Below are 115343 nucleotides of genomic sequence, written 5' to 3' on the forward strand. Positions count from 1 at the left end.
GCCAGCAGCTGGCCCATCTCGATGACCCTCAGGTCGGACAGTGGTGCCTGCCCTGCTTCGGAGGATTCTGTTGAGTCGGCCATGTGAACCACCTCTCGGCCCGGTATCGGTGCGTTCCCGCGTGCTGTTCCGCTCAGTGGAACGCTGTTACCATTCACCGTACCCGTTGGGCCGCCGGGCTGGAAAGCCGTGGTAGCACAGGGGAGCCGAGCGAGGAGGACATGTTGGGCGCCGATTCCGAAGCCGATTCGAACAGGGTCACCATCGTCGAGGTCTCGCCCCGCGACGGCCTGCAGTCCGACCCCACACTGCTCCCCACCGCGGCAAAGGTCGAACTGATCGAGCGTGCGCTGCGCGCCGGCATCCGCAGGATCGAGGCGGTCAGCTTCGTGAATCCCAAGCGTGTACCCCAGATGGCCGACGCCGACGATGTGATGGCGGCGGTTCCGCGCGACTTGGATGCCAGCTACATCGGCCTGGTCCTCAACCGCCGTGGGTTCGACCGTGCGGTCGAGACGAAGGTGGACGAGATCAACGTGGTGGTGGTGGCCACCGACACGTTCGCGAACAAGAACCAGGGCACCGACACGGCCGGTCTGGTGGATGTGTGGGCGGACATCGCGCAGTCCGCGCACGAGGCCGGGCTGCGAACCTCGGTGACGGTCGCTGCGAGCTTCGGCTGCCCCTATGAGGGCGAGGTGCCCGTCGCCCGCCTTGCCGAGGTCGTCTCCTCGATCGCCGAACACCGCCCCGACGAGATCGCGCTGGCGGACTCGATAGGCGTCGCCGTGCCGACCGACGTGAGCGAGCGCATCGAGGCCGTGACTCCGCTGCTCGGCGACGCCACACTGCGCTGTCACTTCCACAACACCCGAAACACCGGACTCGCCAACGCCGCGGCCGCGGTCGAGTCCGGCGTGAGGGTGCTCGACTCGTCGATGGCCGGTATCGGTGGTTGCCCCTTCGCACCCAACGCCACTGGCAACATCCCCACCGAGGATCTCGTCTACCTGCTGGAGCGGATGGGCTACGACACCCGCGTGGACCTCGATGCCCTGATCGCGTCCGTGCCGTGGATGGAGGAGTCACTCGAGCACGGCACCCCGGGTCTGCTGGCAAAGGCGGGCAACTTCCCGACGTCGGCCGGCCAGTCGTGAGCACTCAGCGGCGCACCGTTCGCGTGGCCGCCGCGCAGTGCGAGATCGGCCCGGACGTCGGGGCCAACATCGAAACGCTCGTGCGGATGGTCGGCGCCGCAGCCGAGCGCGAGGCAGACCTGGTCGTGCTGCCCGAGTTCGGCAACCACCTCTCTGTCTACGAGTCGGCCGACCACGCATGGCAGGTCGCGATCGACGTTGCTGATCCCGACGATGCGTTCGTGACCGCCCTGGCCGCCGCGGCGGCCGCCGGCGACATGTGGGTGGTGGCCAACGCAACGGTGCGCAGGTCGCCTGCCGAGGGCGGCACACCGCCACGGATGACCATCACCCAGATGCTTTTCTCGCCGACCGACGGGCTTGTGGCCCAGGCCGACAAGCACGTGCTCATGGGCGCCGAGCGCACCTACCTCTCCGGTGGCGACTCGGTGTCGCCGGTGATCGACACGCCGCTCGGCCGAATCGGCATGTACTGCTGCATGGACGGAGTGGTCAACGAGACCGCCCGCGCCCTCGCAGTGGACGGTGCGGAGATCCTCTGCAACAGCCTCAACTCGTTCGCCCTCGACGAAGCATCGCTGCACGTGCCGGTTCGTGCCGCCGAGAACGGCGTGTGGATCGTCGCGTGCTGCAAGGTCGGCCCGTTGCTTCCCGAGCACCGCCTCGCCGAGTTCTCCGGTGCGCTCGACGTGCCACCCGAGACATTCACGGGCGCGGGAGAGAGCCAGGTCGTTGCTCCCGACGGAACGGTGCTGGTGATGGCGCCCGCCGATGGTGAGGCGATCATCACCGCCGACATCGAGGTGGCCTCGGCCGGTGAACGCAGGCGCCCCGACGGAACCAACCTGCTCGGTCTTCGTCGCCCGGACCTGTACGGGCCCGTCGCACAGCCGGTGGAGCCGCTTCCTGCGACCGGTGCCGACACGGTGGAGGTGGCCGCGCTGCAGGACCACTGCGGCGACATCGAAGCCCTCGCCGATGCAGTGAAGCGGCTCGCGTCAGATGGGGCCGAATTGATCGTGCTGCCCGAACTGGCCTCCGAGGCCGCGGGCATCGTCGGTGACCCGGCCGCAGCCGCACTGGCCGGCCGCGCATTGGTGGAGTCGATCACCGCCGCACTGAGTGGCACCGGATCGCACGTGGTGACCTCGGTCGTGGAAGGTGACCACCGTGACGGAGCTGCCGGCCCCGGTACCGGTGAGCCTGCGTACGCCCATGTCGGATTGGTGCTGAGCGCGGACGGTGTGGAGGTCCACCAGCCGGCCCTTCATGTGCCGGAGCGACACCGCTCCTGGCAGGAGGTGCTCGGTGGCCGGGTCAAGGTCCTGGCCGCTGCGTTCGGCCGCCTGTCGGTGCTGGTCGGCGACGATGCCCTCGTGCCCGAAGCCGGGCGACTCGCCGTGCTGGGCGGTTCAGAGCTGCTGGCGGTGCCGTTCAGCGCCGCCGAGGCAACTGACCTGAAGCTGGTGCTACCCGAGCGATCCGCCGAGAACAGGGTGTGCCTCGTGGCTGCCAGCAGGCATGGCGCTCATGGAGGAGCCGGTGCGTTCGACCCGCCGGAGAACGCGGTGTGGTCGCGTCCGGACCGTCCGGCACCGTTTGACCGCACGATCAACGAGCCGGTGCGACACCTGGCAGGTGCGCAAGACACCGATCTCCGAGCCACCCTTCACCCCGCCCGGGCTGCCGAGAAACTGATCACGACCGATACAGATCTCGTGTTCGGGCGGCGCCCGGAGTTGCGCGGTCCTCTGGTCAAGGACGCGCGCTGATCAGGTCAGTTCGTGCAGCCGGTCGATGCCGCGCACGATCCCGTCGGCCAGCACGTCGAGCTTCGGGGTGGAGTCGTAGTCGCCGGTGAGTCCGAAGCAGACACGCCCGTTGTAGGAGAGGATCGCCGTGCCCACCCTCGCGCCGTGCATGATCGGCACGAACGGCATGTATTCGAGCATCTCGCGGCCGAGGCAGTAGAGCGGAAACTGCGGTCCGGGCACATTGGTGGTCACGGTGGTCACCGAGCGCTGCGTGAGCCGGTGCTGGCTCAGCGTGCCCAGTCGGGTGAGCGAGGCGATCACCGCCGGCGGGGCGAGGTCGCCGGCTTCCTGGAACGCGGCGCCGAACTCGGCCATGTGGGAGCCCTTGAGGTCACCCATCCGGCGCCGCACCTCGGCGAACAGCTCGAGTGGCTCGTCGTCGTCGACAGGCAGTTCGAGCAGCAACGCCGACACGCGGTTGTCGAGTACGCCCTCGCCTGCCTCGTCACGCACCGACACCGGCACCAGTGACCGCACGACCACATCGCGGGGATCGTCGCCATGCGCGACGAGCAGGTCACGGTAGCCGAGAGTGATCGCGGTGAGGACCACGTCGTTGACGGTGCCGCCGAGGGTGTGGCCGACGTCCTTGATCCTCTCCAGCGGTACCGTGCTGTGGGTCCACCGGCGGTGGGGTCCGATCGGTCCTTCCAGGGATGACTCCGGGGTGCTGCTGAGGTGCTCGCCCATGTGCAGCAGCCCCGCTCCCAGCTCTCCGACGCGCCGCAGTCCGGCGAACGGGTCGCGGGCCGCTCCGACGATGGACTCGATCCAGCCGACAGCCGTCTGTGCCGCGCCTGCCCAGGCATCGAGCACCAATGCCGGAGCCGCAGGCTCTGGTTGGGGAGTCCATGGTTCCGGTTCGCCGGGCCTGGCGTCGGCCTCGAGGTCCAGCAGCGCCTCGAGGAGTGCAACGCCGGCGACGCCATCGACCATGCAGTGGTGGAGCTTGAATATCAGTGCCCAGCGGTCATCTGACAGGCCTTCGACCAGCCATGCCTCCCACAGCGGGCGGCTCCTGTCGAGCGGTTGGGACATGAGTCGACCCATGAGCCGGTTGAGCTGCTCCTCGTCCCCGGGCGGAGGCAGGGCGGTGTGGCGAAGGTGGTACCGCAGGCTGAAGTGTGGGTCGTCAACCCAGACGGGGCGCCCGAGCTCGAAGGGCACGTTGCGCACACGCTGGCGGTAGCGGGGGATCTCGTGGAGCTTCGAGGCAACCATCGCCTCGAGTTCGTCGTACGCCGGCGGCGGGTCCGAGAAGGTGCAGATCCCGGCGATGTGCATATGCGACACGGAGTCCTCCAGGTGGAGGAACTCGGCGTCCATGGTGCTCATGCGATCCACTTGGCCTCCGGGCGGGGGTGTGGGGGTGTGGATTGTACCGGGGATCAAAGAGCTGATGCGACGGATCCGCCTGCCGAGGGCAGCGGGAACGCGATCAGGAAGCCGTCGGTGCCACCGGCCGGCGGGTCCTCGCCCATCTGGCCACTGGTCGTGCCCGACAGCACCACGAGGCCGTCCTCGGTGACCGCGAGCCCGGTGACCCGGTCGTCCTCGGGACTGCCGAACTGCGTGATCCAGCGCAGCCGGCCGGTGTCGCGGTCGACCGCCGCCAGGAATCCGTCGATTCCCCCGGCGGCCGGGGTGCCGTTGGTCGCCAGGCTCGCAGAGGTGGTGCCGCCCACCAGGACCGTCGAGCCGTCCAGCGATACCGCCGTTGCGGTGTCGTCGGTCGCGGTGCCCAGCTGCGTGGTCCACACGGGGTCGCCCGTGGCGTCGAATGCCGCCACGAGCGCATCGTCGCCGCCGGCGTTGGAGGGGGCGGGTTCGCCGCCATCGGCGCGGGGCGCGTCGAGCTGGTCGGTCAGCTCGCCGCCGAGGGCGGGGGCCACCTTGCCTGTGGTGCTGCCCACGACCACGAAGGTCTCGGTCCCGCGTGCCGGCTCACCGCCGACGGCCACGTCAGCAGCGGTGTCGTCGCCGGCCGAGCCGAACTGCCTGGACCAGCGGGGGAGGCCGTCGGGGTCATAGCGCGAGACGAACCCGTCGACCCCGCCGGCGGAGGGACCGTCGAGGTCGCCGAGCGTGGAGCCGGTCACGATTCCGTCACCGTCGGGCGTGGCGGCCACGCCCGTGGCCTCGTCGGCCGCGGCGGTTCCGAACTGGCGGATCCAGACGGGGATTCCGCTCGCGTCGACCTTCCAGATGAGGGCGTCGCCGGCGCCGAGGAACCCCGAGGAGCTGTCGGAGGCCCCGGGGAAGAGCCCGGCAGTGGCGCCGGCCGCATAGCCGTCGTCGCCCTCGGGTGTCATGGCTGCTGCGTGCAGAACGTCGGCTTCGGTGCCGCCCTGCTGGTGGACCGGTCCGAGGGCACCGTCGCCGAGCACGGGTGCACACCACGCGTCGGTCGGTCCGGTCGGCGGACCGGACAGCGATCCCGAGGTGGAGCCGCAACTGATCGTGCCGGATGCGCCGGAGCCAACCGCGGCAGCGCGGTCGTCGCCGCTGCTGCCCAGCAGGCTGGAGGACCTCACCTCTGCATCGGTGCCGACCGTCACCGCCAGGGCGTCCGTTCCTCCCGAGGGGGTGCCGCCCAGGTCGCCTTCTGACCAGCCGACCGCAACCAGCTCGTCGTCGCGCGCTGCCACCGACTCGAGCCCGTCGTTGTCTGCGCTGCCGACCTGCACCACCCATTCGACCTCGGGAGGTTCCTCGGGGCCTGCCTCACCCGGGGCCAGCGTTTCGGGCGGCGCGCTGGCCGCGGGTGGCCGGGTGCTCGGCGCGGTGGTCGTCTCGTCATCTGTGCCGTCCGCTGCATCGTCGCCCGGCGTGCATGCGGATGCCAGCAGGCCAAGCGCAGCGATTGCTGCGGCTAGTAGCGCGGCCGGTTTGTGGGTCACGCAGTCGAGGATAGGGACTGGTTGACCGGGCGCAGGTCGGGCCTGCGAGGCTGCTCAGCCGACGTAGTTGAGCTGGCGTGCTGCGTACCAGGCGTTGAACCCGATGCCGTCGGCAATCGACAGGTAGCAGTCGCCCTTGCCGCACACTTCGTGTATCTCGATCTCGATAGTGGCGTTGCCGCTGGCGTCGGTGGTCGCGACGGCGGGGATGTAGCTCGGCAGGTGGTCCTCATCGGGCACGCCGCTCGGGGGCCACACACCCACGAAGCCGCTACCGAGTGACACGTTGGGTGCAAAGCCGCTGACGGTGGCGGTGACCATGTCGCCTGCCTTCACGTCATAGGTGTCGAGCGTGAACATCTGGGGGCCGGGTGTACCGTCGGGCGGTGACCAGCTCAGCGACTCGGGCTCCGCCGCCGGCGCCGCGGTGGTGGGCGCGGCGGTGGTGGGTGCGGCGGTGGTGGGTGCGGCGGTGGTGGGCGCGGCGGTGGTGGGTGCCGCGGTGGAGCTGGTGGTCTCCTCGGGGGCGGCCTCGCGTTCCGCGGACTTGGCTGTGACCTCCGTGGCGCTGGCGCAGCCGGAGAGCATTGCCGCTGCGGCCAAGCCGGCTGCGAGCATCGTGCGTGCGTTGATCATGGCTGGTCCCCTTGTCGCCGATTCCATCTTCCCATGCTCGCATGAGCATAGGGCTTCGGACCAACCATGGAAACGGTGTTCCGCTGAGAGACCTACCAACTACGGCGTTCGGCGTCCTCTTGCCAGCACGCGCCGCGCGGAGCGCACGACGGCTTCGTCGACCATGCGTCCCTCGTCATCCACGCAGGCGCCGTCGCCGCGTGCGACCGATTCCTCGAACAACTCCACGAGCCGCGAGGCCCGCTGCACTTCTGCGTCGCTCGGCGTGAAGACCTCGTTGATCACCTCCAGCTGCGCGGGGTGGATGGCCGAGCGGGCGACGAAGCCGGCGCGTCGCAGGGCCTCGGTGTCCTCGCGCAGGTCGTCGAGGTCGCGGAAGTCGGTGCTGACCGGCCCGGTGGGCGGGTCGATTCCGGCGGCTGCGGACGCCACCACGAGCTGGGAGCGAAGCGGCCACATCTCTCGGCGGTCATCCGATGGCTCGATGCCGAGCTCGGCAGTCAGGTCGGCCTCGCCGATCGCGAGGTTGCGCACCCCGGACGTTGCGGCGAGGGCGGCTGCATCGAGCAGGCCGCGGGCGGACTCGATGAGCGCGACCACCTGGGTGTCCGACGGGCCCAGCTCGGCGAGGAGTCGCCCCAATGAGGCGCTGTCTGCCTTGGGCAGGTAGACGGTGCCCACGCCCGCTCCGATCACGGCCGCCAGGTCCTCACCCAGCTGGTCATCGTTGTTGATGCGCACCAGCACCTCGGGCCCATCCGCGCGGTCGGAGCGGAGTACCTCAGCGATAGCGCTGCGGGCCTCGGCCTTCCCTGCGGGTGCCACTGCGTCCTCGAGATCGGCGATCACGGCGTCGGCGGCGCTGGCGAGAGCCTTTTCGAGGCGGTCCGGTCGGTCGCCCGGGACGTAGAGGTAGCTGCGGTGCAATGTCGTCGCGGCCATGTCCGGTGATCCCATCTGGGTGATCTCTCCTGTAGTGGTATAACGTATAGCAACCGGTTGACGGCCCCGGGTACCTCGGGGGTATTGTACGGAAACATCGTTCCGACAAGCGGAACGGTGGCTCGCCAGCACGCTGCGGAGGCGCACATGGGGGACACGCTCAACACCGTCGTCAACATCCTCGACGAGTCGGGTGAGGTAGACAACCAGGCCACGTTCGACGCGCTGTGGTCGATCATGTCGGCCCAGGCAGACAGGATCCGCGACCACTTCGAGCTCGAAGTGGATCCCGGCTACGCGGACCTGGAGACCTACGGCCCCGATGACGGCTGGCGCGGCGTCCTCAACGCCTACTCCGGGCCGAAGATGGACTGGATGATCCACTCATGGATGGGCGATCCCGGCACCGGGTTCACCAACATGCACCTCACTTGCTGGCTCGGCCCCGACATCGACGTGCCCCACCTCGGCTTCGCCTGGGGCACGCTACCGACGCTGTGGTTCTACCAGGACTACATGCCGCGGGTGGACATGGGCGTCGACTACGACTACCTGCAGAAGTACTACGAACCCACCAACGAACGGTTCCTCGACCTGAAGGCCGACGAGGGGCTGTCGTACTTCACCAGCCGCACGCTCGTCGTGCGCCAGCAGGTCTCAGAGACCGGCTACTGCTTCGTCTGCACCGATGCCGATGAGGGCGAGCAGCGTGCCGTGCGCATCGACCAGATCGCCCGCCTTGCCGAGCAGCGGGTCACCGACTGGCTCGCCATGGTCGACGCGGCTGACGCCGTCCCGGCAGACAAGCGCGAAGCCCTTGCCGAGCGCGACCTGCACGTGCGGCGCCTGATCGCCGAGACCGACCCCGCCAACGTCGTCGGTGAGCGGTACTACGGAGAGGAACTGACAGCGAGGCTGGTCGGCGCCCTGTGGGGTGCCGAGCGCCAGCTCGATCGACCCGGGAGCTGAGCATGTTCAAGAACTTCTGGTACGCAATCCAGCACGGATCGAAGGTCGGCGACCAGCCGGTCAAGGTCCGGATCATGGAGGAGAACCTCGTCGTCTGGCGCGACGACCGCGGCAAGCCGGTGGTGCAGTCGGACCTGTGCGTTCACCGCGGCGGCTCGCTCGCCGGCGGATGGGTGCAAAAGGGCGTCAACGGCCACAACTGCGTTGTCTGCCCATATCACGGGTGGCAGTTCGACGACGCCGGCGCCTGTGTGCGCATCCCGGCCGCCAGCTCCGATGTGGCCATCCCCAGGAAGGCCCGCACCGACACCTACCCGTCGGTCGAGCGCTACGGCTTCATCTGGGCATTCCTCGGCGACCTGTCCGAGGACGAGCGGCCCCCGATGCCCGAGCTGCCCGGTCTCGAGGAGACCCCTGACGCAACCGCCGACGGCTACCGCATGGTCGAGGGCGAGTTCGTGTGGAACGCCAACATCGAGCGGGTCATCGAGAACGGCGCCGACATTGCCCACGCGCCCTTCGTGCACGCCGGCAGTTTCGGCAACCCCGACAGTCCCGAGGTGCCCGAGCACGAGATCGTGGAGACCTGGAGCGACGACGGCGAGTACCTGCGAATGATCGAGGCCACCGTCGACCTCGTCGCGCCACCGTCAAAGGGACTCTGGAGCTTGATCAACCGGGGCAAGGACAAGCCGCCGGTCAACTCGTCGGTGCGCATCATGTTCCCCAACGTCTCGATGCTCGAGGTCAAGCTGCCGCTCGGGAGCATGAAGATCTGGACCGCGCACGTGCCCATCGACGAGAACACCACTGCGTCACGCTGGATCACCGGCCGCAACTTCTTCACCAAGCCCTGGCAGATCAGCCTGCTGCGCGCCGACGCCGACACCTACCGCCGCACGATGAAGATCTTCTATGAGGACCAGGCGACCGTGGAGGCGCAGACCCCCGAGCTGGTTCCCTTCGACATCGCCAGTGAGCTCAACGTGAAGTCCGACCAGGTGTCGCTGGCCTTTCGCCGGTGGCGGGCCAACGCGTATGACCGCGGTTGGGGCATCCAGCCCCACCAGATCGTCACCACGGACGACAAGCGCAAGTACACCGTCATCCCGTCACCTGCACGCAAGGAACACCCGGACCTCGAGAATGCATGGGTGCTCAAGGAGGTCGAGTCACACGCGGCCATCCGGGCCCGCCAGCTCGCCGCCGGCAAGCACAAGCCGGGCGCCGACGATTCGGAGACACCGCCCGACGAGATAGACGAAGGTGCGGCGGACCGGCCCGATTCGAGTACCGAGGAGCCCGCCAATGGCTGACCGCCCGTCGCACGCACTGTGTGACCACAACATGAACACCATCGCCGCCCAGCTCGACCTCACCGAGGTGCGCGCCGACGACGGTGGGCCGGCCATGACGCTCACCAGTGAGATGTCGCCGGATCCGGTCGGCGAACTGCGCCGCTGGGAGCGCGACGGCGTGGCCACGATGGTCTACGTGGGCATCGTGGTGCCGATGATCGGCCTCGACTCGCACATGATCTACGCGTTCACCCCGGCCGAGAGCCCGGTGCCGCACTTCACGCTCGACTCCGTGCAGACCAAGCTCCCGCCCGAGGCGGGCGGTGGCGACGTGCTCGCATTCCACCTCGACCTCAACCCGCGGCTCGACCCCGGGGTCAACCCGCGCTACCTCGAGCACGTCTACGTGCCGCTGAGCGACGCCCGCGCCCGCGGTCTGGCGATCGATGGCGTGACACCGGCCGACCTGCAGCCGCTCCAGTGGCAGGTCATGTCGAGCTGGATGATGGCCAACCGCGCAACGCCCGAGGCGTTCGAGGAAGTGGGCGACATCGTCGCCGAGTACCGCAACCACTGGTTCGGCCTCGTCGAGGCCGGCGTGCCCGACAGCGTCACGAACGACTGGGACGGCGCACGGATCGCGCAGCGCGACGCCGAGAGCCGCGACACGATCTTCAGCACCGAGGTCGACCCGGTGTGGGACATCATTGCCCGGCTCCTCGGCCAGGACCAGGCAACAACACTTCGCGAATCGGTTCGCGACGCCGGAAGGGAAAACGGATGAGCGAAGAGACGAGCGACACCTCCTCTGACTGGCAGGAGCGCATCGAGGGCGAGTGGTACGGCAACCCCTCGGTGTGGGACTCCGAGGGCAACCACACCGGCTACATCAAGGTCAACCGGTCGTCCGTCTTCGAGGACGGCGACACGACCTACTTCATGAACACCCTCTTCGACGGCATCGGCCCGCTGCGGCCACGCCTCGAGGTCGTGGAGTTCGCGTTCGGCGTGAAGGACTCCGACGAGGACCGCATCTACATGGGTCCCGATTTCTACGGTGCGGGCCAGCCCTACGGCGCCCTGGTCGATGCCCACTACTACTCACCGGCGTGGCAGGCCGATCTGCGCACGATGGTGCACATCCTCGACGACGGCGAGACCCAGGTGTACTCGTCGCTGCTCTACGAGGGCCCGAAGATCATGTGCGTGTTCAACGGCATCTACAAGGTGGCCTTCGACTACGAGACCAACGCGGAGACCAAGGAGCGCATCGACGCCTGGTGCGCCTCCGAGCGGGTCAACGGCAAGACGCCCCATACGCTCCCGGCCAAGACCAAGGGAGCCTGGATGGGCCGCATGCACGCCTATGACGGCGACCAGAAGCCCGCAGGCGAGGTCGATGTGCGCATCGAGCACGAACCCACGACGCTGCTGCGAGCCCGCCAGAACGTGCAGATAAGCGGCCTGCTGGAGCACGAGTGGAGCTTCGACCGCTACCGCAACGGCAACCTGCACACCTACGACGGGCCCGATGTGTGGGGCAACGCAACTGCCTATGGGCGGGCGCTCTACACCTCCCAGCACGTGCACGGCACGGCGCTGAAGGTCGCAGGCCGCGAGTTCATCATCGACGACAACCACACGATGTCTGCCGTGTGGCGTGTGCTGGACGGTGACCAGACCTCGTACTTCCTGTTCGGCGAGCTCACCTTCGAGCCCTCCTGACCCGAACGCACCCGTGAGCGGCACACTCGACGTCTCGGCGGCCGGCCTGGTCGTCGGCGCAACCGATCCCGATGCCGTGATCGCCTTCCTTGGCGCGTTCGGGCTGGCGGAGGTGGCCCGCCACGCCGTCGACGCCGACACCGCGTCGGGTCTGTATGGGCTGGATCGTGCCACCACCGAGGTCGAACTCGGCACCGACGGCACCGACCATTCACGCGTGTGGGTGGTCGACTGCGACGAACCGGGCAACGCTCCGGCTGACTTCGAGCGGCGCCCGCGTGCGTTCGACATCTACACCTCCTCGATGGACGACGCGCTCGAACACCTGCGGTTCACCGGCCTGGCGCATGGCCCGGTCGGCACTCTTGCTGTGGGCCCCGTCACGATGCGCCAGTGCCTGGTCACCGGGCCCGACGGCCTGGCGGTCGTGCTGGTGGAGTCCACCCACCGTCGGGGGTCGCTGCTCGACGCCGATGACGGCCGGCTGTTCTCCGAAGGCCATTCGGTGGTGTGGTCGGTCGACTCGATGGACGATGAGGCAGCGCTGCTGTCGGGCGTCGGCCTCACCAAGGGCATGGACCTGGCGTTCACCGAGCCCGAGGTGTCGACATACCTGGACCTGCCCCGGTCACCGGTACCCATCCGCATGACGATGCTCTCCGGCGAAGCGGTGGACCCGCTGCGACTGGAGTTGCTCGAGTTCAGCGAGGACCCCGGTGAATCCGTGGCTTCCGACCACCTCGCGGGTGGCCTGTGGGCACTGCGGTACCGGGTGGCCGACCCGTCGGCCGTGGCGGAGTCGCTCGCGCATGCCGGCTGCTCCGTCGAGGCCGCCGGCGCTGCAATGGCGGCGACCACGCCGGGCGGCATCCGCATCCAGCTCTCCGCCTGAGCCAACCTGTGGCGATGCAAGGGCTGGCGTTTGGGCGTGAACGGCGCGGTCCCTACCCTCGGCCCATGCGCAGGTGCCTCACCGCCTCAGCCACCGTGCTGTTCGTCGCGCTGGTCGCGGGCTCCTGCAGCTGGTTCGGCACGGATGTGGGCGTCGACGGTGTGGACGTGGGCATCGTCGAGATCGATGGCCAGCACGGACGCGACGCCGTCGTCGTGGCCCCCAAGGGGCACCGTGACGATCCCGTCGAGAAGCTGCCGCTGGTGGTTGTGCTGCACGGCCTCGGAGGCAACGGCCTGTCCTTTGCCCAGGAGACCGAGTGGCCGCGAGCCGCGCGCGACCGGGGATTCGTGGCCGCGTTTCCCCAGGGGTTCGATGAATCATGGAACGCCGGACGTTGCTGCGGGGCTGCCGTCGGCGACAACGTCAACGACGTGGCGTTCATCGACGCGCTGATCAACCAGATGGTCGCCGAGGAGAACGTGGATCCCGAGCGCATCTACATGGCCGGCTTCTCCAACGGCGGGATGTTCACGTTCCTGTATGCCTGCCTCGCCCCCGGCCTGCTCGCAGGGGCGGCGTCGGTTGCCGGCACCAACTTCTCGGATTGCGAGCCAGACGGCTCGGTCGACTTCCTGCAGGTGTCCGGTCGAGACGACCCGGTGGTACCGGTGCTCGGTGGTGAGTCGAGCCTCACCAACGTGCCCGAGGTGCCGTCGGTGGAGCAGTCGCTTCTCGACATGGCCGCAGCGGCGGGGTGCGACGACCCCAAGGGCTTCGAGGTCAACGGCGTGATGTCGTTCCAGGACGGTGGCTGCGAGGGTGGCACGAGCGTGCGGTTCGACGTGCTGGAGGGTTTCGGGCACCAGTGGCCCGGTGAAGAGAACTCGCCCAATTACGTGGCTGTCGACAAGATCACCGAGTTCTGGGGGCTGTAGCCGCAGCGCGCGGGAGCGCTCAGGCCCGCAACCGTCACGGGATCCCTTGTGAGCGCAGCCCCTTGGCGATCACGGTGCGAAGGATGTCGTTGGTACCCTCGCCGATCGCCATGAGTGGCGCATCCCTGTACAGCCGCTCCACCTCGAACTCGGTGGAGTAGCCGTATCCGCCGTGGACCCGCATGCTCTCGAGGCTTGCTTCCAGCGCCACTTCCGAGGCGAAGAGCTTGGCCATTGCAGACTCGGTGGCGGCGTCGTGACCGCTGTCGAGCCTGCGGGCCGCCCACCAGGTGAGCGAACGCGCGGCCTGCACCTTGGTGGCCATGTCGGCGAGCTTGAGCTGCACGGCCTGGAATTCTCCGATCGGGCGACCGAAGGCCTCCCGATCACCGGAGTAGGACAGGGCTTCCTCCAGCGCCCGGTGCGCAACGCCGACCGCCCGGGCCGCGATGTTGACCCGGCCGGTCTGCAGTCCGGATATGGCCTGGGACATCCCTGTCCCCTCGACGCCCCCCAGCAGGTCACCGACCGGCACCCGGGCCTCGTCGAACACGACCTCGCAGGTCTCCGGGCCCTTGTAGCCGAGCTTGCCGAGATCCCTTGTGATCGTCATCCCGGAAGTGTCGGCGGACACGAGCAGGATCGACATGCCCCGGTGCGACGGTGATGCGTCCGGATCGGTCTTCACCAGCAGCGGCAGCGGGTCGGCGTGGCGTGCGTTGGTGATCCAGGTCTTCGTGCCACTCACCACGTACTCATCGCCGTCGCGCACCGCTCGGGTCTTGATGCCCTGCAGGTCCGAGCCGGCGTCGGGCTCTGTCAGCGCCAGGCCGGATCGCCTCTCGCCGGATGCCAGTGATCGCAGGTGGCGCGCCTTCTGTTCCTCGGTGCCGTGGACCGCGATGAGCTTGCACGCCATGCCGTGGCTGCCGATCATGCCGGCGATCCCCATCCAGCCTCTCGACAGCTCCTCGAACACCAGGGCGAGGGTGACGGTGTCGACGCCGAGGCCTCCCCACTCGGTGGGCACCGTGAGGCCGAACAGGCCCATGGCGGCCATCTTCTCGACTATCTCGGTCGGGTAGGTGCCCGACTGTTCCATCTCTCGGGCAACCGGGCGAACCTCGCGGTCCGTGAAGTCCCTGATCAGCTGCCGGAACTCGCGCTGTTGGGCGTCGAGCTGGTCCTCCATCGGCCGGAGGTTACAGGCGGGCCGCTGCTGTGGCAGGCTCAAGGCATGACAGATCTGCCAGCACTCGACCAGCCTCAGGCCTACGTGGTGGTCGGCCCAGATGACCAGCGCGGTCCCTACACGCTCGAACTCCTGATCAGCGAGGTGGTCGCAGGGCGTCTCAACGACAACACGCCGGTGTGGTGGCCGGGCATGGCCGACTGGACCACCATGTCCGGCCACGCCGGCATCGCCGCCGAAATCGAGCGGCGACGCAACCCGGCTCCGGCTCCGGAACCCGAACCGACGGCATTCGCGCCCCCGGTCGAGGCGCCGGCCCCGGCGGAGCCCGCGCCCGCTGCGCCGCCGGCCGGGCAGTACGAGAGCTACGAGTACGGCTATGGCCAGTCGGGAGGCGGATACCCTGCTGCGGCTTCGCCTGGCCAGGACTACTCCACAGGCGCGTACCAGGCCGAGGAGACCGTCAGTGCGCAGCCCGACATCTCACCGGATCCCTCGCCCGCAGCTTTCGGGGCCGTCACCTCAGAGGATGCTCCGTCGAGCTTCGCCCCCAACCCCGCCGAGGGTCAGGACGCGGTGCAGCTCGCAGGTGAGACGGTTGCCGCCGATGTTGCCGGCGAGGACGCCGGCGTGTTCGGAGTGGGCGCCACCACCACCGAGCCGTTCGGCACCGAAGGCGCGATCGAGGTGCCGGCGGTCGAGGTGACTCCTGCCGACTTCGTCGCGGTCGACACCGGTCCCCAGGTGGGCTACCGGGCCTCCGGCGCCGCCGAAGGCCTGGACCCGGTGCACGGCACGGCCTTCGCCGAGCTGATCCGCCGCAGCCGTGCCCGCGCCGACGCGGCCGCCATCGTCGACTCGGTGGACCAGGCCATCACCGGTGCAGTTGCGGCGGCTGCTGCCGCCCAGGGCTTCGAAGCCGTCAACCGCGACGACACTGGCGACCGCCACGACATGTCGTTCCGCGCGGCTGACAACACCACCGTCGAGGTCTCGGTCGGTCGGGTCACCGGGGCGGACATGGCAGTGCGCGACGGTCATGTCGACCTCGATGTGTCATGCACGTCAACCACCTACGCGGGCTCCATGGACGCGGGTACCGGAGAACATGGCGAGATCACCGTGCGCGCTGCAGAGTACGGCGGGGCTTCGATCGCCAGCGTCTCGCTCATGCTGCCGCTGGCGGACTACGTCAGCGCCGACATGGTCACCGATGAAGGCGCCCTGCGCCGCGACCTCGAGGCGACCGTTGCATCGGTGAGGGCTCGCCTGGCGTGACGCCACTGCGCCGACTCTGGATCTCACTCCTGCTTGTTGCAGGAGTGCTCGTGCTGGGCCTGGTCGGCTACCTGCTGCTCGGTTTCGGGCTGGTCAACTCGGTCTACCAGACCGTGATCACCATCTCGACGGTCGGTTTCACCGAGGTCGAGCAGTTCGGCAGCGCAGAGAAGTGGTTCACGATCGTGATCATCTTCCTCGGGTTCGCCGCGATGGTGTTCTCGGTCGGTCAGGTGGTCGAGTTCATCGTCGAGGGACACCTGCAAAAGACATTCGGGAGGCGTCGAATGGACAAGTCAATCGCCCAGATGTCGGGCCACATCGTGCTGTGCGGATGGGGGAGGGTCGGTCAGTCCTTCGCGGATCACCTCAGTGCAACCGCCGACCTGGTCGTCATCGACAGCGACGCGGCCAAGCTGGCCACATGTCCGTACCCCCACGTCCTGGGCAATGCCACTGACGACGCAGCGCTGACCACTGCGGGCTTGCAGCGCTGCGGCACGCTGATCGCGGCTCTGGCCACCGACGCCGACAACCTGTTCGTCGTGCTCTCGGCCCGCGCGGCCAACCCGGACACGTTCATCCTGGCCCGCGCCCGCGCGGAGTCGACAGCCGAGAAGATGCTGCGCGCCGGCGCCGACCGCGTGGTCAACCCTCACGAGTTGGGCGGGTCACGCATGGCAGCCCTGGTCGCCCAGCCGCACGTGTCGGAGTTCGTGGACGTGGTGATGCACGAGGGCGGCATCGAGTTCCAGTTGGCCGAGGTGGAACTGCCGGAGGGGTCACCGCTCGTCGGGCACACACTCGGCGGCGCCCACCTGCGCGCCAGCACGGGAGCGCTCGTACTGGCCATGCGGAACCGGGACGGCTCGTTCACCACCAACCCGGCCAGCGATACGCCGCTCGAGGGTGGTCAGATACTGATCGCCATCGGCACCGAATCGCAGCTCGAGCAGCTCCGTGCCGCCACGTCGCGAGGCCGGGGGATCACACCTGGCGTCGACCCCGCTCGGTAACGGCCTTGCGTGCCGCGTCGAGGTCACCACCTCCGCGCGAGGTGAGCCACTCGCCGCTGCGCCGCGCCTCCATCTGGAACGCCTCCGCCCTCGTGCAGTCCGCCGCCGCGTCGTATGTCGCCAGCACGTGCTGGACTGCGGCCGGCTCGGCCTCGGCCACATCCCTGGCCAGCCGCGTTGCGGCCGCCATCAGCTCCTCGTGGGGCACGACGTGGTTGACCAGACCCCACTCGCACGCCGTCGTGGCGTCGAGGAAGTTTCCGGTGGCGGACAGCTCCTTGGCCCGCCGCACACCCACGGCCTCGGCGAGGTTCACGGTGAGTCCCCAACCCGGCATGATGCCAACCCTCGCGTGGGTGTCGGCGAAGCGGGCGTGTTCGGAAGCGACCAGGAAGTCACACGCGAGCGCCAGTTCGAATCCGCCGGTGATGGCGACGCCATTGATTGCGCCGATCACCGGGGTCTGCATCGTGGGGATCGGCCTGCGGAGCTCGAAGCCCTGGTCGCGGCCGCCTGACAACGCCGATGGGTCACCGGCGAGTTCCTTCAGGTCGAGCCCGGCGCAGAACGCAGGGTCAGACCCGGTGAGCACGACTGCTGCGACGGTGGGGTCGGCCTCCAGGTCTGCCATCGCGGTGTGCAGCTCGGCGCGCAGGGCTGCGTCAAGGGCATTGCGGGCACCGGGTCGGTTGAGCGTGACGGTCGCGACTCCGTCACGCGAATCGGACAGCAGGATCTCGGACATGTCAGTCGTTCACCTCGGTCGGTGGAAGGAACTCCAGGGGCAGGTCCCCGAGCTTCACGAGTGTGGACGAGATCCATCCCCCGATGGCGCTGAAGTGGTCATCGAGGATCGACCCGTCGGCGAGGGCGGCCTCGGCCAGCTCGTAGCTGCCCTCGTAGGAGACCTCGAATGCATGCTCGCTCTCGGTGAGCCCGGTGTTGTGCACGGTCTCCACGGTCGGCCCGGAGCGGTGGAGCCGCTCACCGGAGATGTCGGGGCTTTCGACGGGAATCGCCTCCAGCACGTCCTTTGGTTCGGGTGACTTCACGAGCCGCTGGATGCGCAGCACCACTTCGATGTCGATGCGGGGCAGCTCCGTGAGTTCCTCGTCGATGTACCAAGACCGGTAGGCGGCTTGTGACCAGGTGGGCCAGTCGAGCGTGAGGTCCGCTCGCACCCGTGGAGGCGTGCCCTCGCCCGGCAGGCCGTAGCTGGTCTCCCATGTGAGGTCACCGAGCAGCACGTCGGCCTGCAGCCGCTCCTCGAAGGCCTGGCGTTCCAACAGTGCGCGCTCGAGCGCATCGCGCAGTGCGCCTATGGCGTCGGTGAAGACGTGGTCGAGCACGCCCGCAACCTACATGCTGCGCCGGGTTGGTCAGACCGAGGGGAGGGCTTCGACGTCGATGTCGAAGAGGATCTGGTGGCCGGCTGTGACAGCTGCGGCCAGCGAATGCACCTTGGGGAGCAGCTGCTCACAGAAGAACCGTGCCGTGGTGACCTTGGCCTGCAGGTAGGCGGTGTCGGCACCTTCCTCGTCGAGTTGGTCGACGGCCGCCACCGCCTGGCGGGCCATGGTCCAGCCGCCGGCTGTGAGGCCGAACATCTCCAGGTACGGCGTGGCGCCGGCAAGGGCGTCACGCGGGTCGGCCAGGCCGTTCTCCATGATCCAGTCGGTCGTGTCCTGGAGTCGATCGAGCGCGGCTTCGAGCTCCCGCTCGGTGTCCGACAGCTCCTCGACCTTGCCGAGCTCTACCAGGACCCCGCGCATCTCGGCCATGAGGTCGGCGAAGGCGCCGCCCATCCGGAGCCCGATCTTGCGGCCCACGAGGTCCATCGCCTGAATGCCGTTGGTGCCTTCGTAGATCGCGGTGATGCGCTGGTCGCGGAAGTGCTGGGACACACCGGACTCCTCTATGTATCCCATGCCGCCGTATACCTGGACGGCCAGCGAGTTGACCCGCAACCCGGTGTCGCTGCACCACGACTTGGCTACAGGGGTCAGCAGCTCCACGGACTCGCGATGCCGGTCTGACTCTTCGCCCTCGCTCACCTTCGACAGGTCCAGGCACGAGGCCGTGTGCACCGAGAGGTTGCGCATCGCCTCGATGGACGACTTCATCTCGAGCAGCATGCGCCGCACGTCAGGGTGCACCACGATCGGCACCGGGCCGGGGGTGTCGCCACCGATCTCGCTGCCCTGGGTGCGCTCGGATGCATAGTCGACGGCCTTCTGGTATCCGGCATCTGCGATGCCGGTGGCCTGTACCGCGACCGCGAGGCGCGCTGCGTTCATCATGGTGAACATCGCGCGCATGCCCTGGTTCTCCTCGCCGATGAGCCAACCGATGGCGCCGTCATCGTCGCCGAAGCTCATCACGCACGTGGGGGAGGAGTGGATGCCCATCTTCTCCTCGATGGACACGCAACTGACGTCGTTGGGCTCCGCGGGGTTGCCGTCGGCGTCGGGGAGGAACTTGGGTACCAGGAACAGCGAGATGCCCTTGGTTCCCGGGGGAGCGTCGGGCGTGCGGGCAAGGACGAGGTGCACGATGTTCTTCACGAGGTCGTTGTCACCGAAGGAGATGAAGATCTTCGTGCCCGTGATGCGGAAGCTGCCATCGCCGACCGGGACGGCCTTGGTGCTCGAAAGGCCCACGTCGGACCCGGCGTGCGGTTCGGTCAGGTTCATCGTGCCCGACCACTGGCCGCGGACCATCTTCGTCAGGTAGACCTCCTTCTGTTCCTCGGTTCCCCATGCCTCGAGCAGTTCGCATGCACCGGTCGTGAGGCCGGGGAGCATCGCGAACGCGGCATTGGAGCCGGAGGACACCTCGGAGCCGACGCTGAACACCGAGGCCGGGAACCCCATGCCGCCGTACTCCGGTTCGAGGTTGAAGCCCTGCCAACCACCCTCCACGAACTTGTCCCACGCAGGCTTGAACGACTCGGGCGTGGTCACGCCTTCGGGGGTCCACGTGAGCCCTTCGGTGTCGCCGTCGCGGTCGGTGGGCGCCCAGACCTCGGCCATGAAGCGGCTGTGCTCGTCGATGACGGCTTCGAGCGTCTCGGGGTCTACGTGCCCGTAGCGCTCGTGCGCAGTCAGCTCTTCGAGGCGGCCGAAGTGCTCCAGCGCGTATTTCAGGTCCTTCACGGGCGGTCGGTAGTCGCTCATGACCCGTATGTTACCGGCGGGTAACCGGCCAAAAGCAACCCCCTCGGGCAGATCTTCCCAACGTCAGGGCCGCGGTTCACCGCCGGTGGGGTGGGGGCTCATGACTGCCAGAGGCGCTGATACGCCGGTTTGCCTGCCGCGGATCCCGGCGATCCGGCGGCCCGGCTGGACTGCGTCCCTGGGTGTGCTGCACAGCTCACCCATGGTCTCGGCTGTGGCATCGAGGTCCTCGCTCACCAGTGCCAGGCCGAAGAACCGGGCCGGCCCCTGTGTGGTTGGCTCGCCCTCGTCTGGGCCCACGAGTTCCAGGATCACGTCGCCGAGCCAGAAGAACACCTGCCGCATCGGCGAGCCATAGCTGTCGGTGGACCGGCCACCGCGTCGCTCGAGTCCCAAGGCCTCGAGCACGCCCACGGTGTGCTCCACGTCACCGGTGCTGATCACGATGTGGTCGATCGATCCGATGCCGTTGGCATGCGGTGTCGGATCGGGGTCGGACGACTGTGGCGGGCCGAGCAGTGCCAGGCCGTCCACATCAGCCTCGTCGGCCAGTCCCTCGATGCTCCAGCCCTCGAAGCCCGCGCCGCTGCCTGTCAGCTCCACGAGCGTGTTGGCGAGCAGCACCGTGCCGGAGCCGCTGGCTCCGTCGACGGTGAACCCGAGCGCGGCCCAGGATTCGGGGGAATCCCCGAGACGGACGCTGAGCAGCTGGCTCAGGAGTTGCGGCCCAGGTTGGGCTTGCGGCCGTGGTTGGCCTTCTTGCGGCGCGCGTTGGCCTTCTTCTTCTGGGTGCGCTTCGACATAGGGGTGCAACGTTAGCGCGCAGGCCCTCACGCGGCGAAGGCGGCGGACCACTCGAGCAGCGCGTCCGCATCCCACGTGTTCACCACGGACTCGGCGGGGATTCCCATCTCGGTTGCCTTGTCGCACCCCCAGGCCTGCCACTCGAGCTGGCCGGGCGCATGCGCATCGGTGTCGATGGAGAAAAGGCAATCCCACTCGAGGGCCAGCGCGATCAACTCGTCGGGCGGGTCGCGGCGCTCGGGTCGGCAGTTGATCTCGACCGCGGTGTCGAACCGCGAACATGCGGCGAACACGATCTCGGCATCGAACGCCGACGGCGGTCGCCCCGTGCCGAGCACCTTGCGCCCCGTGCAGTGCCCGAGGATGTCGACGTGGGGGCTGGCGATCGCCCTCACCATCCGCTGAGTCATCTCCGGTTCCGCCATGCGGAGCTTGGAATGCACCGATGCGACCACGATGTCGAGTTCGCCCAGCACCACTTCGGGCAGGTCGAGCGTGCCGTCGACGAGGATGTCGACCTCCATGCCGGTGAGGATGCGGAATGGCGCCAGGTCGGCACGAAGCCTGTCGATCTCGCCGAGCTGGTCGCGCAGGCGTTCGACCGACAGGCCGTGCGCGACCGTGAGCCGCTGCGAGTGGTCGGTGATTGCCATGTACTCGTGTCCGAGGTCGGCGGCCGTCTCGGCCATCTCGCGCACCGACGCACCCCCGTCGGACCAGGCGGTGTGGCAATGCAGGTCGGCCTTGAGGGCGTTGCGCAGCTCGGTGCCGACCGTTGGCTCGCAGGCCGACTCCTCTTCGAGGCGGGCGAGGTACGCGGACGGCCCACCGGTGACTCCATCAGCGATCACGGAGCCGGTGGACTTCCCGATTCCGGCCAGTTCGGTGAGGGTGCCCGACTCCACACGATGCTGCAGCTCGCCCGGTGCGAGTCCCGCGACGATGTCGGCCGCATTGCGGAACGCGCGCACCTTCTGTCCGGGCGCGAGGCCGCGATCGAGGTAGTAGACGGCCTTGCGCAGCGCAGCAGCCGCGGCCTGTGTGGCTGGGTCAGTGACGCCGTCGCCCATGGCAAGACGATATGGCGCTCAGCGACCGCTCGGGGCGTCGCCGAAGGTGAGCAGCCACAGCCCCCTTGTGAGGGCGTCCACGAGGGCATCGTCGTGCTCCGGGCCGCGGTGGGCGACGCTCTGGGTGACGGTGCGCTCGATCGCCCAGGCCGACATGTGTGCCAGCTCGTCGACATCGACGTCCGCTGCGATCAAACCCAGCTTCTGGGCGATCCGCATCCTGTCGGCGGCGTGGCGGGCGAACGCCTCTATCCGCTCGAACCAGAAGGACGCCACGGTCCCGTCATAGCCGGTTGCGGCCTGTACCGCGTCGAGCACGTGGCGGTGCCGGCGGTAGTCGGCCACGATCCGCGCACAGGTGTCGCGCAGCGCCAGCCGGTGGGCCCCGGTATCCGCCGGGTCGGGCACGCGGTCGGTCCATTCATACGCCGCGGCGAAGATGTCCTCGGTCGTCTCCTCGGCCAGGCGGACCAGCAGCTCCGTCTTGTCGGCGAAGTGGACATAGAAGGTCGACCGGGCCACCCCGGCCGCCTCGGCGATGGTCCCCACGCTCAGCTCGGGATAGCCGGTGCCGGCGGCCAGCAGGACCTCGACGGCTGCGAAGACGCGCCGGTCGACTGCGGCCCGCCGGGCGGAGCCGTCGGACGGCCGGATCGTGCTCGCGGCCACCGGCCTCAGCGCATCGTGTAGCTGATGGGCAGGTGCTTGACGCCGCCCACGAAGTTGGCCTCTGCGTAGCGCGGCTCATCCGCCAGCTCGACGGAGTCGACGGCCTCCATGACCTTGGGCAGCATCGTGCGGATCTCGCGGCGCGCGAACTGGGAGCCAAGGCAGTAGTGGGCGCCCACTCCGAACGAGATGAGCTTGTCGGCATCGTCGCGGGTGATGTCGAACTCCGCGGCGTTGTCGAAAACCGTCTCGTCGCGGTTTGCCGCCGGGTAGGACAGGAGCACCCGCTCGCCCTCGTTGATCTCCACCCCGCCGATTTCCGTGTCCTGCTGTGCGTAGCGGAGGAACTGGCGTACCGGCGAGGTCCAGCGGATCATCTCCTCGGTCGCGTTGAGTGCCAGTGACGGGTCCGCCTGCAGCTTCGCCACCTGGTCGGGGTGCTGGAGCAGTGCCGCCAGCCCGCCGGACATGCCGTAGCTGGTCGTGTCATGTCCGGCGGTGGCGACGATGATGTAGTACCAGAGTTCGGCGGTCTCACCGAGGGGGCAGCCGTCGACCTGGCCGTTCGCGATCACGGTCGCCAGGTCTTCGGTGGGGCACTTGCGCCGCTCATCGGAGAGCTCGTTGAAGTAGGCCTGGAAGTCGTTGATCGTGCCCACGACAGCCTGGAACGGGTCGGCCAGGTCACCCATGAACTCCGGGTCTGCGGCGCCGAACATCCCCTGGGTGAGCTCGAGCATCTTCGCCTCGTCTTCGCGAGGCACACCGAAGATCTCCATGATCACGTGAAGCGTGTACGGGACCGCGATGTCCTGGGCGAAGTCGCACTCACCACCGAAGTCGGCCAGCTTGGCCACGTACTCGTCCGCTATCGCGTCGATGGCGTCCTGTCGGCCCTTGACCGCGGCCGGCTTGAACCAGTCGTTGGTCACCTTGCGGTGCTCGGTGTGCTCGTGGCCGTCCATGTGAACGAGCGTGTGGGGCGTGAAGCCCATGCCGTCGAGCAGTTGCTGCTGGATGTCGGGCATCAGTACCGAGTGGCGGGTGTTGTTCCAGATGTCGTTGCGCCGCGACACCTCGAACACGTCCTCGTGGCGGGTCAGTGCGTAGAACGGGCTGATCAACTCATGGGACACCCGGTACACCGGCTCGTCCCGCCTGAGTTCGGCTGCGATCTCATGCCATCGCACCGGGTCGGTGGACGCCTTGGGGTCCAGGAATATGGCGTCACGCGGGTCGTTCACCTCGAAGGTCAGCATGGTCGGACATTCTGTCGGACACACTGTCCGATTTCAATGGGGTCCGCTGTCGATGCGGCCCGATCCGCAGCGCTTGACCCGACAGGTCATGGCCACCATGACCCGCAGGCCGCGGAGCTGAGCCGATGAAAGCCCCTGAAGCGGCCGGCCCTATCCTCGGCGGCGATGGAACGCTTCGGATTCGTGGGCCTGCCCAACGCAGGCAAGTCCTCGCTGTACAACGCGCTCGCCGGCGGCGGCGCGCTGGCCGCCCCCTATGCATTCGCCACGGTGGACCCCAACGTCGGCGTCGCCAGGGTGCCCGACGAGCGCGTCGAGCGGCTGGCCGACATGAGCGACAGCGCGGAGCGCATCCACGCCGCCGTGCAGTTCGTCGACATCGCCGGACTCGTGAAGGGAGCAGCGCAGGGGGAGGGGCTGGGCAACCGGTTCCTGTCACACATCCGCGAGGTCGACGCCATCGTGTTCGTGCTGCGTGCGTTCCAGGACGACGACGTGCCGGGAAGCCACGACCCGCTCGAGCAGCTCGAGACCCTCGAGGTGGAGCTGGTCTACGCAGACCTCGAGAGCCTGGAGAGGCAGGTCGACAAGAAGCGCAAGGCCGCCCGCGGCGACAAGTCGCTGCTGGACGAGGTCAACGCCATGGACCGCGCGGTGGCCGCACTGCAGGAGGGCACCCCCCTGTACCGCAGCGATCTCTCCGACGAGGAGCTGGAGGTGCTGTCCGGCTATTTCCTGCTCACCGCCAAGCCGGCGCTGGCCCTGGTCAACCTCGACGAGGGCCAGCTCGAGGCACCGGAACCGGTGCTCGCACCGGTTCGCGAGGCATTCGGCGAGCGGGGTGGCCATGCAGTGATGGGCCTGTGCATCCAGCTCGAGGCCGAAGCGGCGATGCTCGATGCCGAATCACGCGTCGAGATGCTCGAGGCCCTGGGCCTGGGCGAGGGCGCGCTGGAGGAGTTCCTGCACACCACCTACCGGATGCTCGGGCTGCGCACCTTCCTGACCACAGGTGAGAAGGAGAGCCGTGCGTGGACGTTCCGGGCCGGATCGAAGGCGCCCCAGGCGGCAGGCGTGATCCACACCGATTTCGAACGCGGTTTCATCCGCGCCCAGGTGATCGGAGCGGAGGAACTGCTGTCCGCAGGTTCGTGGTCGGCTGCCCGGGACATCGGCAAGGTGCGCACCGAGGGCAAGGACTACGAGGTCGTCGACGGTGACGTGGTCGAGTTCCTGTTCAACGTGTGAGGCCGTCGACGCCCGTAGGATTCAACCCATGCCGTGGCTGGTCCGTGACACCGAGGTGCTGGCCAGCGTCGAGTTGGCCGACGGAAGGGCGGCGCGTAGCAAGGGCCTGCTGGGCCGCGACGACTTCGATGGCGTGCTGCGCCTCGAGGCCCGCTCGGTGCACACCTTCGGCATGCGCTTTCCGGTGGACGTGGCTTTTTGTGACACCGACGGCACCGTGCGTCGCGTGCTCACGATGGTTCCGTGGCGGGTGTCCAGGCCGCACCTCGCGCCGACCGTGGTGTATGAAGCCAGCGCCGGCACCTTCCGCGACTGCAACCTGCGCCCGGGTGACCGTCTGGAGTTGCAGTGACCGGCCGGATCGTGCTGGTCGGCACACCGCTCGGCAACCTCGGCGACATGGCCCCGCGCGCGGCCGAGGAGCTGGCCCGTGCAGACCTGTTGGCGTGCGAGGACACCCGTCGCACGGGACGGCTGTTGCAGCATCTCGGAATCGAGGCCCCGAAGCTGGTCCGCATGGACCTCCACACGGAGGCTGACACAGCCGAGCGACTGGTGGAGGCAGCGGCCTCCGGTGAGCGCGTCGCCGTGGTGACCGACGCGGGCATGCCGGGTCTGTCGGACCCGGGCTCGCTGCTGGTGCGTGTAGCGCAGGCTGCGGGCGTGACCGTGCAGGGGGTGCCGGGTCCGTTCGCCGGTGCGCTGGCAGCAACCGTCAGTGGAATGCTCGACCAGGCGGGCCGCTTCGTGTTCGAGGGATTCCTGCCCCGCAAGGGCGCGCAGCGAGCTCGGGCGCTCGCCGGAATCGTCGAACAGCCCAGAGCGGTGGTGCTCTACGAGTCGCCGCACCGGGTGCTCGACACCGTCGCTGACCTCGCGGAGGCCTGCGGGTCCGAGCGCCAGGTTTCGCTCAGTCGCGAGCTCACGAAGATGCACGAGGAAACGTGGCGTGGCTCCCTGGGGGAGGCGGTCGCCCACCTGGAAGCCAACCCGCCCAAGGGTGAGTTCGTGGTGGTCGTCGGTGGAGCGTCACCGCCGGCCGAGCCTGACGACGACACGATTCTCGCAGCCCTGGACCGGCGACTCGAGGCGGGTGATTCGAAGCGCGATGCCGCAGCTGCGGTGGCCGAGGAGCTCGGCATTGCCCCCAACCGCGTCAAGCGTCTCGCAATTCGCTGACCGGGAATCACCATGCCCGGGAGATGGTTGGCTCGGTCATGAGCAACGACATGGCCGACTTCAACAACGCGATCATCGAGGAGTTCCGCTCCAGCGCGGGCAAGGTCGGTGGACCCTTCGAGGGGGCGCCGATGGTGCTTGTGCACCACAAGGGGGCGAAGTCCGGCACTGAGCGTGTCACGCCTCTGGTGAGCCTGCCCGAGGGCGATGTGGTGCACATCTTCGCCTCTGCCGGGGGAGCGCCGAAGCACCCGGCTTGGTACCACAACCTCGTCGCCAACCCCGAGATCGAGATCGAGGTGCCTGTGGCCGGCGGCACGGCGACCGTTGAGGTCACTGCCGAGTCCCTCGCCGGCGACGAGCGAAATCGCCTGTTCGATGCCCAGAAGGAAGCGATGCCACAGTTCGCGGAGTACGAGGCCGGCACGGACCGGGTCATCCCCGTGGTTGCCCTGCGCCCCCGCTGAACCGCTGGTCCCAACTGCCGACCCGCTCTTCGTCGCGCGCCGGGGTCTGCTCGAGCGCCGATTGCGGTGCTCGGCTCAGCCGATTCGTTCGGCCACCAGCGAGGTCGGCTCGGGAGTCTCGCCGCCGACCTTCCAGGCGCCCTGGATCGCCTCGAGCCCGGCAGCCATGCACGACTCGTCCTCGGTGTGCAGTTCGAACAGCACGTCGTCCGCGCCCACCCGGTCGCCCGGACGTGCGTGCCACACGACTCCGGCCGCGGCCTGCACGGGGTGCTCCTTGCGTGCCCTGCCCGCACCCAGCCGCCATGCGGCCTCACCGATCGGCCGGGCGTGCAGGGCAGTGAGGTAGCCGTCGTCGCCGGCAGGGACGGTCTCGACGTGGGGGGCCGTGGGTAGGTCGGCATCGGGGTCGCCGCCCTGGAGCTCGACCATGTGCCGCCAGGCGTCCATGGCGCCACCGCTCGCCAACACCGAAGAAGGGTCGGCGCCGACTCCGGCGAGCTCGCACATCACCTCGGCCAGCGCGACGGTGAGCTGCACGACGTCGGGTGGCCCGCCGCCGGCGAGCACCTCGACCGACTCGCGCACTTCGAGCGCGTTGCCCGCCGTGAGGCCGAGCGGCGTGAACATGTCGGTCAGCAGCGCCGCCGTGCGCACCCCGTTGGCCTCACCGAGGCCCACCATGGTCTCGGCCAGCTCCCGTGCGCGCTCGAAGTCGGTCATGAAGGCGCCGGACCCGAACTTCACGTCGAGTACCAGAGCGTCGGTGCCTTCGGCGATCTTCTTGCTCATGATCGAGCTGGCGATCAGCGGGATCGACTCGACCGTGCCGGTGACGTCGCGCAGTGCGTACATCCGCTTGTCGGCGGGCGCCAGGTCGTCCCCCGCGGCGCAGATGACCGCACCGGGGTCGCGGAGCATCGCGAGGTAGTCCTCGCCGCGGATCTCGGCGTGCCAGCCCGGGATCGCCTCCATCTTGTCGAGCGTGCCGCCGGTGTGGCCGAGGCCCCTGCCCGAGAGCTGGGGCACAGCGGCGCCGCAAGCAGCAACCAGCGCGCAGAGCGGGAGGGAGATCTTGTCGCCGACACCGCCGGTCGAGTGCTTGTCGACCGTCGGGCGACCGACGGCCGACAGGTCCTTGCGGACGCCCGAGCCGATCATCGCCGCAGTCCAGGTGCGCAGTTCGCGCTCCGTCATGCCCTGGAACAGGATTGCCATCAGCAGCGCGCTGGCCTGCTCGTCGGCCACGTCAGCGGCCGTGTATGCCTCGATGAACCAGTCGATCTGCTCGTCGGTCAACTCCCCGCCGTCGCGCTTGGTGCGAATGACGTCCAGGGCCGTGACGGTCGCCATCAGCCCGAACGACCCGCCACATCGCCGGGGCCGAAGGCCCCCGGCAGGAGTTCGCCGAGGGTGACGATGCCCTCGGCGGTCTCGATGAGCATTGCATCGCCGCCGAACTCGTACAGGAACTGCCTGCACCGGCCACAGGGCGGGATCGGGTCCCCGTCGCCGGCCACGACCGCCATCGCCACGAGCTTCTGCCCGCTCCCATGCGCAACCATCGAGGTCGCCAGCGTGACTTCGGCACAGATCCCGATGCCTGTGGAGGCGTTCTCGACGTTGCAGCCGGTCACGACCTCCCCGTCGGAGGTGAGGGCGGCCGCACCGACACGAACACCCGAGTAGGGCGCGTAGGAGCGTTCGGTCATGCCCCTTGCTCTGGACCGCAACGCGTCCCAGTCCGGCGAGGCGTTCTGCGGCATCAGTTGGTCTCGTAGGGCTGGCCGTCGGCAGCCGGCGGGCGGGCCCTGCCGCCGAAGCCGGCGACGACGAACAGCGTGACTATGTATGGCGCCATGAGCAGGAACTCCGACGGAATGGGAGTGCCGAGCACGACGAGCTTCGTGTTGAGCGACTCGGCGAAGCCGAACAGCAGGGCGGCGCCGAGTGCACCCATCGGGTTCCAGCGTCCGAAGATCATGATGGCGAGTGCGATGAAGCCGCGGCCGGCGGTCATGTCCTCCTGGAAGGAGCCAGTCGACCCCAGCGGCAGGAATGCGCCCGCCAGGCCGGCGGCCATGCCTCCCATGACCACAGAGCGGTAGCGCGTGCGCAACACGTTGATGCCGACGGTGTCGGCGGCCTTCGGATGCTCTCCGACCGACCGCACCCGCAATCCCCAACGGCTCCGGAACAGCATCCAGGTCGTGAACGGAAGGAGGAAGTACATCAGGTACACGAAGATGTTGTTGTCGAACAGCACCTCGCCGAGGAAGGGAATGTCGCCCAGAAGCGGGATCTTCCAGCGGTCGAAGGTGCCCGCTCGGTTGAGTTCGGGATTGGTCGTGAGCACCGACGCGGCCAGGTAGGCCGTTATGCCGGTCGCGAAGAAGTTGATGGTGGTGCCGGAGATGATCTGGTCGACGCGGTAGGTGACCGACAGGCCCGCATGGCCCCAGGCCAGCATGCCGCCGCCGATGACGCCGACGGCCATCCCGAGCCAGAGGTTGCCCGAGGCGCTCGCAGCGAAGCTCGCCACGAAGGCCGAGAACAGCATCATTCCCTCGATGGCGATGTTGACCACACCCGAGCGCTCGCAGAGCACACCCGCGAGCGCCCCCAGTGCCAGCGGCGTGGCGCGGGTGACGGTGGACTCGAGCATGCCGACAAGGGAGAACTGCTGCCCGGCAGAGGCCCACACCAGAAAGGCGATCACGGCCATCACCAGCACGACCACTCCGATGCCCGCCGTATGCGGCAAGGGGCGTGCCAGTTGGACCACGGCGAGTACCACGATCGCGGTGCCGATCACCATGGAAGTCCAGAAGCTGGGCAGTGACAGGAATCCGTCGGGGTCGACCGCAATCTGGAACGTGCTCTCGTCGCCCGACGGTGTGCCGAGGGCGAACAACCAGATCACCGCCGTGCCGGTGACCAGCCAGATGATCCCCGTGCGGCTGTCCCGGCGCCTCTGGGCGGCGACGAGTGCGGCCTCGGTGTCGGTGGCGGTAGTGCTCATCAGCCGCCCCACGAGGAGGTGAACGTGGGTGTGTCCGTGGGCTCGGCCTTGATCCTGTAGATCGCCCTCACCAGTGCGGGCGCCGCCACGAACAGGATGATCAGCGCCTGGATCACGATCACGATGTCGACCGGGATCTGGGTCTCGACCTGCATGCGTACCGCGCCGGCGTTGAGGCCGCCGAAGAGGAGTCCGGCGGCGAGGATGCCGAGCGGGTTCGAGCGTCCGAGCAACGCGACCGCGATCGCATCGAAGCCGAGGGTGCCTATCGCCCCGGCTGTGAGCACGCCCGTGGGTCCGATCACGATGGTGCCGCCGCCGAGGCCCGCGAGGCCGCCGGCAATTGCCATCGTGAGCGCCGTGATCAGAGCCACGTTCATCCCGGCATACCGCGCAGCGTCGGGGTTGAGGCCGACTGCCTTCACCTGGAATCCGAAGGTGGAGCGCTCGAGCAGCCACCAGACGAGGAACACTGCGGCGAGGGCGATGAGGATCCCGGCGTCGACTCGTTCACCGTCGATGAAGCGTGGCAGCCGGGCCTGCTCCAGCATCTTCTTCGACACCGGGTTTCCGGCGTCGCCCGGAAGGAACGTGCGCGTGGTGAGCACATAGGCCACGAAGAACGTCGCGATGAAGTTCAACATGATGGTCGTGATGACTTCGTGGGCACCGGTGGTGGCCTTGAGCACACCGGCGATGCCGCCCCAGATGGCCCCGCCGAGCACGCCGCACAGCATGGCGACCACCAACGCGAGCGGGCCCGGGATGTCGAGCGTGAAGCCGGCCCACGCAGCAGCGATTGCTCCCATGATCATCTGGCCGTTGGCACCGATGTTGAACAGCGCAGCCTTGAAGGCGAACCCCACGGCCAGCCCCGCGAGTATCAGTGGCGTTGCCCGCAGGAGGGTCTCGGAGATGGCCGCGGGTGATCCGAGTGCGCCCTGGAAGAGCGCGGTGTATGCCTCCACCACGATGGACAACGACGCGCCGTCCTCGTGGGTGAACATGATCACGACGCCGCCGAGCACCAGCGCGGAGAACGTCGCCAACACGGGAACCTTCAGGGTGTCGACGAGTCGTCTCCACCACGGCGGTGTGGCCGGTTCGGCCTCCGCGTCAGCCATCCTTGCCCGCCATCAGCAGTCCGATGCGGTTGCGGTCGATCTCATCTCCCTCGAGAACGCCGGCGAAACGGCCCTCGTACATGACTGCCACCCGGTCGGCCAGGGCCATCACCTCGTCGAGCTCGGTGGACACGATGAGCACCGCCGCGCCCTCATCGCGCTCGGAAACGATCCGGCCGTGGATGTACTGGATGGAACCGACATCGAGACCCCTGGTCGGCTGTGCGGCAATGAGTAGACGCTCCGCGTGGTTGAACTCGCGCGCCACGATCACCTTTTGTTGGTTGCCGCCGGAGAGCGTGCCAGCGGGTGTCTGCACCGAGGCTGTGCGCACGTCGAAGTCGTCGGTCAGGGTTTCCGCGTTGTCGCGGACCGCTTCGCGGTCGCGCACCCAGCCGTTGGCGTACTCGGGCCAGTTCCACATGTTGAGCACCATGTTGTCGGCAACCGTGAACGGCCCCACGAGGCCGTCGGCCTGGCGGTCCTCGGGGATGTGCCCGACACCGGACTCGAACATCTCGCCTGGCGACGCACCGGTGACGTCCTTGCCGTCCAGGGTCACGGTGCCTGTGAGCGGCGACCGTAGCCCCGTCAGCGACTCGACCAGCTCGGTCTGCCCGTTGCCCTGCACACCCGCGATGGCGAGGATCTCGCCGCCACGGACCTCGAAGCTCAGCTCATCGACGGCGACGGCGTCGCGGTCGTCCTGCACGCTCAGATCTGTCACCGACAGGACGACTTCGCCGGGCGCGGGCGGGTCCTTGTCGACGACCAGCTGGATCGCCCGACCAACCATCATCTCGGCCAGTTGTGCTTCGGAGGTGTCCGACGGTGTGGTCTGGCCCACAACCTTGCCCTGGCGCAGGACGGTGATCTGGTCGGCCACCCTCATGACCTCACCGAGCTTGTGGGTGATGAAGACGATCGCCTTGCCGGCATCGCGCAGGCCATCGATGATCCCCTCGAGCTCTGCGATCTCAGCCGGCGTGAGCACGGCCGTGGGCTCGTCGAGGATCAGGCAGTCGGCGTCCTGGTAGAGCGCCTTGAGGATCTCTGCACGCTGCTGCACGCCCACTGGCAGGTCCTCCACGAGGGCGTGAGGGTCGACCTCGAGGCTGTAACGCCTCGACAGCTCGCGGATCTTCTCCGCCGAGCTCTCGAAGTCGAGGGCACCGAGCGGGCCATGGGCGGTCTCGTGGCCCAGCATCAGGTTCTCGTTGACCGTGAACACGGGCACGAGCATGAAGTGCTGGTGCACCATCCCGATCCCGGCCGCCAGCGCATCGCCGGGCGACGCGAACTTCCTCGCCCTGCCGTCGAGCAGTATCTCGCCCTCTTCGGCGTGGTAAAGGCCGTAGAGAACGTTCATCAGCGTCGACTTGCCCGCGCCGTTCTCCCCCAGAAGTGCGAGGACCTCTCCGCCATTGACGGAGAGGTCCACGCCTTCGTTTGCGATTACGCCGGGAAATCGTTTGGTGATCCCCCTGAGCTCGACCTTCACGGGGCCGAGAGTAGGTCAGCTCGGAGAGACAGACTGGGAACCGTCGATGATCGCCTTGCGGTACTCCTCGATCTTGTCCGCAAGTTCTGACGGCACGTCGCTGCCGAGCTCGGGGATGCCGACACCCTCGTTCTCGAGGGTGCCCTTGTAGACGCCCGCCTCGAAGTTGTCGTCGACCACGGACTTGATCGAGTCGAACACTGCCACGTCCATCTTCTTCTGCACAGAGGTGAGGAAGATGTCGCAGTCGTCCGCGACCGAGATGCAGCCGTCGGTGTCGACCCAGATTATCTTGACGCCGTCGGCTTCCTTGGCGGCAGCTACAGAGCCCAGCCCCACCGGACCGGCGACCGGCATCACGATGTCGGCGCCTTCGTCGATGAGCGACTTGGTGAGCTGCTTGCCCTTGTCCTGGTCCTCGAAGTCGCCTGTGAACTGGCCGTCGGAGCCATCCCAGCCGAGCACCTCGACCTCGGTTTCGTTGTCGGCGTTGTACTGCTGGACGCCGGCGAGGAAGCCGTCCATGAAGATGGTCACAGTCGGAATGTTGATGCCGCCGAAGGTGCCGACCTTGCCGGACTCCGAGGTGCCCGCCGCCAGGTAGCCGGCCAGGAAGGCCGCCTCGTCGGTGGCGAAGGTGAGCTCCTCGACGTTGTCGTAGGAGATGTCCTCACCGGCGTCGGGGTCGAAGAAGTCGACGTCGACGATGGAGTACTTCTGGTCGGGGTTTTCCTGCGCAGAAGCCTGCGCTGCGCCGTCGAGCAGGAAGCCCACCGGGATGATCAGGTCACAGCCCTGGTCCACGAAGGCCTTCAGGTTGGGCTCGAAGTCGGCCTCGCTCTGGGACTCGAGCACCTTGCCCTCGACGCCGAGTTCGTCCTCGGCCTTCTTGAGGCCGTCATTCGCGGTCTGGTTGAACGAGCGGTCGTCGACGCCGCCGGTGTCGGTCACCTGGCATGCCGTGATGCCGCTCCCGCTGCCGTCGCCGCCACTGCCCTCTTCATCGTCACCGTCGTCGGAGGAGCAGGCCCCCGCCACAAGTGCCAGTGCGAACAGTGCCGCTGCACCGCGAATCAATCGTCGACTCACAACAAACCTCCGTCATTGGGGATTCCGGCGCCGGGCGGCGCTGCCGCGGACCCTAGCCGAGCACGGGGCCCCGGGAGCGCAGGAGCCGATTGCCCGCTGCGCCGCCGCCGGCCGTATCCTCGACCGCCGTGCGATCACCAGTGGACCCAGCAGCGGCCGAAGTCGATGTCGTAGGCATCGGCAACGCCCTCGTCGACGTTCTCAGCCATGAGGACGACGACCTGATCGACCGCCTGGACATCCCCAAGGGCGCCATGACGCTGATCGACGGGGAGCGGGCTGAGGAGTTGTACTCACTCATGGGCCCGGCTGTGGAGATCTCCGGCGGGTCGGCCGCCAACACGATCGTGGGCGTGGCGGCGCTCGGCGGCCGCGCCGAGTACCTCGGGAAGGTCCGCAACGACCAGCTCGGCAACGTGTTCGCGCACGACATCCGCGCCACCGGCGTCACCTACGAAATCGCGCTCGCCCTCGCAGGCCCCAGCACGGGCTGTTGCTTGATCCTGGTCACCCCCGACGCGCAGCGCACCATGAACACGTACCTCGGGGCATCGGTTCACCTGGGACCGGCAGACGTCGACCCCGAGCGGATAGCACGGGCCTCGGTGCTCTACCTCGAGGGCTACCTCTACGACCCGCCCGAGGCCCAGGAGGCGTTCCGGGTGGCTGCCGGCTACGCGCACGAAGCCGGCCGCACTGTGTCGGCGACGCTCTCTGACAGCTTCTGCGTCGAGCGCCACCACAGGGCATTCCTCGACCTGGTCGAGCACCACGTCGACCTGCTCTTCGCCAACGAGGCCGAGATCCTCGCCCTGTACGGCACAGATGACTTCTACGCAGCCGTGTCGGCGGTGCGGGACCACGTGCCCTACTCGGCCCTGACTCGCTCCGAGAAGGGTTCGGTCGTCGTCACCCCCGACGAGGTGATCGAGATCCCGGTGGACCCCGTGGAAAGCCTGGTCGACACCACCGGTGCCGGGGACCTGTACGCCTCGGGCTTCCTGCACGGTTTCAGCATCGGGGCCGAGCTCGAGGTGTGTGGCCGGCTCGGCTCGCTGGCCGCGGCCGAGGTCATCTCGCACCTGGGCGCGCGGCCCGAGGCCGATCTCGCGCTGCTCGCCCGCCCCCTGTTGGATTCGTGACAGAGTTCGGGGCATGGCCCGGACCCACGTAGTCGACCATCCGCTCGTCCAGCACAAGCTCTCGATCCTTCGCGACGTCGAGACGCCCCACGGCGAGTTTCGCCGCCTCGCGCGCGAGATCACCTTGCTGGCCGCCTACGAGGCCACAGCGGACCTGCCCACCGAGCCGATCGACGTGCACACGCCCCTTGCGGTCACGGAGGCCCAGAGGCTCCGGCCGCCACAGCCCGCCGTCGTCGGAATCCTGCGTGCCGGGCTGATCATGGTGGACGCCGTGCTCGAGCTGATCCCCCATGCGGCAGTCGGGCACCTCGGTATGTACCGGGACCCAGGAACCCACGAGCCGGTCGACTACTACAACAAGCTGCCGGACCGCATCGACGAGCGACCGGTGCTGGTGGTCGATCCGATGCTCGCCACAGGTGGCTCCGCGGCGCACGCGCTCGACCAGCTGCGCGAGGCGGGAGCGACGGACATCCGCCTGCTCTGCATCGTGGGGTGCCCCGAAGGGGTTGCAGCGGTGCGCGAGGCACATCCCGACGTTCCGCTGTTCCTGGCAGCGCTCGACGACCGCCTGGATGACCACAAGTACATCGTCCCCGGGCTGGGTGACGCAGGCGACAGGATCTTCGGGACGCTCTAGCCTGCGCGATGAACGTCGGAGCTGCCGAGCCGGTGGGCGCGAGGCTCGGGATTCCTCACATCGACGGGGGTCGTCCTCGGCAGTCTCACAGCGGCGCGGGGCCACAGGGTCGGCCGGCGCCGTGCCGCAAGGTCTTCGGCCCAGCCGAACAGCACGCATGCCGGAACCAGCAGGAGCACCGTCCAGGCAAAACGCGCGGGTGCTGCCAGGTTGCCGGGGAAGGCGTATGTCATCACGGCCCAGACCGCCACCATGTGCCACAGGTAGATGGTGAGTGCCCGCGCTGAGATGAACGTCACGGTTGCGCGGACAGCGGGAACCTCAAGGCGTGGCTCGATCCGCTCGCGTAGCCCGACGGCCGACACGAGCCAGAACGCCCCCAGCAGGAAGCTGCCCAGCCCGGCCAGTGACTCGAGGCTTCCGGTCTCGTGGAAGGCGAAGAACAGCAAGGCGCCGACGGGTCCGGTCGCCGCTGCGATGAGCGCCCAGCGCGAGATGGTCCGGTCGCCGGGCAACGCAGCGAGCTTCTTCAGCCAGCGTTCGAGGACTCCGTCATGGTGCAGGTATCCCAGTGACCAGCAGACGGCCCAGAAGGGAGTGCCACCCAAGCCGATCGGCATCAGCACGATGGTCAGTGCAACGAGGACCGTCCAGTAGCGCCTGGAATGGGTCAGTTGCATGCGGCGCATCCACCCGCCGACCAGCGACAACAGCAGGTGCATCTGCAGGTACCACAGGGCGATCCAGGTGAACACGATGTCGGAGTTGGCGTCGCCCGGGCCGATCGGGCCACCGAAGGAGAGAAGCGGCATGACGAAGGAGACCCAGGACAGCGGGTTCACCTCTCCCAGCACGCCCAGGTAGCCCCACAGCGCCACCATGGCCAGGATGTAGATCCAGTACGGGAACAGGATCCTGCGGAACCGGTCGACCACCACCTGTCTGGTTGGCCGGCGGTCGACCGATCCGGCGTACAGCGATCCGGCGATGAAGAACATCAGCGGCATGGCCGTGAAGGCCGTGACCGTCCAGAGGTTGGTCGAGTGGTACAGGACCACCCGGGCAAGCGCGAACGCACGGAGTGCGTCTAGGTACACGCTGCGCTCGCTGTTTCGCCCCAACAGTCCTGTCCCGGTCGTGCGCCGAACCGCCAACGGCGCCCGGGGACAGTGTGGACCTAGGGTCCCCCCGCGCTCAAGAGCGCCGGCAGGGAAGAAATCCCATCGAGGTGCACGACCGAGTCGGGGAGGTTGTCCTCGTCGATCGCCTCCAGGGCCCAGGTGGTGTGGTACGGCACGTGCACGCCCCGACCGCCCAGCGCCACCACCGGCAGAATGTCCGACCGCAGCGAGTTGCCGACCATGACGAAACCCCCTGGTTCCACGGAATGGGCATCGAGGATGCGCGCGTAGGTGTCCGGGTCCTTCTCGCTGACGATGTGTATGCCCTCGAAGTGCTCAGCCAGGCCCGATCGGGCCACCTTCGACTCCTGGTGCAGCAGGTCGCCCTTGGTCACCAGCAGGAGCCTGTGGTCCCGGGCCAGCAGTTCCACTGTTTCCGCCACCCCTGAAAGAAGCTCCACCGGGTGTTCCATCATTTCCTTTGACCACTCCACGATCCGGTGGATCTCCGAAGCGGTGACCTGCTGGGCCGACACCTCGATGGCAGTCTCGATCATCGAGATGGTGAACGCCTTCACTCCGTATCCGAACAGCGCGAGGTTGCGTTGCTCCACCTCGATCAGGCGTGCCTCGGCCTCTGCCGTGTGCGTCACGTATGGCTCCAGCAGGTCGGCCAGCCTCTCTGTGGTGGTGACGAAGTGGTTTTCGCTGTGCCAGAGCGTGTCGTCGCCGTCGAGGCCGATCACCGGGGTGCCGGTCGGCGTGGTCGTGCCCATCTCGGTGACGGTAGTGGCGAGTACCGTGAGTGCGTGCAAATAACTCCCCAGCTCGCAGTCGATGCACCGAAGGTGTTGTTGCACGACCACCTCGACGGCGGACTCCGGCCGACCACGATCATCGAGTTGGCTGGCGAGTACGGCTACGACGGCCTGCCGTCGACCGACCCCGACGAGCTCGCCGCCTCGGTCCGCAGGGGGGCCAACCGCCGCGACCTCGAGTTGTACCTGCAGACGTTCGCCCACACCGTCGGCGTCATGCAGCACGCCGGGGCCATCACAAGGGTCGCTCGGGAGTGTGCGGAGGATCTGGCGGCCGACGGGGCGGTCTACGCCGAGGTCCGCATGGCGCCCGAGCTGTGCACCGAGGGCGGACTCGACCTCGACCAGGTCGTCGAGGCAATTCTCGCCGGTTTCCAGCAGGGCGAGCGGATCGCCGCCGACGCGGGCCGCCCGGTCATCGTGCGCCTGCTGGTCACCGCCATGCGCACCGCGGCCCGGTCCAGTGAGATCGCGGAGCTGGCCCTGCGTCACCGCGATGACGGTGTGGTCGGATTCGACATCGCCGGCGCCGAAGCGGGCTACCCGCCGAGCCGGCACATGGAGGCGTTCGACCGCATCCGCCAGGCGCACTTCCACATCACGATCCATGCCGGCGAGGCGTTCGGACTACCGTCCATATCCGAAGCGCTGGGATGGTGCGGGGCCGAGCGGCTGGGCCACGGTGTGCGCATAGTCGACGACATCGAGATGACCCCCGATGGGCCCGTGCTCGGCACCCTCGCCAACTACGTACGTGACCGGCGGGTGCCACTCGAGATGTGCCCGTCGTCCAATGTGCACACGGGTGCCGCCGCGTCGATTGCGGAGCACCCGATCGGACTGCTGATGGACCTGCGTTTCAGGGTCACCATCAGCACCGACAACAGGCTGATGAGCGGGGTGAGGCTTTCCGACGAGTTCTGCCTGCTGGCGGAGCACCATGGCGTGGACCTGGCCACGATGCAGTGGCTCACCGTCAACGCCATGAAGTCGGCCTTCATCCACTTCGATGACCGCCTCCGCCTCATAGACGACGTGATCAAGCCCACCTACTCCAAGCTGGGGGTCGGCAGGTGAGCCTGGATCTGAGCCGGGAGTCCCTTGCCGCGATGGTCGACCACACGATCCTCACCCCCGAGGCGGGCCGTCGACGGGTGGCCGAGGTGACCGCCGAAGCGGTGTCGATGGGTTGCGCCTCGGTGTGCGTCCAGCCCGAGATGGTGCAGTACGCAGCAGAGGTGTCGGGGCGGCGGACAACCGTGTGTTCGGTGGTGGGCTTCCCCCACGGCGCCAACCTCTCGGAGGTCAAGGCTGTCGAGGCCGCGTGTGCGGTGGCCGCAGGGGCGGGTGAGATCGACATGGTCGCCGACCTCTCCGCGATTGCAGATGGCGACGATACCGCTGTGGCTGCTGATGTGGCCCGGGTGCGCGCCGCCGTGCCCCACGTCGTACTGAAGGTGATCCTCGAGTCGGCCCTCTGGAGCCCTGTGCAACTCCGCGGAGCTGTCGCCGCTTCGGTCGGTGCCGGAGCGGACTTCGTAAAGACCTCCACCGGCTTCCATCCCGCCGGTGGTGCATCCACGGAAGCCATCGAAGCGATGGCCGCCACCTGCGCGGGCAGGGCGCGGGTGAAGGCGTCGGGCGGTATCCGGGACCTGGCCACCGCGAGGGCGATGATCGATGCAGGTGCCGACCGCCTCGGGCTGTCGGGCACGCAGGCGATCCTCGACGAGTTCGCCTCAGCCGATTAGCTCGACGAGGTCGGCGACGACGGCCTCCAGCCGGGATGCCGCCCGCCCGCGTGCGGCGTCGGGCCGTTCCGCGGCGCCGACGGGTTCCACGGCCTCGCAGTAGTACTTGAACTTCGGCTCGGTTCCCGAAGGCCGCAGCACGACACGGATGTCGTCGGCCAGTGCGATGCGCATCACGTCGGGTGCCGGCCAGTCGACCTCGAGTACGTCCAGTCCTCCCAGCCGGGTGGGAGGACTGTCGGCCAGCAAAGAGGTGATGTCAGCCATCCGGTGCGCCGCGCCGGAGCCCTCGATGCGCAGCGACCCGTTGTGGGTCACGTGGGCACCGTGGCGCTCGGCGATCTCATCGAGCACGTCCCACACCGTGCGGTCTGCGGTGGCCAGCGAGCAGGCCGCATCGGCCGCGACCAAGGCTGCGGTGATGCCGTCCTTGTCGCGGGTGTAGGCGCCGAGCGCGTAGCCGAGCGCCTCCTCGTAGGCTATGACCTGGTGCCAGTCGGGGTTGTCGATGCCGGGGCGAGACAGCCACTTGAAGCCCGTGAGCGTCTGCTCGAAGTGGGCGCCTGCAGCGTCGGCCATCGAGCCGGTGAGCCGCGAGGAAACGACCGTGGTCACCAGCAGTCGTTCAGCCACGCCGTCGGTGTGGAGCAACTGGTGCCAGGCCAGCAGCGCCCCCGTCTCGTCGCCGCTGAGCGCCTGCCAGGTGCCGTCGGGAAGGGGGGCGGCCACCGCCAACCGGTCGGCGTCGGGATCATTGGCAAGCGCCAGAACCGAACCGGTCGACTGTGCAAGGGAGATCACCTCGTCGAGTGCCCCCGGCTCTTCGGGGTTGGGGAAGTCAACCGTCGGGAACGTGGGATCTGGCTGCCGCTGGGAGGCGACGTGGTGAACCGGTCCGTGGCCGAACCTCTCGAGGGTGAGTTGCAGGAGCTCGGCGCCCACACCGTGCAGCGATGTCACCGCGAGGGGCATCGGGCGGGCGGGCGGTCCAGGCACCAGACCGGCAGCAGAGTCGAGGTAGGCGGAGACGAGCTCACTCGGCCCGGCGGCGGAGCCGAGGGTGGTGATCGGAGCAACCCGTCGGTCCTGTGGGAGCACCTGTTCGTGGTCGGCGACGGCGTCGATCGCCTGCGCGATGAGCGTGTCCAGGGGCGGGGCGATCTGGGCACCGTCGCCCCAGTAGACCTTGATGCCGTTGTCGGCCGCGGGGTTGTGGCTCGCGGTGACCACGACCGCCGCTGCGGCTTCGAGGTGACGTAGCGCGAATGCCGCCAGCGGGGTGGGTGCAGGTCCGTCGATGCTGTGCACCGCGATGCCGTGCGCTGCGACCACTTCACAGGTGTCGGCCGCGAAGTCCACAGACCCCGTGCGGGCGTCGTGGGCGACGACCACACCTCGTGCAGCGGCAGTGCCGCCGGTGTCGGTCTGAGCCAGCAGGGTCCGGGCGATGCCGGCCGCAGTCTGGCGTGCCACGAGCCGGTTGAGTCGCAACGGTCCGGGTCCGACCGGTGCGCGAAGCCCGGCGGTGCCGAAGCGCAGGCGCCCGCCGAAGTGCTCCAGGAGCTCATCGTGGTCGCCCCGCTCGACCATCTCGCCGACCTGTTTCGATGTGACCGGGTCGGGGTCGGCCTGCATCCATCGACGGGCCGTTGCGACAAGCGTTGCTGTCGGCGGTTCGCGCATCGGAGCGCTCAGGCCCCCGCCACCACCGCGCGGAGCATCCCCGCCAGGCGGGGCGCCGCCTCGGCTCCGGCTGCGAGCACCTCCGTGTGATCGAGTTCGGGTTGCAGGCCTGCAGCCAGATTGGTCACGAGCGACACGCCGAACACCTCGGCTCCGAGGTGGCGTGCAGCAATGGCCTCGAGCACAGTGGACATGCCCACTACGTCCGCGCCGAGCGAGGCGAGCATCCGGATCTCCGCCGGGGTCTCGAAGCTGCCTCCCAGCAGCCCCGCGTAGACTCCTTCGACCGCCGAGTCGTCGCTGTTCAGCGCGAGCTCCCTCAGCCGGTGGCTGTAGAGGTTGGTCAGATCCGGGAAACGGGGTCCCATCGACTCGGGCGGCGGGGGCCCGACCTGGGGGTTGACGCCGCTCATGTTGATGTGGTCGGTCAGCACGACCGGTGTGCCCACACCGACTTCGGCCCGCAGCGAACCCGCGGCATTGGTGAGCAAGACGGCCCGGCACCCAGCCAGCACAGAGCATCGCACCGCATGCACGACGGTGTGCGCGTCATGGCCCTCATAGAGGTGTGCGCGGCCGGCGAGCACCAAGACCCTGCGACCCTCGAAATCCAAAGCGCTGATCGTGGCGCCGTGGCCCTGCACCGTGGGAGCGGGCACCCCTTCGAGTTCGTCCATCTTGATCTCGCCGCCGACTTCGCCGATGCTGCGGCCCACATCGGCCCATCCGGAGCCCAGCACGACCGCCACGTCGGCCCCTCCGAGCGCGTCCTGCAGCCGCTGCGAGTCCTGCTTGGCGAGTTCCCATGGATCCATCGCGCCATTGTGGCAGTTGGACGGCCATCTGTACTCTGGGTCAACTCACAAGGGGCGCAGTGCAGACACTCGAGCCATACGTCGAGCCAGAGAGCGGCAAGCCGCCGCGGCGCGGGTCCACTGGCGCGCTCGCTGCCCTCGGCGCCCTGGTCATCGTCGCCACGTCCGTGGCGGCGGTGGTCACCCGCCTGGGTGTGCTCGTCATCATCGGCGTGGCGATCATCGCGGTCGGTGCGCTGTTCGTGCTGCGACGGGGTTTCGGGTTCGTCCAGCTCGTCGCCTTCCTCATCCACTTCGAGGGAATCGGCCGCGGTGGCATATCGGTGGGGCGCATCATCTCGGCGACCGCGATCCTGCTGATCGCGTACAAGCTGGTGGTGGACAAGTGGCGGCCCCCCGCGGTGCCGATGCGCTACTGGTTGCCCCCGGTGCTGGTGATGACGTGGGGTGTCGCCTCCGCGATCTGGGCACCCGATGTCGGCCAGTGGTTCGTGGGCGTGGGCGTGTTCGGCCTGGCGTTCGCCTACTTCGCGACCTCTGCACTGCTGATCGATTCGGTCGACCTGATCAAGAAGTGGATGCGTGCCTACTGGTACGGAGGCATATGTGGTGCGGTTGCGGGCGTGTGGGGCCTGATCCTGGGCTTGCGCGCGTTCGGGTTCAACCGCGACGCCAACCTCTTCGGCGTGCTGGCCGCGTCGATGATCCCGCTCACGATCTACTACCGCCGCCAGTCCAAGACCACCACGGAGAAGGTGCTGTACACGGTCGTGCTGCTGCTCGTGCTGGGTGGTGCGGCCGGCGCCGGGAGCCGATCCGGGGTGATCGGTGCCGCGGTCGCCCTTTTCGCATCGATGGTGTACCGGCCGGGCGTGAAGGTGAGTCGAAACATCGCCCGTGCGTTCCCGGCCGCGATCATCACCGCGATCATCGCCGTGGGTCTGATCGTGATCAATCCCAACACGCTGATCCGTGGCACCGACAGCTCGGGCCGGCTCGACTTCTGGAACGTCTCGGTTTCGATGATCCAGGAGAGACCCGTGCTCGGGGTGGGCCTCGGCAACCTCGACGCGCAGATCCCGAGCCGAATGCCGATCACCCCCGGCACGACGAAACTCTCCGACGTGCGCGACGAGGTGTCCTCGCACAACACCTACCTGGACATCGCCGGTGACCTCGGGGTCATCGGACTGGTGATCTGGGCCTCGGCGATCGTGATGACGGTCATCGGCCTGTTGAGACCCCGGTGGAAACAGACCAAGGAGCTGTCTGGCTACCTGTTCCTGATGTTCCTGCCGGTGCTCAGCGGCTCGATGTTCCTGTCGCTGATCAACAACAAGCTCGCGTGGTCGCTCATCGGAATCGCCGCCGCGCTCCAGGTGCCGTCGTGGGGCACGCGCTGGAAGGGCTACTTCGAGCCCTCGCGCGGCGACCCTGCCTCAGGTGAGGAGCAACCAGAGCGCCTCGCGCGCTGGGACCTGCGGATCAGCCAGCGATTCCGGATCTGGGTCGTGCTCGGCGCCCTCGCCGGTGCGGTCATCTTCCCGGTGGTCGGATCCAGCGCCCCGACGAACTACAGCGCCAGCCGTTCGATAGTGGTGCCGAAACTCGACCTGCCGCCGGGCGTGCCCTATGTGCGCCTCGACATCGACCGGCTGCAGTACGTGCACAACCTGATCCTCTCGGATGCCTACGCGTATCAACTCGCCGAGTTGGCCGGTGTCGACATCGATCCGCGGGTGGTGTCCGATGACGTCACGGTGTTCCGCAGCGACGCCGGTCCGTACATGGACATCGTGTTCAAGAGCACCGACGAGCAGTTGGTCAACCAGGTTGCGCCCCATCTCACCGGTGCGCTCGACGCCATCATCGAGCAAGGGCGCATCGACTCCGAAGAGACACTCCGCGACGAGCTGCGCCCCCGTGACCCGGGTGAGCAGCGCTACTACACCGGGCCGATGTACCTGCCGGTGGGGCAGGATGTCGACTTCGGTGTAGAGCCACCGCGGCTAGTGTGGCTGGCGTTCGTTGGCGCGGGTACCGGTGGGCTGTTGGCCATATCGCTGGTGTTGATCAAGCAGGGCAGTCCGCGGGTCAACAACGACGACGACTTCCCGCACGCGGTCGGCATGCCGTTGTGGACCCATGTCGGGCGGAATGGACGCCGCAACGCGGCCACGCCGGCGCAGTACGCCCACGTGGCCGTCACGGCGTTCGAGGCAACCGATGGCGAGCGGCTCCCCAACCGCATGCTCCTTGCCGCGCCGCGCCACAGTCGCTCGGCCCGGGTGCTCTCGATGGGGATCGCGGCCAGCCTTGCGGCGAGCGGGGAACGCGTCCTGCTCGTCGACGGCCAGGTCGAGCGACGGGTCATGTCGTGGCGTCTCGGTGCGGGCCTCGCGCCGGGCATGAACGACATCGCCCACGGGCGCGCAGCCCTCGGTGACTCGATCCGGCGGGTCCGGCGCTGGCGACTCCCTCGCCCGGTGCGCAAGTCGTTCCGTGACAACCGCGAGAACCTCCGCTTCATCCCCGCTGGCCGTCCGCGCCGCGGTGAGGAGCCCGCGGTCGACCCCGCGCTGTTGTCGGATGTCGACGACGACGTGATCATCGTGATGCTCGCACCGCCGCTTCTCGGCACCATCCCGGTGTCGCCGTCGCTGCGTTGGGCGGATGTCGTTCTCTACAACCTCGTCGAGGGGGAGACTGTCACCTCCGATGCCGAGGATGCGGCGCTGCAAGTGGCCACGTTCGCCCAGGGGCCGAGCGGTGTTGTCCTCTCGGACGTCTGACGTGGGTTGGATCGACAACCACTGCCATCTGGACGGCGAAGATGATCCGGCAGAGGTTGTGGCAGCCGCTCGCGCGGCAGGCGTGGAGGCGATGGTATGCGTCGGCGTCACCGTGGAACGCTCGGAGGCCTGCATCCGGTTGGCGCAGCAGTTCGACGACGTGTTCGCCACTGCCGGGGTGCACCCCCACGACGCGTCAGGCGGGATCGACGGGCTGGCAGAGCTGTTCGGCCGCGCCGGTGGGGGTGGCGGGCCCGTGGCCGTGGGTGAGTGCGGGCTCGACTACCACTACGACAACTCCCCCCGGGACGCCCAGCGCAAGGTGTTCGCACAGCAGATACAGCTGGCGCACGAGTCCGGGCTGCCGCTGGTGATCCACACCCGGGATGCCTGGGATGACACCTTCGCTACCCTCGACTCCGAGGGGCTACCCGGCCGCACCGTGTTTCACTGCTTCACCGGCGGGCCGGGTGAAGCCGATGCCGCGCTCGAACGCGGCGCGTTGCTGTCGGTCAGTGGCATTGCCACATTTCCGGGTGCCGTGGAGCTGCGCGAAGCGGTCGCCGGGGCGCCGCTGCAGTCGCTCATGGTCGAGACCGACTCGCCGTACCTCACCCCGGTTCCACACAGGGGCAGGCCCAATCGACCCGAGTTCGTGCGCCATGTCGGCGAGGAGGTGGCTGCGCTGAAGGGCGTGGACACAGCAGAAGTGGCCGAGGTGACATCGGCCAACGCCCGGGCGTTCTACGGGATCAGCTGATGCTGGGCGCCACGGAAGTGCGCCGCCTGCTCGACGAGCACGGGCTCAGTGCCCGCAAGTCGCTCGGCCAGAACTTCGTCACCGACCCCGGCACGCTGCGACGGATCGTCTCGATCGCCGGCATCGGTCCCGGCTCTCCGGTGCTGGAGGTGGGTCCGGGCATCGGATGCCTCACCCTCGCACTGGCCGAGGCCGGCGCCTCGGTGACAGCGGTCGAGAAGGACCCGACCCTGCTGCCCGTGCTCGACGAGGTGCTGGCGACCTTGCCCGTGTCACAGCGGCCGAACATCGTGCGCGGCGACGCCCTGGAGCTGGACTGGCAGGACTTGTTGCAGGGTGACGGCTGGTTCGTCGTAGCCAACCTCCCCTACAACGTGGCGGTTCCGATCATCCTCGGCCTGCTCACCTCGGCGCCGATGGTCGACGCGATGTGGGTGATGGTTCAGCTCGAGATGGCGGAGCGCATCTGCGCCCAGCCGGGCGGACGGACCATCGGGGTCCCCACGATCAAGGTCGGCTGGTATGCCGACGCGTCGATTGCGATGACTGTGTCGCCCGAGGTGTTCACGCCCCGGCCCCGGGTGCGCTCGGCGGTGGTCGAACTCCGCCGCCGCCGGCCGCCCGACGATTCGCTCGAGCCGGCGGTCGTGTTCGATCTCGTCGACACCGCATACCGCCAGAGGCGCAAGATGCTGCGTTCATCGCTCGCGACACTGGTCGGCGGCGATGGTGCCGGTGAGGTGTGGGCCGGAGCGGGAATCGACCCGACCAGCCGTCCTGAGCAGCTGTCGGTCACGGACTGGTCGCGACTCGCTTCTAGTCTGTTGCGGTGCCAACGCTCTTCGCCCCGGCGAAACTGACTATCTCGCTGAGGGTCACCGGTGTGCGCCCCGACGGCTTGCACCTGATCGACGCCGAGATGGTCACACTCGACTTCGGCGACCGCCTCGAAGTGGAGCCTGGCGGGTCGGGCCTCGAGGTCGAGGTGGGCGGGCAGCGGTCAGCGGGCGACGCCAATGATCTCGTGGTGCGTGCACTGGAACTGACGGGCCGCCGGGCGGGAGTGGTGCTGCACAAGCGGATTCCTGCCGGCGCCGGCCTGGGTGGGGGCAGTTCCGACGCGGCAGCCGTGCTGCGCTGGGCCGGCTGGTCCGACGAGTCCCGAGCCGTCACCCTCGGAGCTGACGTGCCGTTCTGCCTGCTCGGTGGGCGGGCCCGCGTGAGGGGCATAGGCGAGGTGGTGGACCCGTTGCCGTTCCGCGAGCAGACAGTCACACTGTTCACGCCGCCGGTTCACTGCTCGACGCCGAGGGTCTATGCGGCGTGGGACGAGATGGGCGGGCCCAGTGGCGAATACGGCAACGACCTCGAGCCCGCAGCCTTGACCGTGGCGCCGGAGCTGGCGCGCTGGCGCGACGAGTTTGCGTCCGCGACCGGGGAGTGGCCGCAGTTGGCCGGCAGCGGGTCGACCTGGTGGGTGCGTGGCGCCCATCCGGGCCCCGGGCACGTGGTCGCTCGGGCAACCCCGCCGATGCTCTGAGTGAGTGGTGCTACTTGCCGCGTGCGCGGCGCTGATGGCGTGTGCGGCGAAGCAGCTTCTTGTGCTTCTTCTTTCGCATGCGCTTGCGGCGCTTCTTGACCAGTGATCCCATGAGGGATCGACCATACGCCCCGCACCGCCCCGGTTCCCAATCGGCGGGCGCCATGAGCGGTGGGCATTCCTACCTGTGGGTGCGGTGTGCGGGGGCAGGCGGGCTTACACTCTCGCGTCGGGCGATCGCACGACGTCCGATGGCAATTGCGGGGAACCATGACGCCGATGCCCTATGAAGGTGAGCCGGAGGCGACAGCTGTCGAAGCCGCGCCCACGGAGCGCCGCTCGCTGCGCCTTTCGCGCCGCCAGGTGCTCATCGTCGCGGCCTCGGCGCTGGTGACCGGTGTCATCGCAGTCGTGTTCTCGCAGCTGAGTCCACCGATCTACGAGACGACCCGCTCGATCATCGTCTACTCGGGCGGCAACGCCAACGAGAACGACGTGCTGTCCGCCGCGATCGAGGACATCGTGAAGTCCAAGGGCATGGCAGCCGAGGTGAAGCGCCGCGGGGGATTCGAGGAGTCGATCGACGAGATCGACGGCCTCATCGGCACCAGCCGCTCCCCGCTGTCGCCGTACATCGACATCACGGTGTCGAGCCCGGTCAAGGAGCAGTCCGAGGCCGTCAGCGCCCAGGTGATCCCGTCGCTGCAAGCGGTGTTCGAGTCCAACCAGCGCCAGCTCCCTGTTGAGCAGCGCATCGCCGGTCCGGTCTTCCAGCAGATCTTCGAGTTCCCGCTGCAGTCCACCACGACGTTCCCGGCATGGTTCGCCGCACTGTTCGGAATGCTCATCGGCGGCCTCGTGCCGTACCTTTTCTTCCTGTTCCGCAACCTGCGCAAGCCGGTCCTGGCCTCGGCGCAGGACGTGACCCAGGCGATCGACCTGCCGGTACTGGTGAAAGTGCCGCCCATGTCGGGCCGCACCGGCAACCCGCGCGACTCCGTCGCCGGCGTGATCTCCGCAGTCGAGCGCCTCAGCCTCGACGAGCCAATCCACCGCCTGGTGCTTGTCGGCCCCGACTCCGGGCCCGACAGGGCGTTGATGGCGCTGGCGCTCGCGAACGTGATTGCCCGCAGCTTCGGCCAGCCCGTTGCCCTTGTCGACGCCGACCTCCAGGCAGGGTCGTTGACCGAGCTCGTGGGAGCAGGAGACACCGCCGGGTTGTCGGAGTGCCTCTCGGGCCAGCTTGCAGCCGACGCAGCGCTTGTGGACCTCCCCGACACCCGGATCCCCAGAGAGCTCGACGGCATGACTGCTCCTGAGGGAATGGTGCGGTTCATCGGCGCCGGGATCGACCGCAGCCGCAACATCCTGCGGATGCGCTCGGCGCTCGACCGTGTGCTCGATGGCCTGGCGGGCCGCTACGTGGTGATCATCAACGGTCCGCAGATCCCGGGCCCGGTGCCCACCTCACAGATGCTGTCGCTCGCGGACACGACCCTCATGGTCGTGGTCGAGGGCAAGACCCGCCTCACCGACGCCCGACTCGCCGGAGACGCACTCCGGTCGTTCGCATCAGGGCCATCGGGCGTGGTCGTGCTGCGCGGGTGAGCCCTGCGTGAATGACGAGGCGCGCGTGAACGGCGATGCCCAGAGTCTGGGCACCACCGCCACCCGCGGATTCCTTTGGGCCAACGTCGGGCTGTTGAGCCGCTTCGGCGCGGCGCTTGTCCTGGCGTCTTTGCTGGTGCGCCAACTGTCCGATGGCGACTACGCGGCGATGGTCGCGCTGACTGTCGTGATGCTCTACGCCGACACGGCCCTCGACCTCGGCATGGGCGCCGCCCTCGTATACGAGCAGGAGGAAGGCCAGACGCGACGGGTCGACGTGGCCTTCAGCGCCAACGTGGCCTTCTCGCTGGTACTCGCTGCACTGGCGGTCCTCGCCGCGCCGTTGATCGCGGTGCTGTTCAACCTCGAGGAGTACGTGTCGGCGTTCCGGATGCTCGGACCGCTGATCATGATCTCCGGGCTCAACACAGTGCCGTGGGCGCTGTTCATGCGCGGCATGGCTTACCGGCCCCGCGCCTATACCGAGATCGCACGCGACGGCTCCCGACTCGTTGTCACACTCGTGCTCGTCTACGGCGGCATGGGCATCTGGGGCGTCGTGTGGGGCTTCATCGCCTCCAAGGTGATCTGGACCGTGGGCACGTGGGCGCTGACCCGGTTCAGGGCACGGTTCGCGTGGGACGGCGACATCGTGCGCGACCTGTTCAGCTACGCCTGGAAGATGGCGGGCAACAGGTTCCTCGGCCTGCTCGCGCTCAACGGCGACTACTTCGTGGTTGGCAACCGCACAAGCACCATGGAGCTCTCCCTGTATTACCAGGCGTTCCGGCTGCCCGAGGTCGTGATGGGCGGCCAGCTCAACGCGATGTCCGCGGTGCTGTTCCCCATGTACTCGCGCATCCGCTCGAAGGGCACCGATGCCCTGCGCGACGCCATGTACAAGGCACTTCGCATCGTCGGGCTGTTCTCGATCCCCGTCGGTGTGGTCATGGCCCTCGCGGCACGTGACGCGATCACCGTGATGTTCGGCACGCAGGGAACCGACGCGGTGACCGTGATGCAGGTCATCTCGATCACCGGGTGCATCACCGGGCTGGGTTTCGCGACCGGCGACCTGCTCTACGCGACCAACCGCCCCGGGCTGCTGATGCGCCTGAACGCGGTGATGGTGCCGCTCATGCTTGCCGCCATGTGGATCGTTGCCGGGAGCCATGGAATCGTCGGGGTCGCCCTCGTACACCTGGGCACGCAGGCAGTCTTCGTGACGATTCGCCAGCTGATCGTGAACCGCATCATCGGCGCATCGCTGCTGGCGTGTGTCGCCGCGCTGTGGCCGGGAGTGGCCGTGACCGCGGGAATGTTGCTGTTCGGCCTGCCCGTGCGACTCCTCACCCCCGGGGGCTTCGTGTCCGGGCTGATGGTGGTCGGCGCGGCCGCCGTGGGCGCACTGGTGGCGCTTGCGCTGTCACCGGCTTCGAGGGCGGAGCTGCGAGATATCCTCGCAAAGATCAAGGGCGCCTGAGCTTCGAGCGGAGGGCGTCCAGCTGCGGCGCCTGTCGCTTCCAGGTGTTGGCCGCGGCGGCAGCCGCGGTTCCCCTCGGCCCCACCCCGGTGCGGGCCCTCACGACGCTGCGCTGCGCAGTCGCCCAATCGTCCTTGTAGGACTCGGCGCCGCGCAGCAGGTCGAGCTCGATCATGCCGCTCGAGCGGGCCCAGCGCAGGACCTCGGCCTTCAGTACCGACCCACTGCCCCTGAAGTCGTGGTCGGTCAGACGGCCGGCCTGGTAGAACGCCGCGCGGTCGTCGGCGATCATCTCGAGCTCGGACGCGATCACCCGGTCGCCGTCGGTGAGCTCGTGCACCACCACCTCGTCGGCGAGCATGCCGGCTCGTGCCGTGGCCCGGAAACGCTCCCACCCGGCCGAGAAGCCCGACTCATCCTCCCAGCGGCTGTCGTGCAGGTCGAACAGCGCGTCCAGTGCGCGGTCGGCCTCCCGGGATGGCACCTTGCGCACCTCGAAGCCGGCCTTGGCGAGACGTTTGGCGCCGCGCTTGATGTTGCTGCGCATGCGTCCCGGCAACCTCGCGACGGGGTCCTCCTCCTCGAGGGCCACCCATGGTGCCGGCACGCGCTCGATCACCTCGGCATCGAGAAGGAACGGCAGCTCGCAGTGCTCGCTCAGCCCGTCGAGGTCGATCACCCGGTCGCCGTCACGGAGCCAGCGCCCGACGGCGCCGAGCACCTCGCGGCGGTGCACCGCCAGTGCCACCACGTCCAGGTGGTCGGGGGCCAGCGGACCCTGGCCGAGGCAGCGCACTCGCTCGACCCGCAGCGGACCGCGCCCGATGGTGTCGATTTCGAAGGCAGCACCCCCGACGAGGGCGCCGTCCTCATCCAGGCAGACGAGGATGGCGGGTTCAGCACCTGCGGCGTTGTCGACCCACCAGGAGCGCAGGAATGGCGACGGAAGGGCCCCACGGGCCGCAATCCGGTCCCATTGCGCGCCGAGGTCGCCTAGTCGATCGAGCCGTTGCAGTCGCATGCGCAGCCAGTCTGGCCGCCCCCGGGATGAATAGCCCACTCCGTCGCCCTTGACGGTGGCACCCGTCACAGAGTTACATAGCTCATACCGAGATCGGTCCCGGCTGGACCGACGGGTGGCTGGTAGGGGCGAGATGCTGAAGATTACCGAGGCGGACGGGGCGCCATTTGGCGAACCGGTAGTGGGGGATCAGCAGGTGGTGGACCTGCGCGAGGCGAATGCGAGACACAGGGGCTCGCCTCTCCTGGCTGACCCACAGAGGACGATTCCACAGCGCGAGCGGCGCGCCGTAGGCCGACTGGTCAAGGACCTCGGCCATGTACTCGATGCGGCTGCGGTCGGAGTCCCGCTCCTGCTCTCCAGCTTCGTGCGCGACGCCGTCGTTTCGCGTGGCGTGGTGCTGCTGTTCGTCATCGTGGTCACAGCCATGCTCTGGCCAACACACCGCAGGGGCCGCCATCTGATCAGCCCGAGCGAGGGCCTCATCTCGGTGGTCGCCCGCGTGGGTCTGGCCCCCGTCATGACCTGGGCCCTGCTGGCCGTCGTTCGACTCGGCGAGGGCGCCACGGTCAACCGGATGGTCGACATCGTGGCGATCATCCAGATCGTCGTGCTCACCATCCCCCTGATCCTGCTCGGGCGGATCATCAGCTACCGCCTTTCGACGCTGGCTCGACGCCGTGGCTACGACGTCGAGGACACGCTCGTTCTCGGCTCCGGCCCCACGGGCGTCGAGATCGCCAATGCGATCGAGGACAACCCCGACACCGGGCTGGTTCCGTGTGGCTTCGTGGACCGCTTCGAGTCCGACTCGACCCTGCCGCTGGTCGGCCGCCCCGAGGACCTGCATGCGATCCTCGCTGCAACCGGTGTTCGAAACGTGGTCATCGCCTTCGGTGGTGCCGCCGAGGAGGAGCTAGTCGCGATCGTGCGTCGCTGCCACGACGTCGACGTGCAGTTCTACGTGGTGCCCCGCCTGTTCGAGCTCGGTGTGTGCGCCGGAGAGGTCGGTCACGAGATCGATGGGCTTCCGCTGGTGAAGGTGTCCTGCCCCGGCAACAGCGCCAGGTCCTGGAGGGCCAAGCGGGCCTTCGACATCGCTGCCGCCTTGATCCTCTTCGTGCTCACCACTCCCGTGTTCGCAGCCTGTGCGCTCGGAGTGAAGCTCACCTCGCGTGGGCCGGTGTTCTTCCGCCAGGTCCGAGTCGGCATCGGTGGCCGACCGTTCGAGATCCTGAAGTTCCGCACCATGAAGGTCAACGACGACTCCGACTCCCAGTGGTCGGTGGACGAGGACGACCGGGTCACAGCCATCGGCAAGTTCCTGCGCCCGTCGCACCTCGACGAGCTGCCACAGCTGCTCAACGTGCTCAAGGGTGACATGTCGCTGGTCGGCCCCCGGCCGGAGCGTCCGCACTTCGTGGAGCAGTTCTCCGGTGAGATCAACGGCTACGAGCACCGCCACCGCGTGCCGGTCGGCATCACCGGGTGGGCCCAGGTCAACGGGTACTGGGGTGACACGAGCATCGAGCGACGCGTGCGCCTCGACAACCGCTATATCGAGAACTGGTCGATGTGGCGTGACCTCGTGATAGCGCTGCGCACCTTCCCGACCCTGTTCGGGAAGCGTCGCTGACCAGCCCCGGCAGTAGCGTCTGCGGAGTGAAGATTGTCGCCGTCACGTCCCGCTTTCCGCATCCGATGGAACGCGGCGACAAACTGCGGGCGCAGCACCAACTCCGGGAGCTGGCCAGGCACCACGACGTCGCACTGATCGCCCTGTCGGAGGGACCTGTGCCCGCCGAGCACCTCGATGTGCTCAGCGGTGCCGGAGTGCGCACGCACGTCGTGCAGCGTTCGAGGGCAACGACGGCATTCGCCGGAGCGCGCGCCGCGTTGCGGATGCCGGTGCAGGTTGCCTACTTCCGCTCCACCGGTGTGGAGACCGAGGTGCGGCGCCTCATCGAGGCGGAGTCGCCCGATCGCCTCTACTGCCAGCTGATTCGAACAGCGTGGGCCGTCGAGGGTACGGGCGTGCCGGCGGTCATCGACTACCAGGACGCGTTCGCGGCCGCCATGAAGCGCCGGGCCGCCGGACAGCCCCCGGGTGCGCGTCACGCGTTCGAGTACGAGTCGACCAGGATCGCCGCGGCGGAAGCAGCCGCGTTCGAGGCGTTCGAACGCCGCGTGGTGATCTCGGAACAGGACCGGCTCTCCCTCGAGGTGCCGGATCGCGACGCGGTCGATGTGTTGCCCAACGGCGTCGACACGTCCTTCTTCGCACCAGGTGGCGAACCGCCGGCCGATCCGGTCGACATCGCCTTCGTGGGCAACATGGGATACCCCCCGAACGTCCGGGCGGCCCGGATGCTGGCCGAGGAGATCATGCCTCTGGTGCGCCGCCAGCGGCCGGGCTCGCGCCTGCTGCTGGCTGGGGCCCGGCCATCGCGCAGTGTGCGTGGGCTCGCCGGCCCACACGTCGAGGTGAGTGGATGGATGCAGGACATCCGCGAGGGATACCGGCGCGCCTCGGTGATGGTGGCGCCGTTGTTCATCGGGTCGGGCCAGCAGAACAAGGTCCTCGAGGCAATGGCCATGGGTGTGCCCGTGGTTACCACCGACCTGGTCAACAATGCGATCGGCGCAGAGCCGGGCCATGAGCTGGTCACTGCCTCGACCGCGCAGGAATTCGCCGACTCGGCGCTGGAGCTGCTGGAGTCGGCCGATCGCCGCGATGCCGTCGCCGAGGCAGGCCTGAAGATGGTGCAGGCCAGATTCGCCTGGAATGCGGTCGGCGAGCGTCTATCGGGCATCATCGCGTCATGAGCGGCGGGGACCCACAGCCTGTGAAGCGCAAGCTTCAGCACATGCTGCAGCGCGCCCTCGGCTTTGACCGGTACCTGTACCTGTTTGCCCGCTACAAGGTTCGCACACTTCACCGCGACATCTTCGAAGCCGACGTGCTGCACTTCGCACGCATGCTGCCCCGTGACGCGATGGTGCTCGACATCGGCGCCAACATCGGCGTGATGACCGTGCACCTCGCACGCCAGGTGTCGAGTGGCCACGTGCATTCCTTCGAACCGATGCCGGAGAACTACGCCGCGCTCGAGCGTGTGGTCAGACACTACGGGCTGAGCAACGTGACGTTGCACCAGATGGCGCTGGGTGACGCCGACGGCGACCTCGAGATGGTCATGCCGGTGATGGGGTCGGTTCGGATGCAGGGGCTCTCCCGGGTGGTGCCCGCCGGCGGCGATGCGCCGGACGGTCAGCACCGCAAGGTCCCCGAGCGCCGCCTGGACGACCTCGACTTCCTCTCCGGGGTGCCGGTGGCGGGCATCAAGATCGACGTCGAGGACTTCGAGCAGTACGTGTTCCTGGGCGGTCGCAAGCTGATCGAGCGGTGGCGCCCGCTCGTCTACACCGAGCTGGGCCAGGGCGACAATCGCCCGGCGTGCCTCGAGTTCTTCGAGGACCTCGACTACTCGGTCTGCGTGCTGGAGGGCGACCGCCTGGTGTCCCATGTGGAGGGCGCACACCAGAAGCACAACTTCTTTATGCTGCCTCCGGGACACGATCTCGGGTAGTTCAACTGGCAGAACGCCTGACTTTGGATCAGGAGGTTGCAGGTTCGAGCCCTGCCCCGAGAGCATGACCGACCATTCCCAGGGATCACAGCAGTCTGCGATCGTGCTTGCCGCGGGGCAGGGCAGTCGCATGCGTTCGGAGCGGCCCAAGCCCCTGCACCGGCTGTGTGGAAGCCCCATGCTGAGCTACGTACTCGGTTCGCTCGGAGGCATCGACGTGTCGCACGCGGTGATCGTCGTCGGGCACAAGGGCGAATGGGTTACCAAGAAGATGCAGGAAGGGCTGCACAGCCTCCGCCTCGAGTTCGTCGAGCAACGAGTGCAGCGCGGCACTGGCGACGCCACGATGGTCGGCCTCGTGGGCCTCGAGGAAGACGACGACGAGGGCGACGTGCTCGTTCTGCCCGGCGACACGCCCCTGCTACGCCGCGAGACGATGGCCTCGCTCGTGCAGCACCACCGCGAGACCGGCGCCGCTGCCACCATGCTGACCGCGATCGTGGACGACCCGACCGGCTACGGCCGTGTGGTGCGTGTCGACGACGGCCGCGTGGAGAGGGTGGTGGAGCACCGTGACGCCACCGAGGTGGAGCGAGCCATCGACGAGGTCAACACCAGCATCTACTGCTTCCGCCGCAGCCTGCTGGCGCCGGCGCTGCGCCGCATCGAACCCGACAACTCCCAGGGGGAGTACTACCTGACCGACGTGGTGTCGGTGCTCGTGGGCGCAGGCCACCGCGTGGAGGCACTCGTCTCGGGCGACCCGAGCGAGACGCAGGGTGTCAACGACCGCCTCCAGCTGGCCCAGGCCGAGGGTGAGCTGCGCAGGCGCACCAACGAGGCACTGCTTGCCGAAGGCGTCACCATGGTCGACCCGGGCGCCACCTACGTCGACACGACGGTCGAGCTGGGCCGCGACGTGACGCTGTTTCCGGGCGTCATCCTGCAGGGCGACACGAAGGTCGGTGACGGAACCGAGGTGGGTCCGGGCTGTCGGCTGGTCGACACCGAGGTGGGCGACGACTGCGTGCTGTCCCAGGTGGTCACCGACGGTGCCCGTATCGGCGACCGCTGCCAGGTGGGTCCGTTCGCGCACCTCGGCCCGGGAACCGATATGCCATCTGACACAACCACGGGAGCCTTCTACACTCCGGGCTGATGGAGCTCGTGACCAAGAAGCGTCTCGTACTGGTGGCCGGACGGGCCAACCATGGCCTCGCCGAGGAGGTGGCCGCGGCGCTGGGCACCGAGCTCGACCCGGTCGAGATCGCGGAGTTCGCCAACGGCGAGCTGCACTGCCGCTACGGCAACTCGATCCGTGGCTGCGATGTGTTCATCTTCCAGAGCCACTGCTCCTCGGGTGACCTGTCGGTCAACGACGCGATCATGGAGCAGCTGATCATGGTCGATGCCGCCAAGCGAGCGAGCGCCAAGCGGATCAGTGTTGTGGCGCCCCACTACGGCTACGCCCGACAGGACCGCAAGGCCGAGGGCCGCGAGTCCATAACGGCCAAACTCACCGCCGACCTGTTCGAGGCGGCCGGCGCCAAGCGGATCATCTCGGTCGACCTGCATTCCGGGCAGATCCAGGGCTTCTTCGACGGCCCGGTGGACCACCTGACCGCGATGCCGATCCTGATCGACTGGATGGCAGAGAACCTGGGCGACGACCTCGTGGTCGTGTCACCCGATGCCGGGCGTGTGAAGGTCGCCGAGCGCTACGCCAACCAGCTGGGTGCAGACCTCGCGATCGTGCACAAGCGCCGCGTGCGCGGTGCGAAGAACAGCGTCGAGGCAAAGGAAGTGGTCGGTGAGGTCGAAGGCCGCCCATGCGTGCTGATCGACGACATGATCGACACTGCGGGCACGATCGTTGCCGCCGCCGAACAGCTCACAGACCGTGGTGCCGCCTCGGTGTGCTGTGCTGCCACCCATGGAGTCTTCTCCGGCCCGGCGATCGACCGGCTGAAGAACGCCAAACTCGACAAGGTCGTGATCACGAATACCTTGCCCCTGCCCCCGGAGAAGCGCATCGACAAGATCGAGGTGCTCTCGGCGGCGGGCATCATCGCCGATGCGATCGACGCGGTGTTCGAGGACACATCTGTGTCGAGCATCTTCGGCGGCCACAACCAGAGCTGACTTTCTCGTCGGGGCGCCTGCCCCGTACACTCGCTCAGTTCGATACTTGGAGTTCCCCCATGGCTGACGTGAAGCTCACAGTCCAAACCGGCCGTCCCCACGGTTCGCGTTCCGCGCGCCGCCTTCGTGCCGACGAGAAGGTCCCCGGAGTCGTCTACGGCCTGGGCAGCGAACCGCTGCCCGTTGCCGTCGACCGTCGCGACCTGCGCCTGGCGCTGACCACCGATGCAGGGCTCAACGCCCTGCTCGACCTGGATCTGGACGGAAGCGTCGAGATGGCGGTCGTCAAGGACGTCCAGCGCCACCCCGTGCGTCGTGAGGTGACCCACGTGGACTTCCTGCGTGTGGATCCCGACGCCCGCATCGAGGTCGACGTGCCCATCCACACCACCGGCGAGGCCAGCCTGGTCACTGCCGAGGAGGGCATCGCCGAGCTGCGTCTCACCTCCCTGTTGGTGAGCGTGAAGCCCACCGACATCCCGGAGGACATCGTCGTCGACATCTCGGACATGACGATGGACAAGACCATCACGGTGGCGGACCTCGACCTGCCCGCCGAGGTCGACATCGTCACCCCCGAGGACCAGGTCATCGTTTCCGCCGAGATCACACGTGCGGCCCTCGTCGAAGAGGAGCCTGCCGAAGGTGAGGAAGGCGAAGAGGGTGAAGAGGGCGCTGAAGGTGCTGAAGGCGCAGAGGCCTCCGAAGGCGGCGATGACTCCGCGTCGGGCGGCGGCGACGAGTGAGTGGGCTCGGCGACCTGATGGTCGTCGGCCTCGGCAACCCGGGCAGTCGTTACGCCGGGACCCGCCACAACGTCGGCTCCGACACGGTCGCGCTGATTGCAGCGCGGGGCGGCGAGCGCTTGCGCGACGACACCAAGGTTTCTGCGTCGGTCGGCGACGTGCGTATCGGCGATGTCAGGGTCCGCCTCGCAGTTCCCATGACGTGGATGAACGAGTCGGGTCTCGCCGTGTCGTCACTGGTGCGGCGCCACGAGCCTGATGACTGGAACCGTCTTGTGATCGTGCATGACGAGCTGGACCTCGAACCGGGCGTCGTCAGATGCAAGGTCGGTGGCGGCCTGGCCGGCCACAACGGCCTTCGCGACATCGACAGGCACCTCTCGACCCGCGACTTCGCGCGCGTGCGCATCGGCGTCGGCAAGCCCCCGGGCGGGGCGGAGCACGGCGCGAACTGGGTGCTGTCGCGGGTGTCCGGATCCGAGCGCGAAGTGCTGGTCGGGTCCGTGGAACGTGCCGCTGATGCCGTCGAAACGATTGCCACTGACGGAATCGACGCCGCCATGGCGCAGTTCAACGCTCGCAGCTAGACGGCGATCAGCACGACCGCGAGCACTGCCATGGCGAGGCCCCCCACTTGGTGACGCTGCAGGCGTTCGCCCAGCACGCCGCGTGCCAACAGGATGGTCGACGCCGGGTAGAGCGCGAGGATCACGCCGACCACCACGATCAGGCCACGCCTGCCGGCCTCGAGCACCAGGATGTTTGAGCCGCCGTCGAGCACTCCGGCGGCCATGGCGAGCAGCAGCCCGGTTCGCAGCGTCGGGGAAGCCCGGACCTCGGCGGTCCACACGGCGGTCAGGGCGGCGACAACCCCGACGAGCAACACCGAAGCTGCACGCGAGGCGACGAGTGGCCAGAGCCCCGAGTCCTCCGATGTGCGCGTGACGATCACGACGAAGAGTCCGAAGCCGGCTCCCGCGGCCAGCCCGGCCATCAGGCCGAGCCGCGCTCCATCGGGTGTGGTGCGTTCCTCGAGGGGCTCGGATGCCTGGACGTCGGGATCAGCGGTGCCCTCTCGGGCGATCAACGCGATGGCGGGAAACGCCACGGCGACACCCAGCCACGCCACGACACCGGGCCGTTCGCCCATCGCGAGGCCCGCCACCACCGGCACTATGGCAGAGGTGACCGCCGAGGTCGGTGCCACGACGCTCATGGACCCGACACTGAGCCCGAAGTAGAACGCCGTGATGGCGGCTCCACCGACGAGGCCTGCGGCGGCGCCGAGCATGAGGTCGTCCTGGCCCGGGGACCCACCCACCACGAGCGCTGCGCCGCCCAGCAGCACCAGCCCGCAGCCGAGTGCGGCGAGCGACGAGATGGCCGCGGGAATCCTGCGTGCCGACATGCCGCCGAGGAAGTCGGCAACGCCGAATACGGCCGAAGCGAGGATCGCCAGTGCGGCTGCCATCGGGTCAGCATTGCAGCCAAGTTCCCTGCGGACGGCACCGGCGCTACCTTCGGGCGGTGCGCGACGAGGACGGTCCCCCCAACACAGCTCCGCTGTCGTCGCTGCTCGCGGCGCTGGCCGGCGAGCCGGCGCTGCGCGATGCCCTGGGCCGCAGTGGCGCTTCCTTGGTGATGCCAGAGGCCGCTCACGGCGCTGTGCTGGCCGGCCTGGTCGAACTCGTGCAGCGCCGCCCGGTTGTGGTCGCGGTGCCACTGGCCACCGATGCGGAGCGCCTCGCCGCCGCCCTGGGCGAGTTCCTGCCTGCTCACGCGGTGGAGCTGTTCCCCGCGTGGGAGACCTTGCCCTTCGAGCGCGTCTCGCCCGGTGTGGAGACCATGGGGCGCCGCGTGGAGGTCCTGTGGCGGCTGCGTACCCGTGACGAGTCACTGCGGGTGGTTGTGGTGCCTGCGCGTGCACTGGTGCAGCGGCTCGGACCACATGTGGAGGACACCGAGCCGGTCCCCCTGGCGCCGGGCGACACGCTCGACTCGGACGCGCTCGTGGCCGACCTGGTCAACGCGGGCTACCGCCGTGAGTACCAGGTGGAACACCGTGGCGAGGTGGCGGTGCGCGGCTCGATCGTGGATGTGTTTCCCGCTACCGCCGACCACCCGGTGCGCATCGACCTGTGGGGCGACGAGGTGGAGCGCCTGACCCGGTTCTCCGTTGCCGACCAGCTGGCCACGGACGCGGTCGAGGAGGTGCGCGTCTTCCCGGCACGGGAGCTGTTGCCCGCCCCGGAGATCCGCGAACGCGCCGAGCACCTCCTGTCCACCGACCCGTGGGGACGCGAACAGTGGCAGCGCCTGGCCGACGGCGAGGTGTTCGATGGCATGGAGGCGTGGCTGCCGTGGCTCGCCGATGCCGAGCACGTGCTGTACGACCTGGTGGGCGATGACGCCCTGATCATCGCGGTCGATCCCCGGCGTTTGGCGGATCGTGCCGCCGAGATCGCCGAGGAGGAGTCGAGCCTCGCCGACTCGTTGTCGCGCACCTGGGGTATCGACGACTCCCTCGGGCGTCCCCGCCTTCACCTCGAAGCAGGAAGGCTCCTGGAGCACACAGAGGCAGCGGCGTGGACCATCAGCTCCGTGGCCGACTCGCCATCGACGCCCACCGTGGATGCGCGCGGGTGGCCCACGGCGGTCGGCGATGCGGAGGCGGTGCTGGCGGATCTGCGCCGCCTGGTCAACGACGGCTTCCGCGTCGTGGTCTGTGCCCACGGTGAGGGAGCCACAGCGCGCATGTCACGGGCGCTCGGCGCAGAGGGCTTCCATCTCGAGGTCGTGGATTCGACGCTTGACCGCGGATGCGTGCTTCCCGGCGTGAAGCTGGCGCTGCTCTGCGAGGCCGACCTGACCGGCCGCCGGCGCACGCACCGCGCGGCGCGTGCGCCCCGGCGCGACGCACAGCACTTCTTCGAGGACCTCACCGTGGGCGACCACGTCGTGCATGACCACCACGGCGTCGCCCGCTTCGCAGGCATGGTGAAGCGCTCCATGCAGGGAGCCGAGCGGGACTACCTGCTGCTCGAGTACAAGGGCGACGACCGCCTCTACGTGCCGTCGGACCAGATCGACAGCGTCCGGCTGTACTCGGGTGGCGAGACACCGGCGCTGAACCGCATGGGCGGTGCGGACTTCGCGCGCACCAAGGCCAAGGTGCGCTCGGCGGTGGCCGAGATCGCACAGGAACTCGTGGTCCTGTACCAGCAGCGTGTGAGCGCTGCGGGGCACGCCTATGGCGAGGACACGCCGTGGCAGCACGAGATGGAGGCGGCCTTTCCTTTCCAGGAGACGCCGGACCAGCTGAAGGCCATTGCCGATGTGAAGGCGGACATGGAGTCCGAGGCGCCGATGGACCGTCTCGTGTGTGGCGACGTGGGCTTCGGCAAGACCGAAGTGGCGGTCCGTGCGGCCTTCAAGGCCGTACAGGCAGGCAAACAGGTGGCGATCCTGGTTCCCACGACCCTGCTCGCCCAACAGCACCACCAGACCTTCTCGGAGAGGTTCGCCGGCTTCCCGCTTCGGGTCGAGGTGTTGTCGCGGTTCCTCACCCCGGCGCAGGCGAGGAAGGTCACCGGAGGCATCGCGGACGGTGACGTGGACGTGGTCATCGGCACCCACCGGCTGCTCTCGGAGGACATCAAGTTCCCCAAGCTGGGCCTGCTGATCGTCGACGAGGAACAGCGCTTCGGCGTTTCGCACAAGGAGGCCATCAAGGCCCTCCGCACGGATGTCGACGTGCTCACGCTCACGGCCACTCCGATCCCGCGCACGCTCGAGATGAGCCTCACCGGAATCCGTGACCTCTCGCTGCTCAACACGCCACCGGCGGCACGCCAGCCAATCCTCACCTACGTGGGTGAGTACGACGACCTGGCGGTCTCGGAGGCCATACGCCGCGAGCTCCTGCGTGAGGGCCAGGTGTTCTACGTGCACAACCGCGTGCGCGACATAGAGAGCCGGGCCGCGCGGATCCGCGAGCTGGTGCCCGAAGCCCGCGTCGCCGTCGCCCACGGCCAGATGGACGAGGGCACCCTCGAGCGCGTCGTGGTCGACTTCTGGGAGGGCGAGTACGACGTGCTCGTGTGCACCACGATCATCGAGTCCGGGATCGACATGCCCTCGGTCAACACCCTCGTGGTGGAACGAGCGGACCTCCTCGGGCTCGGCCAGCTGCACCAGCTGCGCGGCAGGGTCGGCCGTGCCGGACAGCGTGCCTACGCCTACCTGTTCTTTCCCCAGGACCGACAACTGAGCGAGGAGGCATACGAGCGGCTCAAGACGATCGGGGAGACCACAGAGCTGGGATCCGGGTTCCGCATCGCCATGCGTGACCTCGAGATCCGCGGGGCGGGCAACCTGCTGGGCACCGGCCAGTCCGGCCATGTCGCGGCGGTGGGCTATGACCTCTACGTGCAGATGGTCAACGAGGCGATTTCCGACCTCAACGGCGAGCAGGCCCCGCCCGAACCCGACGAGATCACCGTGGAGCTGCCGGTGGATGCGAACCTGCCGGCTGACTACATCGAGCGTGACGACCTGCGCATGGAGGCATACCGCCGGCTGGCCGCCGTCTCCACGCCGCTCGAGGTCGACGAGATCGCCCAGGGCTGGGTGGACCGCTTCGGCCCCATGCCGGAGCCCGCAGCCGCCCTGCTCACCGTCGCCCGGGTCCGCGCGGAGTGCGCCCGTACGGGCATCACCGACATCTCGGTCACCAAGGCGCCGGCCCTGTCGGGCGGCGGACTCGTGGCACGCCTGTCGCCGGTGCAGCTTGCGCAGTCCAAGCAGATGCGCCTCGAGCGGCTCTATCCGGCGGCGGTCTACAAGGAGCCGATCGGCGAGCTCCAGTTGCCAATCCCCCGCGGCGAGGACCCGGCCGCCTTCCTCACCGAGGCCATCACGCAGCTTGTGCCCGAACCTGCGGCCGCGACGTAGCATCGGCGCCATGACCAACCCCTCGTGGCGCCGTGGCACAGCGCTGTTCGTTGCAGCAATGGCCCTTGTGGCGTCGTCGTGCGGCGTCGCCGCCAACGACGTGGCCGCCAGCCTCAACGGTTCTGACATCAGTACCGACTCCGTGGACGCCCTCGCCGCGGACGAGGCGTTCTCGCAGCTGTTCGGCTTCCAGGTCGGAACCGCGGACAGCAGTGTCGTGAGCGCTTCCACGGCGCGCACGGTGCTCGACTTCCTGCTGGAGGGCGAGGCCCTCATCCAGGCCGCGGAGGAATCCGGGCTGACGGTCGAGGCCGACGACACGATGCTCACCGAGACCATCACCGGCCTCCAGCAGCAGGGCTATGCCTTCGGGGTCGCCGACCTGAGCGACGAGGCCAGGGACTTCCTGTCCCGTTTCGTGGTGGCCGACCGGATCGTCGCCACGACCGGCGGCAATCTGGGTGAGCCCACCGAGGCCGACCTTCGCTTCGTGTACGGCGAGACCGCCGACAGCGGCCGTTGGGAGCGCACCTGCCTGACCCTTGTCGCAGCACTCGCAGATGATGCCGAGGCGGTGGCGGATGTACTCGAGGACGGGGCCGAACTCATCGAGGTGCCGGATTCCGTCACGGACGCCCAGGTGGCGATCGACCCGTCGCAGGCCTGTGCGACCGCCGTCGACCTTGCGCAGCTGCCACCGGTGCTCGTGGACTCGATCGGTGGTGCCGAGGCCGGTGTGGTCGTGGGGCCGATAGAGGTCGAGCAGGGTGGCGGCCCGGCCTTGGTGGCCTACTACGAGGTCGAGTCGGTTGAGAGGGTCGACTTCGAGTCGGCCCGCTCCGAGCTCGAGGCGGAAGTCGCCCAGTCGTACCTTGCGGTGCAGATCGCGCGTGGCACCGAGGTCAACCCCCGCTACGGCGATGGTGTTGCGCTCGAAGCGGCACAGTCCCAGACCGGTGCACCGGCGCTCGTGGCACGCGTCCAGCGGCCCTGAGCGACACACAACATGGCCCGCATCGATGTGATAGGGCTCGGCCCGGCAGGTGCTGACCTGCTCACGTCGAATGCCCGCGCGCTCTGGGCTGAAGCAGACCAGCGCTTCCTGCGAACCGCTCGCCACCCCGCGGTGCACGACATCGAGCCGGCGGCGTCCTTCGACCACCACTACGAGCAGGCCGACACCTTCACACAGGTCTACTCCGGCATCGTGCAGGACCTGCTGGCCGCGGCTGCACTCCATGGGCGGGTGACCTACGCGGTACCGGGGTCGCCGGTTGTCGCCGAGTCGACCGTCGAGCAGCTGCTCGCTGCTGCCGGCGACGAGCTCGAAGTGGTGGTTCATCCCGCGATGTCGTTCCTCGACCTGGCGTGGGCACGGCTCGGGGTCGATCCGGTGGCAGCATCTGTGGCGATCGTCGACGGACATCGTTTCGACGCGACCCGGCCCAGCGGCGGGGGAGCGGCGCTGGTCGCCCAGTGCGAGTCGCGCCGGACACTTTCGGACATCAAGCTCGCGCTCGCCGAGCCGCCCGTGGGAACGGTCACGCTGCTGCAGGGTCTCGGGCTGCCCGACGAGCGCATCGAGCGGGTGGACTGGGCCGAGATCGACCGCACGCTGGAGCCCGACCACCTGACGTCGCTGTGGATTCCCGATCTGCCGCCCACCGCCGGCGGCCGGCTCGACCGCTTCGCAGCGTTGGTGCAACAGCTCCGCCGAGACGACCCATGGAAGGCCCGCCAGGACCACGAGAGCCTGCGCCCGTACCTGTTGGAAGAGGCGCATGAGGTGCTCGAGGCCATCGGTGCGTATGACACCGAGACCGGCGAAGGGGCAGATGAGCTGGCCTCCGAGCTGGGAGACCTGCTGTACCAGCCGGTGTTCCACGCGGCGATCGCATCAGAGACCGGCTGGTTCGACCTGGCCGACGTGGTCAGTTCGATACACGACAAGCTGGTGGCCCGTAGCTCTTATCCGGACTGGGAGACTGCCAAGGCGGCAGAACGCAACGCCGAGCAATAGTCTGCTGCGATGCCAGATTCCCTCGACATCGCACCTGCTACCGGCAAGCTGGGCATCCTCACGCCGGGGATGGGTGCTGTTGCATCCACCGCATATGCCGGCGTCATCGCCGCCCGCAAGGGACTTGCGGCACCGATCGGTTCGCTCACCCAGATGGCCCACATCCGCCTCGGTAGGCGCGAGGAGGGCCGCAACCCGCTGATCCGGGAGTTCGTGCCGCTGGCCGAGCTCGACGACCTGGTGTTCGGCGGCTGGGACCCGATCTCGCCCAATGCGCTCGAGGCCGCCCGCACCGCCGGCGTGCTCGAGGAGCGCGACCTCGCGCCGATCTCCTCTGACCTGGAGGGCGTCACCGCCATGCCGGCTGTGTTCGACCAGCGCTGGGTGAAGCGTCTTGACGGCGTGCGCGTGAAGACGGGCGAGAGCTACTTCGACCTGGCGAGCCAGCTGATCGACGACATCGAGCGGTTCAGGGCCGAAAACGACTGCGAACGACTCGTGATGGTCTGGTGCGGCTCCACCGAGGCGTACCAGGAGCCGACGGCCGTGCACGACACGGTCGAGTCTTTCGAGCAGGGCATGCGCGACAGCGACGAGAACATCTCGCCCAGCCAGCTGTACGCATACGCGGCGCTCGTGTCGGGAGTTCCCTTCGCCAACGGCGCGCCCAACCTCTCGATGGACCTGCCCTGTATGTCCGAGCTGGCCGCCACAAACGGCGTTGCCTACACGGGCAAGGACTTCAAGACCGGCCAGACCCTGATGAAGACGATCCTTGCACCCGGATTCAAGTCCCGGATGCTCGGAATGCGTGGCTGGTACTCCACCAACATCCTCGGCAACCGCGACGGCGAGGTGCTGGATGACCCGGAGAACTTCAAGACCAAGGAGGTCTCCAAGCTGGGTGTGCTCGACACGATCCTGCAGCCCGAGGTCTACCCGGAGCTCTACGGCAACATCGACCATGTCGTGCGTATCAACTACTACCCGCCCCGCGGTGACAACAAGGAGGGCTGGGACGCGATCGACATCTTCGGGTGGATGGGGTACCCCATGCAGATCAAGGTCGACTTCCTGTGCCGCGACTCGATCCTGGCGGCACCCATCGTGTTGGACCTCGCACTGTTCCTGGACCTCGCCCAGCGTGCCGGCGAATCCGGCAACCAGGAGTGGCTGAGTTTCTACTGGAAGTCACCGCACGCGGATGGTGGTGACCCCGAACACGACATATTCATCCAGCAGACGAAGCTCAAGAACACGCTTCGCGAATGGATGGGCGAGGACCCCGTCACCCACAGCGAAGCAGGCTGACGATGCAGGTGGACCTGCTCGATCCCGGTTTCTGGCAAGGCGACCCACACCCCGCCCTCACGTGGATGCGGGCCAACGAGCCGGTGTGGCGTGACGAGGCCAACGGACTGTGGGGAGTCACCCGCCACGCCGACGTCCATGACGTCGAGCGGCGCAGCGACGTGTTCATCTCCCGCGCGGGCTACCGCTCCTGGGGCTCGCCGGAAGAGAACAACATGATCGCCCAGGACGATCCCCAACATCTCGTCCAGCGCCGCCTGGTGTCGGACCGCTTCACCCCGCGCAGCGTGCGTGACCACAGCGAGTGGCTCGCATCCACCATCGGTGAGCTGCTGGACGGCGTGCCGGGTGATGCGCCCTTCGATGTGATCGGTGGCCTTGCGGCGCAGTTGCCCTGCCGACTGACAGCGATGCTGCTCGGGTTCCCCGAGGACCGCTGGGCCGACATCAAGGGCTGGTCGGAGCGTCTCATGCGCATCGACACCGCTCCGACGGATCCCGACGTGGCGATGGGCATGTTCACCGCCATCGGCGAGTTCGGGGCGCTGCTCAACGAAGAGGCTCCCAGGCGCGAGGGTTGCCCGGTGCACGAGGCCGCTGACCTGTTGTCGGTATGGGTCAACGCCGAACAGGACGGCCAACCGCTCTACGGCGCCGACCGCCTGGTGCACGAGACCGGGCTGTTCATCTCCGGGGGTGCGGAGACCACCCGCACGGTGATCGCGCACGGTCTCGCCGTACTGGCCCAGCACCCGGACCAGTGGGAACTGATGGCGTCTGACCCCACCGTGGTGACCACCGCGGTCGAGGAGCTGATCCGCTGGGTCACCCCGCTAAACAACTTCTTCCGAACGGCCGTCGCAGATGACCACATCGGCGAGCAGCCCGTGGCGGCGGGGGACCGGGTGGTGTTGCTGTACCCATCGGCCAACCGCGACGAGGCCGTGTTCGACGACCCGTTCACCTTCGATGTGACCCGAAGCCCCAACCCACACGTGGCCTTCGGCTTCGGCACCCACTTCTGCATCGGGGCCAATCTGGCCCGCCTCGAACTCAACATGTTGTTCGCGGAAATGACGAGGCGGTTCGAGCCGCCGGTGGTGGTTTCCGCCCCCGAGGTGGAGCGCAACATCTTCGCTCGCTCTGTGAAGTCCTTCAGTGTCGATATGCGGCCGCGCGGCTCTGGCTGAGGTCACAATGTTCACGTGACCAAGACCGTCCCTTCGCGCGCCCACGGGAAGCTGGGCTACCAGCCGTCTCTCGATGGCCTGCGCGCGATCTCGGTGGCGGCGGTGCTGCTCTACCACATGGATCTGGCGTGGATTCCCGGCGGGTTCCTCGGTGTCGAGGTGTTCTTTGTGGTGTCCGGATTCCTGATCACCGCACTGTTGATCGAGGAGCGCCACCACGAGGGATCGGTGTCGCTGCGCGGGTTCTGGACACGGCGGGCCAGGCGGCTGCTGCCGGCACTGTACGCGCTGCTGCTGGTCGTACCGGCGGTGACGCTGTTGTTCTACCGCGACGCCGCGGGGCGCCTCGGCGGCGACGTACTCGCAGCGCTGTTCTACGTGAGCAACTGGTGGCAGATCTTCCTCGACGAGTCCTACTTCGCGCAGGCGGGCCGCCCACCGGTGCTGCGCCACCTGTGGTCCCTGGCGGTGGAGGAGCAGTTCTACATCCTGTTCCCGGCGTTCTTCGTGTGGCTCCTGTCGCGTCACGGCCGCAACGCGACCCGAAACGTGCTGATCGTGATCGCCCTTGGCTCAGCCGTCTGGATGGCCGTGCTGTATGTGCCCTTCGAGGACCCGTCGAGGGTCTACTACGGCACCGACACCCGCTTGTCGGGCCTGTTGCTCGGCGCCGTGCTGGCAGTGGTGTGGACACCGTGGCGCAGTCGGGCGAAGCCGTCGCGGGCCGCGGGTCCGGCACTGGAGGTGGCCGGCGTGCTGGCGCTGGTGCTGCTGGCCTGGTTCTTCACCCGGGTCAACGAGTTCGACCCGTTCGTGTACCGCGGCGGCTTCCTGCTTCTCGACCTCGTGTGCATCGTGCTCATCGCGGTGCTGGTGCATCCTGCGGCCCGGCTCTCGAAGTTGCTGGCCATAGCGCCGCTGGTGTGGCTCGGCGTGCGCTCGTACTCGATCTACCTGTGGCACTGGCCGATCTTCGTGTTCACCCGTCCCGAGCTGGACGTGCCGCTGACCGGGTGGCCGCTGTTCTTCCTGCGGGTCGGGTTGACGCTCATCGCTGCGGAGCTGTCGTTCCGCCTGGTGGAGCAGCCGATCCGCAATGGGTCGATCAGCAAGGGCGTCGAGCGTTGGCGGGCGGCCGATGCCGAGCAGCGGGCGCGCATCCAGCAGAAGTGGTTCATCCGGGGCGGTACGCTCGCCGCCGTGGTGCTGCTCGTGGGCATCGGCCTGATCGCTGCGGCCACCAGCTCCGACCGTGAACGCCTCGAGCTGGAAGCCGCCGGGGCGATCGGACTCGACGGGCTCACCGAGGAAGAGCTCGCTGCAGTCGAGGGAGCCACGATCGACACCACGACCACGACCGTGCCGCCGCCCACCGCTGCACCGGCTCCGGGGGAGACCCTGCCGAGCACCACCACGACCCTGCCGGTCGATGGCAACACTACGGCCACCGACGCCGTGGCCGTCGGGGACTCGGTCATGCTGGGCGCATCCGGGGCGCTGAGCAGCGTGATGCCAGGCATCAGGGTCGATGCAAAGGTGTCACGGCAGTTCGACGACCTCGCCAACGCCGCCGCCTGGTACTCGACCTCGGGCAACATGCCCGGCACCGCGGTGGTGCAGATCGGCAACAACGGCGTGCCCCAGGAAGACAAGATCGAGTGGATGATCGGCCAGCTCGGTGACCGCAAGGTCATCCTGGTGAACGCCAAGGTTGAGCGGCCGTGGGAGGCCATCTCCAACGAGCGCACGGCTGCCGCTGCCGCACGTCATGACAACGTGGAACTGGTCGACTGGTACACGCTGGCCAGCGAGCATCCCGACTGGTTCGCAGCCGACGGAACCCACCTGCGACCGGCGGGCCAACTCGCGTACGCGCAGGCGATCCGCGAGCATCTCTGAGGCCCCTGCCGGCCCCCTAGACTCGGCGCCGTGAGCATCATCGAAGGAATACTCGGCCGCGAGATAATCGATTCGCGCGGCAACCCGACTGTCGAAGTGGAGGTTCTGCTCGACTCGGGCGCCACGGGCCGTGCAGCTGTGCCCTCAGGCGCCAGCACCGGCGCGTTCGAGGCTGTGGAGCTGCGCGACGGCGACGCCGAACGCTACATGGGCAAGGGCGTGCAGACCGCCGTCGGCAACGTCAACACCGAGATCGCGGACGCGCTGCTCGGCCTCGACGCCGCGGACCAGCGCGACCTCGACCGGATCCTGCTGACCCTCGACGGCACCGACAACAAGGCCCGCCTCGGCGCGAACGCGATCCTCGGTGTGTCGCTGGCCTCGGCGAAAGCGGTCGCAAGCGAACTCGACCTGCCGCTGTTCCGTTACGTGGGTGGCACCAATGCCTCCACGCTTCCGGTCCCGATGATGAACGTCATCAACGGAGGCGAGCATGCCGACAACAACGTCGACCTGCAGGAGTTCATGTTCATGCCCGTGGGTGCCGCCTCGTTCAGCGAGGCCCTTCGGTGGGGTGCCGAGTGCTACCACACACTGAAGTCGGTGCTGCACGACCGCGGCCTCGCGACCGCGATCGGCGACGAGGGCGGCTTCGCGCCCAACCTCGGCTCCAACGAGGAGGCGGTGGCCCTGCTGGTTGAGGCCATCGAGAAGGCCGGCCGCACACCGGGCGAGGAGATCGCGCTGGCGATGGACGCCGCCTCCACGGAGTTCTTCGTCGACGGACGCTACGAGCTCGCCGGCGAAGGGCGGTCCCTGTCCCCGGCAGAGTTCGCCGACTACCTGGCGGATCTGTGCTCGAAGTACCCGATCGTGTCGATCGAGGACGGAATGGCCGAGGAGGACTGGGAGGGATGGGCGCACCACACCCGCACCCTCGGTGACAAGGTGCAGCTCGTCGGTGACGACCTGTTCGTCACGAACACGCAACGCCTCGGCCGCGGCATCGACGAGGGGATCGCCAACTCGATCCTCGTCAAGGTCAACCAGATCGGATCGCTCACCGAGACGCTGGAAGCAGTCGAGCTGGCGACCCGCAACTCCTACACGAGCGTCATGTCGCACCGCTCCGGTGAGACCGAGGACGACACCATCGCGGACCTGGCGGTGGCCACCAACTGTGGCCAGATCAAGACCGGTGCCCCGGCACGGTCGGACCGGGTCGCGAAGTACAACCAGCTGTTGCGCATCGAGGAGGCCCTCGGCGAGGCGGCGGTGTACCCGGGCTCCAGTGCGCTCGCTCCGCGGGACGGAGCCGGCTGAGGTGAAGCGCCTGCTGGTCGTGCTGGCGCTCGCTGCGGTCGCCGTGGTGATCCTCGCCACGCCCGTTCGCGGATGGTGGTCCCAGCGTGCCGAAATCGAGGGCGCCCGCGACGAGCTCGCGGCGCTGCAGGTCGACAACGACCAGCTCGAGGAGCGCCTCGATCGGATCGTTGACCCCGCGGAACTGGAACTGATTGCGCGCGGCCAGCTCGGGCTCGTGCGCGAGGGCGAGGAGTCCTACGTGGTCCTGCCGCCTCCCACCGCGGGGCTCGTGTTGCCCAACTCGTGGCCGTTCAACCGGCTGGCGGCCGCGATGCAGGAGGGCCAACCGTGAGCATCCTCGGCAACCGAGTGAAGCGGATCGAGGATCCCGACCTGCTGCTCGGTCGCGGCACCTTCCTCGATGACCTCGACGATCCGATGCTGCAGGGCGCCCTGCGGATCGTGTTCGTGCGCTCGTACTTCGCGCATGGCGAGTTGCTCGAGGTTGACACTGCAGAGGCCGAAACGATGCCGGGCGTCGTGGCGGTGTTCACGGCGGATGACATCGACCTCAACCTGCCGCGGCCCGGTGGCGCCGGTTCGCCCAAAGCGATGGCGCGGCCATGGCTGCCCAGCGACCGCGTTCGGTTCGTCGGCGAGCCCGTGGCGATGATCGTGGCCGAGACCACGTCGCAAGGAGTCGATGCTGCCGAGATGGTGATGGTCGACGTCGACCCGTTGCCGGCCGTGGTCGGGATCGATGCCGGCTTCGCGGACGACACGTTGCTGTTTCCCGAGACGGGCACCAACCGCAACAGCCTGATGGACGACGGATGGGGGGACGGCGGCCAGGCACCCGATGACGACGAGTTCTGGCAGGGCTGCGACGTGGTTGTCCGTGAGCGGATCGAGAACCAGCGCATCGCGGGTGTGTCGCTGGAGGGGCGGGCCAGCGCCGCCGCGTTCGTGGATGGCCGCCTGTACCAGTGGATCTCGTCGCAGAATGTGCACGGCGCGAGGGCGGAGATCACTGCGGCGCACGGGCTCGACAAGGAGTCTGTGAGGGTGACGGCCCCGGACGTCGGCGGTGGCTTCGGACCCAAGATCAACCCGAGTCCGGAGGACGTGCTCGTCGGATGGGCGGCCCGCCGGCTGGCCCGGCCCGCCATCTGGGTCGAGACCCGCTCGGAGAACCTCACCGCACAGTCCCAGGGCCGCGGGCACTCGCACCAGATCGCGATCGGGGGAACCCGCGACGGCCGCATCCTCGCCTACGAGCTCGACATCCGAGCTGATTCGGGTGCCTACCCCCGGCTCGGCTCGTTCCTCCCCCATTTCACCCGGATCATGGCCTCCGGCGTCTACGACATCGCACGGGTCCGCAGCAGGGCGGAGTCGGTTGTCACCAATTCCGTACCCACCGAGGCCTACCGCGGGGCGGGGCGGCCGGAGGCGACGGCCACCATCGAACGAGCGGTCGACCTGTTCGCCGCGGAGTGTGGCCTCGACCCCGTGGAGGTCCGGCGACGGAATCTCCTGGCACCGTTCGACGAGCCGCACCGAACGCCGGCGGGAGCCACCTACGACTGCGGCGACTACGCGCTGTCGCTCGACCTTGCACTCGAGGCAGCCGACTACGAGGCCCTTAGGGACGAACAGGCGGCGTTGCGTGCATCGGGCTCGCGCACAGCGCTGGGCATCGGTGTGTCCACATACGTGGAGATCACCGGCGCGGGAGTGACCGATGAGTACGCCAAGGTGGAGATCAAGGCCGACTCCGGCGTCGCGGGTGGTGTTCGCGCAATGGTGCTCACCGGATCGTCTCCACACGGCCAGGGTCTGCACACGGCGCTCGCAATGATCGTTTCGGACCGCCTGGGCATACCCATCGATGCGGTCACCGTGCGTCATGGCGACACCGACCTCGTACCCAGGGGAATGGGCACGATGGGGAGCCGTTCGCTGCAGATGGGTGGCTCGGCCGTCGCGATGGCCTCGGACCGGGTGCTCGAGGCAGCACGCGCGCTTGCGGCCGACGAACTGGAGGCCGCTGTCGGCGATGTGCTGCTCGATGGCGGGGCCGGGGTGTTCCACGTAGCCGGCACACCGGCGCGGTCGGTGTCGTGGGCTCGGGTTGGCGAGCTTGCGGAGCAGTCGGGCTCGGCACTGTCGGTCGGCGACTCGTTCGATACCGAGGGTCTGACGTTTCCCAACGGCTGTCATGTGGCGGTCGTGGAGGTCGACCTCGACACCGGCCTGGTCGGCCTGCGCCGTCTGGTGGCGGCCGATGATGCGGGCCGGATCCTCAATCCGATGCTCGCCGAGGGCCAGCGCCACGGCGGGATAGCTCAGGGAGTGGCACAGGCCCTGTTCGAGGCTGTGCGGTTCGATGTGGACGGGAACCCGCTCACCGCTACCCTTGCCGACTACGGAGTGCCCTCTGCGGCGGACGTCCCCGGCTGGGACCTCGTCGACGTGGCCACTCCGACCCCTATGAACCCACTCGGTGCCAAGGGCATTGGTGAGTCAGGCACGATCGGTGCGACACCAGCCGTGCAGTCCGCGGTGATCGACGCGGTCTCGCACCTCGGCATCCGCCACATCGACATGCCGCTCACTCCGGAGACCGTCTGGAATGCACTCCAGGGGGCGACGAACGGAGACGAGTAGTGACAGATCCCATCATCGCGGAGAACCTCCGACGTACCTTCGACGACGTCGTCGCGGTGGACGGAGTCGACATGTCCGTGGCCGAGGGCGAGGTGTTCGGCTTCCTGGGCCCGAACGGGGCCGGCAAGTCGACCTGCGTGAGGATGCTGGTGACGCTGCTCAGCCCCAGCGCCGGAACCGCCAGGGTCGCCGGCTACGACGTGGTCGCCGAGTCGGCACAGGTCCGGGCCAACATCGGAGTGGCCCTCCAGGACGCCGCTATCGACCCGCTGATGACCGGTCGTGAACTCCTGAAGCTGCAGGCCGTCATGCACGGCATCGGCCGCAAGGAGGGAGCGGAGCGCTCCGACGTTCTGCTCGAGCGCGTGGGTCTCACCGACGCCGCCGACAGGCTGGTCGGCGGCTACTCCGGCGGCATGCGGCGCCGCCTCGACCTGGCACTCGCCCTGATGCACGAGCCCAAGGTGCTCTTCCTGGACGAGCCCACCACGGGCCTCGACCCGATGAGCCGCCTGAACCTATGGGAGGAGGTGCGCCGCCTCAACACCGAGCTCGGCACCACCGTGTTCCTCACGACTCAGTACCTCGAGGAGGCGGACGAGCTGGCCCACCGGGTAGCTATCATCGACCAGGGCAGGATCGTGCGCGAAGGCACGCCCGGTGCCCTCAAGGACGCAGTCGGATGCCCGACCCTGCGTGTGGACGTGGCTCCGGAGAGCTTCGAACGCACGAGGGAGCTGATGCTGGGCTTCGGTGAGGAGCGCGCGGCCCGCAAGGGCAGGGTGGCGGTCGGCCTCGAGGCCGGTGCCGCAGCCATGACAGAGGTTGTCCGTACGCTCGACGACGCCGGTGTCGAGGTGATCCACATGGAGCTCGACGCCCCGAGCCTCGACGACGTGTTCGCAGATGCCACCGGCAGGCGTCTCGAGGGAGCCGCCGCGGAGGCGGAGGTCACGGAGCCCGCTCCGTGACGACCGCCAGCCCCGCTCAGGCCGCGAAGACGAACGCGATCACCCAGTCGTGGGCGCTGTCGGTGCGCGCCATCGTCCGATTCGCGCGACAGCCCACGAGCTGGATCCCCGGCACGATCTTCCCGTTGTTGCTCGTGGCCGTGAACTCCTCGGCCATGTCCCGCGTGACCATGATCGACTCAGCAGGCTTCCCGCCGGGCACCAACTTCCTCATGTTCCTGCTGCCGGCCGCGATCATCCAGGGCGTGATGTTCGGTGGGATCAACGGCGGCGCCGAGCTGGCCACCGACATCCAGACGGGCTTCTTCGACCGGATGGTCTCCTCCCCGGTGAGCCGGTCCTCGATCCTGATCGGCCGCCTCGGTGGTGCGATGGCCTTCGCCGGCGCCCAGGCGGTCCTCTTCCAGCTGATCCTCTGGCCCTTTGGCGCGGATGTGGTCGCAGGCATTCCGGGCAGGCTGATCCTTGTGGCGGTCGCCGTGGTGCTCGCACTCGGATTCGGTGCCCTGGCCGCCGGGGTCGCTGCCCGCTCGGGTCAGGCAGAGGCCGTGCAGGGATTCTTCCCCCTCGTGTTCATCACGCTGTTCCTGTCGAGTTGCTTCTTCCCCACGTCTCTCATGACCGGCTGGTACCGGGCAATAGCGGAGTGGAACCCGATCACGTTCATGGTCGACGGGATGCGCCACCAGGTGATGTATGGCCTGAGCTGGAGCGAGGCCGCCATAGCTCTGGGCACCGCCGCCGCCATCTGCGTGCTCGGACTGTGGTTCGCAGTGACGGGGGTCCGCCGCCGGATCGAGAGCGGTGGCGTATGAGCGTGCCCGCACTCCCCATGATGAACGCTCTGGTGGGGCGCAGCGCGGTCAACCTCCGGCGCATTCCCGTGGCGCTTGTCCCGCTCGTGGTGATGCCCATCTTCTTCACCGTGGCGTTCTCGGGCACGTTCAGCGGGCTCACGCAGCTTCCCGGATACCCCACGGACAACATCTACAACTGGATGGTTCCCTACGCCTGCGTGCAGACAGCCGCCTTCGGAGCGCTCGGGGCCGCTTTCGCCCTGGGTCGCGACCTCGAGGAGGGCTTCTACGACAGGTTGCTGCTCTCACCGGCCTCCCGCTGGGTGGTGCCCACAGCCGGGATGTCGTGGTCGGTGATCCGTACTGCGATTCCGCTCGTCATCACCCTCACCATCGGCACGATCGCCGGCATGACCTACCCGGGTGGCTTCATGGCGGTGTTCTGGCTGGCCGTGGCCTCGGCGGGGGTCGCCGTCATGGGCGGCCTCTGGGGCATGGGCGTGATGTACCGGGCCAAACGCCAGTCGGCCGGCGGCCTCGTGCAGGTCGGCCTGTTCGTGGCGCTGTTCCTGTCGATCGGCACCGTGCCGCTGGAGCTGATGGAGGGCTGGCTTCCCGAGGTGGCGCAGTACAACCCGATCACGCCCATCCTCACCCTGGCGAGGGCGGGCTTCGTGGGCACCGGCGAATGGGACGACATATGGCCCGGGCTCGTGTCGATCGCCGGCTCGTGTGTGTTGCTCGCCTGGTTCGCCCAGCGGGGGATGAAGAAGCTCACGCCCTGAGGGATCCCGGCAACGTCTACTGCAGTCCGCGGAAGGCCCCGCCGTCGATGTGCAGGCCCACGCCGGTCACGAAGCGTGCCTGCTGGGAGCACATCATCGCCGCCACCGATCCGAAATCGGCCGCGTCGCCGAGGTCGCCTGCGGGGATGTCGGCGCGCAACTGTTCCGCCTGGTCGCCACCCAGCTTCGCCACCCGGTCGGTTCGGTGGGTGCCCGGCTGGAGGTTGTTGACGGTCACGCCATCCGGTGCGACCTCCGTCGACAGCAGCTTGAGGAACGCCGCCACGCCCGCTCGTGCCACGTTGGATGCCGCGAGGAAGTCGATGGGCTGGCGTGAGCCGATCGAGGTGATGCCGAGGATCCGGCCCCAACCGCGTTCGCGCATGGGTCCGACGGCTGCCTGGGCCAACGCGATCGTCGCAAGGCAGTTCATCTCGACTGCGGCCCTGTACTGGTCGATGTCGGTTTGCGAGGCGAAACCCGGCGGTGGGCCGCCGGCGTTGCACACGAGGATGTCGAGCTGTCCGCCGAGGTTGTCCGCCGCCTGCTCCACGAAGTCGGTCGCACCATCGGCGTTGGAGACGTCGGCGACGAGTCCGATCGGCCAGGCCCCTGTCGCCGCTTCACCGAGTGACGCCACCGCCTGGGTGAGCCGCCCCTCGTCGCGGCCACATATCGCCACGTCAACGCCCTCGGCAGCCAGCGCTGCTGCAACCGCGTATCCCAGTCCGCCGCTGCCGGCGGCAACCGCTGCCTTCTTGCCTTCGATGCCCAGGTCCATGGGTGTCGATCCTACGGGCGCTGCTGCGCGAGCTTCGCGAAGCGGCCCACCGAGTCGACCGAGCCGGCCACGAGCAGCAGGTCTCCCTCCACGAACTCCGTGTCGTTGGTGGTGAGGGCGAAGCTGCCGCCCGGTGGCTTGTGGCAGATGGCGGTTACCGAATGCGAGTGCGGGATGTCGGCCGCTTCGGCAGTCATCCCAACGAACCTCGCGGGCACCACCACCTCGGCCATCACGAACCCCGGATCGAGCTCGATGTAGTCATCGACGGAGCTCGAGATGCGGTGCGCCACGCGCCGTCCGGCGTCGGTCTCCGGGAAGATGATGTGGTTGGCGCCGACGCGTTCGAGGATCCGGCGGTGCTGCTGGGTCATCGCCTTGGCCCAGATGTCGGGCACGCCGATGTCGGACAACGTGGCAGTTGCCAGGATGCTGGCCTGGATGGAGTCGCCGATGCCGACCACCCCGTGGCCCGAGTCGGCGACTCCCAGTTGGGTCATGGTCTGTTCATCGGTGGCGTCGCCCACCTCCGCGAACGTGAGTATCTCGGTGCAGGCCTTGATCACGGCCTCGTCGATGTCGATACCCATCACATCGTGGCCCTCGTCGTAGAGCTGTTCCGCGAGGGCGCGACCGAACCGTCCGAGTCCGACCACCACGATGGTGCCGTTGTGGTTCCTAGCCAATGAGGGGAGCCTCCTCGGGAGCCTTCGTTGTGGTCGGGCGCTGGCGAAGCACCAGTGCTGCGCCCAGTGTTATGGGGCCGATCCTGCCGACGAGCATCAACGCCATCAACACCAGATCCTCCGCCGCTGTCAGCTGCGGTGTGACACCCATCGACATGCCGACGGTACCGAACGCGGAGATGGTTTCGAACAGGGCGTCGCCAAGTTCCTGTTGGGCCGTGACCAGCAGGGCGACGGCACCGACGACGACGAATCCGAGCGACAGCAGTGCCACGGTGATCGCCTGGCGCTGGGAGTTGCTGGGGATGGTCCGCCGGAAGGCACGCGTATCGGGGTCCCCGCGCAGCTGGGACCAGATGACCATGGCGAGGATCGCGAACGTGCCGACCTTGATGCCGCCGCTGGTGCCAGCGGATCCGGCACCGATGAACATGAGCGCCGAGGTGATCAGCAACGACGCCGGGTGCATGTCGGCCACCTCGACGGTGGCGAAGCCTGCGGTGCGCGGCGACACCGACGCCAGGCCGGCGTTGAGCGCCTTCTCCTCCACGCCCATCGGGCCGAACGTGTCCGCGTTGGTCCATTCCAGCGCGCCGATCAGTATGAATCCCGCGACCAGCAGGGCGGCGCTGGTCGTGAGCGTGACCTTCGAGTGAAGCGTGAGCGACAACCAGCGCTGACGAATCGAGCGCTTGCTGTGGCGCCACGAGGCCACGAAGCGTGTGTGGATGTCCGACAGGACGGGGAAGCCGAGCCCGCCGAGCACGATCGAGGCCATGAGCGGCACCATGACGAGCCAGTCGGTGCGCACCGGGGCGAGTGAATTGCCGAGCAGCGAGAAGCCAGCGTTGTTGAATGCGGAGATGGAGTGGAACACGCCCCACCACGCAGAGCGTCCCCACCCCTCGCCGTAGGAAGTGGCGAAGCGGATCGTGAGCCAGATCGCCAGGCCCACCTGCACGGTCAGGGTGATGACGGCGAGCCGCACCAGCATCTGGCGCAGGTCGCCGAAGCGCAGTGAGTTGCGCTCGGTGTTGGCCACCATGGCCTGGCGCAGCCCGAGGTGGCGCGAAACCACCAGAACGATCAGTGAGGCGATCGTCATGAACCCGAGGCCGCCCAGCTCCACCAGGGCGATGATCACGAACTGGCCGAACCCGCTCCAGTGGGTGCTCGTGTCGACCACGGTGAGGCCGGTCACGCACACCGCCGAGGTTGCCGTGAACGCGGCGTCGATGAAGCCCGTCCAGGTCCGGTCCGAGGACGACACGGGCAGGGCGAGCAGCAGAGTGCCGACGGCGATGGCGGCAAGGAAGGCCTGGACCACGAAGCGGGCCGGAGTGCGCGCGATCGAGGCCCTGCGGGGTTTGCGCACCATTGGCCCGAGGCTAGGCATTGGAGGCGCGAATTGCGGGCACCTAGTATCTGACGACCCGTCAGAAGTTGGCGGAAACGATTCTCAGGAGACAGCCATGGGCATGCTCGACGGCAAGGTAGCGATCGTCACCGGAGCGGGACACGGCATCGGCCGCGGTCACGCCATGGAGCTCGCGAAGCACGGAGCGAAGGTCGTCGTCAACGACCTCGGTGGCTCGGTCACCGGCGAGGGAGCGGGCCGCGACGCGGACCTCACGGTCGAGATCATCAAGGGGCGCGGCGGCGAGGCGATCGCCAACTACGGCGATGTGTCCGACGAGGCCCAGTCCGCGGAGATGGTCGGGCAGGCCGTCTCCGAGTTGGGTCGCCTCGACATCCTGGTCAACAACGCCGGCATCGTGCGCGACGGCTCGATCTTCAATATGTCGGCCGACGACTTCGACGCCGTCATCAAGGTGCACCTGCGGGGCTCATGGCTGCCGTGCAAGGCGGCCGGGCTGCATTGGCGCAAGCTCAACAAGGAGACCGGCGAGAAGGTCAACGGCCGCATCATCAACACGGTCTCCGGGGCCGGGCTCACCGGAAACTTCGGCCAGTCCAACTACGCGCCGGCCAAGGCTGCCATCGCCAGCCTCACCCAGACCCTCAGCCTCGAGATGTACAAGATGGGCGTGACGGTCAACGCGGTCGGCCCGGCAGCCGCCACCCGGATCACCGGCACGATGCCCGGCGCCCCCGAGGTGATCGAGGCCGACGACGTCGCCGATGACGAATGGAACCGGATGGATCCGGCCGTGTCGTCACCGCTCGTCGCCTGGCTGGCATCCGACGAGGCCGACCACGTGACAGGTCAGGTCATCCGTGCCGTGGCCGAGAACATCATCCTGATGAAGGGATGGGAGGACGGTGCCACCATCAACAACGGCGGCAAGCGCTGGGACGCCTCCAAGCTCGGCCAGCAGCTCGCCACCGACGTGTTCGGAACCCGGGCGCCCGGGTTGCGCTACTGAGCGGGGCTCACTGGGGCACGAGCGTCAGGTGCAGTGACATGTCCCCGGTCACGTTGATCCCGTGTGCGGCGTCGCCGCCGTCGCTCCAGCTGTCGAACAGGTAGAGGACGCCGTCGACGAGTGGCTTGGGCGACACCCCGATCTCGAGTTGGTCGCCGAGTATCGCCGTGTAGGTGAAGGGTGTCTCGAAGGTTGATTCGCCCACCAGCACGGTCACTCCCGGCACCGATGACGTGACCGAGATCTCGGTCGTCGCCGGCAACAGGTCCATCCTTGACTCGGTCGTCTGGCCCCGGCTGTCAGTGGCGCGGACCGCCAATTCCAGGAACGAGGGATACCCATGGCTCGGACCTTCCGTGGCTCCGGACGTCCCGGTTCCGATCGCGTGCGGATGGCTGTGGCAGTCGGTCGGCTCGTAGCAGTGGCGCAGCAGCGTCTCCCACTGCACGGACGGGCCTGAGAGCGGTCCGTCCTCGGCATCGGTGGCGACGATGTCGAACTCGATGGGCGCCCCGGCTTCCCACGGCATTGGTGTCGTGAACGTGACGTCGATCACCGGAGCTGTGTTGCCGGGGAAGAGCGTCTCGGTGGCCACGCTCGAGGCCCCGGACTCGTTGGTCACCCGCACCGACACGTCATGGTTGTCGTTCGTGTTCAGGTTCACCGAGGCAGTCGGGCCGGTGGCGTCGTCGAAGACTCCGTCGTCGTCCAGGTCCCAGGCGAAGGTCAGGATTCCGCCACCGGGTTGCGCCGAGCCTGACGCGTCGAGGTTCGAGGTGAACGGCAGCGGACCCTGCTGGGGTGACGCCACCAGATCGGCCACCGGTGGGGAGTCCGCACCGACGAGCCGTTCGATGGTGCCGGTTGCGATGTCGACTCCGTAGATGTAGCCGTCGGGGGAGTCGACCAGTGCCACGATGTTGGTTCGGTACGCGACTGCCCTGGGTGGCACGTTGCGGCGCGATCCGTCCGGCTTGACCTCCACGGACCAGACATTCCCCTGCACGTAGTCCACGAAGAACAGGTCGCCGACGTACTCCGCCGGGTACTGGCCATCGGGAACGAACCGGAGCCCCGTGATCGCAGCACCGACGTGGGGCCGCGTGTAGAACAGCCACGGGTTGCTCAGGATGCTGGGTGATGCGGGATCCGAGATGAGGGTCTCGCACATGTGGTTCTCGAGTGTCTCGTAGCCGAGGTTGGTTCGGTCTCCCTCACGGCAGGGCCAGCCGAAGTTCTTGACCGGACCGTCCACGGACACGACATCGATCTCCTCGGCATAGGCCTGCCCCACGTTGCCGATGTAGATGTCCTTGCTGCCGGGGCGCTGGGTGAACCGGGTCGGGTTCCGCAGGCCGTGGGCGAGCATCTCGTCGTCATGGGCATACGGGCCGCCGTGGAGCGGGTTGTCGGCCAGCGACTCGCCTGTATCGGGATCGATCCGCACGATCGCGCCGTTCCAGCCCAGCGGGTCCCCGGGGGTGAGCAGGTCCTGGGACCGAAGGGAGCCGCCTTCGGCGACCGAGGGATGGCCGGCGAAGCCAACGCCGTCGGGTGGATCACCACAGGCGTTCTTGGGGGTCAGGTTCGGCACGGCGGGGAACAGCTGCGTGCCGCCGTACTGTCCGTAGTCGGTTCCGGTCCAGCTGGCACCCTCACCGGAGGTCACCAGCAGCGAGCCGTCCTCCATCATCTCAACGCTGCCGATGGCGTGCGCCCCGAACTGGTAGCACCAGCGGTCGTCCACCAGCGACTCCGGTGAGCCGACCATCAACCCGTTGCTGTCAAGGGTGATCCTTGAGACCCGCGATCCGGTGACGCAGCCGTTCACCTGGTAGCTGGCGTCGCAAGCATCGCCCCAGAGGCCGGTGATGTCCCAGCTGTAGCTGGCGTAGATGTATGGCCTGGCGGGGTACTCGTTGTCGACCGTCAGGCCGATGAGGCCGTGTTCGCCGACGCTGCGCACCTCGTCCTCCATGTCAGCGGCGATCTCGGGCGTCGGGTCGTCGATCGAATCGAAGGTTTTGATGATCCCCTTCTTCTCAGCCACGAACACCCTGCCGTCCGGGGCGAATGCAACGTTCGTCGGTGTGTCGAATCCCTCGAGCACGGTGGAGAAGATGAAGTGGTCGGCGGCGGGGTCGACCTCGAGCGTCGTCGGCAGAGTCGGCTGGGCGTTCTTGATCGGCAGCTGCGGAGAACAGGATGCTCCGAGCATGCTGACGGCGAGCACGGCTGCAAGTGCGATCCACCTGTACAGCCTTCGTGGATGTCCCGTGGTCGATGTCTCCCAGCCCTTGACAACACCGGTGGTGCGAGCACCACGGCTGTGAAACCTATGGCTGCGCACGCGGGGGCTGCAACCCATCTTGCCTACCGGGTCAACTCCTGGCGCGGCCTCGACCATGTGAGCACCTCTCCATCGCCACCGAGCAGCACGGCTCCGGGGAACACCCGCAGCCGCCACGGGTCGAGCCTGAGCACGGAGAAGCCCGGCGATTCCGGTGAATCCCACCCGGGGATGATCGATGGGTCGTATCCCACCGGGTCGGGTCCGTTCACGAAGAGGTCCCAGACCCGCTCGCGGGTCGCCATGTCCGTGTGCCAGGTGCCCAGGCACTCCGCGGTGCATGTGTCGTGGTCCTGCGCCCAGTAGTTGGCGGACAGCCAGGGCGAGTTGTCGAGGTGCGAGAGCTTCAGTGGTGTCTGCGCCGTGGCGATCCAGCCGACGAGTTCAGCGCCGTCCCATTCCCAGATGGGATGCAGGACCCTCGACCGCGGGACCGACCCTGGCCCTACCGTCGCCACCGATGCCCACACGACCCGGTGCGCCATCTCCACAAAGGCCGTTGCGGTCCGTTCGAGGTTGTCGCTGAGATCGTTCATGGGCGAAGCCTCGCGCATGGGATGCGCGAGGCGCTGGTGCGCCAAACTTGTTGGGTGACCGATCCGGGCACTGAACCAGACCCGGTCGACCTGGGGACGATCAAGGCACGTCCGATCCCGAACCAGCCGATCGAGGAACGCAAGCTCACCTCCATCCTGGGCGAGGTGGGCACGGGCGCGTCGGTCATGGCGCGTGACATCGTCGACACGCACCGCAACCCGAAGCCCAACACCCGACCTGTGCCCAACTGGGTGCGTAGCCTCACATGGCTTCTCGACGAGTCGATACCGGTGGCCCCCGGTCGGCGCGTCGGTGTCGATGGGGTGGTGAGCTTCATCCCCGGCGTCGGAGATGCCGCCGGTCTGGTGGCCTCGATGGTCGTGGTCCTGGCTGGCGTTGCGGCGGGCGTGTCGCTGCCCACGCTGACGCTGATGATGGTGCACGTCGGCATCGACACGATCGTGGGTGCCGTTCCGTTCCTGGGTGCCATCTTCGACCTGGGCTACAAGGCCAACACACGCAACCTGCGCCTCATCGAACGCGACCTTGCTGACCGCGCGGGCGCGCGGCGTTCGGCGATCAGGACGTTCGTGCTGTCCGCGGTGGCGATCACCGGCGCAGTGGCGCTGTTCTGGATCGCGCTGATCGGCGGCACGTACCTGTTCGTACGTCTCGTGGTCGGGCTGTTCTGACCGCCGTCGGCCAATGGCTGCATCGCAGCGCGACCACAGGGTTACCCTGACGAATATGACGACCAGTCAGAGAGTCGATGAGGCAAGGGCTGTCGACGGCCGCGTGCCCGGCCGCCGTGGCCAGGCCACACGAACCCGTCTACTGGAACAGACCCTCGAGATGCTGGCCTCGACGAGTTACCGGGACCTCAAGGTGGTCGACATCGCCCGCGGTGCCGGCACTTCACCCGCGACCTTCTACCAGTACTTCCCAGATGCCGAGTCGGCGCTGTTGGCGCTGGCCGACGAGCTGGTCGGCGAGGGCCGCGAGCGACTGACCCGCCCTGTCGTCGACGGTGACTGGTCACCCGAGGGTGCATACGACACCTGTGACCGGGTGGCGGGTGCGTTCATGGGTTTCTGGGCCGACCACGGGCCGCTCATGGGCGTGATCGACCTGGCGGCGCTCGAAGGCGACCAGAGATTCCGCGAGATCCGCACCCAGATCCTCAACCGGTTCACCGAGTCGATCGACGAGGTGGCCCGCGAGCAGCGCGCCGCAGGACACCTGCCCGCGGACCTCGACCCCACGGCCAACGCGGCTGTTCTGGTGGCCATGCTCGCCCACGTGTCGGGCCACCAGTACGGCATCGAGGCCTATGGCACCTCCACCGCGGCTATCCGCACCTCGATGGCCCGCCTGCTGTTCGCCGGGCTCACGGGCGAGAAGCCACCCGCCTGAGCGGGCCCCGACGGCCCAACTGGCGAATCCGCGGCGCCTGGTACAGAATCTGACGGTCCGTCAGATTTCAGGAGTTGCCGTGGATTTCGAGTTCTCCGACGAGCACAAGGCCTTCAAGGCCGAGGTTGATGCGTTCATCGCCGACAACGACACGATCGACATCTTCGATGTCACCCGGGAGAACATGGCCCAGATCGTGGACACGCCAGAGCGCCGCGCCTTCATGAAGAAGCTCGGCCAGAAGGGCTGGCTCGGAATGACCTGGCCCGAGGAGTACGGCGGCAGCGACGGCGAGGGCGTCTACGAGTACATCCTCAACGAGGCGCTCGCCGGCAAGGGCGGCCCCCAGATCGGCAAGGGCGTCGGCATCATCGGCAAGACCCTGATCGCCCACGGCTCGGACTTCCTCAAGGAGAAGTTCCTGCCGATGATCCTCGACAACGACGTTGAGTTCGCCGTCGGCTACTCCGAGCCCAATGCCGGCTCCGACGCCGCCTCGATGCGCCTGAAGGGTGTGCAGCACGTCGACGAGGACGGCCGCTCCGGCTGGCTGCTCAACGGCCAGAAGACCTGGACCACGTCGGCTCACTTCGCAGAGTGGTACTGGTGCGGCGTGCGCACCGACCCCGACAACAAGCACATGGGCATCACGCTGATGCTCATCCCGATGGACGACCCCGGCATCACCATCAACGGCATCTGGACCATGGGCGACGAGCGCACCAACGAGGTGTGGCTCGACAACGTGTTCGTGCCCGACGAGTACGTGGTGGGCGAGGTCAACCACGGCTTCCGCTACATCTCCCAGGCGCTCGACCTCGAGCGATTCACGATGTTCACCTACGCCCCGATCAAGCAGCGCCTCGACCTGCTGACCGACTACGTGACCGACACCACCCGCGACGGCGAGCCGCTCAAGGACGACGAGGTGGTGCGATCGAAGATGGCGAACCTGCACACCGATGCAGAGGTGGCCCGGGTGATGGGACTCAAGTTCGTCACCGAGGCCGTGAAGGTGGAGAAGAAGGCCAAGGCCGGCGAGGACTTCCAGCCCCCGACTGTGCCGGCCTCTGAGTACAAGCTCTTCGCTACCGAGTACTCGCGCCGCCTCGCCTCGGCCAGCATGGACATCGGCGGCGCCGGTGCCCAGATGCGTGTGCGGACACAGGACGCACCGATGGCCGGGCGAGCCGAGTCGACCTACCGCTACACCGTGATCGACACGATCGGCGGAGGTGCCTCGGAGATCCAGAAGAACATCATCGCCCGCCGCGGCCTCGGGCTTCCCAAGAACTTCTGATGCCTGCTGCCCTGGACGGCATCACCGTCCTCGACCTCGCCACCGTGGGCCCGGCTGCGCGCGCCTCGCGCATCCTGGCCGACTACGGCGCGGACGTGGTCAAGGTTGGTGCGGTTCCGCGTGCGGGCGGCGTGCAGATCGTGCCGCCCTACTACGCCTACTCGGGCAACCGTGGCATGCAGCGGGCGCTGTTCGACCTCAAAGCGGACGAGGGCTGCCAGGCATTCCTTGCCCTCGCCTCGAAGGCGGACGTGGTGATCGAGAGCTTCCGCCCCGGCGTCGCCGACCGCCTCGGCATCGGCTACGAGGCGCTCAAGGCCACCAACCCGGGGATCATCCTGTGCTCCACCTCGGGTTTCGGCCAGAGCGGCCCCCGCCGTGACTGGGCGGGCCACGACGTGAACTACCTCGCGACCGCCGGCTTCCTCGACTGCACCGGCCGCCGTGAAGACGGCCGGCCCGCGCTGCCCGGTGCCACTGTCGCCGACATTGCAGCCGGAGGAATGCAGGCCGCCATGGCCGTGATGGCTGCCCTGTTGCGCAAGGACCGCGGCGAGCACCTCGACGTGTCCATCGCGGACGGCGCCTTCGCCATGATGTCGCTCTACGTGGACGAGTACCTCGCCACCGGCATCGAGCCCGGGCCCGGGCACTACATACTCACCGGCCGCTACGCCTGCTACGAGGTGTACAGGTGCGCCGATGGCAAGCACATCTCCGTGGGCGCCATCGAGCCGAGGTTCTGGACCAACCTGTGCGAGCTCGTCGGCCTGGCCCAGTACTCGCAGTCCCAGATGGACGACGACTCACAAGACGAGATCCGCACCGAGATGGCCAAGGTGTTCGCCACGAAGCCTCGTGACGAGTGGGTGGACCTGCTCGGCCCCGCCGACACGTGTGTGGCTCCGGTCAACACGGTCGCCGAGGCCACCGAAGATCCGCAGTACCTGTCCCGGGCCCTGGTGGTCGACGCGGTGTCAGAAACCGACGGCCCCTTCCGGCAGGCCGCACCCATCTGGGCCGGCACCACCCCGCCTGAGGGCCCCTATGAAGTCCGCGACGGCACCGTCACCGACACAGCCTCGCTTCTCCAGGATGCGGGAATGGACCCGGCTGCCGTCGAGAGGCTGATCGAACAAGGAGCCGTTGCATGAGCGATGACCTGCCCGATGACGTGACGGGGCTGATCGGCAAGCCGCAGTACCCGGTCACGGCCACCTTCCCTGTGGAGCGGGGCTACACCTACAACACCCTGGCCGCCACGCAGAACGGCAATCCCCTCTACTGGGACGAGGCGGTCGCCGAAGAGCTGACCGATGGGATGACCGCACTTCCCAGCACGCTGTCGCTGTGGATGCGTCCGCACTACTGGGAGCCCGGCGCGGACGGCGAACAGGTCGCGCTCAAGGTGCACTTCGACCTCAAGGAGCGTTTCGGCCTTCCAGAGGCCGTGATGACCGACAACACCCTCACCTTCCACGAGCCGGTGCGGCCCGGTGACGTGATCAGCCACGCGCAGGTCCTCAAGTCCGTGTCGGCACCGAAAACCACCAAGTTGGGAAGCGGCCGCTTCTGGGTGATCGACATCGAGTACCGAAACCAGGACGACGCTCTCGTGGGTGTCGAGTCGTACACCGGCTTTGGCTACGTCAGGGGGGAACAGTGAGCGACCTGCTGCTGTCGGCGGTGTCCGTCGGCGACGAACTGCCCGAGCTGTGCGTCGAGGTGACTCCCACCACGGTGGTGTTGGGCGCGCTCGCCAGTCGCGACTGGCGGCCCATGCACCACGACTACAAGTTCGCCACCGAGCGCAACGGCGTGGCCGACATCTTCCTCAACACCCCCAACCAGGCCGCCTGGTTCGAGCGCTACATCACCGACTGGACCGGCCCCAGGGGCCGCATACGTTCGATGACCTTCCGGATGCGCGACTCGGTGTTCCCCGGCGAGGACATGGCCTACCGGGCCACCGTGACCGACAGGGGCACCGACTCCACCGGCTGTGGCTGGGTGGCGCTCGACATCACCCTCACCGCCGGTGAGGACCGGATCGCAACGACTTGCGCTGCCACCGTGGCACTGCCTGTCGATGACAACGACAACCCGTGGGCACGCCACGGGGACAACTGGACTCCCGCAGAACGGAGCTGAAGATGCTGAACCTGGACTTCACCGAGGAGCAGGACATGCTGCGGGACATGGTCCGCGGCCTGTGCTCCCAGTACGCCTCCACGGAAGCCATCCGCGAGGCCGAGGACGACGCCACCGGCTACTCGACCGGCATGTGGGACCAGCTCGCGGAGCTGGGCATGGTCGGCCTGTTGATCCCCGAGGAGCACGGGGGCGCCGGGTCCTCGATAGTGGACGGTGTGGTGCTCTACGAGGAGCTCGGCCGCGCGCTCGCCCCCACCCCGCACCTCGAGAGCACGGTGCTCGCAGCCGGTGCGCTGCTTCGTGCCGGAAGCGACGCCCAAAAGGAGCAGTGGCTACCCGGGATCGCCTCCGGCGAGTCGATCCTCGTGCCAGCGTGGCTCGAGCCCGACAACGGCCATGGCCCCAAGGGCATACAGATGCGCGCCGAGGCATCGGGTGACGGCTTCACGATCAGCGGCACGAAGACCCTCGTACGCTTCGCGTCCTCAGCCGAACGCCTCGTCGTGCTGGCCCGCACCGGCGACGGCGAGGGCGACGTGGACCTGTTCCTGGTGGACCCCGACGCAGCGGGCGTGACACTCGACCAGCGTCACTCGATCAGCTCGGACAACCAGTACCGGGTCGACTTCGACGGGGTGTCGGTCTCGGCCGATGACCGCATTGGTGCCGCCGGCTCCGGCTGGGCCACCTGGGACGCAACCATGGTCGACGCCATGACCCTCGCCGCGGCGTACGCCAACGGCGGCTGCGACTACGCGCTGGAGATCACGGTGCAGTACTCCAAGGACCGCGAGCAGTTCGACAAGCCGCTCGGAGCCTTCCAGGCGCTGTCGCACTACATGGCGGACGCCAAGACAGCAGTCGACGGCGCCAAGCTCATCACCTACGAAGCGGCCTGGGCGATCGACCGCGAGGGCGACGAGCCGGCCCGCCGCTACGCAGCGATGGCGAAGCTGTTCAGCTGCAACTCCTACCGCGACACCACTGCGATGGCCCAGCAGATCTTCGGCGGTGTGGGCTTCACCCTCGAGTACGAGATCCAGCTCTACTTCCGCCGTGCCAAGGCGCTCCAGCTCTCGTACAACGACACATCGCGCTGCGAGCAGATAGTGGCCGAGGAAGTCCTGGACTGAGCTGACCGCCCTGACTACTCAGGGCTGATCACGCCGTCGGCACGCAGCGAGTCGAGCTCCGAGTCACCCAGGCCGAGTTCGCCGGACAACACCTCGGCTGTGTGCTCGCCGACCCAGGGCACCCGCGTCTCGGGACCTTCGGCAACGCCCGACATCTTCACGGGGTTGCCCGGAATCAGCACTGGTTCGTGGACCCCGTCGACGCGCTCCATCTCCACCAGCATGTTGCGCTGGGCGACGTGCTCGTCGTCGATCACCTCGGGTGTGGTGAAGCAGGGACCCGAGGGGATGTTGGCGGCGCCGAGTGCCTCGCACACCTGGATGCGGTTCTTGTCGGCCGCCCATGCCTCCACGGCCGGGCGCACGATGTCTTCGGTGTGTGACGCCCAGCCCCGGCGGGTGGAGAGGCGTTCGTCGGTGAGCCACTCCGGTCGACCCACCAGCTCCGCCAGCGCCTCGAACTGGTGCTCACGGGCTATCTGCATGGCGAAGAATCCATCGGATGCGTGGAAGCTCCCCACGATCACCGACGGGAGCGAGCTGCGTTCGCCGAGCGACCAGAAGTTCGTGACCACGTCGCCCATGGCGAGCATCGCGTCGAGCATCGCTATGTCGACCATCTGGCCTTTGCCCGTGTGGTCGCGGTGGCGCAATGCGGCCTGCACGCCGATCACGGCGAACAGCGCCGAGGAGATGTCACCCAGAGCGCCGGCGGGGATCACCCGGGGTGGCTCGTCGCCGACACGCGAGTACTCGTACAGCCCCGACATCGCCTCGGGCACCATCGCGTACGCGGGCCAGCTCCGGTATGGCGAGTCGCCGAGATTGCCGAATCCCGACACGGACACGTAGATGAGCTCCGGCCAACGCTGCGAGAGAACGTCGTAGCCGAGCCCGAGCCGGTCCATCGTGCCGGCCTTGAAGTTCTCGCCGACCACGTCGAACCGTCCGGCCAGCTCGACGAACAGTTCCCTGCCCCGCTCGCTCTTCAGGTCGAGCCCGACCGACCGCTTGTTGAGGTTGTTGCGCAGGAACGTCGCCCCCACGGTGCGGCCCTCGGGGTCCTGCATGGAGGGTGCGGCTCCACGCCCGGACTCACCCGCCACCGGGTGCTCCACCTTGACCACCTCTGCTCCGAGCCGCGCCAGCAACTGTGTGGCGAAGGGCAGCGCCTGCATCTGCTCGGCTGCAAGCACCCGAACGCCGTCAAGCGGCTTGCCGTTGCCGGCGGCGTCGTCATTGGCTGTCTCCCCTAGGCGCATGCTCCAAGGATGCCCGACATCCGGTGTCGGCCGGAACTTCAGTGTCCGCTCGAAACCTCGATCCTCCGGGGAACGGCGAACGCCGAAACGATGGCGGTCAGAACCATGACCCCGGCGGCGAACCAGAACGCGGTGGACATGCCCGATACGAACGCGTTCGATGCCGTGGCCACCATCGTCTCGGCCATCTCCGGGGTGGGCGCCCGCTCGGCGACCGCCAACGCGGGGCCGATCCCCTCGAGTGCGACCTCGCTCGCCTGCTCGAAGCCCTCGTCGAACGGTGGCGGGGGAGTGGGCATGGCGGCGATGTCGGACTCGGCCTCGGACACATAGACGCTGGTGACGATCGTTCCGAGCACCGCGATGCCGAGAGCACCACCGACCTCGCGGGTGGTGTCGTTGACCGCGGAGGCGACACCGGCCTTGTCGAGGGGTAGCGAGGTCACGATCGCGGACGAGGCCGGCGCGGTGCACAGCGCCACAGCGGACGCCACCAGCACGAGCGCCAGGGCGACCAGCCAGTAGTCGGAGTCGACCTGGAGGTTGGCGAAGGCGACGAACCCGACCGCTCCGAGCGCGGCTCCGCCGACCACCACCCTGCGGGCTCCGAAGTGGGCGGCCAGGTCGGCCGAGCGCGGGGCCACGAGGATCATCGTCGCAGCCGCGGGCAGCCCGGCGGCCCCTGCTTTCAGCGCCGAGTATCCCTGCACGAACTGCAGGTACTGGGTGAGCAGGAAGAACATCCCGAACATGCCGAAGAACACTGCTGTAACCACGCCGGAGCCGGCGGTGAACGCGGGGATGCGCAGGAAGCGCGGGTCCAGCATCGGCTCGGGCACGTGCAACTCCCAGGCGAGGAACGCCACCACGGCCACGACGCACAGTGCGAAGGAGCCGACCACCACCGCCGAAGCCCACCCGGACTCGGGCCCCTGGATGATGCCGAACAGCAGCGCCCCGAGCGCCACCACGGAGATCGCCGCCCCCAGCCAGTCGAGTCGGGTCTCGCGGCTGTCCCGGCTCGTGGGGATGAGGGCTGCCACGAGCACCATCGTGGCCAGCACGAACGGCACGTTGATCAGGAACACTGCCTCCCAGTTGCCGGGCCACGCCTGCAGCACGAACCCGCTCAGCAGCGGTCCGATGGCTCCTCCGGCACCGGCGAACCCGGCCCAGGTGGCGATGGCCTTGGGTCGCTCGGTCGGCGGAAAGACGGAGGTGATGATCGACAGCGTCGCCGGCATCACGAACGCGGCGCCGAGGCCCATGACGCCGCGGGTGAGGATCAACATCTCGGGGCCGGTCGCGAAGCTGGACAGGATCGCTCCGATGCCGAACACCACGAGGCCGGACAGGAACGCCCCCTTTCGTCCGTAGCGGTCACCGATCGCGCCGGCCAGCAGGAGCATCCCGGCGAAGACGAGTGCGTACGAGTCGATGATCCAGAGCAGTTGGGACGACGTCGGCTGGAGGTCGTCGATGATCGTGGGGATCGCGATGTTGAGGCTGGAGACCGACAGCACGACCAGCACGAGCCCGAGGCACGCGACCGCGAGGATCAGCTTCCGGCGGGGATGTCCCTCGTCGGGGTCCCATTCCGGGCCGGCGTTCACCGGCCCATCCTGTCAGGCGTCGGGAGTCTGGCTGGCGAATGCCTTGGCGCGGTCGATCCCGGCCTGGCGCTCGGAGACGTCGTAGCTGCCCACGAGTTCGTAGTCACCCGCGAACTCGGGTCGCAGTTCCCCGTCGTCGTCGATGATCCAGCCCAGCCCGGCAGCGAGGCGCCGTGGCACCCGCACCGTGCCGGGCAGGTCGCTGGTGCGGAACACGACGTCCCACCAACCGACGCTCACGCCGTGGTTGTGCATCGGTGCTCCGAAGTGGTGCTGGAAGTGGTGCTTGCGCACCCAGTGCTGGTAGCGGGTCTTCGGCGGGCGTAGGTGGCACATGGCGTGCTGGTACTCATAGAACGCGTAGCCGACCGGCCAGCCCAGAGCGAGCGGCATCGCAACCCACATGCCACCGATCAGGTATCCGACGGGGAACCAGACGGCCCCGCCGACGAGCCCGACCCCCAGCCAGGAGAGGATGTGCGTGTAGTCGAAGCTCCAGCCCGCGGCGACGTGGTGTTCGAGGTGCTCACGGCTCATGATCCCCTTGCCGTGCAGCTCGTGCATGGCGAAGCGGTGCAACAGGTACTCGAAGAGAAACCAGAGGTTGATTCCCGCGACGAATGCCGCGAGGGCTACGAGCCAGTTCATCGAGCTGTCCCTCAGATCGCTGCCGGGAGCAGCTTGTCTGCTGCTTCGAGGTCATCGAGGGCGCTCGTGGCCGCCTCGATGAGTTCGCGGCTGGCGCCCCAGGCCATCATCAGGTCGGCCACGTTGCGGAGACCGACGTTGAACCTGTTCCAGGCATCCGGGTCGATGTCGGCCACGGAGGCGCCGGCCTGGGCCACCAACACCGAGCCCTCGGTCGCAGCCATCCAGCGAACGGTGCGGCCCCGGCCGTCGTCGCCGGGCCGGTCGGGGTCGCAGTCGAACACGCCCAGGTCGACCGCGGCGTCGATCAGCACCCGGCCCTCGGCGAACAGCGTCAGGGCCTGGGGGATCACGGTGACGGCGTCTTCCATGGAGATGACCTCCTCCTGGGTGGTGATGAGAACCTGCAGGAAGTCGAACTCGCGCGGCTGGAGTTCCGGCCAGGACAGCAGCAGTTTGGTCAGGGCGAACATGCGTGTGACGGCTGCGACCTGCGGGTCCACGTCCATCGCCTCGAAGCGCTCCTCCCACGCGCTTGCGGCGGCCTCGTGGCTGTCGGCCAGAACCCGGATGGCGTCCATCTGCAGCGCCGCCAGAAGTGCTGACTTGGAGTTGAAGTAGGTGTAGATCGTGCCCACGGCGCAGTCGACGCGGTCTGCCACTTCCTGCATGGTGAGGGCCGCTATGCCCTCTTCTGAAAGAATTGCGGATGCTGCTTCGGTGATCTGCTTGTGGCGGGCCGCGCGGTTGCGGGCCCTGCGTCCTGTGTTGGCCATGCCACTTATTCTGAACTAGGTTCAGCTTTTGGTCAAGCCTTTCGCTGTTTCGGGGAACCAGCGATCTGACGACCCGTCAGATCTTGGCGTAAGTTGGGCCTCATGACCCGTGGACTCATCGCCGCCGCCGGCTACCTGCCCCACTGGCGCCTGCAGGCCAGCGCCGTCGCCTCCGTGCTCGGGGGCAACCAGGGCAAGGGTGCGCGCACCATCGCCTCCTATGACGAGGACAGCCTCACGATGGCAGTCGCCGCGGGCCGCCGGGCCCTGGCCGCTGCACCACAGGCGAGCCCCTCCACGCTGTGGTTCGCCACCACCTCGCCGGCCTATGCCGAGAAGTCGAGTGCCCCGATAGCGCATGCAGCGCTGAGACTCGCGCCCGATGTGCTCGCAGCAGACGCTTCGGGCGGACTCCGCGGTGCCAACGCGGCGCTCATGGCTGCCCTTCGCTCGACCGACCCGGCCACTCTCGTTCTCGCAGGTGATGTCCGCACCGGGCCCTCGGGCAGCTCCGAGGAGCGCGAAGGTGGCGACGCCGCGGCCGCCCTGCTGGTGGGTGACTCCGAGACAGCCCCGCTGGTCGCGGAGTACCTCGGTGGGGCGTCGGCGACCCGCGAGTTCCTCGACCGCTGGCGTGCGCCCGGCGAGTTGCGCATGCACGCGTGGGAGGAACGCTTCGGCCAGCAGCGGTACGCGGAGCTTGCCGGCGCGGCCTGGACGGCAGCGCTGAAGGACAGCGGTCTCGACACCGATCAAGTCACCTCGGTGGCGATCGTCGGCCCTCACGCCCGCGCCGGAGCGAAGCTGGCCAAGCAGCTCGGTGCCGCCGGGGTGGGCGTCGCCGACACCCTGTCAGCCTCAGTCGGATTCAGCGGTGCGGCGCACGGTCCTCTGATGCTCACCCAGCTCGTCGAGTCGGCCGGGGCCGGCCAGGTGGTCGCCCTCGTGTCGATGGCCGACGGGGCAGACGTCTTCCTGTTCAGGGCTACCGGAGACGGCGCAGCCGCCACCCCTGCTGTGGCGGAGCAGCTCGAGGGCGGTGACGACAGCCTCACCTACGCCAAGTACCTCCAGTGGCGGGGCGTGCTGCCTACCCAGCCCCCCAACCGCCCGGAGCCGGCACGCATTTCCGCCTCCGCAGCCGAACGGCGCCTCGACTGGAAGTACGGGTTCGTGGGGTCGGTCGACCGGGACTCCGGCGCCATGCACCTGCCTCCCGCCCGGGTCAGCTTCAGGGGCGGCGCGGTGGACGACATGGATCTGGCCCCGATGGCCGACGTGGCCGCGTCGGTTGTCACGTTCACCATCGACTCGCTGGCCTACTCGCCGTCACCCCCCACCATCTTTGCGGTCTGCGACTTCGACGGCGGTGGCAGGCTGCCGGTGGAACTCACCGACGTCACATCCGAGCAAGTGAGCATCGGCATGCCGGTCGAGATGACCTTCAGGCGAATTAACACCGCGGACGGCATAGCCAACTACTTCTGGAAGGCACGACCCGCACAGGCGACGAGCAAGGGGCAGAACTGATGGGAAGCCACGGCATCAAGGACAGGGTCGCGATCATCGGGATGGGCTGCACGCCCTTTCGTGAGCACTGGGACCGCAGCACCGACGACCTCATGGTCGACGCCGTCACAGACGGACTCGACAACGCCGGTGTGGCCAAGGCCGACATCGACGCCTGGTGGCTGGGAACCGCCCAGTCGGGCATGTCCGGCATCACCCTTGCGGCACCCCTCAAGCTCGAGGGTCGGCCGGTCACCCGCGTCGAGAACTACTGCGCGACCGGTTCCGAGGCACTCCGGCAGGCCTGTTACGCGGTTGCTTCAGGCGCCTACGACATGGCCGCGGCCGTGGGCGTCGAGAAGGTGAAGGACTCCGGGTACCAGGGCCTCAACGCCTTCCCGATCCCCACCGACGGCACCCAGCGAACGTTGACCGCCGCCGCGATGTTCTCCCTGGTGGCACCCGCCTACGCCCAGCGCTACGGAGTCGACCCTGACGAGCTGCGCCGCACGCTGGCGCGCATCGCGTCGAAGAACCACTCCAACGGTGCCAAGAACCCGCGTGCCCAGTTCCGCCGTGAGATGGACGTGGACGCCATCTGCAAGATGCCTGCTGTGGCCGGGATGCTGTCGGTGTTCGACTGCGCCGGTGTCGCCGATGGGGCGGCGAGCGCAATAGTCGTGAGGGCCGAGGACGCCCACAGGTACACCGACAATCCGATCTACGTGAAAGCACTCAGCTTCGTGGCCGGCAACGGCTCGGGCCTGCTCGACCCCGACTACGACTACACCCACTTCCCCGAGTGTGAGTGGGCGGCCAACGATGCCTACGCCCAGGCCGGCATCACCGACCCGCGCGCCGAGCTCGCCATGGCCGAGGTGCATGACTGCTTCACCCCTACGGAACTGGTCCTGATGGAGGACCTCGGGTTCAGCAAGCGAGGCGAGTCCTGGCAGGACTGTGAGGCCGGCGTATTCGACCTGCACGGTGAGCTTCCGGTCAACACCGACGGCGGCCTCAAGTCCTTCGGTCATCCCGTCGGTGCCTCGGGGCTGCGCATGTTGTTCGAATGCTGGCTCCAGCTGCGCGGTGAGGCACCCGATGACCGCCAGATCGATACGATCGACCGTGGGCTCGCCCTGACCCACAATCTCGGCGGCTACCCCGGTGAGATGGTGAGCTTCGTCGGCATCTGGGGCAACAGCACCGATTGACCGCGGTACGGTGAGGAAGGAATGAAGATGGACCCGATCACCGGCCTGCCCGACCGAAGCCAGCTCGTCAGCACCCTCACCGAGATGCTCGCCGAGTCCGAGAAGCCGGCTCTGTTCGCCGTGTCCATAGACGGCTACGACTCGTTCGCCGGGCAGGACCCGACCTCCGCCGAAGCCGCGATGCGCGAAGTCGGTTCGCGCTTGAGCCGGCTCGTGCGCTCCAACGACGTTCTGGGCGTGCTCGCGCCCGGTGTGTTCGCCCTGGCCGGCCCCGGCGTCGAGGCCGCCGACACGGAGGTGCTCCTCGAGCGCATCCGGGGCGTGTTCGCGATGCCGGTCGAGGTCGGCGGTTCGGTGGTCTCCTTTCCGATCACGGTCGGAGTGGCCCACCACGACCCCGCTGTAGATGCAGCCGCCATGGTGGTTGCGGCCGAAGAGGACCTGTCGCGCCACCTCGACGAGTGAGCCTGCGCGAACTTCTCGCAACAGGCGAGGTGGTGGTGGCTGCGGGTTGCTTCGACCCGCTGTCGGCCCGCGTCGCAGCGGACGCCGGCTTCGAGGTGGTCTACATGACCGGCAACGGCACCTCCGCGGTGCGCCTCGGCAAGCCGGATGTGGGCCTGCTCACACTGACCGAGATGGCGGACCAGGCCGGCCGCATCGCCGCCGCCGTGGACGTGCCACTCATCGCGGATGCGGACACCGGCTACGGGAATCCGCTCAACGTGATCCGCACGGTCGAGGCCTATGAGCGAGCCGGGGTGGCGGCCATGCACCTCGAGGACCAGGTCATGCCCAAGAAGTGTGGCCACCTCGAGGGCAAGCAACTGGTGCCGGCCGCCGAGCATGCCGCCAAGGTCCGCGCCGCGGCGGACGCACGCAGCGACGACGGCGTGCTGGTGATCGCCCGCACCGACGCAGTCTCGGTTGAGGGGGTCGACTCGGCCATCAGCCGGGCCCGCTCCTACGGCGAGGCCGGCGCCGACATCCTCTTCGTGGAAGGCCTGCCCACCGAGGCCGACATCACCAACGTCGTCGCGGAGCTGGGGGACTGGCCGCTCGTCTACGCATGGGTGGAGGGTAGGGGCCCCCAACTCCGACCAGACCAGCTGGCGGACCTGGGCATCCGGATCGTGATCTTCCCGATTACGGCGCTGCTGTCGACGGTGGCGAACCTGCAGCGCACCTACAGGACCCTGTTGCGGGAAGGCACCCCCACCTCGATGCTGGCCGACATGGCGAGTTTCGAGGACTACAGCGACTTCATGGGGGCATCCGAGGCAGCCGCGCTCGAGGAGAAGTACGGAGAGAACTGATGGCAGCGATCATCCCCGAAGGGGAAACCGTGTGGGGCTTCCAGCTCCCGATCCAGTCCCAGTCGACCATCTACGTCCAACCGTGGGAGGTCGACGCAGGCACTGCTGAACTGGCCGACATCGTGGCCGCCGCCGACCGGGCGGGCGCCTTCTATGTGGCAGTCTGCGATCACGTCGGGATCCCCCGCCCGGCGGACGAGGCCATGTCCGCCACCTGGTACGACACGATTGCCACGCTCGGCTGGATCGCCGGAATCACCGAGTCGGTGCACCTGCTCAGCCACGTGTACGTGTTGCCGTACCGTCCTGCCCCTATGACCGCCAAGGCGTTCTGCACCCTCGACTCGCTCTCGGGTGGCCGCGCCATCCTGGGCGTCGGTGCCGGACACCTCAAGTCGGAGTTCCAGATGCTCGGCGTCGACCACGCGACGCGCGGTGCTGACCTGGAGGCTGCGATTCCGGTAATCCGCTCAGCCTTCGAGGAGAGCTATCCGGTCGTCGACTTCGGCGGTGAGCATCACGAAGTCGCCATGTCTCCACGGCCGGATCGCGCCGGTGGTCCGCCCATCTGGGTGGGTGGCTCATCCCCTGCAGCGATCCGCCGCGCGGCACAGTTCGCCGATGGCTGGCTGCCCCAGGGGCCACCGGAGATCGGCACCCGCGCCGCCATCGCCCGGATCCACGAGCTGCGCGAGGAGGCGGGGCTACCCGCCGCGTTCGACATGGGCTTCAACTGCGCCCCCGTCCACCTGGACGGCACCAACACCGACGAGGTCGCCGAAGGCCTCCGCACGTTCGCGGGCCGGGGGATCAACCAGCTCCAGATGCGCTTCACGGCTTCGAGCACGGCAGAGTACTGCGAGCAGGTCGAGCGCTTCGGCGCCGACGTGGCACCCTTGCTCAACCAGTGAGGGCCCCGCTAGCTGCGCGAACGCAGCTCGTGGTTCTCAGTTTCGAGGTCGGCCATGCGCTGGGCCATGCCCTTGAGCATCGCCCGTGACAGGGTCGGCAGGTCATCCAGCAACGTGTTGAATCCGCGCCGGTCGATCACCTCGAGCACCATGTCGGTGGCGGCAACCACGGAGGCGGTTCGGGTGATCGAGTCGAGTAGCGCGACCTCGCCGAAGTAGGCACCAGGGCCGAGGCGGGCGACGACCTCGTCGTCCTTCACGATGTCGGCCTCGCCGGACACGATCAGTGCGAACTCCTGGCCCAGGTCGCCCTGGCGCAGAACCGTACGGCCGGCCTCCACATGGACCTCATCCGCGACGCGGTCGATCTCGGAGAGCTGCTGCTCGTCGCACCCCGCGAAGATCGGCAGATTGCGGAAATGGGCGTTGGTGTCCGTCGGCTCGTTCACGACCCGGAGGTTAGTCATGTGCAAGCATCCCCGGATGGCCCAGACGAAACAGACTCCCGGTACCGTTGTCGTCACAGGCGGCGCTTCGGGTATCGGTGAAGCGGTGTGTCGCCACATGGCGGGCGCCGGGCACCAGGTCGTCGTGCTCGACCGCAACAGCGACGGGGCCGAAGCCGTGGCGGATTCGGTGTCGGGCATCGCCGTCGCCGCCGACGTCGCTGACCCGGGGGCGGTCGAGCAGGCGTTCGATGCGATCGCGGACCTGTCCTGTGGTGAGCTGCGGGCCCTGGTCAACAATGCCGGTGTCGGAAACCTGAAGCGGCTGGAGGACTACACGCCCGCCGAGGTCGACCTGATCTGGCGCGTCAACGTGGCCGGCACCTACAACTGCCTGCGGTCGGCCGCGCCGTACCTCCGCGCCACCGATGACGCTGCGGTGGTGAACATCGCGAGCGTGTCCGGGGTGCGTCCCACACGCGGTGAGGCGCCCTACTCCGCTGCCAAGGCCGCCGTCGTGGCGCTCACCAGTTCAGCGGCACTGGAGTGGGCGCCGCAGGTGCGGGTGAACTGCGTGTCGCCCGGCTTCATCCGCACACCGCTCAACGAGGTGCTGGCTTCGAATGACGGGATGCGTTCGGGCATCGAGGAGCGCACTCCCGCCGGCCGGGTGGGGACGGCCGAGGAGACCGCCCGGCTCGTAGGCATGCTGCTCGACCCGGCCCTCGGCTACCTGACCGGCCAGAACATCGTGCTCGACGGTGGTTCCATGCTGTCCAGCGACCAGATGGACGCCGTGCTCGGCCCGCTCCTCGAGGCCGGCATTTGAGCTGTTGAGCCCTAGGCGGTTCTCGGGATCGCAGGCGTTCGCTTCACGAGAGTTCCTTCTCCATCCAGATGCTGGCGTCCGCATTCGAGTTGTACGGCTCGATCTCGGAGTAGCCGTGGGCCGAGTACATCGACACTGCCGACTCGAGGGTCCGCATCGAGTCGAGCCTGGCCGTGGCACAGCCCATGACCCGCGCCGAGGTCTCCAGGGCGGCCAGCATACGACCGCCGAGCCCGCGCCGGCGGTGCGAGTCGGTCACCCACATGCGCTTCAGTTCGGCGACACCGGGCTCGAGTTCGCGCACGGCGCCGGAGGCGACAGGGGTCGCGTCGTCCCACGCCACGAGGAACGTGCCGGCGGGCGGCGTGTACTCCGAGCCGTGGCGGGCCGCGTCGGTGCTCACGTCCAACTCGTGCGGCTCGTGCTCCTCGAGGAACGCCACGTACTCCGCCACCAGCTTTCGGGCGGCGTCGCTGTCGGGTTCCTCCGAGCGCACGTGCACGCCGGTATGGTCGCCCGCCTCACCCGCCCGGGCCAGCACCCCGGTCACGAATCCGGTCTTGGCGTCGGTGTAGTCCAAGCTGTTGTCCTGCTCGACAGCCGCGCGCCGCTTGAGGGTGACGTAGTCGTCGCGCAACGAATCATCGGCCCGCAAGGCATCGCGGAACACGAGCCGCGGATCCCGAATCGCACCCTGCCGCCCCGCCTGTTCCACATGCACGTTGCACGCATCGCTCCCATCGCGCCTGAAGAACAGACGCTCGGGCAGGTACAGCCCCATCTCCGGCAGGTGCTCCAGACCGAGTGCGGTGAGCGGCCCGACCACGTCGGCTGCCTCCGTGCCGAGCGGGACCTCCACGAGCACGTCGACGCGGTCCTTCGAAGCGGTACCCGGCACCGAGGTGGACCCGACGTGGTGGATCTGCACACCCGCGACATCGATTGCCTCGCCCACGGCGGACGCTATCGAACGGAACCGCTCGGGCCACCGCGCATCCGCCTCCACGAGTCGAGGAGCTTGCGCAGAAGTCATGTTCTCTCTCCAACACGTTTGCAGCCTCCGCAGGCGGCGCATGCCAGCATGGCGCATCGGTGCCCTGGCCGGCCATCCCGACCGGTTCCATGAGCGCAGCGGCAACAAGTGGAAGTCGTCACCGTCATCCCGGTCGTCTCGATCAGCACGACCTGGTCGACCGACCAGATCTGACGCCCCGTCAGGAGTTGCCATAGGCTCACGCCATGGCCAAAAGCGAACGCGAATACGGGCTCATCATCGGCGGCGAAAAGGTGCCTGGGGAGGGGTCCTACGACATCGTGAACCCGGCGACCGAGGAGGTCATCGCCGAGGCACCCGAAGCTTCGGTCGCGCAGGCAGAGGCGGCAGTGGACGCCGCCGGAGCGGCGTGGGACTCCTGGTCGCGCACCAGGTCCGAAGAGCGCGCCGAGTTGCTGAACAAGGCCGCCGACCTGATCGACCAGCACGCAGACGAACTGATCCCGCTCACCGTGGCCGAGACCGGCGCCACGCTGCGCACCACGTCCACCATCCAGGTGCCCCAGGCGGCGGCCCGCCTGCGCCGCTACGCGGAGGGCGCGATGGAGCCCACCATCGATCCGCTGCGCCCCTCGGTGATGCCGTCGACCGCACTGGCGCCCGGCGGGCTCGTGTCCGCCGCGGTGAACCGTGCGCCGGTCGGCGTGGTGGCCTGCATCACCTCCTACAACTTCCCGATGGTGAACATGGCCGGCAAGATCGGCCCTGCCCTCGCCATGGGCAACCCGGTTGTCGTGAAGCCCGCCCCGCAGGATCCGCTCGGCGTGATCCGCATGGTGGAGCTGATGAACGAGGCCGGCTTCCCGCCCGGCGTCATCAACGTGGTGGTCGGCTCCGAGGTGGCGCCGTCGGAAGCCGTCGTGGCGCACCCGCGCACCGACATGATCTCCTTCACCGGATCGACCGTGATCGGCCAGCACATCGGCGCCGTCGCCGGTGGGGCCAACAAGCGCCTGCTGCTCGGGCTCGGCGGCAAGGGCGCCGCGATCGTGCGCGAGGACGCAGACCTCAAGACGGCGATCAATGGCATTGCCTCGGTGTGGGGCTTCCATTCGGGGCAGATCTGCACCGCCCCCACCCGTGTGATCGTGCATCGCTCGAAGCACGACGAGCTGGTCGGCGGCCTGAAGATGGCAGCCGAGTTCATGAAGGTGGGCGACCCCAACGACAAGGACACGCTCGTCGGGCCGCTCATCTCCGCCAAGCAGCGCGGCCATGTCGAGTCGCTCGTGGCGACCGGAGTCGGACAGGGCGCCGAGATCGCCGTTGGCGGCGGCCACGGCGGCATGGACACCGGCTTCTTCTACGAGCCCACCCTCATGGTGGGCTGCACCCAGGAGATGGAGCCGGTGCGCGAGGAGTTCTTCGGCCCCGTGATCGTGGTCGTGCCCTATGACGATGACGACGAGGCGGTCGCCATCGCCAACGACTCCGACTATGGGCTCTACTCCTATGTGTTCTCCGCTGATGCGGGTGCGGCCTGGGGCATCGCCAAGCGGCTGCGGTCGGGCAACGTCGGCATCAACACGCTCCAGCGCAACCACGAGGCGCCCTTCGGTGGCTTCAAGCAGTCAGGCGTGGGCCGCGATGGCGGGAGCTACGGGCTGCTCGCCTACAGCGAGTTGCAGTCGATCGTGTGGTCGACCTGATTGACGCCGAACAGCAGGGCTGGCTCGCACGAGCCGGCTGGATCGCCCTCGGCCTCGTCGCGGTGGGTATCGGTGGCATAGGGATCGTCGTACCAGGCCTGCCATCCACGGTGTTCTTCGTGGTTGCGGCGTGGGCCTTCGCCCGTTCCAGTCCACGGCTGGAAGCCTGGTTGTTGGGCCTGCCGAAGGTGGGCCCGTTGGTGAGGGACTACCGAGACGGCAAGGGCATGCCCCGCTCCGCCAAGGTGACGGCGGTGACGATGATCGTGGTGTTCGTGGGCCTCAGCGCCTTCATCGTCGACAACTGGATCCTGCGAGCAGTCGTTGTCGCCGCAGGCGCGAGCGGGATCGCGACCATCCTGATCCGCGTGCCGACCAAGGCCTGAACGCGCCCGATCCAGGCCGCCACTCGTCGCCAACTACTCCCTCGGGGCGCCGCCGCACAGACAACCGCTTGCCGCGACGGGCCTGTAGCCGCTCGCCGTGGGAGCGCACTGCGTCGCGGGGTGTCCGGCCATGCCCGAGGTCGAACTCTCGTTCGTTCCTGGACAGGGAGCCCCGCCGTGCAAAGGGGTTCGTGGCCATGGCGCAAGGAAATCCGGAAGTTCTGCAGAAATCGCTGAAGTTTCTGTCAGATCCGGTCGGCCACGTCTCTTGCACCCCGAAGGCGACAACGGATCGCCCCGAACCTGGAGAACGACATGAACAACCACACCGCACACAACGACACCAAGGCCAGCACCGGAGGCTCGTTCCTCCGTCGCAACGGTCGGCGTCTCGCCGCCGCTGCCATCATCGCCACCGCCGGTTCTGCCGGTGCGGGCGCCATTGCATCGGCCGAGCCACATGTGCCCGGTCCGCACTTCGAGGACTTCGAGCCAGTGGTTCCGGACTTCACGGTGGACACCATGCCGCGCGTCACCATCGCGCTCCCCGAGCCCAGCATCCCCGACTCCCCGGTGCCGATCCAGCCCGAGGTGACCATTCCGGTGCCGTCGGCGCCCGGCTTCCCGGACGGGCCGACCATCGACACCATCCCCGGTGCGCTGGACCCACACATCCCGGACTTCCCCGAGATCCCCACCGATCCGATCGACCCTGAGGACCCCGAGGACTACCCCGGTGACGAGACGACCGACACCACGGTCCCCGAGAGCACCACATCCACGACCGTGCCCGAAACCACTGTCCCGGAGACGACCCAGCCCGAGTACCCAGAGGTCGAGGTCGAAGAAAGGCAGCAAGAGCGCAGCGACGCCAAGGAACTCGCCTACACGGGTTCCGACAGCAAGCTTCCGCTCGTGGGCGCCGGCCTCGTGGCCGCAGGCGGAATGGTGGGCGGCCTGTCGCTGCTGGCCCGCCGGTCCAGGGTCTCCGAGGGCTGAGATCCGCTAGCAGCAGAATCTCCCCCGACCCCGGTGGTGCCGGGCCCCCACGACGGGAGCCCGGCACTGTCGCGTGCCAACACTGTGAGCTGTTTTCCTGAGTCATCCAAAAGGTCCAGAATTCAGCGCAATTGGCCTCACATGTATCGTTTGTCCATGGGAGACGGGCACGCTGCTGTGGGCCGCGCGGGCGGCCGGTTCGGACCTGAGTACGCCGACGTGGTCCAGATCAGCCGAGGTGGATCCGGGACCGTTTTCAGGGCCAGGCACGCGCGGCTCAACCGCACCGTCGTCATCAAGGCTCTCGACGCGATCGGGACGGATGGCACGAGCAGTGCTGTGGAGGAAGCCCGAACCCAGGCCTCCGTCTGCTGGCACTCGAACGTTCTCACGGTACTGGGAGAGGGAACCACGGATTCGGGTTGGCCGTACCTGGTCCTGGAGGACGCGGAGGGAGGCTCGTTGGACGAGGTCGTCCGGGAGTGCGGCCCGCTTCGAGCGGATCGCGCGGTCGAGGTTGCCCGTCAGTTGGCCGGTGCCCTCCTCGCAGCCCGTTCGGAGTCGGTGATCCACTGCGATGTGAAGCCGTCGAATGTCCTGCTTGCCCGAGACGGTTCGGTGCGCCTGTCGGACTTCGGTGCGTCGGTGAGATCGGCGAGCCACACCATCGACCCGCTCCAGGGCTCGCTGCCGTTCGCCCCGCCCGAGCTGCTGGAAGGCCGGAGTCCCGGGCCCTCGAACGACGTGTACGGGCTGGGCGCAACTCTCTGCTTCGGTCTCACGGGCAGGGCTCCGTTCGGCGACGCTGACCAGCCGGCGTCCACCACCATCGCCAGGATCCACACTGAGACCCCGTGCCTTGGTACCGTGGATGCACCGTCGTGGTCCACGGAATTGATCGGCCGGTGCATGGCCAAGGACCCATCGGCGCGTCCGACCATCCGCCAGGTGTGCGCAGAACTCGATCGTGCCAACTCGAGCCGCTCCGAGGACGATCAGCCGGCCGTCACCGACGTCTCTGCAACCGCCCACCAGGTCATCGGGGCCCGGCGAGCAGTGGTCGAGCGCCTCTACGCAACCCTCGGTGAACAGAGGGGAGCCGTCGCTCTGGTCAGGGGCCTGTTTGCTGCCTTGCGAGGGAGTGGGTCGAGGCGATCGCCCCGATCATCCGGATGGCCGCCTATGAGCACCCATCTATGTTCCTCGTCATGCTGTCCAACCTCGATGATGTGCACGCGGCCCTGCCGTCGCAGTGGGTGGCGGAGAACCACACCGGCGTGATGTGGCTGCCGACCTGGCAGAGAGCAGGCCTGCGCGATCGATTCCCCGAACAGTGGGCGCGGCTCGGGCTGGAACTGTGAGCGAGTGGCGGGCCGACCCGGGAGACCTCGTGGTCGAGCTCGCGGGGGAGCAGATCGAGGTCGACGCCGGTGAGATGACCTTCGGCCGTTCGGGTGACCTCGTGATCGACTCCAACCAGTTCATGCACCGACTCGTGGGGCGTTTCCTTCGCCGCGAGGGTGTCTGGTGGTTGCAGAACGTCGGCACCCGCATGCGCCTCGAGCTCGTGGATGTCGATGCCGCCACCACCATGGAGCTGGCTCCCGGCCAGCAGTTGCCGGTCGCTGCAAGCAACTTCGCGGTCCGTTTCAGCGCGGGCGCGTCCAACTACGAGCTGACCGGCGTTCGCAGGGGTGATCCGATGCAGGCGGACAACGCGGGCGAGATGATCGGCACGGCGACTGTGGATTTCGGCCAGATCCCGCTGTCGCCGGAACAGCACCTCCTGCTCGTCACCCTGTATGAGTCGAAGCTGCGAACGGGCCGGATCGAAGGATCGAGCGTGCTGGCATCGCGGCTTGGTTGGACGGGCAACAAGTTCAATCGGAAGCTCGACGCGGTCTGCGACAAGCTCCACCGCATCGGCTTGGAGGGCGTGAAGGGCACGCAGGGTGTCAGCGCCGACGGGCGCCGCGAGACGGTGCTCGATTGGGCGCTGTCCAACGGCGTCATCGCCCGCAACGACCTGGCCCTGTTGCGGGCCGTCTCTTCACAGGTCGAGGACTGACACCGGAACGTCTTCGCAGAAAAGTGTCAGAAAATGCGGGGCTCTGGCTCCTGAAGGGTGAAGGCGACGACAGGTCGCCACCTGGAGGAGTCGGAAATGAACGCATCACGCATCAATCGCAAGCAAGTCGGTATCCGCAGTGAGCGGCGCTCGGTGGCCCCTGCGCCCGTCCGGCCCGGGATGTTCGTGCGGTTCGCGCTCGCATCGGTGGTCGTGTTGGCCGCAGGGGCTGTGGCTTCCACCGCGGCTTCTGCAGCGCCTGCCGGTGACGGCTGGGACGACGACGTCGCGGACCGGCTCGGCTCGGTGCCGGCGAAGACCACGCCACCGCTGATCACGATCCCGCCATTGCCAGACGTGAGCGACCTGCTCCCCGAGCTCGAGCACACGCCATCCGCGCCGGGCGCCCCCCAGCCGGCGATGCCACCTCTGAAGGACCCCGTCGGTGATCAGGCGGGTCCCGACAGCTGTGACGACTGCTGGGACCCTTCTGAGCCCGACGTTCCCGAGGACCGGCACCGCATCGTCGCAGAGGAAAGCTACGACGAGGACTACGAAGGCCCGTACCCCTACGGATGTGGACCCGACGAGCTCGTCGCCTGCCCCGAGCGCGAACGCCAGGTCCCTAACGACGACCACCGTGACTGCGAGGACTTCGAGGTCTTCGCTGCCGGAATCTGCGACGAGCCCGGCGAGTCGACGACCACGGTCGTGACCGACACGACCGCTCCCAGCACCGCACCCAGCACGACGACGACTGTCTATGACCTCGAGGAGATCGAGGTACAGGTCGCGGAGGAATCAGAGGTCCGAACCGGCAAGGACGACAACCTTGCCTTCACGGGCGGAAACTCGCTCCTCTCGCTGGTCGGAGCCGGTGTGCTGGCGGTGGGCGTGCTGATCGCCGGGCTCTCGGTCGCGGCCCGCAGCCGTGACGAGGCCACCGGTGAGCACCAGGGCCGGGTGTGACATGACCTGGGAATCGCGATTGGCAGTGCAATACGAGCATTGGGACGCAACACTGGAGGGGTCCACCTCGGAAGGGGTCGGGCCCATCCGGTCAGGTCACCGAGATCCAGCCGGTGGGAACGAACCCACGATCACGATCACAGGCATGGAAGAGGAGACGGCACTCCCCATGGCAGACATCGACGACACGATGGTTGACCTCCCCGCAGTTGGTGGGGACGACGCGTCGCTCGTTGCCCGGGTTCTCGACAAGGACTCGGATGCCATGGCGGAGATGTACGACCGCTACGCCGATCGGATCAACACGATGTGCACGCACATGCTGCGTGACGCCGACGAGGGCGCGGACGTGTGTGGCCAGGTGTTCCTCACCGCTTTCCAGCGGTTGCACCAGCTCCGCGATCCCGCCAAGTTGCGTCCCTGGCTGTATGCGATTGCACGAAACGAGGTCTACAGGCGTTCACGGGACCGAGCCCGGGTGCGCCCCATGCAAGAGGTGGACGACATGAAGGCACTCTCGATGGACCCGACGGAGTTCGAATCCGCGGGCCCCGACGCAACTGCCGAGTTGCCGAAGGCCGACCCGGCCGAACTGGCTGCGCTCGTGCAGGCGGCGGCGGGTGGTCTCGACGACCGGGACCGGATGGTGCTGGAGCTCAACCTCACCCAGGGCCTCGACGGCGAGGATCTCGCCGACGCCCTCGGGGTGAAGGTCGACAACGCCTACCAGATGACCCACCGGATGAAGGAGCGGCTCGAGCGCTCGATGTCGGCGCTGCTCGTGGTTTCCGCGGGTCGTGACCAGTGCGGCGACCTCGAGGGTGTCGCCAAGAAGTGGGATGGCACCTACGACGTGCTGTGGCGCAAGCGTTTCGCCCGTCACGTGGATGGCTGCGACCGCTGCCAGAAGATGAAGGCGAAGCTCCCGAAGGCAGTGCTCTCGGGTGCGGCACTCAGCCAGGCTGCCCAGTCGGCGCTGCTCGCGGCTCCGATCTCGGTGCGCGACGAGGTACTCGGCCAGGGCGCGGCGGTCGTGGCCAGCGCTTCGGGCAAGCCGTGGTCCTCGAGCGGGTTCCCACCGTTGGCGAAGCCCCCTCGGAAGGTCTGGAAGTACGCCGTCGGGGCTGTGCTGGCCGCTGCCCTGGCGGTGGTTCTCGCAGAAGGACTCGGCAACGGCGAGTTGCTGCCGGTCGACAGCACCGACTCACCCGACGTGTCCACACCGTCGAGCGTTGTCACGACCTCGCCTCCTACGACAGTGCCGGGAACGGTTCCGCCCACGACCGGTGCGCCGGTGCCCTCCACCACGGTGCCGGGTGCCTCGACGACCACCACAACGCCCCGCGGCTCGGCCACAACCACCCCCGGAGCGACAACGACGGTTCCGTCCGACGGGGGGACCACGACCACAACGATCACCGAGGGCGTGCCGGACCCACCGCAGGACCCCAAGTACGAGACCCCACCACAGATCACGCCGATCAATCCACCGTCGTTGTCGATCCCGATGCCGAGCATCTACCTGCCGCCGATCTACCTGAACACGACCACGACGTACTACGGCCTGTACTGATCGGCTCCACGATCCGAACTGAAACGCGTTCTAGTTGGCGCGTTAGAGTCGTGCGGTCCCACTGCGGGACTGGATCGACCAACAAGGGGTGGCCGAAATGAAGGGAATCGTCTTCGACGGCGAGAAAGCCGAGCTGCGAGACGACGTGGAGGTCCGTGACCTCCGCGCCGGCGAGGTGCGGGTGAAGCTGGCGGCAGCCGGGCTCTGCCACAGCGACGTGTCGGTGCTCGACGGCACGATCATGTTCCCGCCACCGGTTGTGCTCGGCCACGAGGGCGCCGGCGAGGTTGTCGCCAAGGCCGACGACGTGACCAGCCTCGAGGTCGGCGACCACGTCGTGCTCACGACGCTCGGCAACTGCGGCCGCTGCGACGCATGCAGCCGCGGCAAGCCCACGTTCTGCCGCCAGTCGCTCGGCAAGCTTTCGCGCCCATTCACCGTCGGCGGGGAGAAGGCATTCCAGTTCGCGAACACGTCCGTGTTCGTCGAGGAGACAGTCGTTACCGAGACCTCGGCTGTGAAGATCCCCGACGACGTGCCCCTCCCCTCGGCATCGCTCATAGGTTGCGGTGTCCTCACCGGCGTCGGCGCAGTGATCAACCGGGCGAAGGTCACCCACGGCCAGTCTGCAGTGGTGATCGGCGTGGGCGGGATCGGGCTCAACGTGATCCAGGGCCTCGCCCTCAGCGACGCGCTGCCCGTCATCGCAGTCGACACCAACCCGAACAAGAAAGACCTGGCGCTCCAGTTCGGCGCCACGCACTTCATCTGCCCCGAGGAGGGCGCCGACCTCGTCGAGGCAATCAAGGAAGTCTGCCCCAACGGCGTGGACTTCGTGTTCGAGTGCGTCGGGTCCACCGCCCTCATCAAGGCCGGCACCGAGATGCTCGACTTCGGTGGCAGCGTGGTGATGGTCGGAGTTCCCAAGATGGGCACCGAGGCCAGCTTCGTCGTCAACACGATGTACAACGACAAGTCACTCATGGGCTGTCGCTACGGCTCTGCCCGGCCGGCCTACGACATACCGTTGATGGTCGAGCTCTACAAAGCGGGGCGCCTCAAGCTGGACGAGCTGGTCACCGCCACCTACCCGATCGAGGGATTCCAGTCGGCTCTCGACGAGCTGCACGACGGCAAGCTCGCCCGCGGCGTGCTGGTACTCGACTGATGCCGCTTCCGGGAGAGCTCGCCGACCTGGCTGAGGACGTCCGCAACTGGGGCCGATGGGGCGACGACGACGAACTGGGTTGCGGCAACCTGCTCGACGACGATTCCGCCCGTCGGGGCAACGAGGCGATCGGCAGCGGCCAGCGGGTCAAGCTGGCGGTGGACCTGCGCTCTGACGGCATCCAGGTCGGTCAGCCGGCCCGCCGTTTCAACCCGATCCTCACCCATACGTCGATCAACGAGCGTGACCCTTTCGCTCCGGGGATCTGGGAGGGCACCGACGACGTGGTGACCATGAGTACCTGCGCCGGCACCCACCTCGACGCACTGTCGCACGTCGGATACGACGGCTTCCTCTACAACGGCTACTCGAGCGATGAGATCACCGCATTCCACGGCGCGCGGAAGCTCGGAGCGGAGAAGCTGCCCGCCATCGCCACCCGTGGTGTGTTGCTCGACGTCGCCCGTGCCAAGGGCGTCGACGGCCTCGACGAGGTCGACCAGGGCTATGCCATCACCGGCGACGACCTCGACGCGGCTGCCGAGTTCGCGAAGGTCGAGGTGTGCCCCGGTGACTTCGTGGTGATCCGCACCGGCGAGATGCGCCACTACCTGGCCGACGACCGTGAGCCCTTCGTGCCGATCCAGGACACCAAGCGCTGGCGGTACGCCGTCGGCACGGGTGAGTCCAAGTTGCCCGGTCTGTCCGTGAACTCGGTGCGCTGGATGCACGAGAACGACGTAGCCGGCGCGGCAGTCGACTCCTACGCCTATGAAGCGTTCCCCCCGTCGCGCGAGGACTGGCTGGACTGCCTGGCGGTCCACCTGATCCAGGTGCGCGACATGGGGCTCATCCAGGGGCAGAACTGGAACCTCGAGGAACTCTCGGTGGCCTGCGCGGAACGCGGCAGCGGGGCCTTCATGCTCGTGGCTGTGCCTGAGCCCTTCACAGGTGCGGCTTCGACTCCCGTGGCACCGGTCGCCGTACTCTAGGGAGTCCATGGCGGCCGACGGCGAGGACCAGAGGAAGACCTACACGATCTGGGGCTTCGCGCTCCTGTTCATCGCCATGATCGCGGTGGGCACCTACGCGGTGATCGCGTATGGCACGCACGACCGCGAGCCGACCGAGGAGGTCAGCTCCGACCAGAAGGCCGGTCCCGACCCCACCACGCCGCCCAGCGAGTCCACCGAGGTCACGATGCTCGATGGCAACCCGGCGCCGGAGGGAGTTTCGGAGGTTCTGGAGGTCGGCGACGGCCAGTGGAGCTACCTGTTCGAGATTCCCGACGCTTTGCTGGAGGCACCGACTTCCTCGGTCGTGGCCGAGAGCGACCTCGTGGTGTCCGAAGACCGCCAGTCGATCACGGTGACCATGTTCTGCGCAGTGTCGAACGACTCTGTTCCCGCGCTTCTCGAGGTGTCCGAGGATCCCTTCGAGATCAACGTGCGCCCGATCGTGATCGGCGCCTCGTTCGGGCTTGCGTGCGAGCCGGAGGCCGAGCTCGTCACCGTGACGGTGCCACTCGAGGAAGCGGTCGGCGGTCGTCGCGTGGTGCTGGCACAGGCGGGGAATTCAGTGGCGCTGGGCGAGATCGGCTGAGCCGACCCGACCCGTTGCACATCACTCACTGCGAGCAGGCACGCACGGCGGCGGCCACCTAGGCTGACGCCTCGTCAGGTCATAGAGGCCGCCACCAACCACGGCGGCAGTTGGGAGCACACCGATGCTGCAGGGGCGGACCCTCTGGGAGTTGCTGGACAAGCGGGTCGATGCCACGCCGGATGCCCTGATGGCAGTCGACGAGGACATGCGCACGATCACGTTCGCGGAGTACTGGGCAGAGGCCGAGCGCGCAGCGGCGGGCCTTGCCGCCCAGGGTGTGAAGTCCGGTGACGTCGTGTCCTGGCAGCTGCCGACTTGGATCGAGTCACTGGTTCTCGTGGGAGCACTGAGCCGCATCGGAGCGGTGCAGAACCCGATGCTGCCGATCTACCGCGAGCGCGAGGTCGGCTTCGTCACCAACCAGGCAGGGTCGTCGCTGATGATCGTGCCGTCGGTGTGGAAGGAGTTCGACTTCGAGGCCATGGCCACGTCCATCTCGGAGTCCAACGACGGGTCGATGCGGGTGCTGGTCGCCGACAGGGCGCTTCCCCAGGGTGACCCGGCCTCGCTGCCCCCGATCGAGGTCGCGCTGGACGCCGACAACCAGCCGGTGCGCTGGCTGTTCTACACCTCGGGCACCACTGCTGACCCCAAGGGCGCACAGCACACCGACGCGTCGATCGCGGCGGTCGCACACGGCATGGGCGAGCGGCTCGGCTGTATCGCGGATGACCGCAACGCGCTCATCTTCCCGTTCACCCACATCGGTGGGATCACATGGCTGTTCACCAGCCTGCAGAGTGGTTGCTCCAACATCCTCATGGAGGGCTTCGACCCGGTGGCCACCCCCGAGGTGCTGTCACGCGAGAGCGTCACCCTCGCCGGATCCGGCACGATCTTCCACCAGACCTACCTGGCCTACCAGCGCAGCCAGCCGACTCCGGTGTTCCCCAACGTGCGCGGGTTCCCCGGCGGTGGCGCCCCGAAGCCTCCTGCTCTGGTGGCAGAGATGCGCGAAGTGTTCGACGCTCCGATCCTGTCCGGCTACGGCCTCACCGAGGCACCGATCCTCACGATGGCCGACCTCTCGGACTCAGATGACGAGCTGGCTGCCAGCGAGGGCAAACCGATGCCGGGCGTCGAGCTCAAGTTCGTCACCCTCGACGGCGACGTGGCGGCACCCGGCGAAGAAGGCGAGATCCGTGCCAAGGCGCCCCAGGTGATGCGTGGCTACCTCGACTCCAGCCTCGATGCCGACGCATTCGACGAAGAGGGGTTCTTCCGAACCGGCGACCTCGGCAAGCTTGATGACCGCGGCAACGTGATCATCACGGGCCGGGTGAAGGACGTGATCATCCGCAAGGGTGAGAACGTGTCCGCCAAGGAGGTCGAGGACCTGCTCTACATCCACGATGCCATCGGCGACGTGGCCGTGATCGGCCTTCCCGACCCTGAGTCGGGTGAGCGGGTTTGTGCGGTGGTGCAGCCGGCCGCCGGCGCGGAGCCGATCGGGTTCGACGACATGATCGCCCACCTGAAGGCTGAGGGCCTCATGACCCAGAAGCTGCCCGAGCAGCTCGAGATCATCGACGTCATACCCCGCAACCCTGCCGGCAAGGTGCTCAAGCACGTCCTGCAGGACCAGTACAAGGGGTGAGCGCGGCGCAGGTCCGCGAGCTGGCTCCGGGCGACCTGGAAGCGGCGCTCGAACTCAACCAGCACTGGGTGCCCCATGTCGGTTCGATCGACGCGGCCGGCCTCGGCGCCCTGGTCGAGCAGGCCTCGTTGTCGTTGGTGGCGGAAACCACGAACGGAGAGCTCGGGGGCTTCGCCGTGGTTCTACGTGAGGGTGCCGACTACGGCTCGCCCAACTACCGGTGGTTCGCAGGGCGCCACGGTGCGTTCACCTACCTCGACCGAATCGCCATCGCTCCGGAGTCGCAGGGCTCAGGGCTGGGCCGGATGCTCTATGGCGTCGTGGCGGACTGGGGTCGCAGCGTCGGCTCGCCGGTGTTGTGTGCCGAGGTCAACCTGGTGCCACCCAATCCCGAGTCGCTTGCCTTCCACCGCCGCCTGGGCTTCGCCGACGCAGGCACCCAATGGACCTACGACAACACCGTGCAGGTGCAGATGCTCGAGATGGAACTCTGACCGACCTTGGGGCGGCCCATCGCCCATCTGCGCGTCGCGGTCATAGCTACCATTCGGCCCCGTGAGTGAACGACCGACGGCTCGCGAGCTGACCGCCCCCGTATTCGACGGCGACACCCGCAACGACCCGCACCCGGCGTATGCGCGGCTGCGTGCCGAGGCGCCGGTGGTCTGGCACGAAGATCCCGGCATCTGGGTGCTGAGCCGCTACGCGGACGTGATCATGGTCAACAAGGACACGGCCACGTTCTCCTCCAAGGGCGGAATACTGCCGATGGAGATCGGCATCGAGTACCCGTCGCCGCCCACGATGATGCACACCGACCCTCCTGAGCACACACGGCTGCGCACCGCGGTGGCAGAAGGGTTCAGGCCCTCGCGGATCGCCGCACTGGAGCCAGATGTGAGCGACCACGTCGCGGGCCTGGTGGCGGCGCTTCCGACCGCCAAGCCGTTCGACGTGGTGGAGTCCTTGGCGGCCCCGCTGCCGCTGATGGTCATCTGCGATCTGCTCGGCCTTCCATCGAGCGACTGGCCTCTGTTCTGGCAGTGGTCCGATGCAGTGATCCCCGGTGCGGCGGACATGTCCGACCAGCGTCGTGGCGAGCTCAAGACGGCGCTCGAGGCACTGTTGCGCCGCCACATCGCGGCCTGCGAAGGGCTCGTGGCAGACCTGTGCGACCGCGGCCTCGACGACGAAGAGGTCTACATTCTGCTCAACCAGCTGCTGGTTGCGGGCAACGAGACCACTCGCAACCTCGTGTCTGCAGGCCTGCTGGCGCTCGCCGAGAACCACCAGGAGTGGGCGAAGCTGGTGGCGGACCCGGTTTTGATCCCGTCTGCGGTGGAGGAGTTGCTGCGCTGGACCACTCCGGTGGCGTCCTTCATGCGCACCGCCACCCGCGACGTCGAGATCGGAGGCCAGGCCGTGCATGCGGGTGACCCGGTACTCATGTTGTGGGCCTCGGCCAACCGCGACGAAGCGGAGTTCGGCGCCGATGCAGGCGAGCTGCACGTGGACCGCGACCCCAACCACCACCTCGCATTCGGCTTCGGGCCGCACTTCTGTGTGGGCGCGGCGCTCGCCCGCATGGAGGGGCGGCTGGTACTCGAAGCCCTCGTGGGGAGGTACGCGACGCTGGAACCAGCAGGCCAGGCCGTTCGGAGCCCGTCAACGGTGATCGCTGGGTTCCAGTCGGTGCCGCTGGTGGGATCTGCGGGCTGATCCGGGACGCGTGGGATGCCTGTCGCAGCGGTCGTCCTTGCAGCCGGGTCGGGGAGCCGGTTCAGCGGCTCCACCCACAAGCTGCGCGCCGAGGTCGACGGCCGGCCGCTCATCTGCACAGCGGTCGACGCGGCGCTCGAATCGGGCATCGGCCCCGTGATCGTTGTGACCGGAGCCGAGCCCCTCGGTGACTTGCTGGCGCCTTCGGTAATCGAGGTACACGCCGGGGACTGGTCGGCGGGGCAGTCACACTCCCTGGCTGCGGCGGTGGGCGCGGTCGAGGCCACGAGTGTTCAGGCCATCGTGGTGGGGCTCGGTGACATGCCGGGCGTGACGGCCGAATGCTGGCGTGCCGTGGCCGGCTCCGGGGCGCAGATCGGCGTGGCCACCTATGGCGGCCACCGGCGCCCGCCGGTCCGTATCGCACGTGAGTTGTGGCCGGAGCTGCCCGCGGCGGGTGATGAGGGCGCCAGGGCCCTGATGCGGCGCCGGCCCGACCTGGTGGTCGAGGTGCCCGTCGACGGCGACAGTCGTGACGTGGACACCGTGGATGACCTTCGCTCCGAGGCGGGACCGACCGGCGATCAGTGAGACAACTGCGCCTAGTGGTGGATTTCGACGGGTGAGTGCATATTTGCTTGGGGTTGGAGGAAGAAGGGAACCACCATGTCTGAACGAGCACTCCGAGCAGCAGAGCAGCACGGTCCGCCGAGGCACCTCGGCGATCCGACCGACCTTGCCGCGCTCGTGGGCGGCTCCGGCGACCATGGCCCTGCCGACGTGCCCGTCTGGGCTGCAACGGCTTCGATCGAGCTTCCACGCAGTGCCTTCGAGCGATTCGTGGTGGCGATTCCCCTGTTCCTGGTGGGTGCACTGGTGTTCATGTCCGGGATCGCCCAGCCAGTGTCTCTCGGGTTGGCGGTGTTCCTCTGGATCTGGGCCGTCGCCACGCTGGTGGTCGAACACGACTGGGACGGCCGCCACTTGCGCCTGAAGGTCTTCGGGCGCCCCTTCCGGCTCGTCAATGTCGACCCCGCAGCCGTTCTCTCCGTGCCGCGGATGAGCGGCCTGCTCGGCAGGTCGTTGGTGATAGCGGCGCCCGACATCGACGAACCCGTCGTGATGCGGGGCCGGTCTCTCGTCACCAGTGTCAGGGACACCATCGTTCCGCTGATCTGGGTGCCCGACCGCACGGCCCAGCTCTGGGCCGACCTGCTCGCGGTCGACTACGAGCGCTACTGAGCCCGGCACCGTCCAATCACCCGGCCACCGCGGCGGGTCGGAGCATCCCCCGGTAGAGTCGTGCGCTCGGAGGTAGATGGTGCAGCTCAGGAACTCGTTCACAGTGGATGTTGGCCTCGACCGGGCCTGGCAGGTCCTCACTGACGTGCCCGCCATAGCGCCCTGCCTGCCGGGAGCGCAGCTCAAGGAGGTCGACGGCGAGGAATACCTGGGCATCGTGAAGGTGAAGGTGGGCCCGATCGTCGCCCAGTACAAGGGCATGGCCACATTCGTGGAACAGAACGCGACCGATCACCGGATCGTGTTGCGCGCCGAAGGTCGCGAGACACGCGGCCAGGGCAACGCGACTGCGCTGATCACAGCCACGCTCCAGGAGCGTGGCGAGCAGACCGAGGTGGTGGTCGACACCGACCTCACGGTCACGGGCAAGGTTGCCCAGTTCGGGCGTGGAGTGATGGCCGACGTTTCCTCCAAGCTGATGGAACAGTTCGCCGACAACCTCGCCTCCACAGTGCTGGCGGCCCCCGATGATGCAGCCGGTGAGGACTCACCCGCCGGCACTCCAGGAGGTTCCGGCCAGAGCGACCAGTCGCGAAAGGACTCCGGTTCCGGGCAGTCCAATGGCACGGAGCCGGACCGCGACCCGCCGGTTGGGGCGGATCCCGAGCCGATCGACCTGCTCGGAACGGCTGGTGCCCCGGCTGCGCAGCGCCTGATCCCCGCGGTCATCGCGGCGGTGGTGGCGGTGCTTCTGGTCAGGTTCATCATGCGCCGCCGCCGCCGCTGAGCGGCATCGACGTGGGCGGCAGCACACAGCGCAGCAGAGCGGAGGACGTTGCTGCGGTCACGGAGTTGCTCGGCCGCGAGCCGAGGGCCGGTTTCGAGGTCGTGGTTCGCAACGACCAAGGTATGCCCGTGGTCATACGCAACCATCCGTTGCTCGACGACGGCACCCCGATGCCTACCCGCTTCTACCTGGTGGACCGCGAGCTCAACCGTCGCATAGGCACGATCGAGGCCGAGGGTGGTGTGCGGCGTTCCGAGGCGGAGGTCGGACTGGAAGCAATC

The 115343-nt window shown here is 68.0% G+C and carries 110 protein-coding genes and 1 tRNA gene (2 of these 111 running past the window's edge); 75 read left to right on the forward strand and 36 right to left on the reverse strand.

Going from position 1 to position 115343, the window contains the following annotated elements; translation table 11 throughout:
* Nucleotides 1-83 carry the 5' end (the start) of a CoA transferase gene (locus GY812_08925; GenBank protein ID MCP4435600.1) on the reverse strand. 1141 nt of this gene lie to the left of the window's left edge, so only the first 83 of its 1224 coding nucleotides appear in the window; it begins with the start codon at nucleotides 81-83; its stop codon lies off the left edge, out of view.
* Between the two features lie 138 nt (nucleotides 84-221).
* Between GY812_08925 and GY812_08930 the strand changes: the two genes are divergently transcribed.
* Together GY812_08930 and GY812_08935 are read left to right on the forward strand one after the other, a co-directional pair.
* On the forward strand, nucleotides 222-1157 hold the full coding sequence (locus tag GY812_08930; protein ID MCP4435601.1) for a hydroxymethylglutaryl-CoA lyase: 936 nt from the start codon (nucleotides 222-224) through the stop codon (nucleotides 1155-1157).
* A complete protein-coding gene (locus GY812_08935; GenBank protein ID MCP4435602.1) occupies nucleotides 1154-2929 on the forward strand; it encodes a carbon-nitrogen hydrolase in 1776 nt (591 codons plus the stop codon). The genes GY812_08930 and GY812_08935 overlap by 4 nt, the downstream gene beginning before the upstream one ends.
* On the opposite strand, the gene GY812_08940 is transcribed toward GY812_08935, so the two are convergent.
* From GY812_08940 to GY812_08950, 3 genes are all read right to left on the reverse strand, one after another.
* Nucleotides 2930-4306, reverse strand: a complete 1377-nt coding sequence (locus tag GY812_08940) for a wax ester/triacylglycerol synthase family O-acyltransferase (GenBank protein MCP4435603.1) — start codon at nucleotides 4304-4306, stop codon at nucleotides 2930-2932.
* A gap of 53 nt (nucleotides 4307-4359) precedes the next feature.
* A complete protein-coding gene (locus GY812_08945; protein MCP4435604.1) occupies nucleotides 4360-5871 on the reverse strand; it encodes a hypothetical protein in 1512 nt (503 codons plus the stop codon).
* A 735-nt stretch (nucleotides 5872-6606) separates the two neighbouring features.
* Complete coding sequence (locus tag GY812_08950) at nucleotides 6607-7449, reverse strand: CoA ester lyase (protein ID MCP4435605.1); 843 nt, start codon at nucleotides 7447-7449, stop codon at nucleotides 6607-6609.
* Nucleotides 7450-7596: 147 nt separating this feature from the next.
* On the opposite strand from GY812_08950, the gene GY812_08955 reads away from it, so the two are divergent.
* The 6 genes from GY812_08955 (at nucleotide 7597) to GY812_08980 (ending at nucleotide 13271) form a co-directional block, all read left to right on the forward strand.
* Nucleotides 7597-8418 (forward strand): oxidoreductase, encoded by an 822-nt coding sequence (locus tag GY812_08955; protein MCP4435606.1) that lies wholly within the window; start codon nucleotides 7597-7599, stop codon nucleotides 8416-8418.
* Nucleotides 8419-8420: 2 nt separating this feature from the next.
* Nucleotides 8421-9734 carry an aromatic ring-hydroxylating dioxygenase subunit alpha gene (locus GY812_08960; GenBank protein ID MCP4435607.1) on the forward strand — a complete coding sequence of 438 codons (1314 nt, stop codon included), beginning with the start codon at nucleotides 8421-8423 and terminating at the stop codon, nucleotides 9732-9734.
* Complete coding sequence (locus tag GY812_08965) at nucleotides 9727-10500, forward strand: hypothetical protein (GenBank protein ID MCP4435608.1); 774 nt, start codon at nucleotides 9727-9729, stop codon at nucleotides 10498-10500. Before GY812_08960 ends, GY812_08965 begins: the two co-directional genes overlap by 8 nt.
* Nucleotides 10497-11441 (forward strand): hypothetical protein, encoded by a 945-nt coding sequence (locus GY812_08970; GenBank protein ID MCP4435609.1) that lies wholly within the window; start codon nucleotides 10497-10499, stop codon nucleotides 11439-11441. The genes GY812_08965 and GY812_08970 overlap by 4 nt, the downstream gene beginning before the upstream one ends.
* Before the next feature lie 13 nt (nucleotides 11442-11454).
* Nucleotides 11455-12333 carry a hypothetical protein gene (locus GY812_08975; GenBank protein ID MCP4435610.1) on the forward strand — a complete coding sequence of 293 codons (879 nt, stop codon included), beginning with the start codon at nucleotides 11455-11457 and terminating at the stop codon, nucleotides 12331-12333.
* Between the two features lie 65 nt (nucleotides 12334-12398).
* Nucleotides 12399-13271 (forward strand): alpha/beta fold hydrolase, encoded by an 873-nt coding sequence (locus GY812_08980; GenBank protein ID MCP4435611.1) that lies wholly within the window; start codon nucleotides 12399-12401, stop codon nucleotides 13269-13271.
* Nucleotides 13272-13305: 34 nt separating this feature from the next.
* Here the strand turns inward: GY812_08980 and GY812_08985 are convergent, their stop codons facing one another.
* The gene (locus GY812_08985) at nucleotides 13306-14463 is read right to left on the reverse strand and encodes an acyl-CoA dehydrogenase (protein ID MCP4435612.1); all 1158 of its coding nucleotides are present in this window, start codon (nucleotides 14461-14463) and stop codon (nucleotides 13306-13308) included.
* A gap of 45 nt (nucleotides 14464-14508) precedes the next feature.
* Here GY812_08985 and GY812_08990 point away from each other — a divergent pair, with 45 nt between their 5' ends.
* Nucleotides 14509-15741 (forward strand): DUF4339 domain-containing protein, encoded by a 1233-nt coding sequence (locus GY812_08990; GenBank protein ID MCP4435613.1) that lies wholly within the window; start codon nucleotides 14509-14511, stop codon nucleotides 15739-15741.
* Nucleotides 15738-16757, forward strand: coding sequence for a potassium channel protein (locus GY812_08995; GenBank protein ID MCP4435614.1), 1020 nt, complete (start codon nucleotides 15738-15740; stop codon nucleotides 16755-16757). Before GY812_08990 ends, GY812_08995 begins: the two co-directional genes overlap by 4 nt.
* Here GY812_08995 and GY812_09000 read toward each other — a convergent pair.
* The 7 genes from GY812_09000 to GY812_09030 form a co-directional block, all read right to left on the reverse strand.
* Nucleotides 16729-17502 (reverse strand): enoyl-CoA hydratase, encoded by a 774-nt coding sequence (locus tag GY812_09000; protein ID MCP4435615.1) that lies wholly within the window; start codon nucleotides 17500-17502, stop codon nucleotides 16729-16731. The two genes, GY812_08995 and GY812_09000, sit on opposite strands and share 29 nt — an antisense overlap.
* Nucleotide 17503: 1 nt before the next feature.
* Nucleotides 17504-18106 (reverse strand): hypothetical protein, encoded by a 603-nt coding sequence (locus GY812_09005; GenBank protein ID MCP4435616.1) that lies wholly within the window; start codon nucleotides 18104-18106, stop codon nucleotides 17504-17506.
* Nucleotides 18107-18136: 30 nt separating this feature from the next.
* On the reverse strand, nucleotides 18137-19933 hold the full coding sequence (locus GY812_09010) for an acyl-CoA dehydrogenase (GenBank protein MCP4435617.1): 1797 nt from the start codon (nucleotides 19931-19933) through the stop codon (nucleotides 18137-18139).
* 63 nt (nucleotides 19934-19996) lie between these two features.
* Entirely contained in the window at nucleotides 19997-20557 is a 561-nt protein-coding gene (locus tag GY812_09015) for a VOC family protein (protein MCP4435618.1), read from the reverse strand.
* A gap of 206 nt (nucleotides 20558-20763) precedes the next feature.
* Complete coding sequence (locus GY812_09020; protein MCP4435619.1) at nucleotides 20764-21807, reverse strand: PHP domain-containing protein; 1044 nt, start codon at nucleotides 21805-21807, stop codon at nucleotides 20764-20766.
* Nucleotides 21808-21825: 18 nt separating this feature from the next.
* Nucleotides 21826-22476: a TetR/AcrR family transcriptional regulator gene (locus GY812_09025; GenBank protein ID MCP4435620.1), complete on the reverse strand. Its 651-nt coding sequence runs from the start codon at nucleotides 22474-22476 to the stop codon at nucleotides 21826-21828.
* Between the two features lie 5 nt (nucleotides 22477-22481).
* Nucleotides 22482-23735 (reverse strand): cytochrome P450, encoded by a 1254-nt coding sequence (locus GY812_09030; GenBank protein ID MCP4435621.1) that lies wholly within the window; start codon nucleotides 23733-23735, stop codon nucleotides 22482-22484.
* 165 nt (nucleotides 23736-23900) lie between these two features.
* On the opposite strand from GY812_09030, the gene ychF reads away from it, so the two are divergent.
* Genes ychF through GY812_09050 form a run of 4 tightly spaced genes read left to right on the forward strand, consistent with a single transcriptional unit; the run spans nucleotide 23901 to nucleotide 26629 of the window.
* Nucleotides 23901-24983 (forward strand): redox-regulated ATPase YchF, encoded by a 1083-nt coding sequence (ychF, locus tag GY812_09035; GenBank protein MCP4435622.1) that lies wholly within the window; start codon nucleotides 23901-23903, stop codon nucleotides 24981-24983.
* Nucleotides 24984-25011: 28 nt separating this feature from the next.
* Nucleotides 25012-25335, forward strand: a complete 324-nt coding sequence (locus GY812_09040; GenBank protein ID MCP4435623.1) for a DUF192 domain-containing protein — start codon at nucleotides 25012-25014, stop codon at nucleotides 25333-25335.
* The gene (rsmI, locus tag GY812_09045) at nucleotides 25332-26162 is read left to right on the forward strand and encodes a 16S rRNA (cytidine(1402)-2'-O)-methyltransferase (GenBank protein ID MCP4435624.1); all 831 of its coding nucleotides are present in this window, start codon (nucleotides 25332-25334) and stop codon (nucleotides 26160-26162) included. The genes GY812_09040 and rsmI overlap by 4 nt, the downstream gene beginning before the upstream one ends.
* Nucleotides 26163-26212: 50 nt before the next feature.
* Nucleotides 26213-26629 carry a nitroreductase family deazaflavin-dependent oxidoreductase gene (locus GY812_09050; protein ID MCP4435625.1) on the forward strand — a complete coding sequence of 139 codons (417 nt, stop codon included), beginning with the start codon at nucleotides 26213-26215 and terminating at the stop codon, nucleotides 26627-26629.
* A gap of 75 nt (nucleotides 26630-26704) precedes the next feature.
* On the opposite strand, the gene GY812_09055 is transcribed toward GY812_09050, so the two are convergent.
* Genes GY812_09055 through GY812_09080 form a run of 6 tightly spaced genes read right to left on the reverse strand, consistent with a single transcriptional unit; the run spans nucleotide 26705 to nucleotide 33365 of the window.
* A complete protein-coding gene (locus GY812_09055; protein MCP4435626.1) occupies nucleotides 26705-27982 on the reverse strand; it encodes a thymidine phosphorylase in 1278 nt (425 codons plus the stop codon).
* Nucleotides 27982-28395 (reverse strand): cytidine deaminase, encoded by a 414-nt coding sequence (locus tag GY812_09060; GenBank protein MCP4435627.1) that lies wholly within the window; start codon nucleotides 28393-28395, stop codon nucleotides 27982-27984. Before GY812_09060 ends, GY812_09055 begins: the two co-directional genes overlap by 1 nt.
* On the reverse strand, nucleotides 28395-29651 hold the full coding sequence (locus GY812_09065; GenBank protein MCP4435628.1) for an ABC transporter permease: 1257 nt from the start codon (nucleotides 29649-29651) through the stop codon (nucleotides 28395-28397). The genes GY812_09060 and GY812_09065 overlap by 1 nt, the downstream gene beginning before the upstream one ends.
* Nucleotides 29651-30775 carry an ABC transporter permease gene (locus GY812_09070; protein MCP4435629.1) on the reverse strand — a complete coding sequence of 375 codons (1125 nt, stop codon included), beginning with the start codon at nucleotides 30773-30775 and terminating at the stop codon, nucleotides 29651-29653. The genes GY812_09065 and GY812_09070 overlap by 1 nt, the downstream gene beginning before the upstream one ends.
* The gene (locus GY812_09075; GenBank protein MCP4435630.1) at nucleotides 30768-32276 is read right to left on the reverse strand and encodes an ABC transporter ATP-binding protein; all 1509 of its coding nucleotides are present in this window, start codon (nucleotides 32274-32276) and stop codon (nucleotides 30768-30770) included. The genes GY812_09070 and GY812_09075 overlap by 8 nt, the downstream gene beginning before the upstream one ends.
* 15 nt (nucleotides 32277-32291) lie before the next feature.
* On the reverse strand, nucleotides 32292-33365 hold the full coding sequence (locus GY812_09080; protein MCP4435631.1) for a BMP family ABC transporter substrate-binding protein: 1074 nt from the start codon (nucleotides 33363-33365) through the stop codon (nucleotides 32292-32294).
* A 140-nt stretch (nucleotides 33366-33505) separates the two neighbouring features.
* On the opposite strand from GY812_09080, the gene GY812_09085 reads away from it, so the two are divergent.
* Nucleotides 33506-34507: an adenosine kinase gene (locus tag GY812_09085; GenBank protein ID MCP4435632.1), complete on the forward strand. Its 1002-nt coding sequence runs from the start codon at nucleotides 33506-33508 to the stop codon at nucleotides 34505-34507.
* A 13-nt stretch (nucleotides 34508-34520) separates the two neighbouring features.
* Nucleotides 34521-35150, forward strand: a complete 630-nt coding sequence (gene upp, locus GY812_09090; protein MCP4435633.1) for a uracil phosphoribosyltransferase — start codon at nucleotides 34521-34523, stop codon at nucleotides 35148-35150.
* On the opposite strand, the gene GY812_09095 is transcribed toward upp, so the two are convergent.
* Together GY812_09095 and GY812_09100 are read right to left on the reverse strand one after the other, a co-directional pair.
* On the reverse strand, nucleotides 35147-36247 hold the full coding sequence (locus GY812_09095) for an acyltransferase (protein MCP4435634.1): 1101 nt from the start codon (nucleotides 36245-36247) through the stop codon (nucleotides 35147-35149). The two genes, upp and GY812_09095, sit on opposite strands and share 4 nt — an antisense overlap.
* A gap of 80 nt (nucleotides 36248-36327) precedes the next feature.
* On the reverse strand, nucleotides 36328-37047 hold the full coding sequence (locus GY812_09100; protein MCP4435635.1) for an HAD hydrolase-like protein: 720 nt from the start codon (nucleotides 37045-37047) through the stop codon (nucleotides 36328-36330).
* Between the two features lie 33 nt (nucleotides 37048-37080).
* Between GY812_09100 and GY812_09105 the strand changes: the two genes are divergently transcribed.
* Both GY812_09105 and GY812_09110 read left to right on the forward strand, forming a co-directional pair.
* Nucleotides 37081-38166 carry an adenosine deaminase gene (locus tag GY812_09105; protein ID MCP4435636.1) on the forward strand — a complete coding sequence of 362 codons (1086 nt, stop codon included), beginning with the start codon at nucleotides 37081-37083 and terminating at the stop codon, nucleotides 38164-38166.
* Nucleotides 38163-38840, forward strand: coding sequence for a deoxyribose-phosphate aldolase (locus GY812_09110; protein MCP4435637.1), 678 nt, complete (start codon nucleotides 38163-38165; stop codon nucleotides 38838-38840). Before GY812_09105 ends, GY812_09110 begins: the two co-directional genes overlap by 4 nt.
* Here GY812_09110 and GY812_09115 read toward each other — a convergent pair.
* Nucleotides 38829-40523, reverse strand: a complete 1695-nt coding sequence (locus GY812_09115) for a phospho-sugar mutase (GenBank protein ID MCP4435638.1) — start codon at nucleotides 40521-40523, stop codon at nucleotides 38829-38831. The two genes, GY812_09110 and GY812_09115, sit on opposite strands and share 12 nt — an antisense overlap.
* A gap of 8 nt (nucleotides 40524-40531) precedes the next feature.
* A complete protein-coding gene (locus GY812_09120; protein MCP4435639.1) occupies nucleotides 40532-41338 on the reverse strand; it encodes a purine-nucleoside phosphorylase in 807 nt (268 codons plus the stop codon).
* A gap of 59 nt (nucleotides 41339-41397) precedes the next feature.
* On the opposite strand from GY812_09120, the gene GY812_09125 reads away from it, so the two are divergent.
* The 4 genes from GY812_09125 to GY812_09140 are packed head-to-tail and all read left to right on the forward strand — an operon-like array spanning nucleotide 41398 to nucleotide 46430.
* Nucleotides 41398-44130 (forward strand): hypothetical protein, encoded by a 2733-nt coding sequence (locus tag GY812_09125; GenBank protein ID MCP4435640.1) that lies wholly within the window; start codon nucleotides 41398-41400, stop codon nucleotides 44128-44130.
* Between the two features lies 1 nt (nucleotide 44131).
* A complete protein-coding gene (locus tag GY812_09130) occupies nucleotides 44132-44890 on the forward strand; it encodes a TatD family hydrolase (protein ID MCP4435641.1) in 759 nt (252 codons plus the stop codon).
* The gene (rsmA, locus tag GY812_09135) at nucleotides 44890-45750 is read left to right on the forward strand and encodes a 16S rRNA (adenine(1518)-N(6)/adenine(1519)-N(6))-dimethyltransferase RsmA (GenBank protein ID MCP4435642.1); all 861 of its coding nucleotides are present in this window, start codon (nucleotides 44890-44892) and stop codon (nucleotides 45748-45750) included. Before GY812_09130 ends, rsmA begins: the two co-directional genes overlap by 1 nt.
* Complete coding sequence (locus tag GY812_09140) at nucleotides 45720-46430, forward strand: 4-(cytidine 5'-diphospho)-2-C-methyl-D-erythritol kinase (GenBank protein ID MCP4435643.1); 711 nt, start codon at nucleotides 45720-45722, stop codon at nucleotides 46428-46430. Before rsmA ends, GY812_09140 begins: the two co-directional genes overlap by 31 nt.
* Before the next feature lie 10 nt (nucleotides 46431-46440).
* On the opposite strand, the gene GY812_09145 is transcribed toward GY812_09140, so the two are convergent.
* Nucleotides 46441-46542 carry an AURKAIP1/COX24 domain-containing protein gene (locus GY812_09145; protein ID MCP4435644.1) on the reverse strand — a complete coding sequence of 34 codons (102 nt, stop codon included), beginning with the start codon at nucleotides 46540-46542 and terminating at the stop codon, nucleotides 46441-46443.
* Between the two features lie 167 nt (nucleotides 46543-46709).
* Between GY812_09145 and GY812_09150 the strand changes: the two genes are divergently transcribed.
* Both GY812_09150 and GY812_09155 read left to right on the forward strand, forming a co-directional pair.
* Complete coding sequence (locus GY812_09150) at nucleotides 46710-48038, forward strand: hypothetical protein (GenBank protein ID MCP4435645.1); 1329 nt, start codon at nucleotides 46710-46712, stop codon at nucleotides 48036-48038.
* A 7-nt stretch (nucleotides 48039-48045) separates the two neighbouring features.
* A complete protein-coding gene (locus GY812_09155; protein MCP4435646.1) occupies nucleotides 48046-49521 on the forward strand; it encodes an oligosaccharide flippase family protein in 1476 nt (491 codons plus the stop codon).
* Here GY812_09155 and GY812_09160 read toward each other — a convergent pair.
* The gene (locus tag GY812_09160; GenBank protein ID MCP4435647.1) at nucleotides 49508-50542 is read right to left on the reverse strand and encodes a GNAT family N-acetyltransferase; all 1035 of its coding nucleotides are present in this window, start codon (nucleotides 50540-50542) and stop codon (nucleotides 49508-49510) included. The genes GY812_09155 and GY812_09160 overlap by 14 nt on opposite strands.
* A 133-nt stretch (nucleotides 50543-50675) precedes the next feature.
* On the opposite strand from GY812_09160, the gene GY812_09165 reads away from it, so the two are divergent.
* From GY812_09165 to GY812_09200, 8 genes are all read left to right on the forward strand, one after another.
* Nucleotides 50676-52178 (forward strand): sugar transferase, encoded by a 1503-nt coding sequence (locus GY812_09165; protein MCP4435648.1) that lies wholly within the window; start codon nucleotides 50676-50678, stop codon nucleotides 52176-52178.
* Between the two features lie 26 nt (nucleotides 52179-52204).
* Nucleotides 52205-53368 carry a glycosyltransferase gene (locus GY812_09170; protein ID MCP4435649.1) on the forward strand — a complete coding sequence of 388 codons (1164 nt, stop codon included), beginning with the start codon at nucleotides 52205-52207 and terminating at the stop codon, nucleotides 53366-53368.
* Nucleotides 53365-54132 carry an FkbM family methyltransferase gene (locus GY812_09175; protein MCP4435650.1) on the forward strand — a complete coding sequence of 256 codons (768 nt, stop codon included), beginning with the start codon at nucleotides 53365-53367 and terminating at the stop codon, nucleotides 54130-54132. The genes GY812_09170 and GY812_09175 overlap by 4 nt, the downstream gene beginning before the upstream one ends.
* Nucleotides 54123-54195, forward strand: a tRNA-Gln gene (locus tag GY812_09180). The genes GY812_09175 and GY812_09180 overlap by 10 nt, the downstream gene beginning before the upstream one ends.
* A gap of 1 nt (nucleotide 54196) precedes the next feature.
* On the forward strand, nucleotides 54197-55291 hold the full coding sequence (locus GY812_09185; GenBank protein ID MCP4435651.1) for an NTP transferase domain-containing protein: 1095 nt from the start codon (nucleotides 54197-54199) through the stop codon (nucleotides 55289-55291).
* Nucleotides 55291-56274, forward strand: a complete 984-nt coding sequence (locus tag GY812_09190) for a ribose-phosphate diphosphokinase (GenBank protein ID MCP4435652.1) — start codon at nucleotides 55291-55293, stop codon at nucleotides 56272-56274. The genes GY812_09185 and GY812_09190 overlap by 1 nt, the downstream gene beginning before the upstream one ends.
* 59 nt (nucleotides 56275-56333) lie before the next feature.
* Entirely contained in the window at nucleotides 56334-57020 is a 687-nt protein-coding gene (locus tag GY812_09195) for a 50S ribosomal protein L25 (GenBank protein ID MCP4435653.1), read from the forward strand.
* A gap of 17 nt (nucleotides 57021-57037) precedes the next feature.
* Nucleotides 57038-57607 carry an aminoacyl-tRNA hydrolase gene (locus GY812_09200; protein ID MCP4435654.1) on the forward strand — a complete coding sequence of 190 codons (570 nt, stop codon included), beginning with the start codon at nucleotides 57038-57040 and terminating at the stop codon, nucleotides 57605-57607.
* Here the strand turns inward: GY812_09200 and GY812_09205 are convergent.
* The gene (locus GY812_09205; GenBank protein MCP4435655.1) at nucleotides 57604-58491 is read right to left on the reverse strand and encodes an EamA family transporter; all 888 of its coding nucleotides are present in this window, start codon (nucleotides 58489-58491) and stop codon (nucleotides 57604-57606) included. The two genes, GY812_09200 and GY812_09205, sit on opposite strands and share 4 nt — an antisense overlap.
* Nucleotides 58492-58661: 170 nt before the next feature.
* Here GY812_09205 and mfd point away from each other — a divergent pair, with 170 nt between their 5' ends.
* The 12 genes from mfd to GY812_09265 all read left to right on the forward strand — a co-directional run bounded on the left by mfd (nucleotide 58662) and on the right by GY812_09265 (nucleotide 74921).
* Nucleotides 58662-61973, forward strand: a complete 3312-nt coding sequence (mfd, locus tag GY812_09210) for a transcription-repair coupling factor (GenBank protein MCP4435656.1) — start codon at nucleotides 58662-58664, stop codon at nucleotides 61971-61973.
* A 10-nt stretch (nucleotides 61974-61983) separates the two neighbouring features.
* Nucleotides 61984-62967, forward strand: a complete 984-nt coding sequence (locus GY812_09215) for a hypothetical protein (protein ID MCP4435657.1) — start codon at nucleotides 61984-61986, stop codon at nucleotides 62965-62967.
* Nucleotides 62968-62979: 12 nt separating this feature from the next.
* Complete coding sequence (locus GY812_09220) at nucleotides 62980-63993, forward strand: hypothetical protein (GenBank protein MCP4435658.1); 1014 nt, start codon at nucleotides 62980-62982, stop codon at nucleotides 63991-63993.
* A gap of 9 nt (nucleotides 63994-64002) precedes the next feature.
* Complete coding sequence (locus tag GY812_09225) at nucleotides 64003-65304, forward strand: inositol-3-phosphate synthase (GenBank protein MCP4435659.1); 1302 nt, start codon at nucleotides 64003-64005, stop codon at nucleotides 65302-65304.
* A gap of 2 nt (nucleotides 65305-65306) precedes the next feature.
* Nucleotides 65307-66494, forward strand: a complete 1188-nt coding sequence (locus GY812_09230; GenBank protein ID MCP4435660.1) for a cytochrome P450 — start codon at nucleotides 65307-65309, stop codon at nucleotides 66492-66494.
* Nucleotides 66495-66509: 15 nt separating this feature from the next.
* Nucleotides 66510-68393 (forward strand): acyltransferase, encoded by a 1884-nt coding sequence (locus GY812_09235; GenBank protein MCP4435661.1) that lies wholly within the window; start codon nucleotides 66510-66512, stop codon nucleotides 68391-68393.
* 30 nt (nucleotides 68394-68423) lie between these two features.
* Nucleotides 68424-69716 (forward strand): phosphopyruvate hydratase, encoded by a 1293-nt coding sequence (gene eno, locus GY812_09240; GenBank protein MCP4435662.1) that lies wholly within the window; start codon nucleotides 68424-68426, stop codon nucleotides 69714-69716.
* Nucleotide 69717: 1 nt separating this feature from the next.
* The gene (locus GY812_09245) at nucleotides 69718-70050 is read left to right on the forward strand and encodes a septum formation initiator family protein (GenBank protein ID MCP4435663.1); all 333 of its coding nucleotides are present in this window, start codon (nucleotides 69718-69720) and stop codon (nucleotides 70048-70050) included.
* On the forward strand, nucleotides 70047-72368 hold the full coding sequence (locus GY812_09250; protein ID MCP4435664.1) for a xanthine dehydrogenase family protein molybdopterin-binding subunit: 2322 nt from the start codon (nucleotides 70047-70049) through the stop codon (nucleotides 72366-72368). The genes GY812_09245 and GY812_09250 overlap by 4 nt, the downstream gene beginning before the upstream one ends.
* 71 nt (nucleotides 72369-72439) lie before the next feature.
* Entirely contained in the window at nucleotides 72440-73339 is a 900-nt protein-coding gene (locus GY812_09255; GenBank protein ID MCP4435665.1) for an ATP-binding cassette domain-containing protein, read from the forward strand.
* Nucleotides 73336-74154, forward strand: a complete 819-nt coding sequence (locus GY812_09260; protein MCP4435666.1) for an ABC transporter permease — start codon at nucleotides 73336-73338, stop codon at nucleotides 74152-74154. The genes GY812_09255 and GY812_09260 overlap by 4 nt, the downstream gene beginning before the upstream one ends.
* Complete coding sequence (locus GY812_09265) at nucleotides 74151-74921, forward strand: ABC transporter permease (protein MCP4435667.1); 771 nt, start codon at nucleotides 74151-74153, stop codon at nucleotides 74919-74921. Before GY812_09260 ends, GY812_09265 begins: the two co-directional genes overlap by 4 nt.
* Before the next feature lie 16 nt (nucleotides 74922-74937).
* On the opposite strand, the gene GY812_09270 is transcribed toward GY812_09265, so the two are convergent.
* The 3 genes from GY812_09270 to GY812_09280 are packed head-to-tail and all read right to left on the reverse strand — an operon-like array spanning nucleotide 74938 to nucleotide 77766.
* Nucleotides 74938-75702 carry an SDR family oxidoreductase gene (locus GY812_09270; GenBank protein ID MCP4435668.1) on the reverse strand — a complete coding sequence of 255 codons (765 nt, stop codon included), beginning with the start codon at nucleotides 75700-75702 and terminating at the stop codon, nucleotides 74938-74940.
* Between the two features lie 11 nt (nucleotides 75703-75713).
* Nucleotides 75714-76388: a TrkA family potassium uptake protein gene (locus GY812_09275; protein MCP4435669.1), complete on the reverse strand. Its 675-nt coding sequence runs from the start codon at nucleotides 76386-76388 to the stop codon at nucleotides 75714-75716.
* Nucleotides 76381-77766 (reverse strand): TrkH family potassium uptake protein, encoded by a 1386-nt coding sequence (locus GY812_09280; protein MCP4435670.1) that lies wholly within the window; start codon nucleotides 77764-77766, stop codon nucleotides 76381-76383. Before GY812_09280 ends, GY812_09275 begins: the two co-directional genes overlap by 8 nt.
* Before the next feature lie 94 nt (nucleotides 77767-77860).
* Here GY812_09280 and GY812_09285 point away from each other — a divergent pair, with 94 nt between their 5' ends.
* The gene (locus GY812_09285; protein ID MCP4435671.1) at nucleotides 77861-78775 is read left to right on the forward strand and encodes an SDR family oxidoreductase; all 915 of its coding nucleotides are present in this window, start codon (nucleotides 77861-77863) and stop codon (nucleotides 78773-78775) included.
* Nucleotides 78776-78782: 7 nt separating this feature from the next.
* Here the strand turns inward: GY812_09285 and GY812_09290 are convergent, their stop codons facing one another.
* Both GY812_09290 and GY812_09295 read right to left on the reverse strand, forming a co-directional pair.
* Nucleotides 78783-81008, reverse strand: a complete 2226-nt coding sequence (locus tag GY812_09290) for a PQQ-dependent sugar dehydrogenase (protein ID MCP4435672.1) — start codon at nucleotides 81006-81008, stop codon at nucleotides 78783-78785.
* A 140-nt stretch (nucleotides 81009-81148) separates the two neighbouring features.
* A complete protein-coding gene (locus tag GY812_09295) occupies nucleotides 81149-81661 on the reverse strand; it encodes a pyridoxamine 5'-phosphate oxidase family protein (GenBank protein MCP4435673.1) in 513 nt (170 codons plus the stop codon).
* Nucleotides 81662-81715: 54 nt separating this feature from the next.
* On the opposite strand from GY812_09295, the gene GY812_09300 reads away from it, so the two are divergent.
* The 7 genes from GY812_09300 to GY812_09330 all read left to right on the forward strand — a co-directional run bounded on the left by GY812_09300 (nucleotide 81716) and on the right by GY812_09330 (nucleotide 87662).
* On the forward strand, nucleotides 81716-82354 hold the full coding sequence (locus GY812_09300) for a DUF4112 domain-containing protein (protein MCP4435674.1): 639 nt from the start codon (nucleotides 81716-81718) through the stop codon (nucleotides 82352-82354).
* A 55-nt stretch (nucleotides 82355-82409) separates the two neighbouring features.
* Nucleotides 82410-83075 (forward strand): TetR/AcrR family transcriptional regulator, encoded by a 666-nt coding sequence (locus GY812_09305; protein MCP4435675.1) that lies wholly within the window; start codon nucleotides 82410-82412, stop codon nucleotides 83073-83075.
* Between the two features lie 79 nt (nucleotides 83076-83154).
* On the forward strand, nucleotides 83155-84375 hold the full coding sequence (locus GY812_09310; GenBank protein MCP4435676.1) for an acyl-CoA dehydrogenase: 1221 nt from the start codon (nucleotides 83155-83157) through the stop codon (nucleotides 84373-84375).
* On the forward strand, nucleotides 84375-85529 hold the full coding sequence (locus GY812_09315) for a CoA transferase (protein MCP4435677.1): 1155 nt from the start codon (nucleotides 84375-84377) through the stop codon (nucleotides 85527-85529). The genes GY812_09310 and GY812_09315 overlap by 1 nt, the downstream gene beginning before the upstream one ends.
* The gene (locus GY812_09320) at nucleotides 85526-86041 is read left to right on the forward strand and encodes a MaoC family dehydratase (GenBank protein MCP4435678.1); all 516 of its coding nucleotides are present in this window, start codon (nucleotides 85526-85528) and stop codon (nucleotides 86039-86041) included. The genes GY812_09315 and GY812_09320 overlap by 4 nt, the downstream gene beginning before the upstream one ends.
* Complete coding sequence (locus tag GY812_09325) at nucleotides 86038-86526, forward strand: hypothetical protein (GenBank protein ID MCP4435679.1); 489 nt, start codon at nucleotides 86038-86040, stop codon at nucleotides 86524-86526. The genes GY812_09320 and GY812_09325 overlap by 4 nt, the downstream gene beginning before the upstream one ends.
* Before the next feature lie 5 nt (nucleotides 86527-86531).
* Complete coding sequence (locus GY812_09330) at nucleotides 86532-87662, forward strand: acyl-CoA/acyl-ACP dehydrogenase (protein MCP4435680.1); 1131 nt, start codon at nucleotides 86532-86534, stop codon at nucleotides 87660-87662.
* A 14-nt stretch (nucleotides 87663-87676) separates the two neighbouring features.
* Here the strand turns inward: GY812_09330 and GY812_09335 are convergent, their stop codons facing one another.
* From GY812_09335 to GY812_09350, 4 genes are read right to left on the reverse strand one after another with little or no spacing between them, the layout of a single operon-like run.
* The gene (locus tag GY812_09335; protein MCP4435681.1) at nucleotides 87677-88924 is read right to left on the reverse strand and encodes a CoA transferase; all 1248 of its coding nucleotides are present in this window, start codon (nucleotides 88922-88924) and stop codon (nucleotides 87677-87679) included.
* A 38-nt stretch (nucleotides 88925-88962) separates the two neighbouring features.
* On the reverse strand, nucleotides 88963-90537 hold the full coding sequence (locus GY812_09340) for an MFS transporter (protein ID MCP4435682.1): 1575 nt from the start codon (nucleotides 90535-90537) through the stop codon (nucleotides 88963-88965).
* 12 nt (nucleotides 90538-90549) lie between these two features.
* Nucleotides 90550-91185 carry a sterol desaturase family protein gene (locus GY812_09345; GenBank protein ID MCP4435683.1) on the reverse strand — a complete coding sequence of 212 codons (636 nt, stop codon included), beginning with the start codon at nucleotides 91183-91185 and terminating at the stop codon, nucleotides 90550-90552.
* Nucleotides 91186-91196: 11 nt separating this feature from the next.
* Entirely contained in the window at nucleotides 91197-91961 is a 765-nt protein-coding gene (locus tag GY812_09350; protein MCP4435684.1) for a helix-turn-helix transcriptional regulator, read from the reverse strand.
* 102 nt (nucleotides 91962-92063) lie between these two features.
* On the opposite strand from GY812_09350, the gene GY812_09355 reads away from it, so the two are divergent.
* From GY812_09355 to GY812_09375, 5 genes are read left to right on the forward strand one after another with little or no spacing between them, the layout of a single operon-like run.
* Entirely contained in the window at nucleotides 92064-93491 is a 1428-nt protein-coding gene (locus tag GY812_09355) for a hydroxymethylglutaryl-CoA synthase (protein ID MCP4435685.1), read from the forward strand.
* Entirely contained in the window at nucleotides 93491-94684 is a 1194-nt protein-coding gene (locus tag GY812_09360; GenBank protein ID MCP4435686.1) for an acetyl-CoA acetyltransferase, read from the forward strand. The genes GY812_09355 and GY812_09360 overlap by 1 nt, the downstream gene beginning before the upstream one ends.
* A gap of 21 nt (nucleotides 94685-94705) precedes the next feature.
* Nucleotides 94706-95149 carry a diguanylate cyclase gene (locus GY812_09365; protein ID MCP4435687.1) on the forward strand — a complete coding sequence of 148 codons (444 nt, stop codon included), beginning with the start codon at nucleotides 94706-94708 and terminating at the stop codon, nucleotides 95147-95149.
* A complete protein-coding gene (locus GY812_09370; protein MCP4435688.1) occupies nucleotides 95146-96000 on the forward strand; it encodes an isocitrate lyase/PEP mutase family protein in 855 nt (284 codons plus the stop codon). Before GY812_09365 ends, GY812_09370 begins: the two co-directional genes overlap by 4 nt.
* On the forward strand, nucleotides 96000-96911 hold the full coding sequence (locus GY812_09375; GenBank protein MCP4435689.1) for a TIGR03619 family F420-dependent LLM class oxidoreductase: 912 nt from the start codon (nucleotides 96000-96002) through the stop codon (nucleotides 96909-96911). The genes GY812_09370 and GY812_09375 overlap by 1 nt, the downstream gene beginning before the upstream one ends.
* 8 nt (nucleotides 96912-96919) lie before the next feature.
* Here the strand turns inward: GY812_09375 and GY812_09380 are convergent, their stop codons facing one another.
* Nucleotides 96920-97360 (reverse strand): cyclic nucleotide-binding domain-containing protein, encoded by a 441-nt coding sequence (locus GY812_09380; GenBank protein ID MCP4435690.1) that lies wholly within the window; start codon nucleotides 97358-97360, stop codon nucleotides 96920-96922.
* Between the two features lie 34 nt (nucleotides 97361-97394).
* On the opposite strand from GY812_09380, the gene GY812_09385 reads away from it, so the two are divergent.
* Nucleotides 97395-98186, forward strand: a complete 792-nt coding sequence (locus GY812_09385; protein ID MCP4435691.1) for an SDR family oxidoreductase — start codon at nucleotides 97395-97397, stop codon at nucleotides 98184-98186.
* A 43-nt stretch (nucleotides 98187-98229) separates the two neighbouring features.
* On the opposite strand, the gene GY812_09390 is transcribed toward GY812_09385, so the two are convergent.
* The gene (locus GY812_09390) at nucleotides 98230-99219 is read right to left on the reverse strand and encodes a GNAT family N-acetyltransferase (protein ID MCP4435692.1); all 990 of its coding nucleotides are present in this window, start codon (nucleotides 99217-99219) and stop codon (nucleotides 98230-98232) included.
* Nucleotides 99220-99425: 206 nt separating this feature from the next.
* On the opposite strand from GY812_09390, the gene GY812_09395 reads away from it, so the two are divergent.
* From GY812_09395 to GY812_09475, 17 genes are all read left to right on the forward strand, one after another.
* Nucleotides 99426-100889 carry an aldehyde dehydrogenase family protein gene (locus tag GY812_09395; protein ID MCP4435693.1) on the forward strand — a complete coding sequence of 488 codons (1464 nt, stop codon included), beginning with the start codon at nucleotides 99426-99428 and terminating at the stop codon, nucleotides 100887-100889.
* A gap of 41 nt (nucleotides 100890-100930) precedes the next feature.
* Nucleotides 100931-101275, forward strand: coding sequence for a DUF454 domain-containing protein (locus tag GY812_09400; protein ID MCP4435694.1), 345 nt, complete (start codon nucleotides 100931-100933; stop codon nucleotides 101273-101275).
* Nucleotides 101276-101590: 315 nt separating this feature from the next.
* Nucleotides 101591-102274 (forward strand): hypothetical protein, encoded by a 684-nt coding sequence (locus tag GY812_09405; GenBank protein ID MCP4435695.1) that lies wholly within the window; start codon nucleotides 101591-101593, stop codon nucleotides 102272-102274.
* 156 nt (nucleotides 102275-102430) lie between these two features.
* Nucleotides 102431-103555 (forward strand): serine/threonine protein kinase, encoded by a 1125-nt coding sequence (locus tag GY812_09410; protein ID MCP4435696.1) that lies wholly within the window; start codon nucleotides 102431-102433, stop codon nucleotides 103553-103555.
* Between the two features lie 76 nt (nucleotides 103556-103631).
* Nucleotides 103632-104342, forward strand: a complete 711-nt coding sequence (locus GY812_09415) for a hypothetical protein (protein MCP4435697.1) — start codon at nucleotides 103632-103634, stop codon at nucleotides 104340-104342.
* A 96-nt stretch (nucleotides 104343-104438) separates the two neighbouring features.
* Nucleotides 104439-105311, forward strand: a complete 873-nt coding sequence (locus tag GY812_09420) for a hypothetical protein (GenBank protein ID MCP4435698.1) — start codon at nucleotides 104439-104441, stop codon at nucleotides 105309-105311.
* A 145-nt stretch (nucleotides 105312-105456) separates the two neighbouring features.
* Entirely contained in the window at nucleotides 105457-106884 is a 1428-nt protein-coding gene (locus GY812_09425; protein ID MCP4435699.1) for a sigma-70 family RNA polymerase sigma factor, read from the forward strand.
* A gap of 97 nt (nucleotides 106885-106981) precedes the next feature.
* Nucleotides 106982-108052: a Zn-dependent alcohol dehydrogenase gene (locus tag GY812_09430; GenBank protein ID MCP4435700.1), complete on the forward strand. Its 1071-nt coding sequence runs from the start codon at nucleotides 106982-106984 to the stop codon at nucleotides 108050-108052.
* Entirely contained in the window at nucleotides 108052-109044 is a 993-nt protein-coding gene (locus GY812_09435) for a cyclase family protein (GenBank protein ID MCP4435701.1), read from the forward strand. The genes GY812_09430 and GY812_09435 overlap by 1 nt, the downstream gene beginning before the upstream one ends.
* Nucleotides 109045-109051: 7 nt before the next feature.
* Nucleotides 109052-109654, forward strand: a complete 603-nt coding sequence (locus GY812_09440) for a hypothetical protein (GenBank protein ID MCP4435702.1) — start codon at nucleotides 109052-109054, stop codon at nucleotides 109652-109654.
* Nucleotides 109655-109778: 124 nt separating this feature from the next.
* Entirely contained in the window at nucleotides 109779-111314 is a 1536-nt protein-coding gene (locus tag GY812_09445) for an AMP-binding protein (protein ID MCP4435703.1), read from the forward strand.
* Nucleotides 111311-111808, forward strand: coding sequence for a GNAT family N-acetyltransferase (locus tag GY812_09450; GenBank protein ID MCP4435704.1), 498 nt, complete (start codon nucleotides 111311-111313; stop codon nucleotides 111806-111808). The genes GY812_09445 and GY812_09450 overlap by 4 nt, the downstream gene beginning before the upstream one ends.
* 61 nt (nucleotides 111809-111869) lie before the next feature.
* Entirely contained in the window at nucleotides 111870-113033 is a 1164-nt protein-coding gene (locus tag GY812_09455) for a cytochrome P450 (protein MCP4435705.1), read from the forward strand.
* A gap of 15 nt (nucleotides 113034-113048) precedes the next feature.
* Complete coding sequence (locus GY812_09460) at nucleotides 113049-113624, forward strand: nucleotidyltransferase family protein (protein ID MCP4435706.1); 576 nt, start codon at nucleotides 113049-113051, stop codon at nucleotides 113622-113624.
* Nucleotides 113625-113699: 75 nt separating this feature from the next.
* Entirely contained in the window at nucleotides 113700-114275 is a 576-nt protein-coding gene (locus GY812_09465) for a hypothetical protein (GenBank protein MCP4435707.1), read from the forward strand.
* Nucleotides 114276-114351: 76 nt separating this feature from the next.
* Nucleotides 114352-115062, forward strand: coding sequence for an SRPBCC family protein (locus GY812_09470; protein ID MCP4435708.1), 711 nt, complete (start codon nucleotides 114352-114354; stop codon nucleotides 115060-115062).
* Between the two features lie 11 nt (nucleotides 115063-115073).
* Nucleotides 115074-115343: the 5' portion of a DUF501 domain-containing protein gene (locus tag GY812_09475; GenBank protein ID MCP4435709.1), read on the forward strand. It continues 210 nt past the right edge of the window; only the first 270 of its 480 coding nucleotides appear in the window; the start codon lies at nucleotides 115074-115076; the stop codon falls past the right edge of the window.

Source organism: Actinomycetes bacterium (genome assembly GCA_024222295.1).
In the GTDB taxonomy this organism is placed as follows: Bacteria; Actinomycetota; Acidimicrobiia; order Acidimicrobiales; family Microtrichaceae; genus JAAEPF01.

Bases quoted from the DNA above. Each gene is read 5' to 3' on its own strand.
- GY812_09360 (MCP4435686.1), top strand. From the start codon at position 93,491: ATGGGAAGCCACGGCATCAAGGACAGGGTCGCGATCATCGGGATGGGC.
- GY812_09225 (MCP4435659.1), top strand. From the start codon at position 64,003: ATGCCAGATTCCCTCGACATCGCACCTGCTACCGGCAAGCTGGGCATC.
- GY812_09295 (MCP4435673.1), bottom strand. From the start codon at position 81,661: ATGAACGATCTCAGCGACAACCTCGAACGGACCGCAACGGCCTTTGTG.
- GY812_09000 (MCP4435615.1), bottom strand. From the start codon at position 17,502: ATGTCCGAGATCCTGCTGTCCGATTCGCGTGACGGAGTCGCGACCGTC.
- GY812_09160 (MCP4435647.1), bottom strand. From the start codon at position 50,542: ATGCGACTGCAACGGCTCGATCGACTAGGCGACCTCGGCGCGCAATGG.
- rsmA (MCP4435642.1), top strand. From the start codon at position 44,890: ATGCTGGGCGCCACGGAAGTGCGCCGCCTGCTCGACGAGCACGGGCTC.
- GY812_09195 (MCP4435653.1), top strand. From the start codon at position 56,334: ATGGCTGACGTGAAGCTCACAGTCCAAACCGGCCGTCCCCACGGTTCG.
- GY812_09230 (MCP4435660.1), top strand. From the start codon at position 65,307: ATGCAGGTGGACCTGCTCGATCCCGGTTTCTGGCAAGGCGACCCACAC.
- GY812_09070 (MCP4435629.1), bottom strand. From the start codon at position 30,775: ATGGCTGACGCGGAGGCCGAACCGGCCACACCGCCGTGGTGGAGACGA.
- GY812_09465 (MCP4435707.1), top strand. From the start codon at position 113,700: ATGTCTGAACGAGCACTCCGAGCAGCAGAGCAGCACGGTCCGCCGAGG.
- GY812_09405 (MCP4435695.1), top strand. From the start codon at position 101,591: ATGAACAACCACACCGCACACAACGACACCAAGGCCAGCACCGGAGGC.
- GY812_09100 (MCP4435635.1), bottom strand. From the start codon at position 37,047: ATGGGCACGACCACGCCGACCGGCACCCCGGTGATCGGCCTCGACGGC.
- GY812_08980 (MCP4435611.1), top strand. From the start codon at position 12,399: ATGCGCAGGTGCCTCACCGCCTCAGCCACCGTGCTGTTCGTCGCGCTG.
- GY812_09350 (MCP4435684.1), bottom strand. From the start codon at position 91,961: ATGGCCAACACAGGACGCAGGGCCCGCAACCGCGCGGCCCGCCACAAG.
- GY812_09460 (MCP4435706.1), top strand. From the start codon at position 113,049: ATGCCTGTCGCAGCGGTCGTCCTTGCAGCCGGGTCGGGGAGCCGGTTC.
- GY812_08965 (MCP4435608.1), top strand. From the start codon at position 9,727: ATGGCTGACCGCCCGTCGCACGCACTGTGTGACCACAACATGAACACC.
- GY812_08930 (MCP4435601.1), top strand. From the start codon at position 222: ATGTTGGGCGCCGATTCCGAAGCCGATTCGAACAGGGTCACCATCGTC.
- upp (MCP4435633.1), top strand. From the start codon at position 34,521: ATGGCCCGGACCCACGTAGTCGACCATCCGCTCGTCCAGCACAAGCTC.
- GY812_09255 (MCP4435665.1), top strand. From the start codon at position 72,440: ATGTCCGTGGCCGAGGGCGAGGTGTTCGGCTTCCTGGGCCCGAACGGG.
- GY812_09050 (MCP4435625.1), top strand. From the start codon at position 26,213: ATGGCCGACTTCAACAACGCGATCATCGAGGAGTTCCGCTCCAGCGCG.
- GY812_09320 (MCP4435678.1), top strand. From the start codon at position 85,526: ATGAGCGATGACCTGCCCGATGACGTGACGGGGCTGATCGGCAAGCCG.
- GY812_09430 (MCP4435700.1), top strand. From the start codon at position 106,982: ATGAAGGGAATCGTCTTCGACGGCGAGAAAGCCGAGCTGCGAGACGAC.
- GY812_09355 (MCP4435685.1), top strand. From the start codon at position 92,064: ATGACCCGTGGACTCATCGCCGCCGCCGGCTACCTGCCCCACTGGCGC.
- GY812_09270 (MCP4435668.1), bottom strand. From the start codon at position 75,702: ATGGACCTGGGCATCGAAGGCAAGAAGGCAGCGGTTGCCGCCGGCAGC.
- GY812_09285 (MCP4435671.1), top strand. From the start codon at position 77,861: ATGGGCATGCTCGACGGCAAGGTAGCGATCGTCACCGGAGCGGGACAC.
- GY812_09220 (MCP4435658.1), top strand. From the start codon at position 62,980: ATGGCCCGCATCGATGTGATAGGGCTCGGCCCGGCAGGTGCTGACCTG.
- GY812_09150 (MCP4435645.1), top strand. From the start codon at position 46,710: ATGCCCTATGAAGGTGAGCCGGAGGCGACAGCTGTCGAAGCCGCGCCC.
- GY812_09265 (MCP4435667.1), top strand. From the start codon at position 74,151: ATGAGCGTGCCCGCACTCCCCATGATGAACGCTCTGGTGGGGCGCAGC.
- GY812_09280 (MCP4435670.1), bottom strand. From the start codon at position 77,766: ATGGTGCGCAAACCCCGCAGGGCCTCGATCGCGCGCACTCCGGCCCGC.
- GY812_09060 (MCP4435627.1), bottom strand. From the start codon at position 28,395: ATGCCGCAGAACGCCTCGCCGGACTGGGACGCGTTGCGGTCCAGAGCA.
- GY812_09120 (MCP4435639.1), bottom strand. From the start codon at position 41,338: ATGGATCCATGGGAACTCGCCAAGCAGGACTCGCAGCGGCTGCAGGAC.
- GY812_09435 (MCP4435701.1), top strand. From the start codon at position 108,052: ATGCCGCTTCCGGGAGAGCTCGCCGACCTGGCTGAGGACGTCCGCAAC.
- GY812_09410 (MCP4435696.1), top strand. From the start codon at position 102,431: ATGGGAGACGGGCACGCTGCTGTGGGCCGCGCGGGCGGCCGGTTCGGA.
- GY812_09065 (MCP4435628.1), bottom strand. From the start codon at position 29,651: ATGAGCACTACCGCCACCGACACCGAGGCCGCACTCGTCGCCGCCCAG.
- GY812_09385 (MCP4435691.1), top strand. From the start codon at position 97,395: ATGGCCCAGACGAAACAGACTCCCGGTACCGTTGTCGTCACAGGCGGC.
- GY812_09425 (MCP4435699.1), top strand. From the start codon at position 105,457: ATGGAAGAGGAGACGGCACTCCCCATGGCAGACATCGACGACACGATG.
- GY812_08970 (MCP4435609.1), top strand. From the start codon at position 10,497: ATGAGCGAAGAGACGAGCGACACCTCCTCTGACTGGCAGGAGCGCATC.
- GY812_09205 (MCP4435655.1), bottom strand. From the start codon at position 58,491: ATGGCAGCCGCACTGGCGATCCTCGCTTCGGCCGTATTCGGCGTTGCC.
- GY812_09440 (MCP4435702.1), top strand. From the start codon at position 109,052: ATGGCGGCCGACGGCGAGGACCAGAGGAAGACCTACACGATCTGGGGC.
- GY812_09200 (MCP4435654.1), top strand. From the start codon at position 57,038: ATGGTCGTCGGCCTCGGCAACCCGGGCAGTCGTTACGCCGGGACCCGC.
- GY812_09040 (MCP4435623.1), top strand. From the start codon at position 25,012: ATGCCGTGGCTGGTCCGTGACACCGAGGTGCTGGCCAGCGTCGAGTTG.
- GY812_09020 (MCP4435619.1), bottom strand. From the start codon at position 21,807: ATGGGCGACGGCGTCACTGACCCAGCCACACAGGCCGCGGCTGCTGCG.
- GY812_09445 (MCP4435703.1), top strand. From the start codon at position 109,779: ATGCTGCAGGGGCGGACCCTCTGGGAGTTGCTGGACAAGCGGGTCGAT.
- GY812_08990 (MCP4435613.1), top strand. From the start codon at position 14,509: ATGACAGATCTGCCAGCACTCGACCAGCCTCAGGCCTACGTGGTGGTC.
- GY812_09365 (MCP4435687.1), top strand. From the start codon at position 94,706: ATGAAGATGGACCCGATCACCGGCCTGCCCGACCGAAGCCAGCTCGTC.
- GY812_09030 (MCP4435621.1), bottom strand. From the start codon at position 23,735: ATGCTGACCTTCGAGGTGAACGACCCGCGTGACGCCATATTCCTGGAC.
- GY812_09145 (MCP4435644.1), bottom strand. From the start codon at position 46,542: ATGGGATCACTGGTCAAGAAGCGCCGCAAGCGCATGCGAAAGAAGAAG.
- GY812_09470 (MCP4435708.1), top strand. From the start codon at position 114,352: ATGGTGCAGCTCAGGAACTCGTTCACAGTGGATGTTGGCCTCGACCGG.
- GY812_09345 (MCP4435683.1), bottom strand. From the start codon at position 91,185: ATGAACTGGCTCGTAGCCCTCGCGGCATTCGTCGCGGGAATCAACCTC.
- GY812_09390 (MCP4435692.1), bottom strand. From the start codon at position 99,219: ATGACTTCTGCGCAAGCTCCTCGACTCGTGGAGGCGGATGCGCGGTGG.
- GY812_09190 (MCP4435652.1), top strand. From the start codon at position 55,291: ATGGAGCTCGTGACCAAGAAGCGTCTCGTACTGGTGGCCGGACGGGCC.
- GY812_09335 (MCP4435681.1), bottom strand. From the start codon at position 88,924: ATGCGCCTAGGGGAGACAGCCAATGACGACGCCGCCGGCAACGGCAAG.
- ychF (MCP4435622.1), top strand. From the start codon at position 23,901: ATGGAACGCTTCGGATTCGTGGGCCTGCCCAACGCAGGCAAGTCCTCG.
- GY812_09305 (MCP4435675.1), top strand. From the start codon at position 82,410: ATGACGACCAGTCAGAGAGTCGATGAGGCAAGGGCTGTCGACGGCCGC.
- GY812_09395 (MCP4435693.1), top strand. From the start codon at position 99,426: ATGGCCAAAAGCGAACGCGAATACGGGCTCATCATCGGCGGCGAAAAG.
- GY812_09185 (MCP4435651.1), top strand. From the start codon at position 54,197: ATGACCGACCATTCCCAGGGATCACAGCAGTCTGCGATCGTGCTTGCC.
- GY812_08985 (MCP4435612.1), bottom strand. From the start codon at position 14,463: ATGGAGGACCAGCTCGACGCCCAACAGCGCGAGTTCCGGCAGCTGATC.
- mfd (MCP4435656.1), top strand. From the start codon at position 58,662: ATGCCAGAGGCCGCTCACGGCGCTGTGCTGGCCGGCCTGGTCGAACTC.
- GY812_09115 (MCP4435638.1), bottom strand. From the start codon at position 40,523: ATGCGCGAACCGCCGACAGCAACGCTTGTCGCAACGGCCCGTCGATGG.
- GY812_09375 (MCP4435689.1), top strand. From the start codon at position 96,000: ATGGCAGCGATCATCCCCGAAGGGGAAACCGTGTGGGGCTTCCAGCTC.
- GY812_09420 (MCP4435698.1), top strand. From the start codon at position 104,439: ATGAACGCATCACGCATCAATCGCAAGCAAGTCGGTATCCGCAGTGAG.
- GY812_08940 (MCP4435603.1), bottom strand. From the start codon at position 4,306: ATGAGCACCATGGACGCCGAGTTCCTCCACCTGGAGGACTCCGTGTCG.
- GY812_09055 (MCP4435626.1), bottom strand. From the start codon at position 27,982: ATGGCGACCGTCACGGCCCTGGACGTCATTCGCACCAAGCGCGACGGC.
- GY812_09175 (MCP4435650.1), top strand. From the start codon at position 53,365: ATGAGCGGCGGGGACCCACAGCCTGTGAAGCGCAAGCTTCAGCACATG.
- GY812_08960 (MCP4435607.1), top strand. From the start codon at position 8,421: ATGTTCAAGAACTTCTGGTACGCAATCCAGCACGGATCGAAGGTCGGC.
- GY812_08955 (MCP4435606.1), top strand. From the start codon at position 7,597: ATGGGGGACACGCTCAACACCGTCGTCAACATCCTCGACGAGTCGGGT.
- GY812_09010 (MCP4435617.1), bottom strand. From the start codon at position 19,933: ATGAGCGACTACCGACCGCCCGTGAAGGACCTGAAATACGCGCTGGAG.
- GY812_08950 (MCP4435605.1), bottom strand. From the start codon at position 7,449: ATGGCCGCGACGACATTGCACCGCAGCTACCTCTACGTCCCGGGCGAC.
- GY812_09215 (MCP4435657.1), top strand. From the start codon at position 61,984: ATGACCAACCCCTCGTGGCGCCGTGGCACAGCGCTGTTCGTTGCAGCA.
- GY812_09165 (MCP4435648.1), top strand. From the start codon at position 50,676: ATGCTGAAGATTACCGAGGCGGACGGGGCGCCATTTGGCGAACCGGTA.
- GY812_09315 (MCP4435677.1), top strand. From the start codon at position 84,375: ATGCCTGCTGCCCTGGACGGCATCACCGTCCTCGACCTCGCCACCGTG.